A 115,343-nucleotide genomic window follows, 5' to 3' on the forward strand; every position below is an offset into this window, starting at 1 on the left:
CCCCACCTCGGCGGAGGATCGCGTGCACCGAGACGTAGTGGCGCGTGGCCTGCTTCCCCGAAGGCTCGGCGGTCAGCCGCGCGAGATCGGCGCGCCCCACCCGGACCGGATCGCCTTCCTTGGGGCGCCAGGTGATCGCGTCGGCGGTCAGGGCGAACTCACCCGAATCGCCGCGGTAGCGCGTCACGTAGAGCAGCGCCCAAATCGCCAACGCGACCGGCAGCGGGATGCCCGGCGGGATGTCGTAGAAGGCGGGCGCCACGAAGTCGGCGATGACGGCCAGCCAAGCCACCCACAGGACGAACAACCGGCCGGGGGAGGCCTGTTCGGCGCGGACGAGCGTGCGCGCCTGATCGGCGCTCCAGCGTTTGACCAGCCGCCGCACCGGATTCGGGACGCCGAAGCCGCCGCGGCGGACGTTCTTGGACGTCCACCGCCCGAGGCCGGGGCGGTACCGCTCGATCGCCGCCGATGCCTTCTCCGCCTCTTCCCTGGCCATCGCCGACGACAGGATGAAGCCGTCTTCGGACTTGTGCCGGAGGTCGCGGTTCAGGTACCGGATCGCGTCGTCGTCCACAAGGGAAACGGCGAGCGCGACACGGCCGCCCGGCTGCCCCTCGCGGAAGTCGAACCGGCGGACGGCGTCCCAGGGCAGGACGAGCGTCGTCTTGTCCTCGAGCGGCTGCCGGAAACCGTCGGGCCCGAATTCGACCTTCGCCGTCATCATCGCGCCGTGGCGGCGGATGTACCACCTCGCGAACGGCCGGTAGCCGAAACACAGCAAGGCCAGCAGGCCGAGGGCGGGCGCGACCACATGCACGACCCGATCCCCGCCGCGCGTCCACGCCAGCAAGCCGGCCACCACGGCGAACACGACGCCGAAGAACGTCAGGCACCCGAGGGTGGTCCTCAAGTCCGACGGTGAGTCGTGGATCGGCAGCCGGACCTGCACCGCGGCCGTTTCCGGCTCGCCGGGAGTCGTCGACACCACGGCGTCAGATCGACCCGGAGATGCGCTGTCCGCCCTGCTGCCGGAAGACGGGTTCGGCGGCATCGGGTTTCTTCTCGTTGTAGTGGTTTTCGCGGTAGTTCTTGTCGGCCTCGTCGTACGCTGCCGCGGTCTTCTTGCCTGCTTCCTTGCCCGCTTCTTCAGCGAAGGCTTTGGGCAGCTCCTTGACGCCGTCCTTGAAGATGCCCGGCGCCGCGTGCACCGCGTCCTTCAGGGCCGCGAGCAACTTCTGCCCGACTGTCCTGAAGAGGCCGCTGAGGTGGTTGAACTGGCTGATGCCCCGCTGGAAGGCGCGGACGAGTTTCCGCAGCCACTGCAACATCCGCTCGCCGCACTTGGCGATCTCCACGGTGCCTTCGCCCGCGACGCCCACGGGAGCCGCGGGACCGGGGTACCGCATGAGGATGCTGATCAGCTTGCCGATGCATTCGGTGAGCAGGTCGCGCAGCACGCTGCGCACGACGTTCAGGATGCTCTTGCAGACGTCGATCAGGACGGAGATGGCCTTCGCCCCGCCGGCGACACCGGAGTACATGTCGCCGAGTTCGGCGGTGAACGCGCGATAGGCGTCCGCGCCCTGCCCCTGCCACTCCGCGCTGTCGGCTTTCACCGTGTCCAGGAGGTCTTTGGCGACGGCGTCGATCTCGTCGCTGATGCCGCTCCAGGTCTCCTGCATGACGTCGAGCTGTTCCTGGTTCCCGGTCACCCAGTCGAGCGGGGCACGCAGGAATTCGACGTGCTCGATCAGCCAGCCGAGCCCCATGCCGGCCAGGCCCGCGATCGGGTCCTGCACGAACTCCGCGACCCCGGCCGCCCCGAAACCGAGGTTGAGCAGGCCTTCGGTCCAGTCGCCGTCGGCCGCCTTCGTCGCCGCGTCCCAGAAGTCCTGCGCCATCCCGGCGCCTTCGAGGGCGGACGATCCTTCTTCGACCTTCTTCTTGGCCTCGGTCACCAACGCGTTCTCAGTCAAGGTGGATGCCTTCCAAGCTCGCCTTGACGTCCTGCTCGCGCCAGTCGACGTGCTGGGACCAGGTGCGGACGCGGTCGATCTGCTCCTGGGCCACGTTCTTCGCGTGGCCGATGGAGTCGCTCCCCAGGGTCTGGGCGACGCCGCACAGCGCGCCGAGGCCACAGGCCTGGCCGATGAGGCCGAACGCCATCGGGTCGACGACCTGGGCCGCCGCGTCCAGCGTCTTCGCGAACCGGTCGACGAACGGTTCGAGCTTTTTCGCGTGGGACAGCAACTGCTCCGGCTTGATCCGGATGTCCGCCTGCGGGTTGTTCACGTGTTCCCCTCCCTCGTCGCCCTGGTCAGCGCAGGTAGTCGCCGTCGCTGAAGTAGTCGTCGTCGGTGCCGGCCTCGGGAGTGGGTCGCGGCGGCGCCGGTTTCGGCTTCGGCGGCGACGGCGGCTCTTCCTCGGCGATGAACCGCGCCCCGTCGTTCGCCGGCGTCGCGGGGCCGCCGTCCACGAAACCCTGCGGCTCCGGCTCCGGGAATTCCCGGTGGAGCTGGTCGACCAGCTCGTTCATCGTCTCGGTGCCCGCGATCGACGGCATCCCGGCCTGCACGGCGCCCGCCAGCTTGCTCTGCGCGCGCTGGACGGTTCGCAGGATCTCGTCGGCGAGGTTCGCCTTCTCCCGCACGGCGTGCCCGATCTCCAGCCCGACGAGGTTGCCGAGGTGGTTGACCTTGACCGCGATCTGGCCGTCCGGGCTGCGCTCGGCCACGGAAACCGCCGCCATCTCCGCCTGCATGCGGTGGCCCCGCTGCTTGGCCTCGGCGATCTTGGCGTCGAAGCTCGCCAGCAGTTGCTCAGGGTTCGACACGCGAACCTCCCCTGTTCACGTCAGTAGCCGTACGGGCACCGAGTGTGGCACACCGGTCCGACAGTTTCGAAGAGTTCCGGTTTTCCCACAGGGGCGAACGCCCGACCGGCCGATTCTTCACACAGCGGGTAACCGCTGCGGTATTGTGCGTGACGCAGAGGAGTCGAACGCGAGGGGAGCGCGGTTCGATGGGGTTGTTCGGCGACATGCTCGACGCTGCCAAGCACGTCGGGTCGGAAATCGCGCACGCCGTCCAGTCGGGTGGCGAGCGGCTCGACAACGTCCTGACCGGCGCCGGCATCGGCCTGGCCGCGGGCGGGATTCCCGGTGCGGTCGCGGGGGCGTACGTCGGCTCGCAGACCGGCACCGGGGCGGTGAACCCGCAGGCCGCCGGGCTGTCGCCCGGCCAGCTGGTCCAGGCCGTGCAGCACGGTCGCGGTACCGGTTCGCTGGAGGAGGTGCGCCGGGCGGGCGTCGACCAGTCGGATTACCAGCGCCGGCTCGAGCAGAGCACGCGCGAGCTGACGTCCGGTCTCGAATCCGCGTGGACGGGCGGCTCATCGGACGCGGCACGGGAGCGGCTCCAGCCGCTGACGGCGTCGGCGGCCTCGGCGTCGGTGTCGCTGGACCGCAACTCGACGCTGGCCCAGGCGCAGATCGACCAGTTCAACCAGCTGAAGCACTCGCTGCACCAGGACGTCACCGACCAGCCGCCGACGCGCAGCGCCTGGGACGTCGTGACGCCGTGGGACACCGACACCGAAGACAAGATCAACCAGTACAACCAGAAGGCCCAGGAGAACGTCGAGCGGTACAACGCGTATTCGCAGCAGTCCAGCTCCAACACCGCGGCCCGCACGATCGACTACGGCCAGCTCGGCGAGTACAACGGCGGCGACTTCACGGTGCAGAAACCGAAGAAGCCCGTCGAACCGCCGCCACGGAAGCGGACAACGACCGGGGGCGACGACGACCGGTCGATCGATGGCCAGGTGCAGCCGCCGCCGTCGGTCCACCCGCCGGTCGTGCCGCCGCCCGGGCATGTGACGCCTCCCGAGCAGGTCACGCCGCCCGGGCAGGTCACGCCGCCGGGGCAGGTCACGCCACCGGGATCGCACCCGTCCGGCGTCAACGACAGCGTTCGCGCGCAGAGTTACGTGCCACCGTCGACGCAGTACCCGCCGGGCTACCAGCCACCGGGGACGGGCCCGGGCGGGTTCGGCCCCGGCTCGGGTCCCGGCGGGGGGTTCGGCCCCGGCTCAGGAGGCGGGTTCGGGCCCGGCTTCGGCCCTGGTGGCGGCGGGTTCGGGCCGGGCTCGTCGTCCGGCGCGGGCGGCGGCACCGGCTCGGGATCGGGCGCGCGCGGTCCCGGCGCGGCGACCGGAGCCGGCGTCCCGGGCGAAGGACGTCCTGGTGCGGCCGGTGGCGTCCGCGGCGGCGCGGCGGGCAAGCCGGGTTCGCCGGGAATGGGCGGCATGGGCCCGGGCGCCAAGGGCGGTAAGGGTGAGGAGGACACGGAGCACCAGCGCGCGTCGTACCTGGTGGAGGCGGATCCGGAGAGCCTCTTCGGCGGCTCCGACGAGCGGACGGCGCCCCCGGTGATCGGGCTGTGATCTTCCTGCCCAAGGCGGCCTTGCTCACCGCGTGGGAGTGGGAACGCCACGGCCCGCCGCCGGCGGTCCTCGGCGCCGACAACCTCTGGCTCGGCGACGAGACCCGCAAACGGCTCGAGGAGCAGGTCCTCGCCGTCCTGACCTCGCTCCGGCTGGCGGCTGGCGGCACGCTCACGCGGGAGTTCCGCGACGTCCTGCGCGTCCTGGCGAGGGGCGCCCACCAGTTCACGGCGTGGCTGGGCGACATGGAAGCGGACGAGTCAGGCGCAGCGCTCGTGTCGGCCTCCGGCCCGGACGCACTCCGGCTGATCCGGAAGGACGACACGGTCCGGATCGACGTGGTGGAGCCGTCGCGGCTCGCGGAGTCCCTGGTGGACGTGCTGCCGCCGGTGCCGCCGGCGCGGATTGCGGCGGTGTCGATCCCGGAGGCGCGGTTCTCGGGCCGCGCGGTGGAGGAGTCGTACGACCTCGCCGACCCGACGCTCGATCGCGGTCCCGACCCGCTGCCGTGGGCACGCCGGCTGATGACGGCGCGGCGGACGGGGCTGCACCAGTGTTACGCCGTGAATCGGGGCTCTCGCAGCGCGCCGATCACCGCCGTGGACATCGCCGGGACCGGCCGGGTGCTGACGTACGTGTATCCGGGACGCGAGCGGATGGTCAGCTTCCAGCCGGGGACCCGGGCTGCGCTGACTGAGGTGCTGTACGCGACCCTGAACGGGTTAGGGGGAGGACGATGACGGACCCGATCTTCAGCGGCATCGGCTTCTGGGCGACGGACATGCCGAGCTCGGGGCCGCCGCCTGCCGGTGGGCAGGGGTTCGCGATGAGCGCGGACGAGATGCGGGCGATGCTCAAGAAGGCACAGACCCAACGCGACGAACTCTCCGAACAGTTGCGACTGGCGCGTTACTTGATGATGGCGACCCCACCGGCGGAAGAACCAGTCAGCCAAGCGGCGGTGAACGGGCCGAACGGTGTCAACGAAGCCGGCGCTTACTACGGGGGTCACCTGCAATACCAGTTCAACTACCTCACGGAGTTGATCGGGAGGATGCAGCAAGCTCTCGGCATCACCCAGGCCGCGGACCAGCAAGCGGCCGACTCGACCAAGACGATCAAGGGGTCGCTCGAATGAGCCGTCAAGTTGTCCTGGCCGCCACCGCAGTCGTTCTGGGTGCGGCTTTGCTGACGTCGTGCACGGGGAAGAACCCGACGAACGGCACGCCGAGCCCGGCGCCGGGCACCAGCGAATCGACCGGCGGGGCGGAACTGCCGAACAGCGGAGCGCCGAAGGTCGACAACCCGCTCCCGGCGGCCGCACTGGCCGGCAACCCCTGTGATTCGGCTCTGACGGCCGAACAAGTCACCGGCTACCTCGGGCAAACGAAAGCCCCGAAGGCGAGCGACACCGAACTGGGCCCTACCTGCGACTGGGCCAGCACGTCGGGATCGTCCGCCGGGATCCTGGTCGGTTACGACACCAAGTCCGGGCAAGGACTCAGCCTGCCCTACAAGAACGTGAAGCCGAAAGCGAAGCGCTGGGTGGACGACCTGCAGCCGATCCAGGGTTATCCGGCGGTCGGCTACGTGGACTCCGGAACGACGGACAACCGGGCCTGCGTGATCGTCGTCGGTATCGCCGACGACCTGACCTACTCCGTCTCGCTGAGCATCGGCGACTCGGCGGTCCAGGCCGGCAAGGACGCTTGCCAGCTCGGGCGCGGGGTGGCCGATACGGTGCTGACCAACCTCAAGGCGCGCGCCTGAGCTGCACCTTTTCGTTACGGCGGACATCGCGTAGATGCAAAATCTGTCGTACCAACCACCTAGACTGTTCGGATGAGCCACCCCACCCGCAGGGGTCGCGCGCGAGCGGCTACCGAACAGGACATCCGGCGGACCGCCCGGAAGCTGCTCGTCGAGCAGGGGCCGGAGGCGGTCACGCTGCGCGCCATCGCGCGGGAGCTGGGGATCACCGCGCCCGCGCTCTACCGGTACTACGAGTCGCGCGATGACCTCGTCGAGAACCTGCGGCTGGATGTCTGCGCCGACCTGGCCGACGATCTCGCCGAGGAGATCGCCGAGCTGCCGGACGACGGGGTGCTGCAGCTGTTCGCCATCTGCAAGGGTTTCCGGCGGTGGGCGCTCACCCACACGAAGGAATTCACGCTGGTTTTCGCGTCACCGACCGGCGGGATCGGGTCGACGTCGGGGAGTGCGCTGAGCCGGGTCGACGAGCCGTTCGGGCGGATCTTCCTCGCCGCCGCCGGGCGGGTGCTCGCGCGGCACGACATCGTGCTGCCGTCGGCCAGCGGGGTACCCGATGAGCTGCGGGACGACCTGAAGACCTTCCAGGAGTCGCTGGTCACCGTGCTCGTCGAGTCCGACCAGGGTGTGCCCGTCGAAAAGATCGACCTCGGCGTGACGTACCTGATGATCCAGTTCTGGGCCCGGCTCTACGGGCACGTCACGCTCGAGGTCTTCGGCAACTACCCGATCCCGATGTCCAAACCGGACGTCCTCTTCGAGGCCATGCTCATCGACCTGGCGCGGGAGATCGGGCTCGACCGCAGCTAGGCCGCGTGGCCGCCGTCCACCGACAGCACCGCCGCCGTCACGTAGGCACTGCCCGGCGCGGCCAGGTAGGACACCGCCGCGGCCACTTCGACGGGCTTTCCGTAGCGGTCGAACGCCGTCATCGCGGCCTGGTCCGCCGCGTACGGGCCGTCGGCCGGGTTCATGTCCGTGTCCGTCGGGCCCGGGTGGACCAGGTTGACCGTGATGCCGCGCGGGCCCAGTTCGCGCGCCAGTGCCTTGGTCAGGCCGACCATCGCCGCCTTGCTGGTCGCGTACAGCGCCATGCCCGGGCCGGGCACGCGGTCGGTGACGCAACTGCCGATCGTGATCACCCGGCCGCCGTCGGCCAGGACGCCGGCCGCCGCCTGGGTCGCGGCGAACACGCCGCGGACGTTCACCGCCAGCACGCGGTCGACGTCCTCGATCGCCGTCTCGGTGAAAGCGCCGACGAAGCCGACGCCCGCGTTGTTCACCAGCACGTCGAGCCGGCCGAACTCCGCCACCGCCGCGGAAACGGCGGCCGAAACCGCCGCGGCGTCCGCAGAGTCCGCCTGGATCGCCAGCGCGCGGCGGCCGAGCCCCTTGATCTGCTCGACCACCTCGGCCGCCCGCGCGGCGTTGTTCACGTACGTCAGCGCGACGTCCGCGCCGTCCTCGGCGAGCCGCAATGCCGTGGCCGCGCCGATGCCGCGGCTGCCGCCCGTCACCAGTGCCACCTTGCCGTCGAGGGTCATCCCCGGTTCTCCTTCGATCGAGCCGTTTTCGTTGACAGCTCAATCAAATCGAGAACCGGGGAAAAGCACCGGCAGCTTTCGGACGCCGCGTTACAGGACGATGTTGACCAGCCGCCCCGGCACCACGATCACCTTGCGCGGCGAGCCCTCGCCGACCATCGCGGCGACCTTCTCGTCCGCCAGCGCGGCCGCCTGGACCTCGTCGTTCGACGCCGACGCCGGCACCGTCACCCGGGAGCGGACCTTGCCGTTGACCTGGATCGGGTACTCGACCGAGTCCTCCACCAGGTACTTCTCGTCCACCACCGGGAACGGGCCCTGCACCAGCGAGTCCGCGTGGCCCAGCCGGTGCCACAGCTCCTCGGCCATGTGCGGGGCCAGCGGCGCCAGCATCAGCACCAGCGGCTCGGCCAGCTCACGCGGCGTCGACGCGGCGGCGCCGTACACCTTCGTGACGTGGTTGTTCAGCTCGATCAGCTTCGCGCCGGCCGTGTTGAACCGCATCTCCGCGTAGTCCTCGCGGACGCCGGCGATGGTCTTGTGCAGCACCTTGCGGTCTGCCTCGGAAGCGTCCTCAGTGGACACCCGCAGCTCGCCGGTCGTCTCGTCGACGACCAGGCGCCACAGCCGCTGCAGGAACCGGTGCGCACCCACGACGTCCTTGGTCGCCCAGGGACGCGACATGGCCAGCGGGCCCATCGCCATCTCGTAGAACCGGAACGTGTCGGCGCCGTAGTTCTCGGCCATCTCGTCCGGCGTGACGACGTTCTTCAGGCTCTTGCCCATCTTGCCGTACTCCTGGGTGACCTCTTCGCCGTTGAAGAAGTACTTCCCGTCGCGCTCCTCGACCTGCTCGGCCGGGACGTAGACGCCGCGCGCGTCCGTGTACGCGTACGCCTCGATGTAGCCCTGATTGAACAGCTTCCGGTACGGCTCCTTGGACGTCACGTGGCCCAGGTCGAACAGCACCTTGTGCCAGAACCGCGAGTACAGCAGGTGCAGCACCGCGTGCTCGACGCCGCCGACGTACAGGTCCAGGCCGCCGGTGTCGTCGGCGCCGTACTCGCCCGGGCGCGGGCCCATCCAGTACTGCTCGTTTTCCGGCGCGCAGAACGTCTCCGAGTTCGTCGGGTCCAGGTAGCGCAGCTGGTACCAGCAGGAGCCCGCCCAGTTCGGCATGGTGTTGATGTCGCGGCGGTACTTCTTGACGCCGTCGCCCAGGTCCAGCTCGACCTCGACCCAGTCGGTCGCGCGGGCCAGCGGCGACGACGGCGTCGAGTCGCGGTCCTCCGGGTCGAACGTCACCGGCGAGTAGTCGGCGACCTCGGGCAGCTCGATCGGCAGCATCGACTCGGGGACGGCGTGCACCTCGCCGTTCTCGTCGTAGACCACCGGGAACGGCTCGCCCCAGTAGCGCTGGCGGGAGAACAGCCAGTCGCGCAGCTTGTACTGCACGGTCCCGGTGCCGGCGCCCTTCTCCGACAGCCAGTCGATGATCGTCTTCTTGGCTTCGGCGACGTCCATGCCGTCCAGGAAGCCGGAGTTGATCGCCGGTCCGTCGCCGGTGAACGCCTTGCCGTCGAAGCCCTCGGACGGCTGCACGGTCCGGATGATGTCCAGGCCGAACTTCTCGGCGAATTCCCAGTCGCGGACGTCCTGGCCGGGGACGGCCATGATCGCGCCGGTGCCGTAGCCCATCAGCACGTAGTCGGCGACGAAGATCGGGATCTGCTTGTCGTTGACCGGGTTCGTCGCGTACGCGCCGGTGAAGACGCCGGTCTTCTCCTTGTTCTCCTGCCGGTCCAGCTCGGACTTCCGCGACGCGGCGACGCGGTACTCCTTGATGGCGTCGGCGGGCGTCTTTGCGCCGCCGGTCCAGCGCTCGTCGACGCCTTCCGGCCACGCTGCGGCCGTCAGCTTGTCGACCAGCGGGTGCTCGGGCGCCAGCACCATGTACGTGGCGCCAAACAGCGTGTCCGGGCGGGTCGTGAAGACCTCGATGCCCTCGTCGCCGGAGGAGAAGGTGACGCGAGCGCCGTGCGAGCGGCCGATCCAGTTCCGCTGCATGGACTTGACCTTCTCCGGCCAGTCCAGCAGGTCCAGGTCGTCGACCAGGCGATCGGCGTACGCGGTGATCCGCATCATCCACTGCCGCAGGTTGCGGCGGAAGACCGGGAAGTTGCCGCGCTCGCTGCGGCCGTCGGCGGTGACCTCTTCGTTCGACAGGACCGTGCCCAGGCCCGGGCACCAGTTGACCGGCGCTTCGGAGATGTACACCAGCCGGTGGTCGTCGATGATCTTCTTGCGCTCGGCCGCACTCAGCGACGCCCAGTCACGGCCGTCCGGCGTGGGCCGGGAGCCGTCCGCGAACGCGGCCTCCAGCTCGGCGATCGGCCGCGCCTTGCCCGCCTCGGTGTCGTACCAGGAGTTGAAGATCTGCAGGAAGATCCACTGGGTCCAGCGGTAGTACTCGGGGTCGATCGTGGAGATGCGACGGCGTTCGTCGTGGCCCAGGCCCAGGCGCCGGATCTGACGCAGGTAGGTCCGGATGTTCTCCTCGGTCGTCTTGCGCGGGTGCTGTCCGGTCTGGACCGCGTACTGCTCGGCCGGCAGGCCGAACGCGTCGAAGCCCATCGTGTGCAGCACGTTGCGCCCGATCATCCGGTGGTACCGGGCGAAGACGTCGGTGCTGATGAAGCCCAGCGGGTGCCCGACGTGCAGGCCGGAGCCCGACGGGTACGGGAACATGTCCTGGACGAACAGCTTGTCGCTGGGCACCGGCTGCCCCTCGACGGCGAGCGGCCCGACGGGGTTGGGTGCGTGGAAGGTCCCGTGGTCGGCCCAGTGGTCCTGCCAGCGCTGCTCGATCTGACCCGCCAGCGCGGCCGTGTAGCGGTGCGCCGGGACGTCGGTCCCTGTCGCCTCAGTCATGACGTCTTCCTTCTGTCGAGCCGCTCCAGAAACAACTCGACCCCTCAGCCACCAGGGCATGAGGGGTCGCCGCGCCGGCCGGGCCGGGCCCGGTCAGCGCGGCAGGCTAAGGAGCAGCCGAGCCGTGTTCATGTGCACATCGTAACTTGCTGGTCAAAGCCGTTCGGAGGGGACCGCCAGTGCGACGAACTGCGTGACCTGCGTCGGCGAGAAATTGTTGTCGCTGACCAAGATCAAGCTGCGCTCGCCGTTCGGCAGCTTCGGTCCCCAGGTCATGCCCTCCAGGTTGTCCACAGTGGAGAGCCCGAGGTCGGCCGCGTCGAAGAGGAACCGCTTCTTCACCGGCTTGACGTGCTTCGCGTCGGCCAGGGACTTCACGTTCAGGACGTTCGTCGCGCCCGTCGTGTCGATCTCGTAGACGCGCACCTTGTTGCCGACGCCGGTGCTGAACGAGCGCTCCATCATGAGGAACTTCGACGGGTCAGCCTGGTCGACGGCCAGCATCGAGGAGACGCCGGTGGTGGCGAACGCCGTCGACGGCACCGGCGCGGCGAACAGCGGCTCCTGCGGGTAGGCGTACTGGGCCAGGACCGGCCCGAACCGCGACTGCAGGGTGATCCGCGAGAGCGAGCCGGTGGTGGTCGTCGGCTCCGGGCCGTCCTGCAGGAGCGGGCCCTCGACCTCGCTGGCCAGCAGCGAACCGAAGCCGGCGAACGTGATGCCCTCGAGCACCAGGTTCTGCCGCGGGCCCGCCGTCGGCGTCATCTTCTCGTTCGCGGGGATCGGCAGGTCGCGGACGTATTTCCCGTCGCGGCGGGCTTCGCGGATCGACGGGTCGATCAACGTCGTCGCCGTCCGCTCGCCTTCCTGCGACCAGTAGTAGTCGCCGGTCCACGGGTCGACGCGCAGCTCTTCGGGGTCGATCGTCTGCTCGTTCTGGGGCTTCGCGGGGTCGTTCTGGCTGAGCGGCGGGTACGGCGTGCCGTCGGGGCGCAGGAGCGGCTTCGTGCCGGTGAAAGTGACGTCGCCGACGCCGGACGCCGACACCGGGAAGGTCGCCGTGTAGAAGCGGGCGGGGTTGATCGCCGACCGGTCGTCGCAGATCAGCGCGTAGCCGCCGGTCCGCGGGTCGTAGTCGATGCTGGACAGGCCGCCGACCGTGGTGCCCTGGAACTGCAGGGCGTTGGGGACGATCCGCTCGCCGAGCAGCCGGATGGGGCGCTGGTGACTCTCGGTGGCGCTCGCCGGGGTGGCGGCGAGGATTCCCCCGATCAGGGCAGCGGTCAGGACGGTGGGCAGTACACGCGGTGACATGGCCTGTAGCACAGTCGATCAGGGTATCCGGCAGGTTGCCGGGACGTCACGCTTATCCTTGACCTCGTGTTCGCTATCGCGCTGGTTCCGATCGTGCTGGGTCTGTTCGTCGGCTTTGGTGGGTTCCTCGGTTTCCGCGAGCGCTTGACGCGCGAAGGCGGCACCGGGGTGCGCACGCAGGCGTCGCTGCGCAGTGAAGAGGCGTTCAAGCTGGCCAACCGCGTCGCGGGCCTGCCGACCATGGCCGGGGGTGCGATCTCCGTGCTCACCGGGCTGGCCGGGCTGGCCATGCCGACGACCGGCGGTCTCGTCTCGGCCGCGGTTGCGGGCGTGCTCGCGATGCTGGTGCTGGTCATGGGTGGCGGGGTGCTCGGCAACCGGGCCGCGCTGACCGTGCCCGCCCCGGCTCCGGCGGCGCCGGCCGGCTGCAGCGGCTGCGCGTGCGGTGCCGGCGGCTGCGGTGTCTTCAAGAAGGACGACGCCTGATCCTTGAGTGGCTCAACCTCTTGAGTCGTTCAATGTCTTAAGCGACTCAAGTTTTTGCCTGCTTCACTTGTTGACCGACTCAGAACCTTGAGCGACTCAATCTTTAGGCCACGTCACCTATTGACCAAATCAGAATGCTGAGTGACTCAACCTTTTGCGCGGCTTCAGTTTCGCTGGAGGTCGCCCGGGTGGGTGGCCAGCAGCGCGAGCGGGATGCCCTGGCGGCGCAGGACCTGGCTCCACAGGTCGCCGTCCGGCGAGGCCAAGATGTCGCTCGGCAGGGCGGGCACGATGACCCAGTCTTCGCGTTCGATCTCGCCCGCCAGCTGCCCCGAGTCCCAGCCCGCGTACCCGGCGAACACGCGCACGCCGCGCACCTTCGGCACCAGCACTTCGGGATCGGTGTCCAGGTCGACCAGCGCGACCGGGCCTCGGACCGCGATCACCCCCGGCACACTCGCCGCCGTCTCGCCGGTGCGCAGCGCGGCCAGGCACAACGCCGTCTTCTTCTCGACCGGCCCGCCGACGAACACCGCCTGCGGCTCGGCGACGTGCCCGCCCCAGTTGGGCAGGACGTCGTGCACGGCGACGTCGCTCGGCCGGTTCAAGACCACGCCGAGCGTGCCCTCTTCGCGGTGATCGATGACGAACACCACGGTCCGGCGGAAGTTGGGGTCGACCATCGTGGGGGCGGCGACCAGGAGCGTTCCCGGTTCAACCTCGGCGTCCGCTGGCACGAGACCCATGATCCCACCCTTGGCCAGGCCCGGGAACAATCGCCCCACGAGCCTCGTTGGAAACACGTGGCCGGCGCACTCCGTGTCCCCCGGGCTCACTGAATAACCGCCTTTGTGGAATACCGTCCGGCTGGAGCCACACTGCGCATAGCCGCCGAGAGGCGACCTCAGTGCGCCGGCCACCCAGATCTCTTGACCGGTGTCCTACGAACGGGCCTTAACCTTGACTCCGTGACGATCAGCGCCCGGACGACGACAGCGCGAAGAGGGCCTCGGGAGCTGCTCAAGGACCCGGACTTCCGGCGTCTCCTCTTCACCCGCTTCGCCGCCAGCTGGGGTGATGGCGTCTTCCGCGCGGGCCTCGCCGGAGCCGTCCTCTTCAACCCCGAGCGCGCCGCCGATCCGCTGGCCATCGCGGGTGGGTTCGCCGCGCTGCTGCTGCCGTACTCCGTCGTCGGGCCGTTCGCCGGGGCGCTGCTGGACCGCTGGGACCGCCGGAAAGTCCTGATCTTCGCGAATCTCCTGCGAGGGCTGGCGATCGTCTGCGCGTCCGCCGCGGTCGGGCTCGGCTTCGGCGGGCTCGGCCTGTTTTCGCTGGCCCTGGCGGCGGAAGGCATCTCCCGCTTCATCGGCTCGGGGCTTTCGGCAGCCCTTCCGCACGTCGTGGAAGAGGAGAGCGTCGTGACGGCGAACGCCTTCGCCACGACGCTCGGCTCGGTGGTCGCCGTCATCGGCGGTGGCTGCGCGATCGGCTTGCGCGCGCTCTTCGGCAGCAACGACGTCGGATCGGCGGAAACCACGGCGTTCGCGGTGCTCGGCACGCTGGTCTCGGCGTTGATCGCCCGCGGCTTCGCGCGGGGCGTGCTCGGGCCGACGGTGGTGGACGAGCCGCCGAACCCGGTGCTGGCCGTCGCGCGCGGGCTGGCGGACGGCGCCCGGCACGCGTGGCGCGCCCCGAGCGTCACCGCGGGCTTCGTCGCGCTGTTCGCGCACCGGGCGTCGTTCGGGGTGTCGCTGCTGGTCACCGTGCTGCTGATGCGCAACTACTTCACCGACCACGGCCTCTTCCGCGCCGGCCTGCCCGGGCTCGGGCAGATCGCCGCGCTCGCCGGGGCCGGCCTGCTGCTCGCCGGGCTGCTGACCGCGCGGCTGATCCGCCGGTTCGGGCGGCTGCGCGCGGTCCTCGGTTCGCTGTTGATCGCCGCGATCGCGCAGTCCGCGCTGGGGCTGCCGATGCTGCTGCCGCTCGCGCTGCTCGCGTCGTTCCTCATCAGCGGCGCCGGGCAGGTGCTGAAGCTCTGCGTCGACTCGTCGATCCAGCTCGACGTCGCCGACGAAGCCCGCGGCCGAGTGTTCGCGCTGTACGACACACTGTTCAACATCACCCAGGTGGCAGCGGTCTCACTGGGCGCGCTGGTGGTGCCGGACGACGGCCGCTCGCCGGGTCTGCTCATCGCGGCGACGGTCTGCTACCTGGTCGGCGGAGCGGGCTACGTGCTGACTCGCCGACGCGCGATTCGCTGACGCAAACACTCGAACCGGTCACGGTGACTGCTCCATTGGCATTAGGGTGACGGGCAAGTCATTAGTAGGTTCGAGGGACACCGGGGGCACCTGTGACCACCGCGGGCGACGACCGTGCACGGCTCGAAGCACGCAATGCCGCGATGAAGGACCAGATGGACACCCTCCTGGAGAACTTCGAGCGGCAGACGGCACAGCTGCGTGACGCCCAGGCCGCGGCCGCCGAGACCACCGCCCAGGTGAGTTCACCCGACGGGCTGGTCCGCGCCACCATCGACGCCGGTGGCAGCCTCGCGAAACTCGAATTCGCCCCGAACACCTTCGAGCGCACGACGCCCGCCCAGCTCGCGAACACCGTCCAGTCGCTGGTGCGCCAGGGATCGTTGCAGCTCAAGCAGAAGATCGCGGATCTGATGGCGCCGATCACCGAGGGCCTGCCCGACCTCGCCGACCTGGTCGAGGGCGCGCCGTCGCTGGCCGGCCTGGTGCCGCCGATCCCGTCGTTCGACGAAGCCGAGGAACCCCCGGCGCCGCGCCCCGAGTCGTTCGAAGACGGCGGTTCGATCCTGCGCAACGAGCAGGCGCCGCTCCCCGCGCCCAAGCCTGCACCCAAGCGCGTCCGCCCGCCGCGTGACGAGGACGAAGAGCCACCGTCGTCCTGGATGACGAGGGGCGACTGATGCCGGACAGGGGTTCCGGGTTCACCGCGGAGCCGGACGCGGTCCTGCGCGCGTCGAACGGCTTGGTGACGGCGGCCGACGCGCTGGACAACGCGGCGAAGGCGCTTTCGGCCGCCCTCGCCGCGCAGGGTGAGTGCTGGGGCGGCGACGACTCCGGCAAGGAGTTCGCCAAGGACTACGTGCCAGGCGCGCAGGGCGCCGTCGAAGGGTTCACCAACCTCGTCGCGGGGTTGCGGGGGATGCAGCAGAACGTCGCCAAGTCGATGAAGGCCCTTTCGGGCGCCGACGAAGACGTGACGTCCCAGCTCGGCAAGGGGCATTAACGCGTGGGTATGGAGATGCCCGACGCGGTCAAGTGGCTGCTGCCGATCGTCGTCGGGGAGAGCTGGCCGGAGGGCGACGAGACCAAGCTGCGCGCGCTGCGGGACGCGTGGCACACGGCGTCGGCGGCGATCGGCCCGGTGTCGGAGACGGGCAACCAGGCGGCGTCCGGCATCCGCGACAACTGGACGGGTGACGGCGCCGACGCGTTCGCGGAGCAGTGGAAGAAGTTCGTCGAGGGCGACGAGGCCTACTTCAAGCAACTGGCCGACGCGGCTCAGGCCCTGGGCGACTCGTGTGATCAGACGGCGTTGGACGTCGAGTACACGAAGTACATGATCATCATCTCGCTGATCGTCCTGGCCGCCCAGATCGCGGCGATGATCGCGGCGGCGGCGGTGACGTTCGGCGGTTCGACGGCGGGGATCGCGCCGGCCCAGATCGCGACCCGGATGACCGTGCAGATGCTGTTCCGGCAGCTGCTCGAGAAGCTGGCGCAGCAGGGGTTCAAGCAGGTCGCGAAGGAGCTGCTGGAGAAGCTGCTCAAGCAGGGTCTCAAGAAGATCGGCATGGAGATCCTCAAGAACGAGGCGATCAACCTCGGCATGGACGCGGGCATCCAGGGCCTGCAGATGGCGAAGGGTGACCGCAAGGACTGGGACTGGTCGAAAACCTCGGACGCGGCCATCTCGGGCGCGGTCGGCGGCGTCGTGGGAGCGGCGTCGGGATCGATCGGACGCGGGGCGACGGAGGGGCTTTCACACAGCGCTGGCGGGCAGGTCGCGGACGCGGCCATGCGGGCCGGGGCGCGGGGTGCCGTCGAGGGGGTTGCGCAGACCGTCGGGCAAGCGGCGGTGACCGGGGATCTGGGGTCGTTGACGCCGGAGCAGCTGCTGATGGGTGCGTCCAGCGGGGCTGTCGGGGGTGCGGTCGGGGGCGCGAAGGAGCAGCTGCACTCGGTTCACGAGGCGAACATCCCGCGGGCCGACTCGGACGGGTCGGGAGATTCTGGTGAGTCGGGGGAGTCGCGGCGGGAAGAGCCGGGTTCGACTTCGGAGCCGGAGTCTCGAAGTGAGTCTTCTTCGGAGGCGGAATCTCGAGGTGAGTCGGAGTCTCGGGGTGAATCTTCGTCCGAGCCGGAGGCGCGGCGCGAGGCTTCTTCGGAGCCGGAAACGCGGAGCGAGCCCCCGTCTCGCGGGGAATCCTCGCCCGAGCCGGAGGCCCGCCGCGCGGCCTCCTCGGAGCCGGAAACGCGGAGCGAACCCGAGTCCCGCGGGGAATCCTCGCCCGAGCCGGAGGCCCGCCGCGAGGCCTCCTCGGAGCCGGAAACGCGAGGTGATCCCGAGTCTCGGCGTGAGTCCTCGCCGGAGCCTGAGGCCCGCCGCGTGTCCTCTGAGCCGGAAAACCGGAGCGAGCCCCAGCCTCGGAGTGAGTCCTCGTCCGAGCCCGAAGCCCGCCGCGAGTCTTCGGAGCCGCAGTCGCGGGGCGAAGAACCACGCCGTGAGACCGCGGCGGCGCCGGAGTCGCGAAGTGAGGGACCGCGGCGTGACTCGGCGTCCGCGCCGGAAGCGCGTCACGAGGCCTCCTCGGCCCCCGCCTCTTCCGGCCCCGAATCGCGGAGTGAGTCGGCCTCCGCACCTGAGTCACGCGGCGCGGACAACGGGCCGCAACCGGTCGCCGAACACCGCGCACCCGAGGTGTCACGGCCCGGTGCCGACCAGGTCCAGGGGCCAGTCACGGAGGCCCCAGCTTCGGCCGGTGGCGGCTCGTCGCAGGGCGGCTACGGCATGGCCCCACCGCCACCGGGATTCGGCCCCGAACCAGGACGCGGACGCCCGCAGGACAACGTCGGAGCGGCCGGATTCACGGGCGGCCAGAGCCAGCCGTTCGCGGCGGAGGCCGGACAAGCGCCGTTCCAGAACGGACCAGCACCACAGCAAACGCCACCCCCAGGCGGCTTCACACCCCCACCGCCGCCGGGCGGCCTGCCGAACGGCGGCGGTCCGGGACGTGCGGGTGGCCCGGGTCCCCGCCCGGGCAGCCCCCAGAGCGGCGGCGACCAGCCGCGACGGCTCCCCCCGCAGGACCCTCGCCGCCTGCTGCAGGGCGGCCAGCCGCCGATGCCGCCGGGCGGGTATCGACCGGGCGGCCAGCCTCCGCGGCTCTCACATGGACCTCAGCCAGGCCAGCCACTACACGGTGGCCAGCCACCGCACGGCACACAACCTGGTGGGCAGCCCCCACACGGCGGGCAACCAGGCCAGCCTCTGCACAACGGCCAAACGGTCCCAGGCGGCGGCCAACCACCGCACGGCGCCCAGTCGAGTCAGCCTCTCCACGGCGGCCAAGCGAGCCAGTCTGGTGGCCAATCCCCGCACGGCGGTCAACCTCTGCACGGTGGGCAGCCACCGAGGCCGCCGGGCGGTCCATCGCCGCGGCAGGGGAACGCGGCTCAACCCGGTGGGCAGCTTCCGCAAGGTGGGCAGCCGGGGCAGTTGGGCGGCCAGCCGCCGCTAGGTGGCCAGGCGCCGCGGGGGATTCAGCCTGGCGGGGTGCCGCCGCAGGGTGGGCAGCCTCCGGTGCCGCCGGGGGCGCGGCCGCCTCATGGTGTGGGGGCGAACGGGCAGCCACCGCAGGATCCGCGGCGGATGCCGCCTCACTCGGGGATGCCGCCGCAGGGTGGGCAGCGGCCGCCGATGTCCGGGGGGCAGCGTCCCGCCGGGTATCCGAACCAGCCTCGCGGGCCCCAGGGCCCCGGTGGACGGCCGCCGATGCCGCCTCCGCCGGGTGGGCGGCCGCCCATGCCGCCGCACGATCCTCGGCTGGGGCCGCCTCGGCCTGCCGGGCCGCCGCAGGTTCCGCCGCCGCGGTTCGGGCCGCCGCAGGAGCACCTGCCGCGGGGACCGTTCGAGCCGCCGCGGCCGGTGGACCGTGCGCCGGAACAGCCGCGGACGCAGCGGCCGGCCGAGCAGCCCGGACAGGACCGTCCCGCTCCGGCGACCGAGCCCGCGCACCAGCCGACCGCCGAGCAGCCGCCGACACACGAGCAGCCGGCCCAGGCCGCGCACGAGCCGACAGCCGCACAGCAGCCCACGCACGAGCAACCGGCCGACCAGCGCGCACACGACCGTCCCGCTCCGACGACCGAGCCCACGCACCAGCCGACCGCCGAACAGCCGACACACGAGCAACCTGCACCGGACCGTCCCGCTCCAGCGACCGAGCCCGCGCACCAGCCAACGGCCGGACAGCCGCCGACGCACGAGCAGCCGGCCGAGCCCGCGCGCGAGCCGGTGGCCGCACAGCAGCCCACGCACGAGCAACCCGCACCCGATCAACCGGCCCCAGCGGTCGAGGCCCCGCAACAGCCGAAGGCGCAAGAGCAGCCCGCACAGGACCGGCCTGCTCCCGGGGCCGAGCCCGCGCAAAAGCCGACGGCTGAACAGCCGCCGGCGCGACCGGCTGAGCAACCCGCACAGGGCGGGCCCGCTCCAGCGGCCGAACCCACACGCCCGCCGACGCACGAGCAGTCCGCACCGGACCGTCCGGCTCCGGCGGCCGAACCCAGGCACCAGCCGGCTGCCGAGCGTTCGTCCGACCAAAGCGGGCCTTCGCCCTCCGAGTCGGCTGTTGGGCAGGCGCACGCGACCGAGCCGCGGACATCCGCCGACGAAAATCCGGAGCTGCCGTTCGGGCAGGACCATGCCGGCGAAGCGCTCGCTGAGCAGGGCGAACCGTCGGCAGGGGACCACAGCACCGAGCAGCCGAGGCTCAGTGACGAACGTCCAGCCGGACACGGGCACGACGAGCCCTACCTCACCGATCCCGCTTTCCACACCGATGATCCCGCCGGGATGCGGCGGATCGAGGACACCTTTATGGACTCCGGGCGCGGCAGCCCGGTGGACGGCGAGTGGCGTCACGAACAGCTCCGGCGCGAAGCACTAGCCAAGCGCGACGAGGCGCACCCCGGCATGTCCGATGCCGGCGCCGTCGCCGTGCACGCTTACACCCGTTACGAAATGGTCGGGCCGCTCAACCACGCCCTTCGGATGGGCGGTCCCGAGCTGCCCCACCTCGCTCCGCAGGCCGCGGCGCTCGTCTCCGGGCTGAACGAGCTGCCGCCGCACGAAGGGGTTGTTTCGCGGCGGGTCGACTTCAAGGGGGATCTCGCGCGGCTGCAGGCCTTCCTCGCGCGGTTCCACGACGGTGCGCACATCACCGAACCGTCGTTCCTGAGCTCGTCGAAGGTCGACGCCCTGCACCCGCGGAGCAGGTTCCCCGGGGAAGTCGAGATGCGGATCCTGTCCAAGACCGGACGGGACGTCGAGGACCTGGCCAGCATCCCGGACGAGCGCGAAGTCCTCTTCAAGCCCGGGTCGCAGTTCAAGATCACCGGCATCGAAGAAGGTCCGGGGCACCCCAACGCCGACCCGCGCAAGCCCGGCGAGCCGCACTACATCGTGCACGCCGAAGAAATCGCTCCCGGGGAGCCGGGGCACCTCGGGGAGGCCGAGACCCGCGACGCCATCGAGCAACGCCGGGCCGAAGAACGCGCTGAGGAAGCGAGCCGTCAGCGTGAAGCCGATGCGGAGCTCGAGCAGTTCTACGCCGAGCACCCCGAATACAAACCGAGCGGTGATCTGGCCGGCAAGCTCAACGCCTTCGACCCGCCGGGCGCCGAACCGCTGCCGGAACGGCGGCCGCCGGCCACCGGGGAGCCGGACGGTGGCTGGTCGCGGCTTGCCGAGCCGCTCGTTCCCGGTGGGCAGCCCGTGCTGCACGCCGGGTCCGTCGAGACGCCGCAGCAGCACGCTCGCCTGGTGCGGGACGCCGTTCCGGAGCTCGCCGGGGTCAACACCCGCAACCACTACAGCCCGGAGGCCCTCGAGAACGGCTACCGGACCAACGCCGCCGAATCGATGGTCGCCTTCGATCGGCGGATGAACGGTGAGGACGTCGTGGCCGGGCCGGCCCGGCAGCAGAGCCTCGGTGGGCAGTGGGACAGCCGCGGGAGCTTCGACGACGTCGCCCGTGACCTCGGCGAACGTCCGGTCGGCGCGCGGACGGCCGTGGCCTTCGAGACGCCGGGCGGGGAGTCGCGGCTCATCGCCGCCGTGCACACCGAGCACGGGGTGCTGTTCGCCGATCCCGTCAGCGGGCGGCTCGCCGAGCTGCCGCACGACGCCACCGGCATCCACACCCAGCCGCTCGGCGGCGGCGAGGCACACCACGTCGCCGAAAGCGCGCCGATCAGCGATCGGCTCAACCCGCCGTCCGAGCGCATCCCGCACGACGAGGGCTACCTCTTCGACCGCGAGCACCGCGGCACCCCGGCCGACCACGAGAGCATCCGCCGGGCGGTCGGCGACGAGGACATCTACCAGCAGGTCCACGACCGCGCGCTGGCCCGCCGGGACGCCGCGGGGCTGCCGGTGACCGACGAGGGTGCCGTCGCGCTGCACGGCTACACCCGCGGCGAGTACGCCTACGACGTCAACGAGGCCCTGCGCCGCGGGCCCGGCCACCCCGGCTTCGACCTCGCGCAGCAGAACACCCGCGCGATCGTGGACGGCCTCAACCAGATCGTGCCGGAGTCCGGCGAGACCATCCGCGCCTACGACGTCGGCGGCGATCCGCACCTCGCCGACCTGGTCGCCAAGCCGTACGAGCCGGGCTCGGTGGTCGTCGAGCCCGCGTTCTCCAGCGCGTCGATCAAGACCGACGAGTTCTCGACGTCGAAGTTCGGCGACGACATCGAGCTGCACGTCCGGTCGGACAACCTGCGCGACATCTCGAAGCTCGCCGAGAACCCGGGCGAGCGCGAATCCCTGTCGCCGCCCGGGACCCAGCTGCTGATCCACGAAAAGCGGCTGGAGATGACGCCGGACGGCCGCCGCAAGTGGGTCATCGTGGCCGAAGAGATCGGGCCCGGCCACCCGCGCTACCTCGAGCCCGAGGCCGCGCGGGAGAAGATGGCCGAGCGGCGTGCCGAGAACGACCACAACGCGGCCGAGTTCGAACGCCGCAAGCAGGCCGCGATCATGGAACGGCTCGGCGGCCTCGGCGAACCGGAGCACGTCACCCCGCAGCAGCCGTCGGTCCAGGAAGTCCAGGAAGTCCACGCAGTCCACGACGCGCCCGCGGAACCGCCGCCGCCCCCGGTGTCGGTGCACGACTACTCGCGGCTGGCCCGGGCCACCCACCCGCCCGCCGAACCCGCCATCCACGCGGGCGGGACGACGCCGTCCGAGCGCGCGGCCTACGTGCACGACCGCCACCCGCACCTGCGTGACGTCAACCCGGGCTTCCACCAGCCGGGCGCGTTCGAGAACGGGTACCTGACGAACTGCACGCGCGGTCCCGAGGCCTACCTGGACCGGCTGCGCGGCGGCGACCTGACGGCCGAGCCGATCCTGCCGCACGAGATGGGCAGCCGCGGCACCCTCGAACACCTCGAGGGCCGGTTCGGCGAGACGTTCTCCGAGCGCGGCAGCTACGACGACGTCATCCGCGAGATGCGCGGCATGCCGGACGACCACCACGCCGTGGTCGCGGTGAAGTACCCGGGCCCGAACGGCGTCGAGTACGGCCACGTGGCGATGGTCGTGCACACCCGCGAGGGCGTCGCGTTCATCGACCCGCAGTCCGGCGACCTGATGCACCTGCCGCAGCCGGCCACCAGCGTCAAGCTGATGCACATCGGGACGCCGGACGAGGTGCACCTCCAGACCGAGCACGGCCCCCATGAGACGCACGGCGGCTACGGCGCCGCGCAGCCCGACCGCTTCCTCGCCCGCGACGACCTCCAGGCCGCGCTGGCGCACCCGGACCTGGCCAACGCGCACGTCGAAGCCAAGGACGAGCTCGGCCGCGCCCACGACCTGGGCCCGCTCAAGGACTACCTCGAAGCGCAGCTGCCGACCCGGCCCGAGCTGGTCCGGCTGCTGAGCGACGAGGCCAACGCCTACATCGCCGACTCGCTGGCCCGGCGCCCGCTCGCGCTGGGCAACCTGCTCGCGCACGACGAGGCCGTGCGGATCTTCGAGGACTCGCTGCGGGACGTGCACGAGCAGCGCGAGCACGGCACGCTCCCGGAGGAGATCCCGGCGGAACCCCAGCACATCGAGCTGGGCGAGACCGAACGACGGGTGTCCGAGGAAGCGACCGCGGACAACGCCCGGTACGAGGACGCCGACCGCCGCCAGCCGCCCTACCCGCGGGAACACCTCGGCAACGCGACGGAGTTCAAGAAGTACCTGGACGGCGTCTACGAACGCGCGGAGGTCGCGATGGCGAAGCTGCGCGAGGTCGTGCCGGACATCGCCGCCGAGACCGAAGGCGAGCCGGACCTGCGCAAGACGCTCAAGGGCCGGGGCCGCGCCGAGGACAAGATCGAGTCCAACTACGGCGGTGACCCGTCGCGGCTGACCGACATCGCGGGCGGCATCGTCCGCTTCGACAAGATCGAGATGCTCTACGCCGCCCTGGAAAAGATCCGGGCCCGCGACGACATCGAGATCGTCGAGTTCGAGGACCGGTTCGTGAAGCCGCAGCCCGCCGGGTACAGCGACCTGCAGATGAAGGTCCGCATCGACGGGCACGTCGCCGAGTTCCGGTTGCACCTCAAGGCGGTCGACGCGGTTTCCGCCTACGACCACGCGCTCTACGAGGTGCGCCGGGACATCAAGGCCCGGGCCGTCGACGAAGGACCCGGGCCCGATCCCGAGACCGGGAAGAAGCGGGCGCGGCCGTACACCGCGGAAGAGCAGGCCCTGATCAACGCCTTGCTCAAGCGGGAGCGGGAGAAGTTCTGGGAAGCGCTGAACAAGAGGCCGGAGCAATGACGATCGAGACGCCGGCGTACTTCCGGCACCACGACAGCCCGTACCGGCTCGACAAGACGGCCGACGGCGGGCTGGCCGGTTACATCCTGAGCTGGCGGACGGGCCGGTTCGTCGAGGACAACGACAAGATCGACGACGTCCTCTTCGCGCAGGCCGGGGACATCGGGGCGCTGACCGAGCAGCAGTTCGTCATCCGGACCGAGGACCTGCGGCGCGAGTACCTCCGTGGCGGGGGGCCGATCTTCGCCCTCTACGACACGATCAGCGCCATGCACTCGGTCGCCCGCGAGGAGGGGCGGCCACTCAGCCGCGAGGAGGCCGCACTCAAGGTTTCCCTGTACCGGCGCACGTTCCGGATGTGGGAGGACGAGTTCGCGCGTCTCGACGCCGGCGAGCCGCCGACCTTCAGCTACACCTCGACGTTGGCGCAATGATTCACGTGGAACATCGACTTTCGCCCGACGAGCAGCGCACCCTCCTGGTGCGGCTGGGAAAGCTCGTGCGCGAGCACCGGGCCGACGCCGCCGCCCCGGCCGTCGCCGACTTCCGGCAGCTCGGCCGGCACACCGAAACCGCGGGCCACAACACGGCGACGCCGGACGAGCTGACCGCCCTCTTCACCGAGCTGCGCGCCGGGATGTACGCCGAGGGCCGCGGCACCTGGCTGCAGGCGCGGTTCACCCTGAACCCCGACGGCAGCTTCGACTTCGACTTCGCGCTCGACGACGATCCGCTGTGGACTGCCCCGCCCGAGCCAGCCGCGTACCCGGAGGAGCTCGCCGCGTTCCCGCGGGCCGACGAGCACATCCCGGACTGGTGGCGGCTGCGCGCGCAGCTGCCGCTGGGTCTGGTGTTCCGGCACGCGGACGTCGGTGGCCCGGACGTCGAACGGCCGCCGCTGACCGACACCGAGGTGCCGCTCGTGCTGCAGTACCTCGAGCGCGAGGCCGTCGTGCACGAAACCGGCGACGAGCGCTTCCACACCGACGGCACGTGGATCTGGTCCGACGCCGTCCCGCTGCTGCTCGCGAAGCACGGCGTGCCGCCGGAGCCGGACCTGGTCGCGCACATCCGCCGCCACCACTTCCAGCCGCCGTACGTCGAGCCGCTGGTCCGGCGGACCGCCGAGGCGGACCTGCTGGGCAAGCCGCGGCCGAAGCCGGGCCGGGCCGACGTGAAGAAGACCGCCGGGGACGTCGCCGCCGAGCTGGAGACCACGCCGGATCCGCGGCTCGCGGACGAAGAGCTGCTGATCGTGCTGGTGCAGCGGCTCGGCGAGCACGGGGTGTGGCCGGAGGCCTACCGGGTCGGCGAGCGCGCGGACGGCGCCTGGTGCCTCAACTACACGCCCGACGGCTGGGAAGTCGCCGCCTACGCCGGCGGGAAGCCGCGCGAACCCCAGTACTTCGGCCGGCTCGAAGACGCCGCGCAGCAGCTGCTGGGCGCGTTGCTGCTGCACCCGGCCCGGATGACCGCCGGGCACGAAACCCCGCTGGAAACCGCCAAGGAGCTCGACGACTGGCCGGTGCACCCGGCGCCGGGTGAGCCTCCCCTCACCCTGCTCCGCAACAAGCGCATCACCAGGCTGGTGGCGGGTACGGTCGTTCTGCGCTTCGGCGAGGAACCCGGCAATCTCGTTCACCACGGCGAGGTACGGTTCGCCACGACGTCGCTGCCGCTCGAACGGGAGCGGGTGCGGCGGAGCTACCGGCTCAGACGCCCCCTGCACGTGATCACCGGCATCACGGTCCCGTGGGCGAACCTGCCGGGTGGCGCGGTGGCCTTCGTGCTGCCGAAGCCGATCGCCGAGCACGAGTCCGACGGAAGCCTGGAGAGGATCGAGTAGGTGGAAGCGGCGGAAGCGATTGCCAAGGTCGGCCAGTGGCTGCGCGCGGTGCACGGTCCGGACGTCTCCGGCCCCGCGGGCCTGCGGGTGGACACCGAGAAGGTGCTGCGCATCCCCGAGGGCTGGTCGGTGCCCTACAACACCATCGCGTTCCTCGACGAGGGCCGGCCGGAGAAGGAGATCTTCCCGCCGCCGTCGGTCGTCGTCCGCGAGCCGGACGGCGAGCTGCGGCAGGCGCACCCGCACCCCGGCGGGCTGTCGGTGCCGGTGGCGTTTCCCGGCCAGGAGAACTGGCGCGAGGTCGTCGACCCCGAGTACGTGAAGGCCGGGCTCGGCGAGCTGGGCGTGCCGCTGCAGGCCGTCGCGGGCTGGGTGAAGGTCGACGCCGAGGGCAACCAGACCGGCGAAGAGCGGGAAAACCCCGAGTACAAGGCCGGGCCGATCCGCCGCGGCTACCCGAAGCCGGAGAACACCCTGGAGACGCTGCTGTCGTTCGGCAGCGTCGGCTGGCTGACCCGGGAGCTGCTGCTCATCGGGCTGATCCGGTGCGAGGTGTACGTCCCGCTCGACCTGGAGACCGGCAAGACCGACCGGTTCTACTTCGCCGAAGAGCGCAACGAGCTCAAGGTGTTCAGCTCGACCCGGCACCTGCCCGCGCGCGAGCACGGCTGGTGGAAGGTCGACGTCGCCACGCTGGCCGAGTTCGAGCACCCGCCGAACCTGGTGATCAACGGCGGTCCGACGACCATCGAGGACGTCTCCAGCGGCGAGCTCGCGGAGATCGTCAAGCGGTTCCCCCGGCACGAGCCGCGCATCGACGTGCACGGCCGCTGCCCGGAGGCGGAGGAGGACCTGATCCGGGTCGCCACCGAAACCGCGTCCCGGATGGGCCTGCCGGACCCGGTGAAGCCGCCGCTCCTGGCGGCCGAGAAGGCACGGCGGCGCGGCTTCGAGCTGACGGCCGAGGAGTGCGCGAAGACGATCCTCGGCGAGTCCTGGCTGAAGCGGCTCAACATGCCGGAGCCGCCGCGCAGCAAGCCCAACGACCTGCGCGCGAACGGCCTGGCGCCGACGTACGACAACGCCGGCCGCACGGTGCCGCGGCTCGACACGTTCGGCAAGTACTTCGAGCGGGACCTCGACGGCTTCCGCTACGGCTGGCAGCGCGTCACGGGCGCGTACGTCGGCTTCGCGCTCGGCGAGGCGCTCGGCGCGGCCGTCGACCGGATGATGCTGCACGACATCCACGCGAAGTTCGGCATCGAAGGCGTCACCGACCTGATCCCGGCGTTCGACCAGCCGGGCCGGATCGGCTCGCTGACGCAGCGGCTGCTCTTCTACACCGAGGCCGTGATCCGCAGCCCGCACCGCGAGCAGCCCGAATCCCGCGAGGCCGAGCAGCTCTTTCCCGACGTCGTCCGCGGGGCGCTGCAGCGCTGGCTGCGGACGCAGGGCGCGCCGATGGACGCCCCGGACGGCTGGCTTGTGCAGGTCCCGGACCTGCACGCCCGGCGCGACATCGACGACGCCGAGCTCAACGCCTACCACCAGCTCGCGACCGGCGTGGCCGGCGCGCCGCCGATGAGCGGCCCGGCCGCGCTGATCCCCGCGTTGCCCGCCGCGCTGACCATGGCCGGTCCCGGCAGCGGGTTCAGCGGCGGGGCGCGGCAGGCGGTGCGCGAACTGGCCGGCGTCACCCACCCCGACGAGCAGGACCTGGCCGGTGCGACCTACCTGACCTGGCTGTTCGAGCACGCGCTGACCAAGGAGGCGTTCAGCTTCCCGATCTGGAACACCACCCGCGAGGTGCTCAACCCGGACAACCGGTTCCAGCAGGGCCCGGAGTGGACGGCGATCGCCGACACGGTCGCCGAGTCGGTGCCGTTCTTCGGCGAGCACGGGCTGCCCGACCTGCGGATGCCCGAGCTGATCGGCGACGGCAAGACGACGCTCTCGGTGCTCGGACGCGCCTTCGCCGCGTTGTCGGGCTTCGAAAACTACCCGGAGCAGGCGCTGCTTCGCGCCGTCAACCACTCCGGCCGCAGCGCGCTCACCGGGGCGATCGCCGGGGCCCTGCTCGGGGCGCGCACCGGGATCCCCGGGCTGCCGCAGAAGTGGGTCGACCAGCTGGAACTGCGGTACCTGGTCGAGAACGTCGCTTCGGACGCCTACTGGCACTTCGACCGGCACTCGGCGCTGAGCGCGCTCGGCGACGTCTGGATCGAGCGGTACCCGCGGCATTAGCGCGAGGATGGGGAGAATGGACGAAGAGGAAGCCGCCGCTCGCGCGCGGGAGTGGCTGCGCACGCGGCCCGGCGGCGACCGGCTGCGGATCCGGCCGGAGTTCACCGCGCGCCGCCCGGACGGCTGGCGCTTCACGGTCAACGCGGCCGCTTACCTGGACGGCACCGACATCGGCGCCGGGCTGTTCCCCGCCCCGGTGGTGTTCGTGCCGGACGACGGCGAGATCACCTTCGACCAGGCGGCGATGGCGAGCACGCCCGCCGAGGCCGAGTGGCGGCCGGACGTCGACCCCGAGTTCGACGAGAAGGCGTTCCCCGAGCTGGACCTCCCGGTCCGGGCCGTCCGCGGCTGGACCCGGGCGAACGGCGAGTACCGGGTCAACGAGCTGTACACCGCGGGCCCGCTTTGGCGCGGCTTCCCGTCGCCCACGACCGACGCCGAGAAGCTGCTGAACTACCTGGCCGCGAACTGGATCAGCCGCGCCGAGTTCGTCCGCGCCCTGCTGGACTGCGAAGTCCTCGTGCCGCTGCTCGACACCGGCGAGCCGCTGCTGCGGCCGGTCCCCGGCAAGAACGAGCGCGAAGTCATCGCTTACAGCTCGTCGGCGAAGGTCCCCGGGCGCTACCCCCGCCGGTGGCGCGTGCCGGTCCGGGATCTGCCGGCGTCGTCGGGACTGACGCTCGACCCCGGCACCGGCCTGGTCCGCAGCCTCAGCGCCGCCGAGCTGGGCACGACCGGCGAGCGCCGTCCCGTGGGGGAAGAGCCCGCGCCGGAAGCCGGGCCCGAGGTCGCCGAGGCGCTGCCCGCGCTGGTCGCGGAGTTCGGCGTCGAGCCGCCCGATCTGCCGGCCCGGCACCTGCGGTACGCCCTGGACCACGCGCGTGACCAGCACTTCGAGCTGACGCCGGAGGAGTGCGTCCGGTACCTGCGCGGGTTCGCCTGGCAGTACCGCAACGGCGTCCGGCGGCGGGCCGGCCAGGCCCCGGAATGGCCCGCCGACCTGGCCGCGAACGGCCTGATCGCGCACGTCGACGAAGACGCGCGGCCGCGGCCGGTGCCGTGGACGTACGGGAAGTTCTCCCGCTACGGGACACCGCCCGACCGCTTCGCGTGGCATCGGATCGTCGGCGCGTACGTCGGCTTCGCGATCGGTGACGCCCTGGGCGGCGGCGCCGACCCGGCCGGGCCGCTGCCGCTGGGCGGCCTGACGCGGCACCTGCTGTTCCACACCGGCATCGTGCTGCGCGGCCTGCCGCCGGTGCCCACCGGCGAGGTCCCGGCGACGCTGCCCGAACCGGACCCGGTCGGCTGGCTCGCCGTCGCGACCCGGCACGCCGGCCCCGCGCCCGCCGAGTTCTCCGCGCTGCTGGCCACCGCGCTGGCCGCGACCCCGGCGAGCGCCGTCGAAGTCGCGGATGTCGACGGCGAGCGGTACGCGAAGGACATCGCCCGCGAGCTGACCGGCAGCGCGGCCGGCGCCGAGGTCACCGAGGGCGTCGAGCTGCTGATCGGCCTGTTCCGGGCCCTGCTGACGCGGGACGCGTTCGCGCTGCCGGTGCACGTCCGCCTGCACGAGGTGGGCGGCGACCTGGCGGCGTCGACGCTGGCGTTGCGCGCGGACCGCGACGCCGACGACGTCACGCAGCTGGAGTCCATCGGCGACGGCCGCAGCGTCCGGTCGGTGCTCGGCCGTGCGCTGTTCGCCGCGGCCAAGCGCGGCCACGACCCGGAGGCGGCGATCCGGCTCGCCGCGCGGTCCGGCCCGGTGGCCGGCGCGATCGCGGGTGCGCTGGTCGGCGCCCGGGTCGGCGTGCCCGGCCTGCCGTGGGTGATCTCGCTGCCCGACCTCGGCCTGCTCGACGACGTCGCGAGCGACGTCTTCTGGTACTTCAACCGCAACGGCCTCCGGACGGAGACCGCGGAACACGCCCGCTGGGAGCGCCGGTACCCGAGCGGCCGCTTCACCCCGGAACCGAAGGGACCCAACTTGCGATCGCGACTGCGGGGCAGCCTGCTGGCCGGGGCGATCGGCGACGCGCTGGGCGCCAAGACGGAGTTCGACTCGATCGACCGGATCCGCGAGATCGCCGGGCCGGACGGCATCACCGACTTCATCCCCGCGTACGGCGGGGCCGGCCGGATCACCGACGACACGCAGATGACCCTCTTCACGCTCGAAGCGCTGATCAGGGCCCATGCCCAGCAGCGGAAGACCGGGTCCGCCGACGTCGTCCACTCGCTGCAGCTGGCCTACCAGCGCTGGCTGCACACCCAGGGCGTCCCGTGGGACCGGGCCCGCGGGCCGCAGTCGGACGTCGAGGAGCCGGACGGCTGGCTGATCACCCACCGGGAGCTGTTCAGCCGCCGCGCACCCGGGCTGACCTGCTTCGGCGAGCTGGAGGCGTACGGCCGCTCGGGCGTCCGGGGCACCATCGACCGGCCGGTGAACAACTCGAAGGGCTGCGGCGGCGTGATGCGCGCGGCACCGATCGCGCTGTGGTCGGACGACCTCGCCGAGGTGTTCCGGCTCGGCGCCGAAAGCGCGGCGCTGACCCACGGCCACCCGAGCGGGTACCTGTCGTCCGGCTGCTTCGCGGTGATCGTGCACGAGCTGCTGCACGGAAAGCCGCTGCTCGACGCGGTCGCGACCGCGCGGGCCGAGCTCGTGAAGCACCCGGCGCACGAAGAGCAGAGCGCGGCACTCGACGCGGCCTTGGCGATGGACGGGCCGCCGACGCCGGAGAAGCTGGAACGGCTCGGGCAGGGCAACGTCGGCGAGACGGCGTTGTCGATGTCGGTGTACGTCGCGCTGACCACCACCGACGCCGACTCGGCGTTGCTCGCGGCGGTCAACCACAGTGGCGACAGCGACTCGACCGGTTCGGTCTGCGGCAACCTCGTCGGCGCGATGTACGGCGAGGAAGCCCTGCGGGAAAGCTGGCTGGACCGGCTGGAACTCCGCGAAGTCATCGTCGGACTGGCGGACGACGCGCTCACCGAGTTCGGCCCGGATGCGCCGAGCGACGACCGGTGGTTCGCTCGGTACCCGGTCGACTAGGTTTCTGTGGTCACTGGGGACGGGGAGGACAAACGTGCGTTACCGGGTTGAGGTGGCCGAACGCCCGGACGGCCTGTATGCGACGTGGGGCGAGGGGACCTACCGCGCGCAGCGGTCGACCACGGACGGCACGGTGCTGCTGTCCGTGCTGCCGGAGGAAGAGGCGCCGGAGGGCTTCGACAAGGAATTCGAGGGACGGCCGGCGAAGGTGGTCCCGGCGAGCGAAGTGCCGTCGACGTTCACGCTGCGGACCTTCGCCGAGTACGACGGCGAGGTCTTCGAGGTCGCGCCGGGCGACCGGCCGGAGCTGACCCTGCGCTGGGTCCGCGACGACGCCGTCCGCGCGGCTCAGCTGGGCCTGACCGACTTCTCGGTCACCGTGCCGGCCAAGCAGGTCACCGCGCTGTGGCAGACGCGCCTGGACTTCACCGAGACGCCGGAAGCGCGGCCGCAGCCGGGCACCGGCGACCAGAACGCGCTGCTGCGCGCCATCGGCCGGACGCTGCTGCACACCGTGCCCGGCGGCTGGACGCGGGTCGGCGCGCAGTTCCGGCAGGTCGGCGACTACGCCGAGATCGAGGTTCGCGCGGTCGGTGACGAGGACGGCCCGGTGTCGGTGTCGCTGCCCGCGGTGCCCCGGCTCGGCGGGCTCTTCGCGCGGCTGCGGGCGGCGATGTTCGAGGCCGAGGCCGGCACCTGGTTCCAGGGCACGTTCACCCTGGACGCCCAGTCGCAGTTCGACTTCGACTTCGACGCCGACCGCGAGCCGGACTGGCGGGTGCCGCCCAACGACGGCGGCCGCCCGTCGACCGCCGCCTACGAGCTGGAGCTGGCGACCTTCCCCCGGACGCCGAAGCACCTGCCGGCGTGGTTGACGGCGAAGGCGGGACTGCCGCTGGACGTCGTCTTCCGGCACGCGCGGGTGGCCGATGCGCACGCCGAGGGCGAGCGCCCGGTGGTCAACCGGCCGCCGGTGCCGCCGGACCAGGTCCGTGGCCTGCTCGACTACCTGTTCCGGGCGCCGGTCGCGCTGCACCGGCCCGCGCCGCTGCCGGACATCTTCGGCGGCCCGGGCGCGAAGCCGGACGTGCCGAACGCCTTCCACACCGACGGCACCTGGATCTGGCCCGCCGCCGTGCCGCACTACCTGCGCAAGTACGGCGTGCCGCCGGAGCCGGAGCTGGTCGAGCACGCCCGCGCGGCCGGCTTCCGGCCGCCGTTCGTTCCCGAGCTCGTCCGCGCGACGGCCGAAGCGGAGGTCCTCGGCCAGCCGCGGCCACCGCAGACGACCGCCGACCTGCCGGACGAGCGCGCGCTCACCCGCGTCGCCCGCGGTGAGCCGGTGCGGACCCTGCGCGGCGCGGACACCCTGGAGCTGCTCCAGCAGCGGCTCGCCGAGCACGGCGTACCCGCGGCGGCCTACCGGATCGGCGCGAACGAGATCCCGGCCGAGGGTGTCTGGACGCTGCGCCGCGCCGAGAACGGCTGGGAGGTTTCGCGGCCGCCGTCCGACGAGCCGGTGGCGTTCGGCTCGCTCGGCGACGCGGCCCGGTTCCTCCTCGGCGTGCTGCTGATGCTGCCGCCGCGCCCGGCGGAGGAGTCCGACCTGCCCGCCGACTGGCCGATCCTGCCGATGCGCGGCGAACCGCCGTTGAACTTCTACCGCGGCAAGCGGCTGATCACCCTCGCTCCGGGCACCACGCTGGTCCGGTTCGGCAACGAGAGCGGCAACCTGGTGCACGCCGACGGCTCGCGGTTCGCCGAGACGGCGCTGGCCTTCGAACGCGCCCGCGAGAAGCGGCTCTACCGGGTGCAGCGCGCGATCCGCGTGCTGACCGGCGTGGCGGCGCCGTGGGGCGGGCTGCCCGGCGGCGCGGTCGCCTACCTGCTGCCCCGGCCGCTCGCCCAGCACCTGGAGACGGGCTCGCTCAGCAGGCAGTGATCAGGACGGCGGGCGACCACCAGTAGTCGGCGAGCGGGGTGACGTCGACCTCGGTGAAGCCCGCCGTCGTGAGCTGCTCCGCCCAGACCGCGGCCGGGTGCTCCCAGTTCGTCCGCTGCTGCCCGGAGACGATCCCGAGCAGCACCGGCAGCAGGAAGCCCTGGGCGACCAGCGTGGCGTCTTCGCCGTACTCGGCCACGCCCCGCTCGTAGCGCTCGACGAGCGAGCGCAGGTGCTCCGGTGAGCCTTCTTCAAACTCGGGGACGTCGAACTCGGCGAGCACCAGCGTCCCGGTGCGCGGCTGCAGCGTCCGCAGCACCTCCGCGCGCTGCTCCGGCTCGATGGACTGCAGGGCGAACGTCGACTGGACGAAGTCCCAGCCGAGGTCGTCGCGGGCCAGGAAGTCTTGCGCCGTCGACTGCCAGCACTGCGCCGACGGCACCCGCTCGTGGACGCCCTCGAGCAGCGCGGCCGACGGTTCGACCAGGTCGATCCGCGGCGGGAGGTGCGAGGCCTGGTCCAGCGCGGGCACCACGGCGAGGCCGTCACCGCAGCCCAGGTCGAGCAGTGACTCGGGCTTCGCGGCGTCGTACCGGGCGGCGAGCTCGGCGCTCAGGGCCCGGTACAGCTCGACGTTGCCGCCGCCGCGGATGAAGGCCGTGAACGCGCTCGGCTGGTCGTACACCGGCGCCGAGCCTTCTCCGGCGAGGTGGGCCCGCAGTTCGTCGGCCAGGGTGGAGCCGGCGCGCCCGGCCTGGGCGGCGAATTCGGCAGCCTGGTCGCGGTCGCCGGAGCGGTAGGCGGCGAGGGCGTCGGCGAGCAGCTCGATCGAGGTCATGGTCAGGAGATATCAGAACGGGACCCACAACGTCACTCGCGTGCCTCCCCCGGCGAGTCCCGACTCGACCAGCGAGGTCCCGCCGACCTCGGCCAGCCGGGCGGTGATCGACTCGCTGATGCCGAACCCGGCCGGGTGATCGGCGGCGCTGAACCCGCTGCCGTGGTCGCGGGTGATCACCGCGATGCCGCCGTCGCGCTCCTCGACGCGCACGACGACCCGGTCGGTGCCGGAGTGCTTCATCGTGTTCCGCATCGCCTCGCGCACGGCGTCGCGGATGGCGATCTGGCGGACCTCCGAGAGCGTGTCGTCGTCCAGCTCGGCCACCACGAGCTGGGCGCGCAGGCCGTCGCGGGCCATCTCGGCGGCCAGCGCGGCGAGCTTCTCGCCCAGCGGCCGCGCGCCGGCCTCGGCCCGCTCGGACGCGGCCGACTCGATCGTGTGCCGGATCTCCATCGCCTGCGCCCGCGCCAGCCGCTGGATCTCCACCAGCCGTTCCTCGGCGTTGCCGGGCGCGGACAGCGCCATGGCTTCCAGGGTCTGCAGCACGGTGTCGTGCAGCCTCCGGTGCTGCTGGGCGCGCTCGGCGAGCCGCCCGTTGCGGGTGCCGTAGGCCAGCGCCAGGCGCGTGCCGAGGCCGGTCAGCACCAGCGCGGCGGTGGCCAGGAACAGCTCCGCGAGCAGCACGGAGTACGTCGAGAAGGCTGCCCCGGCCAGGAACCGGCCGGTGTTGAGCCAGTTCGCCAGCATCCGGAGCGGGAAGCTCAGCAAGCCGAACACCACGCCGCTCGGCAGGCCCAGCGCCAGCGTCAGCAGCCCGATCTCGCCGTAGAGGTGGACGCTGGTGACCGCGAGCGCGTCGAAGTACACCGGCGACGGCACGGTCAGCGCGACGAGCAGCGGCGAAAGCACCGTGAAGGCCAGGTCGACGGCGAGGAGCTTGCCGGCGTCCCGGCCGCGGAAGGGCGCCGAGCGGAACATCCACCGGAGGCCGATGACGTTCAGGGCCACCGACAGCAGCGTGAACACCCCGACCGGCAGCAGCCCGGCCGTGCCGTGCTGGAGGACGTAGACGCCGAACTGGCCCGGCACCGCGAGCAGCCGGTACGCCAGCGGGATGAGCACGACGTACCGGGTCGCGCGCAGCAGCAGGCCGTCGCGCTCGGTCGGGTCGATCGGCCCCGACATCCGGGAGATGCGCCGCAGCGCGTGCATCGGCGCCGGGTCGGCGATCTCGTCGGGCAGCTCACTCGTGGCGGTGGCGATCGCGGGGGCGCCGCGCCGCAGCAGCGCCACCAGGAAGCTGCCCCCGCCCGCCACGGCTCACGCGTCCCCGACGCCGTTTTCCGCGGCCCACTTCTTCAGCTCGGCGACCGCTTCGTCGTGCTCCAAGGGGCCGCGGTCCAGGCGCAGCTCCTTGAGGAACTTCCACGCCTTGCCGACGTCCGGGCCCGGCTTGAGGCCCAGCAGTTCCATGATCTGCTCGCCGTTGAGGTCCGGCCGCACGCGGTCGAGGTCCTCCTTGGCCTTGAGCGCGGCGATCCGGGCTTCGAGGTCGTCGTAGGTCGCCTGCAGCGCGGCCGCCTTCCGGCGGTTGCGGGTGGTGCAGTCGGCGCGGACCAGCTTGTGCAGCCGGGTCAGCAGGTGGCCGGCGTCGGTGACGTACCGGCGCACCGCCGAGTCCGTCCACTCGCCCTTGCCGTAGCCGTGGAACCGCAGGTGGAGGAACACGAGCTGGGAGACGTCGTCGACGATCTCCTTCGAGAACTTCAGCGCCCGCAAACGTTTGCGGGCCATCCGCGCGCCGACCACCTCGTGGTGGTGGAAGCTGACGCCGCCGCCCGGCTGGAACTCCCGCGTCGCCGGCTTGCCGACGTCGTGCAGCAGCGCCGCCAGCCGCAGGACGAGATCCGGTTCCGACGTCGGCTCGTGCGTCTTCTCCAGCTCGATCGCCTGGGCGAGCACGGTCAGCGAGTGCTGGTAGACGTCCTTGTGCTGGTGGTGCTCGTCGATGGCCAGCCGCATCCCGGGCACCTCGGGCAGCACCCGGTCGGCCAGCCCGGTGCCGACCAGCAGCTCCAGGCCGGGCCGCGGGTCGGCCGCCAGCAGCAGCTTCGACAGCTCGGCCTGCACCCGCTCGGCGGTGATCCGGTCGATCTCCTCGGCCATCGACGTCATCGCGTCGACCACCCGCGGCGCGGCGGTGAAGTCCAGCTGGGCGGCGAACCGGGCGGCGCGCAGCATCCGCAGCGGGTCGTCGGCGAACGACTCCTGCGGGGTCGCCGGGGTGTCCAGGACCCGCTCCCGCAGGGCGCTCAACCCGTCGTGCGGGTCGATGAACGTCTTCGACGCCAGCTCGACGGCCATCGCGTTGACCGTGAAGTCGCGGCGCAGGAGGTCGCCCTCGATGCTGTCGCCGAAGGTGACCTCGGGGTTGCGGCCGACGCGGTCGTAGCTGTCCGCCCGGAAGGTCGTGATCTCAAGCTGCATGCCCTTCTTCGTCACGCCGACCGTGCCAAAGGCGATCCCGACGTCCCAGACCGCGTCACCCCAGCCGCTGACGATCTTCAGCACCCGGTCCGGCCGCGCGTCGGTGGTGAAGTCGAGGTCGCCGGAGTCCCGGCCGAGCAGCGCGTCGCGCACGCTGCCGCCCACGAGGTAGAGGCGGTGCCCCGCCCTGGCGAACCGTTCCGCCAGTTCCTCCGCCAGCGGGGAGACCTGCATCAGCTCCACCACCTGCTTGTCGACCACGTCGTTCACGAAAATCCCACTACGTTCCAGGTGCGATAGCTCCAGGCACCGCCGGACACGGACACGGAGAGCCAGCCTACCGGGGCAACCGTTTGCTCTAGCATCGCAGCATGTCTGGATCAGCCGGCCGTCCCGGCGCCTCGAAGCCGCGCAGGCGGCGCAGGCGCCAGCGCGGCAGGCGCCTGACCACGGTCGACGAGACGTCGGCCGGTGGCCTCGTGGTGGACGCGGAGCGCGAACAGGCGGTGCTGATCGGCCGGCTCGACCGGCACGGCAGACTGCTGTGGTCGCTGCCCAAGGGCCACATCGAGGACGGTGAGACGGTGGAACAGACGGCCGTGCGCGAGGTGAAGGAGGAAACCGGCATCTCCGCGCGCGTCATGCGGCCGCTGGGCACCATCGACTACTGGTTCGTGGCCGAGAAGCGGCGCATCCACAAGACCGTGCACCACTTCCTGCTCGAAGCGCTCGGCGGTGAGCTCTCCGACGAAGACGTCGAGGTCACCGAGGTGGCCTGGGTTCCGCTGGCCGAGCTGGAGACCAAACTCGCCTACTCCGACGAGCGCAAGCTCGTCCGGAAGGCCAGTCAGCTGTACAAGGAACTTTTCGCGCGCCCGGACGTCCACGGACGAGACGAGCACGCCCCTGAGGGAGCCCCCGAGTGAAGCGGTTCGCCGCAGCCTTCCTGTCCGTCCTCTTCCTGGCCGTCCCGGCCCTCGCCGGCGCCTCGGTGGCCCAGGCGCAGGAGGGCGCGCGCCTGCGCGTCGACCTGGCCGGGCTCGGCCCGCGGGTGATCACGAGCTCGACGACGGCGCTGACCGTCACCGGCACGGTGACCAACACCGGCGACCGCCGGATCACCAAGCCGCAGGTCCGGCTGCAGGTCGCGGACCGGGCGACCACCGATCGCGGGATCGGCGACGTGCTGGCCGGCGCGGTGGTCAAGGACACCCCGCTGACCGACTTCACCTCCGTCGCCGACGTGCTGGAGCCGGGCCAGAGCGCGCCGCTGACCATCACCGTGCCGCTGACCGGGGCACGGGCGGAGCGGTTCAGCCGCCCCGGCGTCTACCCGCTGCTGGTCAACGTCAACGGCACCCCCGAGTTCGGCGGGCCCGCACGGCTCGGCGCGGTCAGCATGCTGATGCCGGTGCTGTCCCCGCCGGGCAAGCAGGCGGGCAACCGGCCCGGATCGGCGCCCAGCATGACCCTGCTCTGGCCGCTGACCGGCAACGTCCCGCACGTCTACGCGGCGCCGTACGGGAACCCGATCGTGCTGGCCGACGACCGGCTGGCCGGCGAGATCAGCGGGGACGGCCGGCTGAACGCGCTGGTCACCTCGGCGGCGTCGGCCGTGCGGAACAACGCCAACCTCGCGAAGTCGATGTGCTTCGCCCTCGACCCGGACCTGCTCGCCACCGTCGACGCGATGACCCGCGGCTACCTGGTCCACACGGAGACGGGGAACATCGACGGCAAAGGCGCCGAGGCCGCGAAGACGTGGCTGACCGAGGTTCGCGCGCTGGTCGGCGGCCGCTGCGTGGTGGCGCTGCCGTTCGCCGACGCCGACCTGGACGCGCTCACCCGCATCCGGCCCGGCGACACCAGCCTGCTCACCCGGGCGGCCTCCGGCGCTGCGACCATCCAGGAGCTGACCGACGTCACCCCGCAGACCGGCGTGCTCTGGCCGGACGGCACGCCCAGCACGGCGGTGCTCACCGCGCTGGCCGACGCGGGCGTGCGGACCTTGCTCACCGACGCGGGCAAGCTCGCGCCCGCCGCGGCCGGCGGCGGCGTCACCGTGCAGGGCAGCGCGGTCCGCGTGCAGCCGACCGACTCGCTGATCTCCGCCGCGATGACCGGCGTCCCGTCCGTGCCCGGCTCGGTCACCGTGCCCGCGACGACCGAGCGGGCGGTCGCGAGCCAGAACGGTCTCGGGGCGCTCGCCTTCCGCGCCGGGCTGGGCCAGGCCGCCGGGCAGCAGCGGCCGGACCACATGCTGGTCGCACCGCCGCGGCGCTGGGATGCCTCGGCCGAGGAGTTCACGACGTACCTGCAGCAGGTCGGCGAGTTCCTGAGCGCCGGCGTGATCACCGCGACCGGGCTGCCCACGCTGCTCGCCGCCAGCCCCGAGGCGACCGGTTCGGTCGGCGACAGCGGGGCGAACCCGGCCGCGGGCGTCGACCCCGGCGTCGTCTCGACGCTGGCCGACCTCGACGTCAAGGCCACCGGGCTGGCGTCGGCGATGCAGCTCGACCCGACCAAACGGGTGAAGCCGGAGGACGTCGTCGAGCCGGTCCGGCTGGCGGAGCTGCGCGGATCCTCCACGGCGTGGCGGGGCCTCCCGGCGGACGCCGCGACCACGAACGCCCAGGCCGAGCTGACGGCGATCAGCGGGCGGGTGACCGTCTCGCAGCCGAAGCAGACCATCGCGCTGGCGTCCGGCAACTCGCCGCTGCCGGTGTACGTCAGCAACGACCTGCCGGTCGGGATCAACGCCCGGTTCGCACTGGACAACAACACCGGCCTGCGCCCGACGGACGCCCAGGACCGGTTCTTCCCGGCCAGCGGCGGCAAGAACTACTTCCTCCCGGTGGAGGCGCTGCGGGCCGGCCGGTTCAGCGTCGATGTGTCGTTGCGCACGCCCACCGGTACCCCGCTCGGGTCATCCGCGCGGTTCGAACTGACGTCGACGGAGTACGGCGCGATCACCATCATCGCGACCGTCGCCGCAGGTGTGGCCCTGCTTCTGCTCGCCTCCCGGCGCATCTACCGGCGGGTGAAGGACGCCCGCGCGGGCCGGGACGTGGTGGCCTGATCGCTCGGCCTTTGAGTGTTCCGGGCGGTTCGCGATTACTCTTGGTCCGCACGTGCGCGGCACCGGGCCGCGGCACCGGAGTCGAGCACCGAGGATTGGGCACGCGTTGGAGAGAGAGCCGGGCTTACCACCCGAGCGTGCGGGCCGTCCTCGGCGCGAAGGACCCCCGCCACCGCAACGGGGCGACGGGCCCCCGCGCGCGTCGCAGCCGGTCCGCCGCCAGCAGCCGCCTCCGCCTTCGGAGCGCGGCCGCCGCCAGCCGCCCCGCAACGGCCACACGCGCCAGATGCCGGCCCCGGACGACGCCACGGTCCGCGACCAGCGCCCCATCCGCGACGACGCGCCCGCCCGCCGCCCGGCCCGTGACAGCCAGCCACCCCGCGACGACCGCCGCGCCCGCACCCCGCGCGGCGACCGGCCCGGCCGGGACGACCTCCCGCCGCGCGACAAACGCGCGCCTCGCGACCGGCCCGCGCCGGACGAACTGCCACCCCGCAGCGACCGCCCGGGCCGCGACGACCGAGTCCCCCGCAGCGACCGACCCGCCCCGGACGAACTGCCGCCCCGGGGCGATCGCCAGCCCCACGACAACCGAGGCTCGCGTGGCGATCGGCCCGCCCCGGATGAACCGCCCGCCCGCGGCGACCGCGGTGACCGTCAGCCCCGCGGCCCCCGCGGCGACCGGTCGGCCCCTGATGATCTGCCACCTCGCGGGCCGCGCGGCGACCGGCCGATCCCGGAAGAGCGCCCGGGCCGCGAACCCCGTGGCGACCGGCCGCGCGAAGACTGGCCCCGCGACGAACGCCCCCCTCTCGACGAGCGCGCCCTCCGCGAGGACCGGCCGCAACGCCGCGTCCCGCCGCCGGGGTCGGCTCCGCAACAGGCCCCGGCGCGAGAGGGGCAGCCGCCGCGCAACGCCGGGCCGGCGCCGACCCGGGTGCAGCCCGTGCCGCCGGGCGTCCCTCAGCCGGGCCAGCCGCCGCAAGGCGGGGGACAGCCGGCCGTGCCGCCGCCAGGCCAGCCACTGAGCGGCGCCCAGCCAGTCGTATCGCCGGGCAGTCCGCCGCCGAACCTGCCGCCGCAGAGCGGTGCGCAACCGGTCAAGCACCAGCCGCCGCAGGGCGGGGGACAGCCGGCCGTGCCGCCCCCGGGCAGCCCGCTGAGCGGCGCTCAACCCGTCGTATCGACCGGCAATCCTCCGCCGGGCCCGCCGCCGCAGAGTGGCGCGCAGCCGGTCAAGCAGCAGCCGCCGCAAGGCGGGGGGCAGCCAGCTGTGCCGCCCCCGGGCCAGCCACTGAGCGGCGCCCAGCCGGTCATCTCGCCGCAGGGTGGGGGCCCGCAGTCCGGCCCGCCACCGAACGGCGCTCAGCCGGTCGGGTCGCCCGGCCATCCGCACAGCGCGCCGCCTCAGCAGGGGCGACTTCCGCAGCCCAACCCGCCGCTGACCCCGCCACCCGGCACTCCGGCGCTGGGCACCCCGCCGCCCGGCACGCCCGTGCCGCCCCGCGGCCGCGGCTCCCGGCGTCCGGCGCCGGTGCGGCCGTGGCATGAGGAGGCCACCCAGGTCCAGCGCCCGGCCGATCCGGAGGCGACGCGGTTCATCCCGCGCACCGCCGGCGTCCCGATGAACTCGCGCTGGCCGGTCGCCGACCCCGACGTCATGCGGCCGTACGACGCGCTGGCCACCCAGGTCATGCCGGCGTTCAAGGGGCCGCTGGTCAAGCCCCGGCCGGACGGGGAAGCGCCGGAGGCCCCGGCCAAGGCGCCGTCGCTGGCGAAGGCGTCCGGCCGGATGGCCATCGCGTCGCTGATCAGCCGGATCACCGGCTTCCTGTGGAAGCTGCTGCTGGTCGGCGCGATCGGCCAGGGCATCGCGAACGACTCGTTCAACGTCGCCAACACGATGCCGAACATCATCTTCGAGCTGCTGATGGGTGGCGTGCTCGCCAGCGTGGTGGTGCCCCTGCTGGTGCGTTCGCAGGACGACCCCGACGGCGGCACGGCCTACACCCAGCGCCTGATCACGGTGGCGTTCTCGCTGCTGCTGGTCGGCACGGTGGCCGCGGTGATCGCGGCGCCGGCGTTCACGAGTCTCTACGTCGACTCGTCCGGCAAGGCGAGCGCGGACCTCACCACGGCGTTCGCCTACCTGCTGCTGCCCGAGATCTTCTTCTACGGCGTGTTCGCGCTGCTCTCGGCCGTGCTCAACGCCAAGCAGATCTTCGGCCCGACGGCCTGGGCGCCGGTGATCAACAACCTGGTCGTCATCTTCACGATCCTGGTCGTCTGGATCATGCCGGGCGACATCGACACCGGGCACGTCTCGATCACCGACCCCAAGGTGCTGACGCTGGGCATCGGCGTCACCGGCGGCATCGTCGCCCAGGCGCTGCTGCTGGTCCCGCCGCTGCTGCGGTCCGGCTTCAGGTTCAAGTGGCGCTGGGGCATCGACAAGCAGATGAAGGAGTTCGGCGGCCTCGCGCTGTGGATCCTCGGCTACGTCGCGGTGTCCCAGATCGGCTACACGATCAACACGCGCGTGCTGACCAGCGGCTCGCCCGGCGGGGTCACCGCCTACAGCAACGCCTGGCTGCTCTTCCAGCTGCCGTACGGCGTCATCGGCGTCTCCCTGCTGACGGCGATCATGCCGCGGATGAGCCGCGCGGCCGCCGACGGCGACCACAAGAAGCTGATCGGCGACCTGTCGTACGCGTCCCGGATCTCCACGGTGATGCTCGTGCCGATCTCCGCGGTGATGACCGTGGTCGGCGGCTCGATCGGCATCGCGCTGTTCACCTTCGGCAAGGGCACGGTCGAGACGGCCGAGCGGCTCGGCGACGCGCTCGCCATCTCGGCGTTCGCGCTGCTGCCGTACGCGCTGGTCATGCTGCAGATGCGCGTGTTCTACGCGATGAAGGACGCCCGCACGCCGACGCTGATCATGATCGTGATGACGCTGGTCAAGGTGCCGCTGCTGTACCTGTGCCCGGTCCTGCTGTCGCCGGACAACGTCGTGCTCGGCGTGATGATGGTCAACGCGCTCACGTTCGTGGTCGGGGCGATCCTCGGCCAGGTTTGGCTGTGGGTGACGCTGGGCAACTTGCGCAGCAAGCGGGTGATCGGCGTGATTCTCTTCACGGTCGTCGCGAGTGTCCTGGGTGTCGCCGCCGCGTGGGTCGCGGGCAAGCTGGTGCCGGACTCGTTCGGGCCCACTTTCGGTGCGTGGGTGAAGCTTTTGTTGCAAAGCATCGTCGGCATCGTCGTCTCGTTCGGCGTGCTGATGGCGCTGAAGGTCGAAGAGCTGAAACCGGCCACTTCGAGGTTCACCCGGTTGATCAAGCGCGGGTAACGATTGCGGTACGGAAGGCGACGACTCCCGCGTCGTATTCTGGGTAACCTTGGTGCGGGGAGCTAGCGGGAGAGTGCGCGTGGACACGAGGCGGAGCGAACAGGCGGGGGGTGCGAACCACGTGGGCAAGGCCCAGGTCGGATCGCTGGCCCCCGGGCGTGTGGTCGGCGACGGCCGCTACCGCCTCCTCGCGCAGTTCGGCGTGGACGAGCGGGGCGACGCGCACCTCTGGCGCGCCCGGGACGGGCAGCTGAAGCGGGACGTCGCACTGACCCTGCTGGTCGGTGACCCGGCGGATCCCGAAGCCGCCCGGCTGGCCCGGCGCACCCTCGAGCGCGCGACGCACGCGTCGAAGTTCGGTCACGGCGGTGTCGCCCGCGTGCTCGACGTGCTCGCCCTCGGCAGCGGCATCACCTCGAGCGAAGGCCTGCTCGGTGTCGTCGTCGCGGAGTGGACCAAGGGCAGCGACCTGGTCGACCTCGTCGCCCAGCGGCCGGTGGCGCCGGCCGCGGCCGCGCGGATGGTGCAGGCGCTGGCCGAAGCCGTCGAGCAGGCGCACCAGAACGGGCTCGTCCTCGGGCTCGACCACCCCCAGCGCCTGCGGCTGACGCCGAACGGCGCGCTCAAGCTCGCGTTCCCCGGCCCGCTGCCGGAGGCGACGCTGCGCGACGACGTCAAGGCCCTCGGCGCGGTCCTGTACCTGCTGCTGACCGGCCGCTGGGCGCTGCCCGGCGGGCCGCCCGCGATCCCGGCGGCCCCGATGACCCCGCAGGGCCGGATCGTCCCGCCGCGCCAGCTGGTGCCGACGGTCCCGGCCGACCTGTCGTCGCTGGCCGTCCGCACGATCGAGGACGGCGGCAACGGCGGCATCCGCACCAGCGCGGCCATCCTCCGCGTCCTCGACCAGGTGGCCGAGGAAGAGGAGCGCACCCAGCTGATCAAGGCCGTCGGCGGCGACCCGGCCGAGGCCGAAGGCACCGTTTGGACCACGAAGAAGCCGGTCAAGGACGTCGCCCGGCGGCGCAAGCTCGCCCTCGGCGTCACCGTGCTGGTGGTCGCGACCGTCGTCATCCTCGCCTGGGGCGGGCTGATGCTGATCAACGTCTTCCAGGGTGACTCCAAGGCGAGCGGGCCGACGATCAACGTCGCCCAGCCGCCGGCGTCGAGCCAGCAGAACGGAACGCAGCCGCCGCAGTCGTCTTCGGCGCCGGCCCCGCCGCCTTCGCCGGCCGTTGGCGCCCCGGTGCCCCCGCAGTCGGTGGCCGTGTACAACCCCGAGGGCAAGGGCGACAACACCGGCCGGGCGAAGTACGCGATCGACGGCAAACCCGAGACCGAGTGGCGGACCGAGAAGTACAAGCAGCAGTTCCCGGCCATGAAGCCGGGCGTCGGGCTGCTCGTCACCTTCGACAACCCGATCAACCTCAGCCAGGTGAAGGTCGTCGGCGGCACCCCCGGCACCAAGGTCGAGATCCGCTCGGCGACCGGCAAGGATCCCGAGCTGGCCGACACGAAGGTGGTCGGCAACGGCGACCTGAAGGACGGCGAGACGACGATCCCGCTGGCCCAGCCGACGCAGGGCCAGAACTTCATCGTCTGGATCACCCAGCTGGGCGACGCGGACGGGCAGTTCCAGACCGAAATCGGCGACCTGTCCTTCCTGCCTGCGGGGTGACGCACCCGACAGGGTCAGTAGGCTCTGCCGGGTGACAGCTGCAGCTCCCACGGATGCGGATCTGATAGCGGCTCACGCCGCGGGGGACCCTCATGCGTTCAGCGAACTCGTCCAGCGACACCGCGACCGCATGTGGGCGGTGGCCCTGCGCACGGTCCGCGACCCCGAAGAGGCCGCCGACGCGCTGCAGGACGCGTTCATCTCGGCGTTCCGCGCGGCCGGGAACTTCCGGGCGGAGTCGCAGGTCACGACGTGGCTGCACCGGATCGTGGTGAACGCCTGCCTCGACCGGATCCGCCGCCGCCAGGCGCGGCCGACCGTGCCGCTGCCGGAGACCGGCTTCAACGAGCCCGCCACCCCGCGTGACTCGATGGCCGAGCGGGAAACCAGCCTGCTCGTGCGGGAAGCGCTCGACCAGCTGCCCGAAGAACAACGTGCCCCGATCGTGTTGGTCGACGTCGAGGGATACTCGGTCGCCGAGACGGCGAAGATGCTCGGGATCGCCGAAGGCACGGTGAAGAGCCGGTGCGCCCGGGGCCGCGGGAAACTCGCGAAGGTTCTCGGGCACCTGCGGAACCCCGATGCGATTGCGAACGTCCCAACTCACGAAAGCAAACGGGCCGGGCGTCAGCCGGGTAGCGGGGAGGGACGATGACGGACGAAAGCCGGGGGATCGGGGGGACCATCGGTCCGCCCTGGTCTGTCGACGTGCTCGCCGACCTCCACGCCGGTGTCCTGGACGACACGCGGGCGGCCGAGCTGTGGCCGCTGGTCAACGCCGACCCGGAAGCCCGGGCCATCCTGGACGCCCTCGACGCGACGCAGGCCGACCTCGCCTCGCTCGCGGACGCGCCGGCCCCGCGGATGCCCGCGGAGTTCGCCGCCCGGCTGGACGCGGCGCTGGCCGCCGAAGCAGCCGCCGCCTTTCCGCAGGCCCAGGGGGCCGCACAGGCAGCTGCGGCACCGCGGGACGCCCAGGTGGTGGACCTCGCCGCGGCGCGGCGGAAGCGGAATAAGCGGCTCGGCTGGGCCGCCGGCGTCCTGACCGCGGCCGCGGCGGCGGTCGTCGCCGTGACCGTCGCGATCCCGAACACTTCGCAGCAGACCGGCACCCCGAACGTCGCCGCCCCGACCGGCCCTTCGGTCGGCAGCGACGGCGCCGGCGCGCAGGCCCTGGTCGGCAAGGCGATCGGCGTCCGCGACTTCGGCCCGCTGCAGAACGAGGACCGCCTGGACGCCTGCATCGCGGCCGCCGGGCTCGACCCGAAGGTGCGTCCCGAGGGCATCCGGCCGGTGAACGTCGGCGGCAAGGCCGGGGTGATGATCATCCTGACCACCGGCAAGCTGGCCCAGTTCCGCCTGGTGGCCTTCGGCGCCGACTGCGGACCGCAAAATCCGGCCGTGCTCTTCGACAAGGTCGTCGGGGAGAAGTAGCGGCTGTGACATGCGGGGCTTCGCCCCGGCCGGGGGCTCCGCCACCCGGAGCCCCCATGAGCGGTGTCACGGCTGGGAACATGGGCACCTACGATCGTGTTGAGCCTGGTACAGGTCACTACGAGCGGAGGTCAACGGGTGGCTGCCGAGGAAATCAGGAACCTGATCATCGTCGGGTCGGGTCCTGCCGGATACACCGCTGCCGTCTACGCGGCGCGGGCCCAGCTTGAACCGCTGGTGTTCGAGGGCACGCAGTTCGGCGGCGCGCTGATGACGACGACCGAGGTCGAGAACTTCCCGGGGTTCCGCGACGGCATCATGGGTCCGGACCTGATGGAGGAGATGCGCAAGCAGGCCGAGCGCTTCGGCGCCGAGCTGCGCGCGGAGGACGTCGAGTCGCTGGAGCTGACCGGGGACGTCAAGTACGTCACCGCGAACGGCAAGCGCTACGCCGCCCGCGCGGTCATCCTCGCCATGGGTGCCGCGGCGCGGTACCTGAACGTGCCGGGCGAGCAGGAGCTGCTCGGCCGCGGTGTCTCGGCCTGTGCGACCTGTGACGGCTTCTTCTTCCGCGACCACGACATCGTGGTCGCCGGCGGTGGCGACTCGGCGATGGAGGAGGCGACCTTCCTGACGAAGTTCGCGAAGTCCGTCACCATCGTCCACCGGCGCGACGAGTTCCGCGCGTCCAAGATCATGCTCGAGCGCGCCCGCGCGAACGAGAAGATCAAGTGGCAGCTGAACTCGCAGATCACCGGGGTGCTGGGTGAAGGCAAGGTCGAGGGCCTGCGGCTCAAGGACACCAAGGACGGCACCGAGTCGACGCTCGACGTGTCGGGCTTCTTCGTCGCGATCGGCCACGACCCCCGCAGCCAGCTGGTGAAGGGGCAGGTCGACCTGGACGAGGACGGCTACGTCGTCACGAAGGGCAAGACGTCCTTCACCAACCTCGACGGCGTCTTCGCGGCCGGCGACCTGGTGGACCGCACCTACCGGCAGGCGATCACCGCCGCGGGCTCCGGGTGCAGCGCGGCGATCGACGCGGAACGATGGCTCGCGGAGCACGGCGAAGCCGACGCCCACGAGGCGGCCGAGCTGGTCGGCGGCGGCTACGGCGCGGGCACCAACTGACTTACCGACTTCCAACCACCGTGTGAGGAGAAACCATGGCCAACACCGTCAAGGTGACCGACGCGACGTTCGTCGACGAGGTCCTGACCAGCGAGAAGCCGGTCCTCGTGGACTTCTGGGCCACCTGGTGCGGACCGTGCAAGATGGTCGCCCCGGTGCTCGAGGAGATCGCGGCCGAGAACGGCGAGAAGCTGACCGTCGCCAAGATCGACATCGACGAGAACCCGAACACGCCGCGTGACTACCAGGTGATGTCCATCCCGACGCTGATCCTGTTCCAGGGCGGCAAGCCGGTGAAGCAGATCGTGGGCGCGAAGCCGAAGGCCGCGCTGCTGTCGGACCTCGCCGACGTCCTCTGAACCGAACAAGCCCGGCGAACCCGGGGCCTGCGGGAACCCTCCCGCGGCCCCGGGTTTGTCACATTCGGGGGAATCTGCGTCGGCTGAGTTGAATCGAGCGTGACAGCCAGGCGGCGCGGGTACTCCACCAACGGGTTCTTGACGTACCTACCGGGCCTGCGCTGTCACCCAGAGTTGGCAAGGCACAATAGAGCACCTGGGCTTGTCCCAGCGAAGGTTTTCCGAAAGTCCTGCCACGCACCGAGCCCCCGAGTCGGTGCCTTAGGAAGAGCGAGGAGTGCATGCGGGTACTCCGCCGCGGTGACGCCGGTCCGGACGTCGCCGAGATCAGGGCCATCCTGTCCGGGATGGACCTGCTCCCGCCGGTCACCGGTACCGACGGCTACGACACGTTCGACGTCGCCCTCGAGCACGCCGTCCGTGCCTTCCAGCAGCGCCGTGGGCTGATGACCGACGGCATCGTGGGTCCGGCGACGTTCCAGGCGCTCAAGGGCGCCAGCTACCACCTGGGCAGCCGCCCGCTGTCGTACATGATCGCCTCCCCGGTGCACGGCGACGACGTCTTCACGCTGCAGGAGCGGCTCACCGAGCTCGGCTTCGACGCCGGCCGCCCCGACGGCTACTTCGGCCCCCAGACCGAGCGCGCGCTCAAGACGTTCCAGCGCGACATGCGCCTGACGCCGGACGGCATGTGCGGCCCGGCGACCATCCGCGAACTGCACCGCCTGTCCTCGCCGCGGGCCCGGGGCGGGCGTCCGGTGTTCCTGCGCGAGCAGGAGCAGGTGCGCCAAGCCGGTCCGCGCCTGCGCGGCAAGCGCATCGTGATCGACCCCGGCCACGGCGGCGACGACCTCGGCGTGGTCGCCGGCGGCCTGCGCGAGGCCGACATCGCCTGGGACCTCGCCCGGCGGCTCGAAGGCCGGATGAAGGCCACGGGCATGGAGGCGCTGATCTCCCGCGGCCCGAACCACAGCCCCACCGAGCTGGAGCGCGCCAAGTTCGCCAACGACGCGGGCGCGGACCTGTTCCTCTCGCTGCACAGCGACAAGAACCCCTCGCCGCGTGCGCAGGGTGTCGCGAGCTTCCACTTCGGCAACGGCAACGGCACCACGTCCACGGTGGGCGAGCTGCTGGCCGGCTTCATCCAGCGCGAGGTCGCGGCCCGCACGGGCATGCTCGACTGCCGCACGCACTACAAGTCCTGGGACATCTTCACCCGCACCCGCTGCCCGGCGGTCCGGGTCGAGATCGGCTACCTGACCAACCCGGACGACGCCCGCAAGCTCGGCGACCCGGCGTTCCGCGACATCGTCGCGGAAGGCATCCTGATTGCCGTCAAGCGGCTGTACCTGCTCGGTGAGGGCGACCAGCCGACGGGCACGTTCACCTTCGCCGACGTCCTGGCGCACGAGCTCGCCAAGGCCGAATAGGGCCGACCACAACCCCTAGCGGCTCTCCGGCACCTGCCCCACCACCCCTGGGGACGCGAAGCGCGCGTCCCCAGGTTTCGGGGCAGTTCTCCACAGCTTGTCCACCGCTCCTATCAGCGCTCTGTGGATAACTCGGCACTTCTTCCACAGTTGTGCACACGCGTGTTCCAGCCGTGCCGAAGCACAGGCGCAAACGTTTGCGGGTGGGGAATCAGGCGCGGCCGAGGCTCGGCTCGGCGGTGGTGATCGTCACCTGGCCGAGCAGCCGCTCCAGGGCCGCCTCGACGTCTTCCTTCCAGGTGATCGCCGACCGCAGCTCGAGGCGCAGGCGGGGCCACTTCTGGTGTGGGCGGACCGTCTTGAAGCCGACGCTCTGCAGGAAGGCCGCCGGCAGCACGCAGCTGTGGCCGCCGTCGGGGTCCGGCTCGTCGGGCTTCGCGTCGCCGAACGCCTCGATGGCGCGGACCCCGCGCTTGGTGAGGTCCTTGGCGACCGCCTGGACGAGCATCCGGCCGAGACCACCGCCCCGGAACTCCGGCAGCACCTGGAACGAGGTCAGCAGGACGGCGTCGGCGCTCGGCGGCGACGTCGGGAAGGCCAGCGCACGCGGGACGGCATTCGGCGGGGCGTACAGCACGAACCCGACGGGCAGCGTGTCGCTGTAGACGATGCGGCCGCAGGACCCCCACTCGAGCAACACGCTCGAGACCCAGGCTTCCTTCTCGACCTCGGTCGCGCCGAACTCCTCGGCCTGGTGCTTGAGGTGCGGGGCGAGCTCCCAGTACACGCACCGGCGACAGCTCTTCGGCAGGTGCTCGAGGTTGTCCAGTGTGACGCCCACGACGCGACGCGACACCCGCGACCTCCCTGACCTGCGCTCCCGACGGGCTGCCCGGTCGTCAAGCCGCGCAAGAGCCACGGCACGACATGGGAGCCACGGTCGAGGATAGGCCGATGTGACGAGCACCGAAAGGTCAGGGGGTCCTGATGGGTGCCCGGTTACACTCGATGGGATCTACCAGCTCCCGCGGGAGTGACCGTGTCCACCGAGCCCCGGGTGAATCGTCGATGACCGAGAACCGCCCCAGCCAGCGCCCCAGCGGCCGTCAGAACCTCGATCCGCACCTCGAGCGGTACGCCGCGCGCACCGCGGGGATGACCGCCTCCGAGATCCGGGCCCTGTTCGCGGTGGCCAGCCGGCCCGAGGTGGTCTCCCTGGCCGGCGGCATGCCGAACCTGGCCGCGCTCCCGCTCGACACGCTGTCGGCGCAGGTGGCCGAGATCATCGCCGAAGACGGCCTGGTGGCGCTGCAGTACGGCTCGGCGCACGGCGTCCCGGTGCTGCGCGAGCAGATCTGCGAAATCATGGCCCTGGAGGGCATCAAGGCGCACCCGGACGACGTCGTGGTGACCGTCGGCTCCCAGATGGGCCTGGACATGGTCACGCGGCTGTTCTGCGACCCGGGTGACGTCGTCATCGCCGAAGGCCCGTCCTACGTCGGCGCGCTGGGGTCGTTCGCCGCGTACCAGGCGCAGGTCGTGCACGTGGCGATGGACGACCAGGGCCTGGTGCCTTCGTTGCTCCGCGAAGCACTCGACCAGGCGAAGAAGGCCGGCCGGCGGGTCAAGTTCCTGTACACGATCCCGAACTTCCACAACCCCGCCGGCGTCACGCTGGCCGTCGAGCGCCGCGCGGAGATCCTGGAGATTTGCCGCGAGCACAACGTCCTGGTCGTCGAAGACAACCCGTACGGGTTGCTCGGCTTCGACGGGCAGACGTACCCGGCGCTGCGGTCGACCGACCCCGACAACGTCGTGTACCTCGGCTCGTTCTCGAAGACGTTCGCGTCCGGCCTGCGCGTCGGCTGGGTGCTGGCGCCGCACGCGGTGCGCGAGAAGCTCGTGCTGGCCGCGGAGTCGGCGACCCTGTGCCCGCCGACGTTCAACCAGATGATCGTCTCGCGCTACCTGGCCACGCACGACTGGAAGGGCCAGATCAAGAAGTTCCGCGAGAACTACCGCGAGCGGCGTGACGCGATCTTGTCCGCGCTCGACCAGTACTTGCCCCCGGGCTGCTCGTGGACCAAGCCGGACGGCGGGTTCTACGTCTGGGTGACGGTGCCGGAAGGCGTCGACACGAAGGCGATGCTGCCGCGCGCGGTGACCGCCCGGGTGGCGTACGCGTCCGGAACCGGCTTCTACGCCGACGGGTTCGGCAGCCGCCAGATGCGGCTGTCCTACTGCTACCCGACCCCGGAGCGCATCCGTGAGGGCGTGCGGCGGCTGGCGGCGGTGCTGGAGTCCGAAATGGACCTCGCCCGCACCTTCGGTAACGTGAGCGCGCGCCAGATCCAGGGACCGCAGAACCCGTCTCCGGACACGGTCTAATCCTGTTACAGGCTAAGGAGTTTCCACGGTGGTCGACCGTACCGTTGCCGTGCTCGCCGGCGGGCTCTCGCACGAACGCGACGTTTCACTGAGGTCCGGGCGACGGCTCTCCGCGGCGTTGAAGTCCGAGGGCTTCGGCATCGAGGAGTGGGACACCGACGCGGGCCTCCTGGAGCGGCTGCGCACCCAGCGCCCGGACGCGGTGGTCGTCGCGCTGCACGGCGGCGAGGGCGAGAACGGCTCGGTGCAGACGGTGCTGGAGATGCTGGGCGTGCCCTTCGTCGGCACCGGCTCCCAGGGCTGCCGCCGCGCGTGGGACAAGCCGACCGCGAAGGCGCTGCTGCAGAACGCCGGGTTCGTGACGCCGGGCTGGGTGGTGCTGCCGCACAGCACGTTCCGCGAGCTCGGTGCCCAGGCGGTGCTCGACGCGATGGTGGAGCGGCTCGGGCTGCCGCTGATCCTCAAGCCGGACCAGGGCGGCTCCGCGCTCGGCACGCAGGTGGTGCGCGAAGCGGCGGAACTGCCGGCGGCGATGGTCGGCTGCTTCGCCTACGGCGACACCGTCCTCGCGGAACGGTTCGTGGACGGCGTCGAGGTGGCCGTGACGGTCATCGAAGGCGAGAACGGGCCCGAGGCCCTGCCCGCGGTCGAGATCGTCCCGGAGAGCGGCGTGTACGACTACACGGCCCGCTACACGGCCGGCCTGACCGACTTCTTCACCCCGGCCCGGCTCGACGACGCCGCGGCCAAGGCGGTGGCCGAGCTGGCGGTCGCCGTGCACCGCGTGCTCGGGCTGCGTGACATCTCCCGCACCGACGCGGTCGTGACGCCGGACGGCACGGTTCACTTCCTGGAAGTGAACCCATCGCCGGGCCTGACCGAGACGTCGACGGTGCCGATGGCGATCGAGGCGGCGGGCAAGTCGCTCGGCGCGGTGTTCGATGAACTCATCGGGCGCGCCATCACCCGCTGACCCTTAAGACGCGAAAGGCCACTGCGGAACCTCCGCGGTGGCCTTTTTCGTGTGATCACTTCCCGTGTCCGGTGCCACTGCGATCAGCAATCATCACCGTGACGAAACACCCCGGGGTGATCCCTAATCGGTTTTCGGTGTCTGATTCGTCCCGTTCGCGTCGATGATCGCGACGATCCGCTCGAGGTCGTCGACCGAGCCGAACTCGAGGGTGATCCGGCCCTTCCGGCGGCCGAGGTCGACCTTCACGCGCGTGTCGAAGCGGTCCGAGAGCCGGTTCGCGAGTTCCTGCAACCCCGGCGCCTGGATCGGCTTGCGCGGCGCGGGCTTCGGCTTGGCCGGCTTCTCGCTCTTCTTGAGCGTGACAGCTTCCTCGGTCGCCCGGACCGACATGCCCTCCGCGACGATCCGCGCGGCGAGCTCCTCCTGGCTTTCGGCGTCCTCCAGCGACAGCAACGCGCGCGCGTGCCCGGCGGACAGGACGCCCGCGGCCACCCGGCGCTGCACCGGCAGGGGGAGCTTGAGGAGCCGGATCGTGTTGGTGATGACCGGGCGGCTGCGGCCGATCCGGCTCGCCAGCTCCTCGTGGGTGACCGCGAATTCGTCGAGCAGCTGCTGGTACGCCGCCGCCTCTTCGAGCGGGTTCAGCTGGACGCGGTGGATGTTCTCCAGGAGCGCGTCCCGCAGCATCGACTCGTCGGCGGTCTGCCGGACGATGGCCGGGATCGCCTCGAGCTCCGCCTGCTGCGAAGCGCGCAGCCGCCGCTCGCCCATGACGAGCTCGTACTCGTCGTTCCCGAGCTCCCGGACGACGATGGGCTGCATGAGCCCGAACTCGCGGATCGAGTGCTCGAGTTCGGCGAGCGCGTCCTCGTCGAAGACCTGGCGTGGCTGCTTCGGGTTCGGCTTGATCGAGCCGACGGGGATCTCGCGGTAGACGGCGCCGGCGACCTCGCCGCCGTGCTGCTGCGTCGCCTGACCGTTCGCCGCGAACCAGCCCTTGTCCTCGGCCGCCTTCTTGTCCGCCGCCGTCCCGTCGACAGGCGCGGGCAGCGGACCCCCGCCGGTGGGTCCGGTCGGGATCAGGGCGGCGAGGCCGCGCCCCAGCCCTCCTCGACGTTCGGTCATGTCGAACTACCCTCCATCTGGGCGCCGCGCTCGGCGATCTCCTTCGCCGCGTCGACGTAGCTCATCGCCCCGCGCGAACCGGGGTCGTAGGCGAGCACGGTCTGGCCGTACCCGGGTGCCTCGGAGACCTTCACGCTGCGGGGGATGACGGTCTTCAGCACGGTGTCGCCGAAGTGGTTCCGCACCTCGTTCGTCACCTGGTCGGCCAGCTTGGTCCGGCCGTCGTACATGGTGAGCAGGATGGTCGAGACGCGGAGTTCGCGGTTGAGGTGCTGCTGCACGAGCTCGATGTTGCTCAGCAGCTGCCCGAGACCTTCGAGTGCGTAGTACTCGCACTGGATCGGGATGAGCACCTCCTGCGCGGCGACCATCGCGTTGACCGTCAGCAGGCCCAGCGACGGCGGGCAATCGATGAGGACGTAGTCGACGCCGATCTCGTCGAGGATCTCCGAGGAGATGGCCTCCTTGAGCCGGGACTCGCGGGACGCCATCGAGACGAGCTCGATCTCGGCACCGGCGAGGTCGATCGTCGCGGGGACGCAGAAGAGGTTGGGGGACTGCTCGGTCGGCTGGGCCGCCTCCGCGAGCGTCACCTCGCCGATGAGCACCTCGTAGATGGAGGGCGTCCCGGAGCGGTGGTCGACGTCGAGCGCGGTGCTCGCGTTGCCCTGCGGGTCGAGGTCGACGACGAGCGTCTTGAGCCCGTGGAGCGCGAGGGCGGCGGCGAGGTTGACCGTGCTGGTGGTCTTGCCGACCCCGCCCTTCTGGTTGGCGACGGTCAGCACGCGACGGCGACCGGGCCGGGGGAGCGACCCCTCCTTGGGGTGCAGCAGACGCGCGGCACGGGCGGCTTCTTCGGCGATCGGCGTCCAGCCCACGTCGTGGCTGGTCTCCGTGGAGTCGGACGGCGGGGGATTCACCGGTCTCGACACCTCCTCCATCTAGACGTCTGGTCGGTGGTCGAGTCGCTACGTTTCACGTGGAACATCGCGGCCCGTTAACGCTTCTTGCTCCGCGCCTTCGGCTTGCTCGCCGTCGGCAGGCGACGGATCTTCACGACCGTGCTGGGGACCTCGAGGACCGCGGCACCGCACTCGACGATGAGCGGATCGGCCCCGCCGGCCTTCCGGATGGCGGCGCCGTCCCGCTCGATCTCGTCCGCCGCGCTGGCGCCCTTGAGGGCGACCAGGAAGCCATCGGGACGGACCAGCGGCAGGCACCAGTCCGCGAGACGAGCGAGGGGGGCGACCGCGCGAGCGGTGACGATGTCGGCGCCACCGAGCTGCTCACGCACAGGTCGTTCCTCCGCGCGTCCACGGACGATGGTGATCGGGAGTTCCAGCTTCTCGGCCACCTCGGCCAGCCAGTCCACCCGGCGGGCCATCGGTTCGAGCAAGACGATATCGAGGTCCGGTCGCGCGATCGCCAGCGGTACACCCGGAAGGCCGGCTCCCGACCCGACGTCGACGACGCGAGCACCTTCGGGCATCTGCTCACCGATCACCGCCGAGTTGAGGATGTGCCGTTCCCACAGCCGCTCGACTTCCCGCGGACCGATCAGCCCCCGCTCGACCCCGTGCCGCTCCAGGAGTTCGACGTACCCGGCGGCTTGGTCGACGTGCTCTCCGAACACTCGCGCCGCCGCCTGCTCCCAGCTCACTCCGCCTACTCCTCGTCCGCCGGTTTCACGTGAAACCGCGCTCGTTCGATTGTCCCCGATGAACCGGAGAAGACGAGACGACAGTCCGAAGATGTGGACAACTCCACTCCGCCGGCGGCCGCTGTGGAGCGTTCCACGTGAAACATCACCCGTGTAATTCGCTCCGCCGAGCCTTCGCGTTGCCCAACCGGATGCCGCTGAAGCCAAGCGTGCTCGCCGACGCGAGGTCGACGAACGCCCACAAGTTCCGCATCACGCGCAACTCAATGCCCGCCTCCTCGTGAAGCGCAAAAAGGTCGTCGACCCGCTCCGCCGGACCGAGTGGCTCGACCGGCACGGTCGCCACGACCGCGTGGGCGTGCTCACCGAAGGCCCGGAACGACGCCGACGAGAAGCGGTAGGCGAACAGCGAGACCGTTCGCATCGCCTCGAGCCATCCGTACTCGATCGCGTGGACGCGATCGGCGCCGAGCCACGCGCGGTCCGCTTCCGTCGTCGATGGCTCCACCCACGCCATCGCGCGCGGGCACTGGCGGGGGAACCAGTAGTCCGGCGCACTGCTCGCCCCGACCGCCCAGACGTAGGCCTCCGGCTGTCGCGCCGTGGCCGCCACGTGCGGCTCGAAGCGGGTGATCGTCGGGTCTTCGGAGAAGTGGACGACCTCACCGGGTGCCGGGCGCATGCACACAAGAAAGCGGCCCCACCTGACCGAGTCAAGTGGGGCCGCTCGCCAAGCGAGCCGGGGCTCACGCCTCCGGAAAGATCACCACGCGCCGCTTCGGGTCTTCGCCTTCGCTCTCGCTCGTGACGCCCGACACCGTCGCCACCGCGTCGTGGACCACCTTGCGCTCGAACGGGCTCATCGGCTGCAACCGCACCCGCTCGCCGCTCTTGAGGACCGACTCCGCCGTCGAGCGGCCGAGCTCCTTCAGCTCCTCGCGGCGGTCCGCGCGCCAGCCCGCGATGTCCAGCATCAGGCGGCTGCGGGAGCCCGTCTCCTGCTGGACCGCCAGGCGGGTCAGCTCCTGCAGCGCCTCGAGCACCGTGCCGCGCGGACCGACGAGCTTCTCGAGGTCCTCACCGCCGTCGATGCTCACGATCGCGCGGCCGGCTTCCACGTCGAGGTCGATGTCGCCGTCGTAGTCGAGCAGGTCCAGCAGGCGCTCGAGGTAGTCACCGGCGATGTCGCCCTCCTGCACGAGGATGTCGTCACCGCCCGCCTTCGGCTCGCCTGCCGCCTCCGCGTCCGTCTCCGGGGTCACGTCGTCCTTATCGGCGTCGATCGTGTCGATCGTCTCCGACATCATTCGTCTCCTCTCCGAACCGGTCGCGCCTCAGCGGCGCTTCCGGCCCGACTTCCTGGTCGAGTCTTTGAGAAGGCCCGGCACGCCCGTGCCGGTGTCCTTCGAACCGTTCTGGCCGTTCGTGTCGGCCGGGGTCTGGTCGCCGTCCGTGGAGGCGGCGGTGGCGCCGGAGGCAGCCGGAGTCGTCTGCGCGAAGCCGTGGGCCGAGCCGGCCTTCGTGACCTTCTTCGCGGTGCCGGTCTGCGCGGGCTGGTTCTTCCTCTGCTGGACCGGCTTCTGACCGACCTTCGGCGCGGTCGGCTTCTGGCCCGGCTTCGGCCCGAGCGTCGCGCGCTTCTCGGCGGCCTCCGCCTTGCGGGCCGCCTCTTCCTTGTCGATCTTCGTGTAGACGAGGCGCTGCTGCATCAGGGTCCAGCCGTTGTTCGCCAGCCAGTAGAAGAGGAGGCCGAGCGGGAACAGGGCACCGAAGACGAGCACACCGAGCGGGAAGATGTACATCGTCAGCTTGTTCATGATCGCGGTCTGCGGGGTGGCCGACGCGGCGTTCTGCCGGGCCACCGAGTGGCGCGCGGTGAGGTGCGTGGCGATCGAGGCGACGATCATCAGGGGCAGCGCGACCGGGAGCACGCTCCAGTGGAAGCCGACGTTCGTGGCCCCGCCGCTGACGACCCCGACACCGTTGTAGACGGCCTCGCCGAGGTTGACGCCGAACAGCTTCGCGTTGACGTAGGACTCGACGTCGTGCTGGCTGAAGAAGTAGTTCTCGGTCTTCGGGCCGCCACCGGGCGGCGGCATGGTGAACGCGCGCAGGACGTGGTTCAGGCCGATGAAGACCGGGATCTGAAGCAGCATCGGCAGGCAGCTGCCCAGCGGGTTGACGCCGTGCTCGCGCTGGAGCTTCTGCATCTCCGCGGCCTGGCGCTGCCGGTCGTTCGCGTACTTCTTCTGGATCTTCTTCATCTCCGGCGCGAAGTCCTGCATCTTCTTCATCGACCGGACCTGGTTCACGAACGGCTTGAACATGATGCCGCGGACCGTGAACGTCAGGAAGATGATGCCGAGGATCCAGGCGACCGCGGTCGATTCCCCGAAGACGAACCCGAAGACCTTGTGCCAACACCAGAGGATGAAGGACACGGGGTAGTAGATGAAATCGAGCACTGCTGCTACTCCTCGATCGGTGTTTCAGGTCGTCGGTGGCGCCACGAGAACTCCTCGGGCACGGGATCGCGGCCAGGCGGTGTCCAGGGGCCGCAACGCAGCAGCCGGCGCAGCGCGAGGTAGGAGCCGCGGCCGGCACCGTGCCGGGTGAGGGCTTCGACTGCGTACGCGCTGCAGCTCGGGTAGAACCGGCAAGCCGGCGGGAGGAAAGGCGAGATCGCCTTGCGGTAGAGCTTGATGGGGAGCAGCAGGACCCAGGCGACCGGGCCGGGCCGCACGGGCTCGGGCTCCACGTCGTGGTCGTGCTCGGGGGTGGCTCGCATGCCGGTCACACCGCTGATCCGTGGTCGGGGGCCGCGTCCGCGGGACGCGTCGGGCTGGGGACATCCCCGGCCGGACGGCGCGACGACAGAAGCCCCAGCCGGCGCAACGCGGCGTCGAGATCGGACCCGAGCTCGGCGCTGGAAGCGGTCGACGACGGCGGCAATGCCCGTACGACCAACGCCGTACCGGCGGGCAGTGTTCCGAGCCTGGCCGAAACGAGATGACGCAACCGGCGGCTGACGCGGTGGCGGACCACCGAGTTGCCGACGGCCTTGCTCACCACAAAACCCGCCCTGGCCGCCGACAGCGTGTCGGCGGCCTCGGACGGGTCCGTGGTCAGCGCGTGGACGACGAGGCGGCGCCTGCCTGCCCGGGACCCGCGACGGAGAACCACGCGGAAATCCTCGCTCCGCCGCAGGCGTGCGGCAGCCGGCAGCACGGCGCGCCCCGATCGGGCGATCAGGCGGACAGCGCTTCGCGGCCCTTGCGACGGCGGGCCGCCAGGATGGCCCGGCCGGCGCGGGTCCGCATGCGCAGGCGGAACCCGTGGGTCTTCGCGCGGCGGCGGTTGTTCGGCTGGAAGGTGCGCTTACCCTTGCTCACTGCTTCTCCTGTGTGTCGCGTCGGACGCGGGGATTTCCTCCCCGTCGCCTGGCGTGTCGTGCGGGCGCACGGCAGTCTCTGGTGTCTCCTACCAACGTGTGGCCTCGTCACGACGAGCGACGACAACCTGGGCACGCGAAACGCACCCGTCGCATACGGGAGACCTTACGAGGGTACGCACCCCCGTCGGGCGGCCGGTAAGCACCCCCTCGGCCACGGTACGCGACCGGTGCGCGCGGCTGTGCCGGTCGACGCCGGGACACCGAATGGCCACGTCCTGTACACCGTGAAATGCTGGCCGCCGAGGATGCCTTGTGGCAGCGGACGGGGCTTGTTAGCGTGCCTCTTCCGGGTCACCGGTCGCGGTGCCCAGTCTCCGGGTGGTGGAGTGCCCACCGGCGTACGACGAGCCCGCAGGTGGCGGCGCCGCGGGTCGCCGTACATTAGTGCACAGCTGTGGACAACTATGTGGATATCCGCTGTGCCGACGCGCACGCAGGTCGCCGGGGTTCGGCCGTCCACGCCGACGAGGGGAGGGGAGCCAGACAGGTGTCGGATCACCAGCACAATCTGGGTGTCATCTGGGAACAGGTGGTACGCGAACTGTCCGACGGGACCCTGTCCCCCCAGCAGCGCGCCTGGATGCGCGTGACCCGGCCGATCGGCCTGCTCGACGGCACGGCGCTGCTGGCCGCGCCCAGCGACTTCGCGAAGGAAGCGATCGAACGCGGGCTGCGCGGCGCGATCACCGACGCGCTTTCCCGGCGGCTCGGCCGCGCCATCTCCCTCGCGGTGAAGGTGGACAGCGCCGAAGTCGTCCCGGCGCCCGCGCCCCGCTACGTGCCGTCACCCGGCCGAGTGGAAAACGGCGCGAGTCCCGAACCGGCCACGCCGATGCCGTCCCACGGCGCGCCGATGATGCCGCCGCCACGCCCCGCCGAACCGGCGCAGCCCATGCCGTCGATGCCGATGCCCGCGCACCAGGCCGTCGCGCCGAAGCCGGACGACGGCGACGACACCGACGAAGAAGTCGACGAAGAGGGCGAGGCGCTCGCCGCGGTCCACGAGATCTGGCCGACGTTCTCCGGCCAGCCGATCGCCGGCCAGCCGTACACCGCGCCCGCGCAGCCGCAGACGTCGAAGACGAAGCTGAACGAGAAGTACACCTTCGACACGTTCGTCATCGGTGCGTCCAACCGCTTCGCGCACGCGGCCGCGGTCGCCGTCGCCGAAGCGCCGGCCCGCGCGTACAACCCGCTCTTCATCTGGGGCGAGTCCGGGCTCGGCAAGACGCACCTGCTGCACGCGGTCGGCCACTACGCGCAACGGCTCTTCCCCGGCATGCGCGTCCGGTACGTCTCGACCGAAGAGTTCACGAACGACTTCATCAACTCGCTGCGCGACGACCGCAAGGTCGCCTTCCAGCGCCGCTACCGCGACATCGACATCCTGCTCGTCGACGACATCCAGTTCCTGGAGGGCAAGGAAGGGACGCAGGAAGAGTTCTTCCACACCTTCAACACCCTCCACAACGCGAACAAGCAGATCGTCGTCAGCTCGGACCGCCCGCCGAAGCGCCTCGAAACGCTGGAAGACCGGCTGCGGACGCGGTTCGAGTGGGGCCTGATCACCGACATCCAGCCGCCCGAGCTCGAGACGCGCATCGCGATCCTCCGCAAGAAGGCGGCGCAGGATCGGCTCGCGGTGCCGGGCGAGGTTCTCGAGTTCATCGCTTCGCGCGTCGAGGCGAACATCCGGGAGCTCGAAGGCGCGCTGATCCGCGTCACGGCCTTCGCGTCGCTGAACCAGCAGCCGGTCGACAGCGCGCTCGCCGAGATCGTGCTGCGCGACCTGATCCCCGACTCGCACGCGCCGGAGATCACCGCGCCGACCATCATGGGCGTCACGTCCGAGTTCTTCGACGTCACGCTCGACGACCTGTGCGGCCCCGGCAAGACGAAGGCACTTGCCACGGCCCGCCAGATCGCGATGTACCTCTGCCGCGAGCTGACCGACATGTCGCTGCCGAAGATCGGGCAGACGTTCGGCGGCCGCGACCACACGACCGTCATGCACGCGGACAAGAAGATCCGCAAGGAGATGGCCGAGCGCCGGCGCATCTACGACCAGGTGCAGGAGCTGACGTCGCGCATCAAGCAGCGCGCCCGCCAGTAGCACATCCCTTATCTCCCAACGACTTCGGGGCGTCCGCTCAATGTGGACGCCCCTTTCGTCGTCTTTGGACGCCTGAAGCACGCGTACGCGCGCGAAGCAGCGAAGGCGCCTACGCGCGCTTCGCCAAACTCGCGAAAATTGTTTGTACACAAGGGGTTTTCCCCACCGTGTGGGCGGATTGCCCACAGTGCCAACGGATCTCCCACCAGCGGAGACACGGATTCCCTCCACACCCCGCCCACAGCCGATCCACAGCGCATCCACACCCTTGTCCACGGTGATTCCACAGGTTGCCCACACGCTGTGCACAGGAGCCGCCGATCACTCGGAAGAGGGTTTCGGACCCGGTTCGGCACCCCCAGACCCTGGGTACAAATCGCCCCACACCTGGGGACAACCATGGGGACAACCGGGGCCATCTGTGGACGAATCCGGGGACGCCCGAAACCATCCACGGATCGCCCGAACTACCCACAGGTCCGCCACCACGGTTACCCACACGCCCGCGAGCCGCCCGACCTGCGCGAACGAGCTCGATCCACACAATCCACAACGCCTACTACTGCTACTGCCCTTAGATCTCTTCTAAGAGAGAAAAAGATAAAAACAGGCGGCGGACGAAGTTGGGGACAGTCGCGAGATCGAGTCGTCATGTCGACAAAGCGAAGGGGAGGCCGAGGTGACGGCGGCGCCCGCGACGGCCTAACGTGGACGCCTGCACCTGGTCCGCGCTCCGGCCGCTCACGCGGAGGGCGGGCCGGCCGGAGGGGGCAGCCGGTCTCTGCCCCGCGAGAACGAGGCCTGGCCCGAGCCCGCAGGGGGCTCGACCGTCGAAAGGATGCGCGCATGAAGATCCGCGTCGAGCGTGACGGGCTCGCCGACGCCGTCGCGTGGGTGGCCAGAAGCCTCCCCTCCCGGCCTCCGGTGCCGGTGCTGGGCGGTGTCCTGCTCGACGCCGGTTCGGGCGGCGAAACCGACGCGCTGACGGTCTCCGGCTTCGACTACGAGGTCTCCGCCACGGTCGGGGTCCCCGCGACGATCGCCGACGGCGGCCGCCTCCTCGTCTCCGGGCGCCTCCTCGCCGACATCACCAAGGCGCTGCCCGCGCAGCCGGTCGAGATCTCGGTCGACGGCGCCCGCGCCACCATCACGTGCGGCAGCGCGCGGTTCTCCCTGCCGACCATGCCGGTCGAGGACTACCCGCAGCTGCCGTCCCAGCCCGCCTTCGCGGGCGAGCTCGCCGGCGACGCGTTCGGCCAGGCCGTCACCCAGGTCGTCGTCGCCGCGGGCAAGGACGACACGCTCCCGATGCTCACCGGCATGCGGCTGGAGATCTCCGGCAGCTCGCTGACCCTGGTCGCGACCGACCGGTTCCGGCTCGCCATGCGCGAGTTCACCTGGCAGCCCGCCGAGGGCCTGGCCGACGCCGCGGTGCTCGTGCCGGCGCGCACGCTCGCCGAGGCCGCCAAGACGCTCGGCGCGTCCGGCGCCACGATCCGCCTCGCCCTCGCCAGCGGCGAAGGCCTGCTCGGCCTCTCCGGCTCCGGGCGCTACACGACGACCCGCCTGCTCGACGCGGAGTTCCCGCCGTACCGGCAGCTGCTGCCGGCGTCGCACACCTCGCGCGCGGTGATCGACGTCTCGGCGCTCACCGAGTCCATCAAGCGCGTTTCGCTGGTGGCCGAGCGGGGGACTCAGGTACGACTGGAATTCGGGGACAACACGCTGCGGTTGTCCGCGGGCGGTGACGACGAGGGCAGCGCCGAAGAGGAGCTGCAGGTCGAGTACGAAGGTGAGCCGGTGACGATCGCGTTCAACCCGGGTTACCTCGTGGACGGCTTGGGCGCGCTCCACAGCGACCGGGCCGAGCTGACCTTCACCACGCCGAACCGGCCCGCGCTCATCAAGCCCGCCGACGCCGAGGGCAACGTCGTCCCCGGCTACCTGTACCTCCTGATGCCGGTCCGCCTCCCGGGCTGACCCGCTTTCGCCAGTACGTAAGGGGATCTCGATGGTTCAGCTCGGTCTGATCGGCCTGGGCAAGATGGGCTTCAACATGCGTGAGCGGCTGCGTGCGGCCGGTCACGAGGTGGTCGGCTACGACCGCAACCCGGACGTCAGCGACACGACCTCGCTCGAGGACCTGGTGTCCAAACTGGACGCCCCGCGGATCGTGTGGATCATGGTGCCGGCCGGCGAGCCGACCCGGGCGACCGTCACCGAGCTGAGCAACCTGCTCGCCGCGGGTGACATGGTGATCGACGGCGGCAACTCCAAGTACACCGACGACAAGCTGAACGCCGATCTCCTCGCGGCGAAGAGCATCGGCTACCTCGACTGCGGGGTGTCCGGTGGCGTGTGGGGCAAGGACAACGGCTACGGCCTGATGGTCGGCGGCGCGGCCTCCGACGTCGAGAAGGCGATGCCGATCTTCGACGCGCTGCGTCCGGACGGCCCGCGCGAAGAGGGCTTCTCGCACGCGGGAGACGTCGGCGCGGGTCACTACGCGAAGATGATCCACAACGGCATCGAGTACGGCATGATGCAGGCCTTCGCCGAGGGCTTCGAGCTGCTCGAGGCCGCGAAGGTCGTCAAGGACGTCCCCGCGGTGATCAAGGGCTGGCAGCGCGGCACGGTCGTCCGGTCGTGGCTGCTCGACCTGCTCGTGCGCGCGCTCGACGAGGACCCGGAGCTGGACGACCTCGAGGGCTACGTCGAGGATTCGGGCGAGGGTCGCTGGACGCTGGAAGAGGCGATCAACAACGCGGTGCCGGCGCCGGTCATCTCGGCCGCGCTGTTCGCGCGGTTCGCTTCGCGGCAGGAGCACTCGGCCGCGATGCGCGCGGTCGCCGCGCTGCGCAACCAGTTCGGCGGGCACGCCGTGAAGAAGGTCGGCGGGTAAGGAGCCACTGGTGTATCTGCGACACCTGCAGGTCACCGACTTCCGCTCCTGGCCGCAGGCCGATCTCGCCCTCGAACCGGGGCCGACCGTGCTGGTCGGCCAGAACGGCCGCGGCAAGACCAACCTGCTGGAGGCGATCGGGTACGTCGCGACGCTGGGCTCGCACCGCGTCGCGACGGACGCGCCGCTCATCCGGCACGGCTGCGAGCGCGCGCTGGTGCGGGTCGCGGTGGTCAACGACGACCGCGAGCTGACCGTCGAGCTCGAGATCACCGCCGGCCGGGCGAACCGCGCCCGGGTCAACCGCGGTGCGGTCGGCCGCCCGCGTGACGTGCTCGGCATCCTGCGCACGGTGCTGTTCTCCCCGGAGGACCTGGCGCTCGTGCGGGGGGACCCGAGCGAGCGAAGACGGTTCCTCGACGAACTCCTGGTGCTGCGCGCGCCGCGGTACGCGGGGGTGCGGGCGGACTACGAGAAGGTGCTGAAGCAGCGGAACGCCCTGCTCAAGACGGCCGGGAAACGCCGTACGGGCCGCGAAGACCCGTACGCGTTGTCGACGCTGGAGGTCTGGGACGACCACTTGTCGGTGGCGGGCGCGGAGCTGCTGGCCGCGCGCCTGAACCTCGTCGCCGACCTCGCGCCGTACGCGGCTTCGGCGTACATGGGGGTCGCGCCCGACTCGCGGCCGGCGAAGATCGCCTACCGGTCGTCGCTGGGTGCGGCCCTGCCGGAGACGTACGGCGTACCGGATGGGGAACGGGCGCAACCCGCGGTCCTGAAGGACGTCTTACTCAAGGCGCTGGGTGAAGCCCGCAAGGCGGAGCTCGAGCGCGGCATCAGCCTGGTCGGCCCGCACCGGGACGAGCTGGAGCTGATCCTGGGCCAGGCGCCGGCCAAGGGGTACGCGAGCCACGGCGAGTCGTGGTCGTTCGCGCTGGCCCTGCGGCTCGGCAGTTACGAGCTGCTGCGCGGGGAGGCTGGCGAGCCGGTGCTGCTGCTCGACGACGTGTTCGCCGAGCTGGACCGCAAGCGCCGGGCCCGGCTGGCCGAGGTGGCCGCGAGCGCCGAACAGGTGCTGGTGACCGCCGCGGTCGACGAAGACGTGCCCGGCGAGCTCGCCGGGCACCGGTTCGTGGTGGCGGACGGTGAGATCACGCGTGGCTGAGCAAGGCGACCGGGTACCCCGTGTGACGGGAGACACAAACCGCACCCGATCTGGGGACAAACCTGTGGACAGTGTGGATAACACGGTGAATGAGTTATCGCTGCCCGTGACTCTGCGGCCGGATGGGTGGCAGAAATCGTCTCAAAACAGCTCCTCGTCACCTGCGGGTACCGAGCGTGATGGTGACGCTGGGCCGAACGAGGCTCCGCCGACCGGGCGCGACCTCGCCCACGCCGCGCTCGAGGCGGCCAAGGCGAAGGCCAAGGCGCGGGGCACGTCGCCCGGCCGGCGCCGTCCCGCGACCGGCGGCGGGCAGAACCCCCGGCGTCGCCGCTGGTCGGGCCCGGGCGCCGACCCGCGTGACCCGCAGCCGCTCGGCCGGCTCGTCTCCGGGCTGGTGCGGGACCGCGGCTGGAACGAGAGCGTCACGAGCGCCCGCGTTTTCGCGCAGTGGGCGCGGCTGGTCGGCGAAGACGTCGCCGAGCACGCGCAGCCGGTCACGCTGAAGGACGGCGAGCTCACCGTCCGCGCCAGTTCGACGGCGTGGGCCACCCAGCTCCGGTTGCTGCAGGGGAAACTGCTGGCCAAGATCGCGGCGGGCGTCGGCAACGGCGTCGTCAAGCGGATGCGGATTCAGGGGCCGACCGCCCCGAGCTGGCGGAAAGGGCCACGGCACGTGCCGGGCCGCGGCCCGCGTGACACGTACGGCTGACCCGGGTTGCGCGATGCTCGGTTGAGTGGGCCGAGAACGCATCCAGACCTCCCGAGATACGTCAAGACTCGGCTCGAACCGAGTTCGTTCGTCTGTGACGCATTCAGGGGTGTCCTTGCCGCATGTCAGCGGACGCGGCCAAGTACACTGGAGGAGAGCGAGCGTCCGCTCGGGCGAGACGAGGAGAAACAACGCCGGTGACCGAGAACAAGAGCGAGTACAACGCGTCGTCGATCACGGTGCTCGAAGGCCTCGAAGCGGTCCGCAAGCGCCCCGGCATGTACATCGGTTCCACCGGTGAACGCGGGCTGCACCACCTCGTCCAGGAGGTCGTCGACAACTCCGTCGACGAGGCGATGGCCGGGTACGCCACCAAGGTCGAGGTTACCCTGCTCGCCGACGGCGGCGTCCGCGTCGTCGACGACGGCCGCGGCATCCCGGTCGACATGCACCCCAAGGAGAACAAGCCGACCATCGAGGTCGTGCTCACCCAGCTGCACGCGGGCGGCAAGTTCGACAGCGACTCCTACGCGGTGTCCGGCGGCCTGCACGGCGTCGGCATCTCCGTGGTGAACGCGCTCTCGACCAAGCTGCTGGCCGAGGTCAAGTACGGCGGCCGCAGCTGGCGCCAGGAGTACACGAACCAGGTGCCCGGCCCGCTCGAGGACCTCGGCCCCGCGACCGAGACCGGCACGACGATGACGTTCTGGGCCGACGGCGACATCTTCGAGACCACGACGTACAACTTCGAGACCATCTCGCGCCGGCTCCAGGAGATGGCGTTCCTCAACAAGGGGCTGACGCTGTCCCTGCGCGACGAACGCGTCGCCGACGAGGAGACCGAAGAGGACGCGGAAGGCAAGGTCGCCCGCATCAAGGAGAAGGTCTACTGCTACCCGGGCGGGCTCGAGGACTTCGTCAAGCACATCAACGGCAGCAAGGACCCGATCCACCCCAGCGTGATCTCCTTCGACGCCAAGGGCACCGGCCTCGAGGTCGAGGTCGCGATGCAGTGGAACACCGGGTTCACGCCGTCGGTGTACACATTCGCCAACACGATCAACACCCACGAAGGCGGCACCCACGAAGAGGGCTTCCGCGCCGCGCTGACCCGCGTCGTCAACGCGTACGCGCGCGACAAGAAGCTGCTCAAGGAGAAGGACGCCAACCTGACCGGTGACGACGTGCGCGAGGGCCTCGCCGCGATCGTCTCGATCAAGCTGGGCGAGCCGCAGTTCGAGGGCCAGACGAAGACCAAGCTGGGCAACAGCGAGGCCAAGACGTTCGTGCAGCAGCAGTCGAACGAGTGGCTGGCCGACTGGTTCGAGCGCAACCCCACCGAGGCGAAGACGATCATCAACAAGTCGATCTCCTCGGCGCAGGCCCGGATGGCCGCCCGCAAGGCGCGTGACCTGGTCCGCCGCAAGGGCGCGCTCGACATCGGCGGCCTGCCCGGCAAGCTCAAGGACTGCCGCTCCACCAAGCCGGAGGAGTGCGAGCTCTACATCGTCGAGGGTGACTCGGCCGGCGGCTCGGCCAAGGAGGGCCGGGACTCGATGTACCAGGCGATCCTGCCGATCCGCGGCAAGATCATCAACGTCGAGAAGGCCCGCATCGATCGCGTCCTCAAGAACACCGAGGTCCAGTCGCTGATCACCGCGCTGGGCACCGGCATCCACGACGAGTTCGACCTCTCGAAGCTGCGCTACCACAAGATCGTGCTGATGGCCGACGCCGACGTCGACGGCCAGCACATCACCACGCTGCTGCTCACCCTGCTCTTCCGGTTCATGACGCCGCTGATCGAGCACGGCCACGTCTTCCTCTCGCGGCCGCCGCTGTACAAGATCAAGTGGCCGCGGTCCGAGCCGGAGTACGCCTACTCCGACCGCGAGCGCGACGCCGTCATCAAGGCGGGTGTCGAGGCCGGCAAGAAGCTGCCGAAGGACGACGCGATCCAGCGCTACAAGGGTCTCGGCGAGATGAACGCCGAAGAGCTGTGGGAGACCACCATGGACCCGGCGAACCGGCTGCTGGGCCGGGTGACCATGGACGACGCCGCGCAGGCGGACGACCTGTTCTCGGTCCTGATGGGCGAGGACGTCGAGGCCCGCCGCTCGTTCATCACGCGCAACGCGAAGGACGTGCGCTTCTTGGACGTGTAGGCGTCCCCCGCTCTTGTCCCGCCTGGACCACCCGCACCCGAGAAGGACCTCATGACGGAAACCCTGCCGCCGGCTCCGGAGAACGACCGGATCGAACCGGTCGACATCCAGCAGGAGATGCAGCGCTCCTACATCGACTACGCGATGAGCGTGATCGTGTCGCGGGCGCTGCCGGACGTGCGCGACGGCCTCAAGCCGGTCGCCCGCCGCATCCTGTACTCGATGTTCGACTCCGGCTTCCGGCCGGACCGCGGGTACAACAAGTGCTCCCGTGTCGTCGGCGACGTCATGGGCAACTACCACCCGCACGGCGACTCGGCGATCTACGACGCGCTGGTCCGGCTCGCCCAGCCGTGGTCGCTGCGCTACCCGCTGATCGACGGCCAGGGCAACTTCGGCTCGTCGGGCAACGACCCCGCGGCCGCCATGCGGTACACCGAGTCCCGGCTCGCGCCGCTGGCCATGCAGATGCTGGCCGACATCGAAGAAGACACCGTCGACTTCTCCGACAACTACGACGGCCGCACGCAGGAGCCCGACGTCCTGCCGGCGCGGTTCCCGAACCTGCTGGTCAACGGCGGTTCCGGGATCGCGGTCGGGATGGCGACCAACATCCCGCCGCACAACCTGCGCGAGGTCTCCGAGGGCGTCGTCTGGGCGCTGGAGAACCCGGACGCGACCGACGACGAGCTGCTGGCCGCGCTGCTGGTGCGGATCAAGGGCCCGGACTTCCCGACCAAGGCGATGATCCTCGGCACGTCCGGCATCGAGGACGCCTACCGCACCGGCCGCGGCTCGATCCGCATGCGCGCGGTCGTCGAGGTCGAGGAGGACGCGAAGGGCCGCACGATCCTGGTCGTGTCCGAGCTGCCCTACCAGGTCAACCCGGACAACCTGGTCGAGAACATCGCGAACCTGGTCCGCGACGGCAAGCTCACCGGCATCTCCGACATCGCCGACGAGTCCAACAGCCGCTCGGGCATGCGGATCGTCGTCACGATCAAGCGGGACGCGGTCGCGAAGGTCGTGCTGAACAACCTGTTCAAGCACACCCAGCTGCAGCAGAACTTCGGCGTCAACATGCTGGCGCTGGTCGACGGCGTGCCGCGCACGCTGCGGCTCGACCAGATCATCCGCCACTACGTGAAGCACCAGGTCGAGGTCATCGTCCGGCGGACCAGGTTCCGCCTGAAGAAGGCCGAAGAGCGGGCCCACATCCTGCGTGGGTACGTCAAGGCGCTCGACATGCTCGACGAGGTCATCGCCCTCATCCGGCGGTCGCCCTCGGCGGACGAAGCCCGGCCGGCCCTGATGGAGCTGCTGGACGTCGACGAGATCCAGGCCACCGCGATCCTCGACATGCAGCTGCGGCGCCTCGCCGCCCTGGAGCGCCAGCGGATCATCGACCAGCTGGCCGAGATCGAGCTCGAGATCGCCGACCTGAAGGACATCCTCGAGAAGCCGGAGCGGCAGCGCGCGCTGATCCGCGACGAGCTGATGGCGATCGTCGAGAAGTACGGCGACGACCGGCGCACCCAGATCGTCGGCTTCGGCGGCGACGTCACGGACGAAGAGCTCATCGCGGTCGAGGACGTCGTCGTCACCATCACCCGCACGGGGTACGCCAAGCGGACGAAAACGGATCTGTACCGGTCGCAGAAGCGCGGCGGCAAGGGCGTGCAGGGCGCGACGCTGAAGCAGGACGACATCGTCCAGCACTTCTTCGTCTGCTCGACCCACGACTGGATCCTGTTCTTCACGAACAAGGGCCGCGTCTACCGGACCAAGGCGTACGAGCTGCCCGAGGCCAACCGCAACGCGCGCGGCCAGCACGTGGCGAACCTGATGGCGTTCCAGCCGGACGAGCAGATCGCCCAGGTCATCGAGATCAAGAACTACGAGGTCGCGCCGTACTTGGTGCTCGCGACCAAGCGTGGCCTGGTGAAGAAGACCAAGCTCACCGACTTCGACTCCAACCGGTCCGGCGGCCTCATCGCGATCAACCTGCGCGAAGGCGACGAGCTGGTCGGCGCGGTGCTGGCGGCGGCCGAGGACGACCTGCTGCTGGTGTCGGCGGAAGGCCAGTCCATCCGCTTCCACGCGACGGACGAGGCGCTGCGGCCGATGGGCCGCCCGACGTCCGGCGTCATGGGCATGCGCTTCAACGACGGCGACGAGCTGCTCGGCATCAGCGTGGTCAAGGAGGGCAAGTTCCTCCTGGTGGCGACCGACGGCGGCTACGCCAAGCGCACGGCGATCGAGGACTACCCGGTCCAGGGCCGCGGCGGCAAGGGTGTGCTCACCATTCAGCACGACCGCAAACGTGGCAGGCTGGTGGGTGCGCTCATCGTCGACGCCGAGGACGAGCTGTACGCGATCACCTCGAGCGGCGGCGTGATCCGCACGCCGGCGGGCGACGTCCGCAAGGCAGGACGGCAGACGAAGGGGGTCCGGCTGATGAATCTCGGCGAAGGCACCACTCTTCTGGCCGTCGCACGCAACGCGGACGAGCCCTCGGACGTCGCCAATGGTGACGCTCCCGAAGCGCCGGAAGCAGCTGACGAGACGACGGCGCCGTCGGAGCAGTAAGTTCTCACAACTACGGACAGCGCCCCACGGCACGGGTAAGGACTGACTCTTCGTGACACCGACCGAGAATCCCGAGGCAGCGGGTTCGAACGGAACGCCGGCCAGCCCGCCCTGGCAGCGGGTCGACAAGGAAGGCGACGCCGAAGCGACGGTCAAGCTGGCCACGGACGAGTCCCCGGCCCCCGCCGAACCGTCGCAGCCCGCCACCCCCGAACGCCCGGTGGTGACGGGCAGCGCAGCCCCCCGCCTCTTCGGCGGCGGCGGGGACACGCCTCCCACGGGCGCCGAGGTCCCCCCGGCATCGGCGCAGCGAGCTCGCCCGAGCGCGCTGCGCCGCCCGGGCCGCGGCCCCCGTCGGGCGTCCCTGCAGGTCAAGCGCTTCGACCCGTGGTCGGTGCTCAAGCTGTCCCTGGTACTGGGCGTGGCGATGTTCTTCGTCTGGCTCGTGGCGGTCGGCGTCCTGTACACGGTCCTGGACGGAATGGGCGTCTGGGACAAGCTGAACGGAACGTATTCCTCCCTGGTCGGCGGCGAGGGAGCCAACGCCTCGGCCGAACCCCTGATCAGCGCGGGCCGCGTGTTCGGCATCGCGGCCATCCTGGGCGCGATCAACATCGTCCTGGTCTCGGCCCTGGCCACGGTGAGCGCGTTCATCTACAACGTCTCAGCCGACCTGGCCGGCGGCCTCGAGGTCACCTTGTCCGAACGCGAGTGACCCGGTTGCAGGGCCCCTTCGGGGGTCCTGTAAAGTTCTCCTCGTTCAAGGGCCTATAGCTCAGGCGGTTAGAGCGCTTCGCTGATAACGAAGAGGTCCCAGGTTCAAGTCCTGGTAGGCCCACGCAGCTCAAAGCCCGGTTCGCGTCTCGCGAGCCGGGCTTTTGCGTGACCCAAGTGGCCATCAGACGTCACCGCACCAGCTTCTCCTGGCTGGCGGCCCACGACGCCAGCAGCGCCAGGCCGTCCGCGGTCGCCGTGCCGGCTGGTGCCGTGTAGATGGTCAAGTGCATGCCCGGTTCGGACGGCAGCTCCAGTGACTCGACGTCCAGGTCGAGCCTGCCCACTACCGGGTGGTGCATGCGCTTACGGCCGGAGCGGTGGAGCCGGACGTCCCGGGACGCCCATCGCTGCCGGAACAGTTCGCTGCGGGTCGACAGCTCGCCGACCAGGGCGATCAGGTCCTCGTCGTACGGATTGCGGCCGGCTTCCATGCGGAGTTTCGCGGCCACATCGACGGCGATTCGGTCGTAATCGACGAAGAACGCTTCTGCCGCTTCGGAATCCAGGTACACGAACCGGGCGATGTTCGCCGGTCGGCGGGGGTCGGCCAGTACCGGGGAATACAGTGCTCGGGCCAGGTGATTCGTGGCCAGGACGTCGTAACGGCTGCTGCAAATCCACGCCGGCGCCTCGGTGATGGCGTCGAGCACCTGCTGGAGCGCCGGACGCACCGTCGCGGCGGGGCGCCGGCGGCGTGGACCGCCGCCGGGCGCCCTGGACTGCCGGGCCAGGTGGAAAAGGTGGTCGCGCTCGGCCTCGTCAAGTTGCAACGCCGCGGCCAACGCGTCGAGCACTCCGTCGGACGTGCCGGCGAGGCTGCCGCGCTCCATGCGTACGTAGTAATCGACCGAAACCCCTGCCAGCAGCGCTACTTCTTCGCGACGCAGGCCTTTGACCCGGCGGTTGCCGCCGTAGGCGGGGAGGCCGGCTCGCTCGGGGGTGATCCGCGCGCGGCGGGAGGTCAGGAATTCCTTGATCTCGGTGCGCAGATCGATCGTGGCCACCTCGTCACCGTAGTTCCCGTCCGCCGGCGAAGCGTCGCACCTACGTTCCTGACGCGGTCGTGGCGATGCCGCCGTCGACCGGGATGATCGTGCCCGTCAGGTAGGCCGCGGCCCGGCTGGCGAGGAACACGGCGACGCCGGCCATGTCGTCGTCGCGGCCGAGGCGGCGCAGCGGTGCCTTCGCCGCGATCTGGTCACCGACGGCGTCGAGCGTGGCCGCCATCATGTGCGACGGGAACGGTCCGGGCGCCACCGCGTTCACCGTCACGTGCTGCGGGCCCAGTTCCCTGGCCAGCACCCTGGTCAGCTGGTGGAGCGCGGCTTTGCTGCTGGCGTACGAATAGTTGGGCGACTCGGCGACGTGGATGGCGGCGATGCTGCCGATGTTGATGACCCGGGCGGGATCATCGGCGGTGCCCGCCCGGCGAAGGGCCGGGAGCAGCGCCTGCACCAGCCAGAACGGCGACTTGAGGTTGACGTCGAGCACGGTGTCCCAGGCCTCGTCCGGAAACGTCTCCAGCGGCTCGCGCCACATCGCTCCCGCGTTGTTGACGAGGATGTCCAGGCCTTCGCCCTCGACGAGATCGGCGAGGCGCCGGCACTCGTCGTGCCGGGACAGGTCGGCGGGGATTGCTTGCACGTCACCGAATTCGGAGAGCAGCTGCTGCGCCTCGGCGCGCACGTCCGCCTGGCGGGAGCTGATGACGACGCGGGCGCCCGCCTGCAGCAGGCCGCGCGCGATCATCATCCCGATGCCCCTGGTGCCGCCGGTGACGAGGGCGGACTTCCCCCTCAAATCGAACAGGTCCGCGTGCGTGGTGAACTGGTTTTCCGACATTCGAAGACCGTGACAGGGATCCCGGACGTCGGGGAGATCCTGGTGATCCAGGTACTGGGAGAGCCTCCCACGGCGTTCGCGCGAGCAAATACCTCGGTGTCGTTTCGGCAGGTTCGGGCTTAGCTTCGGGCCATGGCGAACGAACTGACCATTCCGCTCCTGCCTTGTCCTTCCATCGACGAAATCGCGTCGTTCTACGAGATGCTCGGCTTCGAGATCACCTACCGGCAGACGCGGCCGAACCCGCACGTCGCCCTGCGGCGGGAAGACATCAACCTGCACTTCTTCGGGATGGACGGCTACGACCCGGCGCAGTCGTACAGCACGTGCCTGGTCATCGTGGCGGACACCGGCGAGCTGTTCGAGGCCTTCGCGGCGGGAATGCGTTCTGTGCACGGAAAACTGCTCGTCTCCGGCATCCCGCGGATGACTCGGCCGCGGCTGCGCAACGACCGGTACACCGGGTTCACCGTCGTCGATCCGGGCGGCAACTGGATCCGGATCCACCAGGCCACCACGGCACCCGAGGCGCAGACCAAGCTCGCCAAAGCCCTGGAGAACGCCGCGAGGCAGGCGGACGCGCGCGGTGACGAACGCCAGGGGCTGAAGATCCTCGAAGGCGCGCTCAAGCGGGCGACCGGCGACGAACCGGAGTTCCAGGCGGCGCGGGAGTACCGCGACGAGCTCATCGAACGGATCAACGGTGCTGAGCAGTGAGCGTCCGGGGATCAGCCTCGAGCGGCTACCGGGCACACTCCGGCCGCGAGCCACTTTTCCCGCAGGTCCGACGGGATGGTCAGCGTCGTCGGCTGTCCGTTGGTCAGCGTCCGGACGCTTCCGCCCAGCAGGAGACTGCCTGCCTTGTCGAGCACGGCCGTCGCCACTCGGCTGCGGTCCTCCGAACGCTCGAGCAGGCGCATCACCCGCACGCCCGTGCCCACCGTGCGGGCCCAGGCGCGTGAGTGCGGTACCTCGAGCCAGTCCGCGACCTCCGGGGTGACCACCTGGCGGACCATGGCGGCGACCACGCCGTCGAACGCCTTGCCCGGCACCAGGTCCTTGTACAGGCTCAGCAGGTTGCGGGTGAGCTCGATCCCCTCGGCGGACGGGCCGTAACTCGCCTCGACGAGCCGGGCGTTGAGCGCCTGGGCCTCGGCGAGGGTCTCGGGCATGGCGTCGGCCGGGATGCCCAGCAGGGCGCCGGTCACCCGCCACACGTAGTAGTAGTCCTCGGCTTCGCGGTCGGTGACGGCGATGCCGATGCGGCGCATTCCGTCGATGACCTGGACCGAGAAGATGAGCAACGCACCGAGCATGTCCTGCTGGCACAACGGCACGCCGTCCGCCTCGACGTCCCACTCGCCGGATCGGGTGATGAAGTACCGCACGGCGGCGTGGATCAGCCGCGTTTTCTGGATCGTCGGGACGAAGTTGCCGCCGGAGCCGAACGGGTTGCGGCCCATCAGGTGCAGCACGAACTGCGCCGTTTCCGACAGCCGGCGGTGGGGCTGGTTGAGCCGGTGCGTCAGCGACAGCACGCGTGACGGCCTCGGCTGGGCGTAGCAGTTGACCATCGCGCCGAACGACAGCACCGAGGCGACGTGGACCCCGTCGTCGACGAAGAACTCGTACGCGCTCGCGACGCGGTCGAGGTCGGCCCAGTCCGGTGGGGCGTCCGTCGCCACGAGGTAACGGTGCACCGTTTCGGGCAGGTCTTCGGGGATCGGCTGGTCGTTGTCGCGGAAGTGGGCCAGCACCTCGTTGACCGCCTGGGTCGTTCCGCCGGATACCAGGTCGGCGATCACCGCGTCGGCGAGCGGATCACCTTGGTACTTCAGCGCTTCGACGGCGGACTGCATCTGCTCCTGTGGCACGCGTTCAGCCTCAGCCGGATCGCCGACCCGGCGCTAGCGCTGTTCGGGGAGGCGGGCTTCACGACGGACTGAATTCCTGGGTCACGCAGCGTGATACAGGTCAGCCCTGCCGGGAAGAGAAGTCCGGCAGGGCTGAGCGATCACGGTCGGCGCGCCGCACGGTCGCCTCTCGGCGAGTGGCGCAACGCGGCTCCAGCCGGACGGAACTCCGCGAAGGCGATGGGTGCGGCCCGGGGGACACGGTGGGCACACCGACCAGTCTGTACAACGGGACCGCCCGGTCCGATATTTCCCGGTGGATGTGACGTGCGTTACCAGTGGTTCCACGTGGAACCACGAGTGCCCGACACCGCCCCGGTCCCGTGCAGTAACATCGCCGGTAAGGGAAGCAAGCTGAGAAGGGGTCTTCGGTGAAGAAGCTGCTGGCACTCGCCGTCATCGCGGGCGGCGTCCTGTTCGTCGTCAAGCGCAACAAGGCGGCCAAGGCCGAAGCCGACCTCTGGCGCGAGGCGACCGCGCCGGTGCCCTCCACCAACAGCACCACCCCGGCCAAGCCGGCCGGCGCTTCCCACAACTGATCTTCACCGCGGGCCACGCCCGCGACCCGGGGCTGTAGCTCAATTGGTAGAGCACCGCCTTTGCAAGGCGGGGGTCAGGGGTTCGATTCCCCTCAGCTCCACAACCCGAGGAACGTGACCAAGGCCAGGCCGGCGGAAACACCGCTGACCTGGCCTTGGTCGTATCCGGCGGCCGCCGCGGTGGGCGGTGCTCGCCGCTCACGCCGTTCCGCTGGTCACGCTGCCGTCCGGGATCTGGCGGTTGTTCCTCGCCGCCGGGGCCGACCTCGGGCTCCTCTCGGGTTTGGCGAAATCGTCTACATCGTCAGCCTGAGCCTGGTCTCCGAAGGCCTCGCCCTGCTCACCTTGGGGCTGTCCGGCCGTGGGGCGGGCGGGTCGCCCGATGGGTGCCCTTGCTCGGTGGCCGTCGGGTCGCGCCGTACGCCGCGATAGTGCCCGCCGCGGCCGGGGCCCTGCTCGTCGCCTGCTACGTGCCGGTGCTGCTGTGGGCTCCGCTGCTGGGCGCCGTCACGTGGGCGTACTGGCGGCGGCGCTGTCGCGATTGAGGCGGACAACGGCCGGCTCGGGTCAGGTTCGTGTCAGGTCGGTGTCAGGCCGCTCTCCGACAGTGGTTCCCATGACCGACCTGGCGATCACGGCCTCCGGACTGCGGAAGGCCTACCAAGACAAAACCGTCCTCGACGGCGTCGACCTCGAAGTCGAAGCGGGCACCATCTTCGCTCTGCTCGGCCCGAACGGCGCCGGCAAGACCACCACCGTCAACGTCCTCACCACGCTGGTCAAGGCCGACGGCGGCAGTGTCCGCGTCGCCGGGCACGACGTGGCCACCGAGCCCAAGGCCGTGCGGGCCGCCATCGGCGTCACCGGGCAGTTCGCCGCCGTCGACGAGCTGCTCACCGGGCAGGAAAACCTGCAGCTGATGGTCGACCTCACGCGGGGCGCCACGAAACAGGCCGTTGCCGAACTCCTCGAGCGCTTCGATCTCACCGAGGCGGCGCACAAACCCGCGTCGACCTACTCCGGCGGGATGCGGCGGAAGCTCGACCTCGCCATGACGCTCGTCGGCCGCCCGCGGATCATCTTCCTCGACGAGCCGACGACCGGGCTCGACCCGCGCAGCCGGCGCACCATGTGGTCGATCATCCGCGACCTCGTCGCCGACGGCGTCACCATCTTCCTCACCACCCAGTACCTCGAAGAGGCCGATCAGCTCGCCGACCGGATCGCCGTGCTCGACCAGGGCCGGCTCGTCGCCCAGGGCACCGCCGGCGAACTGAAGCGCCGGATCCCCGGCACCCACGTCCGGCTCCGGTTCACCACCGCGGCCGAGCTCGACGCGGCCGCGCGGATCCTCACCGACGCTGCGCGGGACGACGAGGCCATGGCCCTGCGCATCCCCAGCGATGGCGGCACGAAGTCGCTTCGCTCCCTTTTGGACAGACTCGACGAATACGCGCTCAGCGCCGAAGAGCTCTCCGTCCACACGCCCGATCTCGACGACGTCTTCCTCGCCCTGACGGGCCCCGCCACGGAGGTTCCCGCGAAATGAAGTCCCACTCGATGGTGATGCTGCGCCGCAACTTCAAGCACATCGCCCGCAACCCGATGTCGGTGTTCAACGCGATCCTGATGCCGGTCGTGGTCATGCTGATGTTCGTCTACATGTTCGGAGACGCCTTCAGCGTCGGCGTGGATTACGTCGACTACGCGACGCCAGGGCTGATGCTGCTGGCCGTCTGCTACGGGCTGGGAGCCACCGCGACCGCGGTGAACTCCGACATGACCAAGGGCATCATCAACCGGTTCAAGGTCATGGACGTCTCCCGCGGCGCGGTGCTGACCGGGCACGTCGTCGCCAGCGTGCTGACCAACCTGGTCGCCATCGCGGCCCTCCTCGGCGTCGCCTTCCTGCTCGGCTTCAGTCCGGCGGCGGGGTTCCTCGACTGGCTCGGCGCGCTCGGCGTCGTCGTGCTGCTCGGGTTCGCGACCGGCTGGCTCACGATCGCGCTGGGCCTGGCGGCGAAAACCCCGGAAACGGCGGGCCTGGCCTCGGTGCCGCTGGTCATGCTGCCGTTCTTCAGCAGCGCGATCGTGCCGGCCGACAAGATGGGTCCGGGCCTCAAGCAGTTCGCGGAGTACCAGCCGTTCACGCCGATCATCGAAACCCTGCGTGGACTGCTCAACGGGACGCCGGCCACCGGCACCCTGCTCGCCGCGCTCGGCTGGTGCGCCGGGATCGCCGTCGTCGGCTACCTGTGGGCCTCGGCCACCTTCAAGAAGCGAGCGTGACCGCGGCCAGCTCCGGCCAGCTCGCCGCCGCCCCTTCCCGCGTCGCCTCGGTGAACCCCTCGTCACCGAGGCGACGTCGTGCGGTCTCCTCGATCCGCGCCGCGTCCGGGTGCGACCGGTCCGGCAGGCCGCGGACCCCCGCGCCCGCCCCCAGCAGCCGCGCGGCCTGCTCGTCCTGGCCGGTGCGCAGGGCCAGGTCCGCGAGGCCGACGAGGACTCGCGCGACCGTCAGCGGGTGTCCCGTCTCGGTCGCCGCTTCGAAGGCCGCCGCCCAGTGCACCCGGGATTCGCCGACGTCCTCGGCGAGGTAACCGAGCAGCTCCTGGGCCACCGCGCGGACGATGGCCCGCTCGGCGTCTTCGCCCAGCATCTTCGTCGCCACGTCGAGCTGGCGGCGCGCCTCGACGGTGTCGCCGCGCCAGCGCGCGAGTTCCGCCTTGGCCAGGGCGAGCTCGGCCTGCGCGTTCGGCCAGGCCACCCCCTCCGCGCACCGCTGGGCCTCGGCCAGCGCGGTGGCGCTCGCCTTTTCGTCGCCGAGCAGCCAGTACAGCTGCGCCTGCCGTGACCGCATCCGCACGACGTCCTCGATGGCGCCGACCTCGGTCACCACGTCGATGGCCTGCTCGTAGTACTCGCACGCTTGCGCGAACTCACCGCGGACGGTGATGCGGTCCGCCAGCTCGGTCAGGGCGAACGACGTGCCCCACCGCTCGCCGAGCGCGCGGAACTCGGCGACCGCCGTCTCGAGCAGCGCGTCCGTCTCCCGGTCACCGTGTCCGAACTGGACGCGCATCTTGCCCAGCTGCAGCCGGGCCACCGCGCGCACCCACGGGTCTTCGTCGGCGAGCAGCGGTTCGAACGCCGTCAGCGCCGCGTCCGGTCCGTGCAGCAGGCGCTCCAGCGCGGCGGCGAACCGCAACGTCACCGGTGGGTTCTCGACCTTCAGGCTGACGTCGTACGCCTTGCGGATCCACTCCTCCGCGCGGTACTCGTCGCTCTGCTGCCCGGACGTCACGAACTGGACGACGAACGTGTAGACCAGGCCGCGGATCTCGTCCGGCACCTCGCCGGGCACGGCCGTGGCCGCCATGACCAGCTCGTTGCCCTCCGTCCGGTGCCCCGCGAGCCACCAGTACCAGCCGGCGGTCGCCGCGAGCCGCATGGCTTCGGCTGCTTCGCCCGCCGCGAGAGCTCCGCGCATCGCCGCGGTGATGTTCTCGTGCTCGGCCTCGAGCGTGGCGAGCCATTCGAGCTGCTCGGCGCGGCGCAGGTGCGGCTCCGCCGTCTCGGCGAGTTCGGTGAAGTACGCGAGGTGGGCGCGCCGGGCGACGTCCGTCTCGCCCGCCTCCGCGAGCCGCTGTTCGGCGTACTCCTTGATCGTGCCGAGCATGCGATAGCGCTCGCCGACCACCACGACCAGCGACTTCTCGGTCAACGCGGTCAGCAGCTCCAGGACGTCGTGGTCCCCGCAGACCCGCTCGGCCGCTTCCAGGCTCGCCCCGCCGGAGAACACCGAAAGCCGGCGCAGCACGACGCGTTCGGCGTCGGAGAGCAGCTCCCAGCTCCAGTCGATCACCGCGCGCAGTGTCCGGTGCCGGGGGAGCGCGGTCCGGCTGCCGCCGGTCAGCAGGCGGAACCGGTCGTCGAGCCGGTGTGCGAGCTGGTCGAGCGACATCGTGCGCAGGCGGGCGGCGGCGAGCTCGATGGCCAGCGGCATCCCGTCCAGCGCCCGGCAGACGCGGGCCAGCGTGCGGACGTCCACCGTGAGGTCCTTGCGCACCGCGCCGGCCCGGTCCCGCAGCAGCCGGACGGCCGGGGCGGCCTCGATTTCGGCGGGATCGGCGTTTTCCGGCGGCAGGACCAGGGGCGCGACCTGCCACAGCGCCTCGCCGGTGATGCCGAGCGGTTCCCGGCTCGTCGCGAGGATCCGCAGCCGTCGGCACTCCCCGAGCACCCGGTGCGCGAAGGCCGCCGCGGCTTCGATGACGTGCTCGCAGTTGTCGAGGATGAGCAGCATCGAACGCTCGCGCAGGGCGGCGATGACCCGGTCGGTCGGCTCGGCGTCCGGTGCCTCGCCGACGAGCGAGTCCCGCAGCTTGAGCGCGCCGAGCGTCGCCTGGGCGACGTCGTCGCCCGGGCCGATCGCCGCCAGTTCGACCAGCCACGCGCCGTCCGGCAGGTCGCCGAGCAGCGTGCGCGCGGTTTCCGTGGCCTGCCGGGTCTTCCCCGAACCGCCCGGCCCGATCAGGGTGGTGAGCCGGTGTTCGGCGACGAGCTCGCGGACGGCGGTGATATCGGCGTCCTTGCCGACGTAGCTGGTCAGCTCGGCCCGCAGGTTCGTCTTCGGGCTCTCCTGCCGCCGTCCCAGCTCGCCACGCAGCAGCGCGACGTGCACTTCGGACAGTTCCGGCGACGGGTCGACGCCGAGGGAGTCAGCCAGGGTTTCCCGGGTGCGCTCGTAGGCCAGCAGCGCCTCGGTGTCGCGGCCGGTCGCGACGAGGGCACGCATCAACGCGGCGACGAGCCGTTCGCGCATCGGGTGCGCGGCGACCAGGTCGGTCAGCTCGGTGACCAGCTCCGCACCGCCGCCGAGCCGGACCTCCGCGTCGAACCGGTCCTCCAAGGCGGCCAGGCGCAGCCCTTCGAGCCGGGTGACCGCCGCCTCGAACGCCGCGCTCTCCGGCAGTTCGACGTCCTGCATGGCCGGACCGCGCCAGAGCGCGAGGGCCTCCCGCAGCCGGTGCGGGTCGGCTTCCTGACGGGCCCGGCCGACGAGGCGTTCGAACCGCACGGCGTCGACGTCGTCGGGCGCCACCACCAGCCGGTAGCCGGTCGGCCGTCCGTCGACCGAACCTTCGGGCAGCGCCTTGCGCAGCCGGGAAACCAGGCGCTGCAAGGCGTTCGGTGCCTCGGCGGGCGGCTGCTCACCCCAGATCCAGTCGACGAGCGTGGCTTTCGGGACGACCTGACCCGGTTCGAGCGCGAGGGCGACCAGCAGCCCGCGCAGGCGGGCGCCCGGCACCTCGGCGAGCGCGCCGTCGTCCGTGCGCACTTCGAAGGGCCCCAGGATCCCGATCTGCACCCGGCCGATCTTGCCACGGGCGATGGTGTCCGAGGCGTGTCAGGCCCGTGTCAGGCCACTCGGCGATCGTCGTCGGCACACCCACGAAAGGACAGCCGATGAGCCAGCACGGACTCCCCATGGACCGCGACGCGGGACCCTTCGACCCGCCGAGCGCGCTCACCCGGCTGCGCGACACTCGTCCGGTCAGCCCGCTGGTGTTCCCCGACGGGCACGAAGGCTGGCTCGTCACCGGCTACGAAGAGGTCCGGCAGATGATGGCCGACACGCGGTTCAGCTCCCGGCTGGACCTCGACGTCATCCACGTGCCGTACGAGACGGGCATGCCCGCCGCCACCGAGCCGTCGCCGCCGATGCCGGGCATGTTCATCGCGATGGACCCGCCGGAGCACAGCAGGCTGCGCCGCAAGCTCACCGGCGCCTTCACCGTCAAGCGGATGAAGCAGCTGGAGGAGCACATCGCCGACGTCGTCGAGCGGCAGCTCGACCACCTCGCACGGCTGGCCCCGCCGGTCGACCTGGTCAAGGAGTTCGCGCTCCCGGTGCCGTCGCTGGTCATCTGCGAGCTGCTCGGCGTGCCCTACGCGGACCGGGACACCTTCCAGGCGAACTCGGCCCAGTTCATGGTCCGGGAGCAGACCCTCGAGGAGAAGATGGGCGCGTACATCGCGCTGAACACCTACCTGTCCGAACTGGTCACGAGCAAGCGCGCCGAGCCCGGCGAGGACATCCTGTCCGACCTGGCCCGCCACGACGACCTGACCGTCGAGGAGCTGACCGGCGCGGCGTTCCTGCTGCTGCTCGCCGGCCACGAGACGACGGCCAACATGCTGTCGCTGGGCACGTTCGCGCTGCTGGAGCACCCCGGCCAGCGCGCCGAGCTGGCCGCCGACGCGGACCTGCTGCCCGGGGCCGTGGAGGAGATGCTGCGCTACCTGTCGGTGGCCGACATCTTCTTCCGCTACGCCACGGAGGACCTCGAGCTCGGCGGCGAGACGATCACGAAGGGCTCGACGGTCGTGGTCTCGCTGCTCGCCGCCAACCACGACCCCCGGCGCTTCGAAAACCCCGACACGCTGGACATCCGCCGCAACGCCCGCGGGCTCCTGTCCTTCGGCCACGGCGTCCACCAGTGCCTCGGCCAGCAGCTGGCCCGCATCGAGATGCGCGCCGGCTTCGGTGGGCTGCTGCGCCGGTTCCCGACACTGGCGCTCGCGGTGCCGGCCGAGGAGGTGAAGCTGCGCACGGACATGAACATCTACGGCGTTCACGAGCTGCCGGTCACGTGGACCGCAGGAAGCTGAGCACCGCGTCCCTCCCCGCGTGGCCGCGCTCGCGGTTCTGGATCGAGTGCGACTCGCCCGGCACGATCACCAGCTCGCCGCGCGGGGCCCGGGCCGCTTCCTCGCGCGCCCACTCCAGCGGCGTCGAGAGGTCGCGGTCGCCGTTGAGCAGCAGGACCGGGACGTCCGGCAACGGCCCGGCCGGATTGGCCGCCGGGTGTTCCGCCGGCCACGGCAGGCAGCTCTGGATGAAGCCCTGCTGCGTGGCCACGCCGGTCGTGTACGGCCAGGTCGCCGACTCCGGGAGCACGTGGGCGGCCAGCGACAGCAGCGGACGGCGGAGCGCGAGCGGGGTGGCCGCGGAGCCCCACGGGAACCGCCCGTCCGCGCACAGCGTGGCCGCGTGCAGGCCGGCGCTGAACGAGGCCGGGTCGTCGCCGCCGGACTGGTAGGCCTCCAGGAGGCCGTCCAAGCGCGCCGGGGCGCCGGTGCGGGCTTCGTGCAGGGCGCCGATGATGTCGCCCGCCGCCGGGCTCCGGTACGAGGGATCGGCGAATTCGTACGACACCACCGTGTCGAAGATCCGCACGCCGTCCGCGGTGCCGCGGTGGCGGACCACCCACGCCAGGTCCTCGGCCGGGTCGTAGCCGCAGGCCGGGGCCACCGCGCACGCCGCGCGCAGCACGCGTGCCTCGGCCGTCATGCCCGTCAGGTACAGCGACGCCGACGCGGAAGCGTGGTGCGGCAGCACCGAATCGAGGATCACCTTGCTGACGTGGTGCGGGTGGGCGATCGCGTACCGCGCCGCCGTGAACGAGCCGTACGAGACGCCGTCGACGACCAGCTTCGGCACGCCGAGGGCCTGCCGGAGCTGGTCGAAGTCCGCCACGCTCTGGTCGGTCGAGTACAGCGGGGCCGTGTCGCCGAGGATGCGCGCGCACTCCTGCACCGCGCCCGCCGACGGCGTCGCGATGTCCGAACTGCCCATCTCCGCCTGCAGACCGGGGCACCGCAGCGCGCCCGACGGCCCGGTGCCGCGCTGGTCGAGCATGACGATCCGGTAGTCCTGCGCGACTTCCGGCAGCCGCTGCCTGGCGATCCGCGTGATCGTCCCGACGCCGCCCTGGCCCGGGCCACCGGTGAGGAACAGCAGCACGCCCTTGGGCGCGTTGACGTTGTCGGCGGTCGCCACGGGAAGGTCGAGCGTGCCCGGCACGCGGCCGGTGTGGTCGAGCGGGACGGTCAGGGTCGAGCAAGTGAAGCCCGGCTGTCCCGGGCACGGGTGCGGATCCGCCAGCTCCGGTCGTCCCCCAGGACGCGCGTCGGCCGGGGCCGCACCCCCGAGTGCGGCGGTCAGCGCCAGGACCAGCCCGGCGGTCAGCATCTTCGAGCGCATGCCTGCATCATGCGCACACCGGCGCGGAAACCGCATACCTCCGAAAGGGCGGCCGTCAGGGCCAGAGGCGCTCGCGGACCCAGCCGCCGCCCGACTTCCGGTAGCGCAGCCGCACGTGCCGCCGGTCGTGGCTGGCCTGCCAGAACTCGACTTCGTCCGGGTCCACGAGGTACCGCGTCCAGGTTTCCGGGGCCACGTCCGGGTTCTCCTCGACCCAGCGCTGCGCTTCCGCGGCCGCCGCCTCGAGGTCCGCCGGATCGTGCAGCACCTGCGACTGGTGCCCGATGAACGCTTCGACGCGGGACGCCGGCGGCCGGGCGAGGAAGTCCGCCGCCGACACCTCGGGCGTGGCCGGGGAGACCGGGCCGCGCAGCCGGACCTGCCGGCCGCGGCCGGGCCAGAAGAACGTCAGCGCCGCGCGCGGGTCCTTGCGCAGCTGCAGGCCCTTCGGGCTTTCCGCGCTGGTCGCGACCGCCCAGCCATCGGGGCCGACGTCCTTGAGGATCACCACACGCGCGTCGGGCGCGCCATCGGCATCCACTGTGGACAGCGTGACGGCGTGCGGCGCCAGCACGTGCTCACCGGCTTCGGTCAGCCACTCGAGGAACAGCGCCTGCGGGTCCGGTGGCGCCGTTTCCGGCGTGAATCCGGGAAGCTCTTCGGGGAACGAGGGCCAGCCGCGCAATTGCACCATGTCAGTAACCGTACGGACCCTGGTGGGGTGCGTGCCCGGGCGGTGGGTAGACCGGCGGCTGCGGGCCGGCCGGGCCGGCGTACGGCGGGGGCGGGACCTGCGGCGCCGGCGCGGGCATCGGGTGCTGCGGTTGCTGTTGCGCCTGCTGCCACTGGACCTGCTGGTAGACCTCGGCGGGCTGCGGGAAGCAGTACGTCAGCTTGGCGTTGACCGAGCCCTGCATCGCCGCGCCCCAGAGCTTGCCGCCGACGAACGCGTACAGCTGCCCCGCCGAGAGGTCCACCGCGACCATCCGCGTCTCGCCGCCGAACTGGTTGCCCGACTTCGCCGACGCGGCCTGCGCGGCGTCGGGGTACACGCGGCTGCCGACGAGCCCGGCGATCACGACCGAGCCCGCCGTCCAGCCCATGGTGCCGGTCAGGTTCGCGCGGGCGTGCTGGGTGGCGCGGCCGGTGAAGTCGTACAGCGCCGCCGCGCTGACCTCCGGGACGGCGGCGGCGATCACGCAGTAGTTCATCGTCGTGAGCAGGACCTGCTCGGTGAACAGCCCGACGACGGCCGTGGCGGGGCCGATCTGCACGGTATGCAGCCGCCCGCCGGCCCGCTGGACGCGCTCGGCCATCGCGCCGAGGTACTGCTCCGGGGTGAGCACGTCGCCATCGTCGCACGCCCGGTGGTCACGCCGCCGTCAGCCAGCGGTTTTCACACATGCTTCGTGGTTGACTGTCCGCGCTATGCGACGACTCGTACTTCTCGCGCCCGCCGTGGTCCTGCTGGCCGGCTGCAGCGCCACCATCGTGACCGGCACCGCGGCGCCCAGCCCGCCGTCCGCGTCCACCGCAGCAGGCGCCGGCAGCCTGCCCCCGGACCCCCAGCCGGGCGCGACGGAGGACTGCCCGTACCTCGGCAGCGAGTTCGTGGCCGAGTCGAACGGCCAGCACGTGTCGAAGGTGCGCGTGTCCGCCGACCAGCCGCACCCGGCGTGCTTCTTCTATCGCCCGGACGGGAAGATCCAGCTCACCGTCCGTGTGTACGTAGGCGACGCGAAAACGGCGACGGCGCTGGTCAACAAGGCGGCGCCGCTCGACTCGTCCAATCCGGCGAGCGACCCTTCCGGCTGGAAGGGGGGCTATTTGTCGTCCGACGACGGGGCCGTCTACGCGGTCGCCAAGGGGTCCGTGGCGGTCATCGCGTCGACGAACCAGAAGCAGAGCGTCAAGGCACGCACAGTGGTCAAGAAGGCTATCGCTGCCCTGAAGCTCTAGGTAGCGACCTCCACACGGGTGAGTGATGTTGATCTTGTATTACCCTGTGCGTCACGCGCAGGCTTCGTGGACTCGCGCACCGCAGCCACCGGGGACCCCCACCCCGGGCGGGGCACCAACTCTGCAAGGACAAAGGACAAGATTCGTGGCTGACACCCTCAAGGAAATCCTGCTCGACTCCAGCCGTCGCCCGGCTGTCGTTTCCGACTTCGAGACCCTCGTGGACGCCGAGGTCTCGGACAAGGGCGGCGTTTCGGGTGCCGTCGTGAAGACCGGCTTCGCCGCGGTCAAGAAGATCAAGCCGGGCATCATCCCCTCGGCCGTCGACACGCTGCTGCCGGACTTCGCCTCCGCGCTCGAGCCGTTCTACGGCGACTACCGGGCCAAGGGCGGCAACGACTTCGGCGCCTACCTGTCCAGCCGCTCGGACGAGGCTTCCGACGCGCTGCTGAGCGTCACCGACTCGCGCGCGGAGAAGAGCAGCCGCGACAGCATCAAGAAGGTCTACTCGAAGCTGCGCCCGAACGGCAAGAAGAACGTCGAGGAGGCGCTGCCGCGTCTGGGCCAGCTGATCGACAAGCACGCCGCTGCCGTCTGATCGGTTTTTCAAGCACGACTGAAGAGGCCCCCGGCTGCACCCCCGGGGGCCTCTTCGCGTCTTGTTCAGTTCTTCTTCTCGGCGGGCGCCGCGGACGGTGCCTTGCCGTTCGCCTGCGCGCTCGGCTTCGCCGCTTCGGCGGGCTTCGGCGCGGGCGGGGTGGCCTTCGGCGGCGCGGGCGCGACCGGCGGCTCCTGCTTCGAGCGGAGGGCGTAGGCAGCACCGGCGCCGACCACGACCAGGCCCAGCAGCCACGGCCACTTGCGACGGCTGCGGGTGCCCTTGGCGGCCGACTTGGCCTCGGACAGAGCGGCGTAGAAGTCCTTCTTCGCCGCCTTGAAGTCCTTCTTGCCGCGGCGCTTCGACTCGCCGGCCGCCTTCGCGGCCTTGATGGCGGCCTTCTTCGCCTTGCGACCCGGCTTGCGCAGCTCGGACAGGCGCGCGAGCGCCTCCTGGCGAGCGGCCTTCGAGCTCTTCTTGAGCTCCTTGCGGGTCAGTTCCGTCTTCTTCGCGAGCTTCTTCTGCGCGCGCCGCCCCTGCTTGACACCCTCGGTGACGAGTTTGTCGGCGGTCTCGACGGCCTGGGCTGTCGCCCGGGACATGGGCTTCACCTCATCATTCGTTTTGACACTGCTCTGTTACCCGTAACCTATCGTGCCCCTTTTTCGCTCCGCCCGCCCGCAGATGGCACGATGGCTTGCGTGAAAGCTACGCTGCACACCAACCAGGGTGACATCCACCTGAACCTGTTCCCGGACCACGCGCCCAAGACCGTGGCGAACTTCGTGGGGCTCGCGGAGGGCACCAAGGAGTACACCCAGCCCAACGCGGCGGGGACGAACTCCGGGCCCTTCTACGACGGGTCGATCTTCCACCGGGTCATCGACGGCTTCATGCTGCAGGGCGGCGACCCGACCGGCACCGGTCGCGGCGGCCCCGGCTACAAGTTCGGCGACGAGTTCCACCCGGAGCTGCAGTTCAGCAAGCCGTACCTGCTGGCCATGGCCAACGCCGGGCCCGGCACGAACGGCTCGCAGTTCTTCATCACCGTGGCGCCGACCACCCACCTCAACTTCCGGCACACGATCTTCGGCGAGGTGGCCGACCAGGAGTCGCGCAACGTCGTCGACGCGATCGCCCGGACGTCGACCGGCCCGGCGGACCGCCCGCTGACCGACATCGTCATCGAGAAGGTCAGCGTCGAGCACTGACGGCTTCCTCGCGTGGGTTTCGGTAGGTTGGTCTCATCGTGAACCAACCGCCGAACCCCGCCGCCGAACAAGCCGCGCTGCCCGGGTGCTGGTGGCACCCGAACCGCCCGACCGGACTGAGCTGTTCCCGGTGCGGGCGTCCGGCGTGCCCGGATTGCCTCCGCGAAGCCCCGGTCGGCTTCCAGTGCACCGACTGCGTGCACACAGGCGGCCAGGAGCAGCGCCGTCAGCACCGCGGCTACCAGGACGCCGGGTTCGGCCAGCGCACCGTCTTCGGCGCGCGGCTCTCGCAGTCGGTGCTCGTGACCCAGGTCATCCTCGCGGTGAACGTCCTGGTCTTCGTGGCCACGGTGGTCCAGGCGAAGAGCCTCGACCGCAACGATCTGTCGTCGCTCCTCCAGTACGGCGCCCTCTACGGCAACGCGACCATGGGCCACGGCGAGTGGTGGCGCGTCCTGACCAACGGGTTCCTTCACTACGGGCCGATCCACCTCGCGGTCAACATGTTCTCGCTGTGGATGATGGGCCGGTCGCTGGAACAGGTCTGCGGGCGAGGCCGCTACCTCGCGCTCTACTTCGTCTCCATGCTCGGCGCGTCCACGGCGGTGCTGCTGTTCGACGACCCCACCGGCCTCCCGGGCACGGCAGGCGCGTCCGGGGCGCTGTTCGGCCTGATGGGCGCGTACGGGGTCACGGTGCTGAAGCTGCGCCTGAACCCCACCGGTCTGATCATCACGCTCGCGCTGAACGCGTTCATCACCTTCGGCATTGCGAACATCTCGATCTTCGGGCACGTCGGCGGGCTGGTGACCGGCGCGCTGGTCACCGTGGCGCTGCTCTACGCGCCGCAGGTCAAGCAGGCGCGGTGGCAGGCGATCGGCATCGGGATCATCGTCGTCGCACTGCTCGGCCTGCTGGCCTACCGCGGCGCGCAGGCCGTTCCCACGCCGAACTGCGATTTCCTCCAGTACCGGGAGGGGCTCTACTACACCTGCCGCTAACTGCGCAGCGTGCTGAGGACGTCCAGGACGTCCCGCGGGTCCTCGCCGAGATCGAGCCACCCGAAGACGTACAGCTGCTCGTCGTGCTCGATCTCCAGCGTGACGCCGTCGCGCCCCATCCGGCGGGTGGTGCGGAGCCGGGTGCGCGTCTGCGCCCACGGCAGCCGGTGCGTGCCGCCTAGCGTCCGGGCCACCAGGCCCTCGGCGTCGGCGGCGAGCCGCGGCCGGACGATCGTGGCGTGCGCGGCGAACGCGCCGACGGCGACGGCCGCCAGCGCGAACAGCACGAGGCCACCGCGGTCGCCGGTCAGCGCGTCGGTCACCACGCCGGCCAGCAGCAACGCGGTGACCGCCCAGGCCGATACCACAACGGCCTGACGAGGGGCCCAGGAGGTGGGGTAGTTATCCACAGGGGTTATCCACACTGGGGATGAGTCACACCGCTGTAATTCGACGTCAAGCCGCTGAACGGAGTAATAATCAGCGCCAGCGCATGGTCATGAGCAGACCCGCGATCATCAGCGCGAACCCACCGGCGAAGTTCCAGTTGCCCAGGTCGGCCATCCAGGAGATCTTGTCCCCGGCGATGTAGTTGACCAGCAGCCACACCAGGCCGAGCAGCATCAGCCCGAACATGGGGATCTTCCAGGCCAGACCGGTCGGGCCGGCGGCCCGCACCTTCACCGGCGTGCGCCGGTCGGCGGGCGGGGTGTACGCGGTCTTCTTGCGGACCTTGGACTTGGGCATCGTGTGTTCCTCGCGGTGCTCTTCGGGCTCGTCTGGTGGCGATGTCCCGCTGAGGGTGCGCAACCAGCGCCACGTGCACACGTTAACGTAAACGACCGCAGGAAAGCAGCGGCCAGGAGTGGTCGGATTTCCCGGACCGTGACAACGGGGTCACCCAGGGTTCGACGCGGCTTGAGAGGAGCTTGCGTGGCTACGCGCGAAGGACCGGACGACGACCGGCGCAGACACCCCGGACAGCCCATGCCCCAGCGCCGTCCCGCGACGCCCCCGCGCGGCCAGGTGCCGCCCCGCCCGCCCCAGCGCGGCCCCCAGGGGCAGCCACCCCGGCGTCCGCAGGGCCCGCCGCCCCGCCGCTACACCAGCCCGCCCCCGCCACCCGGCGCGAACGAGGAGACCGTCGTCTTCGCCCCGGTCGGCAAGGGCGGCACCGCGACCGAGGAGAAGCCCGCCCCGGTCCCGCTCGGCAAGGGCGGCGTCGCGATCCGGACGGTCGGCGAGGTCCTCATCACGCTGGGCCTGGTCGTGCTGCTGTTCATGGTCTACGAGCTGTACGTGACCGACCTGTTCTCGGCGGGCAAGCAGTCCGAGGCGAGCGACCAGCTCGACGGCGAGTGGGCGCACGACCGCACGCTGCACCCCGAGCTGGTCGACGGCAAGGCGTTCGCCCGCATCCACATCCCCAGCTTCGGTGTCGACTACAACTTCACCATCCAGGAAGGCACCGACGACGCCGCCCTCGAGGTCGGCCCCGGCCACTACAAGGGCACGTCGCTGCCCGGCGAGCCCGGCAACTTCGCCGTGGCCGGCCACCGCGTCGGCAAGGGTGCCCCGTTCAACGACCTGGACAACCTCTCCTCCTGTGACCAGATCGTGATCGAGACCTCCGCCGACTTCTACATCTACAAGGTCCTGCCCTACGACGACGAGGTGAAGGACTGGGCCGGCGGCAAGGGCGCGGACCCGAAGTGCAAGGGCGTCTCGACCCTGCGCGACCCGAACGCCGAGGACGGCGGCGCCTACAGCGAGACCTTCGGCCGCAAGGTCGTGCTGCCCAGCCAGGGCACCGCGGTGAACCCGGTCCCGTACAAGAGCGCCGACGTGCTGCCCAAGGCCCAGCAGGCCGCGCTGCTCACGCTGACCACCTGCCACCCGCAGTTCTCCGCCAAGGAGCGGCTCATCATCACGTCGGTGCTGACCCAGCAGGTGCCGAAGGACCAGGTCAAGGACTACGGCGACCTGCTCTCGAAGATCGGGGAGGCCTGATGTACGCGTGGATCTGGCGGAAGCTGCCGGGCCCGTTCGCGGCGAAGCTGACGATCGCGGTGGTGCTGGCGCTCGGCGTGATCGCGCTGCTGATGTTCGTGGTGTTCCCGTGGCTGGAGCCGCGGCTGTGGTTCAACGAGGTCGCGGTCAACTGAAGACACGGGGGAAGCACCGCCACAACCCACCGCCGGAAGACCCGTGGAACGAGATCGGGCCGCGGCTGTGGATGGGCGGGCACGTCCGGATGGGCGCCGCGGGCGAGCAGATCGCCGAGGCCGAGCGGTTCGCCGTGCTCGCGGCCGAGGCGGTCCGCGCCGGGCGGCTGACGCTCGTGCGCTGCCACACCGGGCTCAACCGGTCCGGCCTGGTCGGCGCGCAGGCGCTCGTCGAACTCGGGCTTGGCGTACCGGCGGCCATCGACCGCGTCCGGCAGCGGCGCTCGCCGCGGGCGCTGCACAACCGGCTCTTCGTGCAGTACCTTGAGAGCGGCCTGCCGACGGCCCGGCTGCTGGCGGAGCTCGATTCTTGAGGTTCGGCGTCTTCCTGGTCAGCGGCCGCTTCCCCGGCCAGGCGGACGGCGACGTCCTCCGCCGGTCGGTTCGCGCGGCCGAACTGGCCGAAGAAGCCGGCTTCGACGACGTCTGGTTCGCCGAGCACCACTTCATGCCCTACGGCGTCTGCCCGTCCGCGATCACCCTCGCCGCGCACGTGCTCGGGCGGACCTCGCGGATCGGGGTCGGGACCGCGGTCAGCGTCCTGTCGACCACGCACCCGGTCGCGCTGGCCGAGCAGTGGGCGATGCTCGACGCCGTTTCCGGCGGTCGGCTGCGGCTCGGCCTCGGCCGCGGGGGCCCGTGGCAGGACCTCGAGGTCTTCGGCACCGGGCTCGACCGGTACGAGACCGGCTTCGAAGAGGCCCTCGACGTCTTCCTGCGCGCCACCACCGGCCGCGTCGGCGCCCAAGGGCGGCACTTCGCCTTCCGGGAGGTGCCCGTGGTGCCGGCGCCGGAACGCCGGGCGGACGTCGTCGTCGCGTGCGGGGGACCGGCGTCGGCCGCGGTCCGGCAGGCCGCCGAACGGGACCTGCCGCTGCTGCTCGGCCTGCACGCCGATGACGAGGAAAAAGCCGGCACGGTCGCCGCCTACGGAAAGCCCGCGAACCACATCTCGACCGTGCTCTGCCAGGTGGGTGACGCCGAGGTGGTGCGGAACGCGCTGCCCGGCTGGCTCGCGGACGGCCTCGCCGCGCACGTCACCGTCGACGGGAGACCGGGGCCGTCCCGCGATCCGGGGGAGTACGCCGAACGGCTCTGCGCCATCCACCCGGTCGGCGACGCGGCGCACTGCGTCCGGACGCTGGAAACGAGCCTCCGGCGCACCGGCGTCTCCCACGTGCTGATGCTCGTGGAAGCGTCGGGTACGCCGGAGGGCACGTTCGCGAACATCACGCGGATCGGCACCGAGGTGCTGCCCGCGCTGCGGGCTAGCAGTCCCGCAGTTCCGGGCTCTGGTTGAGCAGCTGGCCGCGCGGCGAGACGAACGCGCGGTAGCGATCACCGTCCACTTCGGACTTCTTGAACACGGCGACCCGGTGGCAGTTCTGGAAGGCCAGCTTGACGCCGAAGTGGCGTTCGAGGCCGCCGCGGATCGCGTCCGAGGCCAGTGCCCGCAGCAGCTGCCCGCGGGCGGCCTCGCTCGGCGGCGGCGTCTCGTTGTCGGCGAAGCCGTCCGCCGCGCCCTCGGCGTCGGCGATGACGCCGGTGATGACCTCCCAGGCGTACGGCAGGGATTCCTTGACGCAGGTGACGAACTCGGCGTCGGTGACCTCCCCGCGCTCGGCCTTCTCCAGCAACGCGGGTGACACGTCCAGGGACATCGAACCTCCAGTTTGAGCAGGGCCACCTTCTTGGCTACCGGCCGGGTGGCCCCGCCACAAGAGAAAACGATGATCATCACCACTTTGGCGGAAGGCCCGGTCACTCCCACCGGAAGAGCTTCGCCGCCAGCGCCGTCCCGAGCACCGCGAAGGCGGCGAGCGCGGCGAGCTGCAGCGGCTGGACGCCGGCCCCGACCCAGGCGTCCTGCAGCGCCTGGGAGCCCGGCGGCAGGTAGTCGCCAATCCGGCGCAGGACCTCGGGCAGGAGCGGCCGCGGCAGGTAGACGCCGCCGAAGAACATGATCGGGAGGAAGGCGACCATCGCGACTCCGGTGGCGGCCTTCGACGTGCGGGCGACCGCGGCCGCGATCAGGCCCAGCGCGAACGTCGCGACCACCCCGAGCACCAGCGTCAGCGCGAACGACAGCGGGTGCTTCGGCAGCGGGACGTCGTAGACGGCGTTGCCCAGCCCCAGCACGAGCGCGATCCCCGCCAGCGAGACCGTGACGTGGATGAGCAGCTGCGCGCCCAGCAGGTTGGCCGGGTGCACCGGAGTGGTGGCCAGCCGGCGCAGCACGCCCTGTTCGCGGTAGGTGGCGACGGCGGCCGGGATCGACTGCAGCGCGAGCATCGCGAGGCTGATGACGATCAGCGACGGCACCCAGGCGTCGATGAACCGGTACCCGCCCGCCTTTTCGCTCGGCTCGGTCATGCCCGGGATCGCGCCGATCGCGAGCAGCAGGATCGACGGCAACAGGATGCCGGCGACCGCCATGAACGGCGACCGGAGGAAGAGCTTCGTTTCGGTGGCGGTGATCTTGGCGAAGGCGGTGGTCATCGGGCGCTCCTGGTCAGCGAGACGAACGCGTCGTCCAAAGTGGAGGCTCCGGCCGCGGCGCGGAGCTCGGTCGGGGTGCCGGTGGCGACCACGCGCCCGGCGTCGAAGATCGCGACGCGGTCGCAGAGCCGTTCGGCTTCGTCCATGAAGTGGGTGACGAGCAGGACCGTGACGCCGGTGGCGCGGACACCTTCGACGAGCCGCCAGGTCTCGCGGCGGGCGTGCGGGTCGAGCCCGGTGGTCAGCTCGTCCAGTATCGCCAGCTCCGGCTGCCCCACCAGGGCCAGTGCGATCGAGACGCGCTGTTTCTGGCCGCCGGACAGCTTCCCGAAGGAGCTGCGGGCGTGCTCGCTCAGGTCGAGCTGCTCCAGCAGGACGTCGATGTCGGCCGGCTCGGGGTAAAAGGACGCGAACAGCTCCAGCGCTTCGCGCACCCGCAGTTTCGCGGGGAGCTGGCTTTCCTGCAGCTGGACGCCGACGCGGCGGGTCAGCGCCGCATGGTCCGCCGCCGGGTCCAGGCCGAGGACGGAGATCGTGCCCCCGTCGGTCTGACGGAGGCCCTGGAGGCATTCGACGGTGGTGGTCTTCCCGGCGCCGTTCGTGCCGAGGATGCCGAAGATTTCGCCGCGCTCGACGGTGAACGAAACGCCGTCGACCGCGACCCGGGTGCCGTAGCGCTTGCGGAGGTCGGTGACTTCGATGAGTGGCATGGTTCGAAACTACGAACCGGCGGCCGCGGGGGTAATGACGTTGAATCCCCAGCTCAGGTAGCGTTTTGCTGAAGCGGGGGTGGGGCTGGGCCCACCCCGTTCGGGGGGCTTCGGGCAGTGCGCGGGCCGGTGCCGATCGGCCAGGATGCCGGGGGAAGGAGGTGCCGGATGACGTACCTGCGTGCGCTCGGCCGGGCGCTGGCCCTGGCGGCGTTTTCGTTGCTCAGCTGGGTGGACGTGCTGATCCAGCTGATCGCGTTCGCGCTGCTCTGCGTCGGGCTGGTCTTCTTCCTCGGCCCCACGGTCGAATGGGCCCGCGGCCGGTCGGCGACCATGCGGACGCTGGCCGCGCGGTGGTGCGGGGTCGAGGTCGCCACGCCGTACCGGCCGCCGCCGCCGGAACCGGTGCGCGAGCGCGACGGCTGGTACCGCGACGGCAACCAGCTCTACAAGCGGGCGTTCTGGATCCGCTGGCAGCACCGCCTCACCTGGGCGCTGGAGGACCCGGCGGCGAACCGCGAATTCAGCTGGCAGTTGGTCAACCCGCTGGTGACGCTGCTGCTGCCGGTGGCCGTCCTGCTCGGCGGGTCGCGGGTGCTGCGCGGCTACGGCCGGTGGACGCGCTGGTGGATCGGACCGCACCCACCCTCCGAGCGGCGTCGGAACTGGCTGCACCGGCACCTCGAAGCGCTGGGCCACCAGTTCGGCATCCTCGCGCTCTCGGTGGTGCAGCTGGCCTTTTCGGTGGTCCAGCTGGTGGTCGTGGCCGGCGCCACGCCGCTGGCACCCCCGGTCGTGCTGTGGAGCCGCTCGATCACCGACACCCTGCGCCGCGAAACCGAAAACTGGACCGGGGTGCGGATCCCGCGGCCGTACCAGCCACCGCCCGGGGTGCCGCTGCCCCGCGCCGACGGGCTCTACCAGGTCGGCAGGCAGCTGTACGAAGAAATGTTCTGGCCGCTCCAGAACGCCCGCACGCGGTGGATCCTCGGTGACCGGGCCACCTGGCGTGACATGGCGGGCGGCGCACTGAGCTCCCTGGTGTCGCTCGCTTGCTCGTTGCCGGCACTCGTGTTGTTCGGCTGGGGCATGACCGGCCTCTGGCTGCTGTGGGTGTGGCGGCCGTTCGTGTCGGCCCGTGTCCAGTGGTCCCCGCTGCCCGAGGTGTCGACGCACCTCGGTGCGCTCACGCAGACGCCGTTGATCCTGCTGGCGCTGGTTATCGCCGTGGCGCCGGCGCCGTGGCTCGCCCGTCAGCAGGCCCGCTTCGCGCGGGTGTGGTTCGGACCGACCGAATCCGCCCGGCTGGCCCAGCGCGTCGAACGGCTCAAGCAGACGCGTGCCGACGTCACGGTCACGCAGGCGGCGGAACTGCGCCGGATCGAGCGTGACCTGCACGACGGCATCCAGTCGCGGCTGGTCGCCATGGGCATGAAGCTGGGCGCGGTCGAGGCGTTGGTGGACACCGATCCGGAGGCGGCGAAACGGCTCACGGCCGAGCTGCGCGCGGCGTCGTCGGAGGCGCTCACCGAGTTGCGGGCGCTGATCCACGGCATCCACCCGCCGGTGCTGTCCGAACGTGGGCTGCTGGACGCCGTCCGCGCGCTGGCGCTGGACAGTCCGCTGAAGGCGCAGGTCACCGGTTCGCTGCCGGGACGCGTCGAGGAACCGGTGGAGTCGTGCGTGTACTTCGCGGTGGCCGAGCTGCTCGGCAACGCGGCGAAGCACGACGCCAAGCGGGTGTCGATCGACGTGGGCTTCGCCGACGACCTCCTGACGGTCGTGGTGACCGATGACGGCCCGGGTGGTGCGAACCCGGCCCGCGGCTCGGGACTGCGGGGAATCGAGCGCCGGCTGGGAGGCTTCGACGGTAGGTTGACGCTGACCAGCCCGATCGGCGGCCCGACGAAGGCGACCCTGGAGATCCCGTGTCAGATCGACCAAGAACCCTCGTCGCCGAGGACCAATACCTCCTCCGAGACGGCCTGACGCACCTCCTGACCGCGCACGGTTTCGACGTCGTCGCGGCGGTCGCCACCGGTCCGGAACTCGTAGCCGCCCTGCGCGAACACCGTCCCGAGGTGTCCATTGTGGACGTCAGAATGCCGCCGACGAACACCGACGAGGGCCTGCAGGCCGCACTGGCCGCCCGCCGGGAAGTGCCCGGGCTGCCGATCCTCGTGCTGTCGCAGCACGTCGAGCAGCTGTACGCGCGGGAACTGCTGGCCGACGGCACGGGCGCGATCGGCTACCTGCTGAAGGACCGCGTCTTCAACGCGGAGCAGTTCATCGACGCCGTCCGCCGGGTCGCGGCGGGCGGCACCGTGATGGATCCCGAGGTGATCGCGAAACTGGTGGCGGGCAACGCTTCCGACCCACTGGCGGCGCTGACCCCGCGCGAGCGGGAGGTCCTCTCGCTAATGGCGGAAGGCTGTTCCAACGCGGCGATCGCGGCCCGGCTGCACTTCAGCGAAGGAGCGGTCGGCAAGCACACGGCGAACATCTTCGCGAAGCTGGGCATTTCCGCTTCGGACGACACGAACCGCCGCGTGCTGGCCGTCCTCACCTACCTCGGCCGGTCGTGAGTGGTAAGGAGGGTTCTAACCCAATGCCACTTAGCTTGTGTTGATCATGCGGCGGTGGTGAGGGTGATGGTGGCGGGTCCGTTGTGGTGGGTGCCGGTGTCGGTGGGTTTCTTAATCCGGTATGCGGTGTGGCGGGCTCGTTTGACCACGCGTGGGTAGGTTCTGTGCCGGCGTTGCGGGTTGAGGTGACGGCGGGTGGTGATGGCGGTGGTGAGTGTTCTGGTCTGCTGGTTAGGGGGAAAAGGCCGCCGGGCCGGAGGTGGTCTGGCGGCGAACGAGGCGGACGGTGCGCAGGAATTTGACCCGGTCGGGGTCGATGTCGGCTTCGGTGGCGGCTCGGCAGATCAGTGTGCTGATGGCGTAGTGGGTGAGCAGGTAGCCGTAGATTTCCTGGCGGATCATGTCCGGGCTTTTCGATCGCAGGACCCGGCCGGGGCCGCGGAGGTGGGTTTTGAGCTGGTCGTTGCCGGTCTCGTGCTCCCAGCGCTGGTGGTAGGCCTGGGCGAGTATCTCGGCCGGGGCGTCGGCGGGATCGCCGATGGTGGTGATCACGCGGATCACCTCGTCCGGGTCGGGTCCGCGGTCGGGCACGGTGTACTCGATCACGCGCACCACGGTCGCCTCGGCGGGGTCGAGGTCACCGCCGTCGCGGGCGGTCTGCAGGATCTCGGCGCGGCGGGTGGTGCTGCGCACGGTCTTGTTGATCAGTACCGACAGGTAGGATCCGTCGTCCAGATCCATCAGCTTCGGGGTCTTCACCGTGGCGGGCAGCCGCCAGAGCAGGGCCGCGCCGGTGGCGGCCGCCTTGCTCCAGTCCTGGTAGCTGTAGAAACCGGAATCGGCGATCAGCAGCCAGTCCTCGGCCAGTGCGGGCCAGAGCCGGCGGGCCAGGGTCTGTTCGCCCTGGCGCTTCCCGCCGGTCCCGCGCCCGCCGATCCGGGTGGCCACGACTGCGTGGGAGGCGCACTCGGCGATGGTCAGTACCCGAACCTTTGCAAACGCGGATGCTTTCTCGCCGGTGCCGCCGGAATACCCGAACTCGGCGACGTTGGCGTCGGTGTCGGGGGCGTCCCACTCGAATCCGTCGATGCTCATCAGCCGCCATGGCCCCAGAAACGCGCCCTGGGTCAGCTCATCGGCTACCGGGACCGCGACCGTGTCGAACACCTCCGCCAGCGGCTCGGCGCCCAGCCGCTGGCGGGCCTGGGTGATCCCGCCTGTGGTGGGAATGTCCCAGCCCGGATCCCAGCATCCCCACGAGGCCAGCGTGCCGGCGAGGCGGGTCATGACCTCTTCGTAATCGTCGTCGGCGAACAACGACAGCGCCATCGCGTAGTACACCATCACGTGCGGGGGCAGTTTCCCGCCGGAGCGCTTCGCGCCCCGGCGGGTCACCGCGATCGCAGTGTCCACCGCGTCCCGTGGCACCGCCGTGGCCAGCACCCCCACCGACATCGAGTCCGCCCACCCGCCACCAATCCCGCTCACGGCAGCGACACTAACCAGCCAACCGACACCGCCAGAAGCACCACACCGACCAGCACAACATCAACTTAAGCTAAGCGGCATTGGGTTCTAACCCGCCTTACCACTCACGACCGCCGCGGCAGACTGCTCAGCCGCGGGAGATCCGGGTCATCTCCTCGCGCTCGACCACCTTGACCCGCTCGCGGCCCGCCGCCGAGCCCAGCGCCTTCTCGTGCGCGTCGAGCCGGCCCCAGCCGTCCCAGTTGGTGAACGGGATGCCGCGCGCCTTGAGGAAATCGAGAATCGCGTCCGGGGACGCGAACTTCGGGGCGGCCAACGTCGGAGCGTCCGCCAGCAGGCTTGCGATCGTCTCCGCCGCGTCCCCCTTGGTGTGGCCGATCAGGCCCACCGGGCCGCGCTTGATCCAGCCCGTCACGTACACGCCCGGCAGCTGGTTCTCGTCCAGGTCCAGCACGCGCCCGGCCTGGTTGGGCACCACGCCCGCCACGTGGTCGAACGGCAGCTCCGGCAGGTGCGACGACAGGTAGCCGACCGCGCGGTACACCGCCTGGACGTCCCAGTCGTGGAACTCGCCGGTGCCGCGGACGTTCCCGTCGCCGGTCAGCTCGGTCCGCTCGGTGCGCAGGCCGGTCACCTTGCCGTCCTCGCCGAGGACTTCGGCCGGCGAGTGGAAGAAGTGCAGGTGCAGCCGGCGCGGGCGGGAACCCGGCTCGCGGATGGCCCACTCCTGCAGCGTCTTCACCACCATGTCGATCTGCTTCGAGGCGCGCAGGGCCGCGATGCTGCCGTCGTCGAACTCGATGTCCTCCGGGTACACGATGACCTCGACGTTCGGCGAGTGGTCCAGCTCGCGCAGCTCCAGCGGCGTGAACTTCGCCTGCGCCGGGCCGCGGCGGCCGAACACGTGCACGTCCGTCACCGGGCTCGCCTTGAGCCCCTGGTAGACGTTGTCCGGGATGTCGGTGGCCAGCAGCTCGTCGGCCGTCTTCGCCAGGACCCGCGCCACGTCCAGCGCGACGTTCCCGACCCCGAGGACCGCGACCGAAGACGCGGTCAGCGGCCAGGTGCGGGGCACGTCGGGGTGACCGTCGTACCAGGACACGAAGTCGGCGGCGCCGTAGCTGCCGTCCAGGTCGATGCCCGGGATGTCGAGCGCGCGGTCGGCGGACGCGCCGGTGGAGAAGATCACCGCGTCGTAGAACTCGCGCAGCTCGTCGAGCTTGATGTCGGTGCCGTAGTCGATGTTGCCCAGCAGCCGGATGTTCGGCTTCGACAGCACCTTCTCCAGCGCCGTCACGATGCCCTTGATGCGCGGGTGGTCGGGCGCGACGCCGTACCGGATCAGCCCGAACGGCGCGGGCATGCGCTCGAACAGGTCGATCTGCACGTCAGCGTCGGACTTGTCCAGGATGTCGGCGGCGTAGATCCCGGCGGGACCGGCACCCACCACGGCTACACGAAGAGATCGGCTCACTCGCTCCACGGTAAGTTAGGGTCTCCTAACTCGAAATGTGATTTGGCGTACGGTCCACGGACTGAGAGCCGGTAAGCTCGGCGACATGCGCGTTCTCGTCGTCGACAACTACGACAGCTTCGTCTACAACCTGGTCCAGTACCTGGCCCAGCTCGGCGCCGACTGCACGGTCTGGCGCAACGACGTCGTGGACCTCGACCGCGTGCCCGAGTTCGACGCCGTGCTCGTCTCGCCGGGCCCGGGCACCCCCGAACGCGCCGGCCAGAGCATGGACGTCATCCGCAAGTGCGCCGAGACGCGCACGCCGATGCTCGGCGTCTGCCTCGGCCACCAGGCGCTCGGCGTCGTCTACGGCGCCACCGTCGACCGCGCGCCGGAGCTGCTCCACGGCAAGACGAGCCAGGTCCGGCACACCGGCGTTGGCATCCTCAAGGACCTGCCGGAGGAGTTCACGGCCACCCGATACCACTCCCTGACCGTGCTGCCCGACACGATCTCCGACACCGTGTTCGAGATCACCGGCCGCACCGAGTCCGGCATCGTGATGGGCATGCGCCACCGCGAGCTGCCCCTGGAAGGCGTCCAGTTCCACCCGGAGTCCGTGCTCACCGAGGGCGGCCACCGGATGCTCGCGAACTGGCTGGCCGCGGCGGGGCACCCCGTCGATCCGGTGCGGGTGAACGAGCTCGAGCGGGCGACCAAGGCGCTCCAGAAGGCCGCTGTTGCGTGATCCGGCTCGAGGGGGTCGGCAAGCGGTACGGGCGCGGTGACTTCGTCCTGCGCGACGTCGACCTGACCGTCGAGCCCGGGCACGTCGTCGGCGTCCTCGGCAGCAACGGCTCCGGGAAGTCGACGCTGCTGCGGATCATGGCCGGCGTCTCGCACGCCACCACCGGGTCGCTCACCGGCACCCCGCGGATCGGCTACCTGCCCGACCGTTTCCCGGCCGGCCAGCGCATGGGCGCCCGCGCCTACCTGCGGCACATGGCGCGCATCCGGGGCCTCACCGACCTCTCGGTGATCGACCCGCTGCTCGAACGGCTCGCCCTCGTCGGCGGCCCGGCGGCCCCGCTGCGCACGCTGTCCAAGGGCAACGCCCAGAAGGTCGGGCTCGCGCAGGCCGTGATGGTCCGGCCCGACCTGCTGATCCTCGACGAGCCGTGGTCCGGCCTCGACGTCGGCACGCACACCATCCTCGGCGAGCTCGTGGCCGAGACGCGGGCGCGCGGGGCGAGCGTCGTGTTCACCGACCACCGGCCGCAGGTGGTGCACGACCACGCCGACGTCGTGCACCTGATGAACGACGGCAGGCTGACCGCCGAGAGCGCGGAGCCGACCACCCGGATCGTCCTGCGCGGCGGCGGCACCGGCTGGGCGGACGAGCCCGGGGTGCGGCACGCCGTCGCCGAAGGACCCCACGTGGTGCTGACGGTCGAGGTCGCCCGCGTCGACGCGGTCCTGCGGCGGGCGCTCGAAGACGGCTGGTCGGTGCGGGAGGTGGCGCCGTGCTCGCCCTGACGCGCTACTACCTGGCGCTGCTCGGCCATTCGCAGCGGTACCTGCCGGCGTTGCTGGCCTACCTCGCCCTGTGCGTGATCCTCTACGCCGACCCGCATTCGCCGCCGCTGCCGCTGTTCGGCGTCAGCGCCGGCGGGCTGCTCGTCGTCTCGTGCTGGCTGACGATCGCGCTGCTCGACATCGAAGACCCGGTGCAGCGCCTGGTGACCTTGAGCCACGCGCGCCAGTGGCGGCGGATGATCATTGGCGCGATCCTCACCGTGCTGGCTTGTTCCCTGGTCCTCACCGCGATCACCGAGGTGTGGTCGGCGATCAAGTCGCTGAAGGTCCAGCCGTCCGCGCTCGGCATCGGGTTGCTCGCCCACCTCGCCTGCGCGCTGCTCGGGATCGCCATCGCGCTCCCGTGCTCGCGGCTGCTGGTCCACCGCATCGGCTGGACGGTGCTCGCCGCGGTGATCACCCTCGTCGTCGTCCTGCTGGCGAAGATCCCGCTGGTCCACCCGCTGCTGCACGCCCTGACCGACGACGAGCCGGTCGGGGGCCCGCTGGTGCTCGCGCTGGTGACGGCGGTGGCGATGCTGGCGGTCAGCTACTTCGCGGTTTCGGAGCTCGTGCGCCGCCGCTCCTGACGGCAAATTGCAGAATTCAATTCACGCACCGCTCTTCCAGCAGGACCACGCGGACGGCTAAGGTTCGGGGCCTCTCCGGTTCTGGGTGAAGGGAGATCGGGTGACGGCTGGGATCGTCGCGATCACCGTGCCGAACTCCGGCGGCGAGCTTCCGGAACTCGCCGCGTGGCTGCGCGGCGAAGACGAACTCCGCGGCCGCGTCCAGGTCTTCGACGCCGTCGTCGTCGGCGTTTCGAGCACCTCCGCCGACGTCTTCTGCCGCTCGCTCTTCGCGTGGCTGACGCGGGAGCGGAAAACCCGCGTCTCGCTTAAGGTAAAACGCTCGGGCGCGGCCGAGGAACTCGAGCTCGATTTCGGGGCCGCGAGCGACGCCGATCAGGTTCTCGGTGCCGTACAAGGATTTCTCGACCAGTCCTGACCGACGAAGAAGGCCCGCACGGTTCAGCCGTGCGGGCCTTCTTTCGCGTCGCTTGCTAGTTGGAGGTTCTCGTCGGTGGCGTGAGGGTGAAGGACGGGAAGCCGTTGCCCTCCGACACGTTGATCGTGACGTTCTGATCCTTGTTGATCTGCGTGCCCGGCTGCGGGTTCTGACCCGTGATCGTGCCCTCGGGCGCGTTGCTGTTCTTGTCGGACTTCTGGTTGAACTTGCCGGTCCAGCCCATGCTCGCCAGCTTGTCCCCCGCCTGCTCGACGGTCATCCCGGCCAGCTGCGGCATCTGAATCTGGCTCGAGCTGTCCGGCCCGGTCGACACGGTCAGCACGATCTGGCTGCCCACCGTCAGCTGCCCGCCGTTCGGGTTCTGGGTGATGACCGTGTCCTTCGGCACCGTGTCCGAAGCCTGGTCGACCCGCCTCGTCGTGAAGCCCTGGCTCTCCAGCGACGACTTGGCCTTCGAGTAAGGCTGGCCGGTGAAGTCGGTGACCGCCTTGAGCTGCTTCGACTTGCCGACCGTGATCCGCACGGTCGCGCCCTGGTCGACCTGGGAGTTGGCGGGCGGGGTCTGCGTCTGCACCAGGCCGGCCTGGTTGGGGTCGGAGACCTCCGTCTCCTGGACGTTCGAGTCGAGGGTCAGCTTCGCGTCGCTGATCAGCTGCTCGGCCTCGGCGCGCGTCTTGCCCTTGAGGTCCGGCACGCTGGCCTTGCCCGGCGCGACCCCGTACCACAGCGTGATCGTCGTGTTGGGCGCGACCGAAACGCCGACCGTCGGATCGACCTTGACGACCCGGTTGATGTCGTCCTGGGTGCACGACGGGCTGCCGTCGGTCGGCTGCACCCCGCAGGTCACCGGCTTCTGGTCGACCTTGCCGTTGAACCCGCTGCTGCTCAGCATCTCCCGCGCCTGCGGGACCGTCTGGTGCACCACGTTGGGGATGGCCACGGTGCTCGGGTCGCCGCTCTTGAACGCGTTCGACAGCCACATGATCAGCAGCACCGAGCCCAGCACGAAAACCGCCGCCAGGACCGCGAAGATCGTGCGGCGACGGCGCTTGGCCTTCGGGTCTTCGTCGTCCGGCTCGCTGTACTCGTCGTAGCGGGCCGCCTGCCGCCGGTCGGCGTTCATCACCTGCGTGCGCTCGTCTTCGGACATCACCATCGGCGCCACCGGGCGCTGGCCCGAGAGGGTGCGCACCAGGTCCGAGCGCATCTCCGCCGCCGACTGGTAGCGGTTCGCCGGGCCCTTGGCCAGCGCCTTCAGCACGACCGCGTCCAGCTCCGGCGCCACCGCCGGGTTCACCGACGACGGCGGGTTCGGGTCCTCGCGGACGTGCTGGTAGGCCACCGCGACCGGGGAGTCCCCGGTGAACGGCGGTTCGCCGGTGATCAGCTCGTACAGCACGCACCCGGCGGCGTAGACGTCGGAGCGCGCGTCGACGGACTCACCGCGGGCCTGCTCCGGCGAGAGGTACTGCGCCGTGCCGATCACCGCGGCCGTCTGGGTCATGGCGGACTGGCCGTCGTGCATCGCCCGCGCGATGCCGAAGTCCATCACCTTGACCGCGCCGTTCTTCGTGATCATCACGTTGGCCGGCTTGACGTCGCGGTGGACGATGCCGTGGCGGTGCGAGAAGTCCAGCGCCGCGCAGACGTCGGCCATGACCTCCATCGCCCGCTTCTGCGACATCGGGCCCTCGGTCTTGACGATGTCGCGCAGCGTCCGGCCCTCGACGTACTCCATGACGATGTACGGCAGCGGGCCGAACTCGGTGTTCGCCTCGCCGGTGTCGTAGACCGCGACGATCGCCGGGTGGTTCAGCGCGGCGGCGTTCTGCGCCTCCCGGCGGAAGCGCTCCTGGAACTGCGGGTCCCTGGCGAGGTCGGCACGGAGGATCTTGATCGCGACTTCCCGGCCGAGACGCACGTCGTGGCCGTGATGGACCTCGGACATGCCTCCGTAGCCGAGCGTTTCGCCCAGCTCGTACCGGTTGGAGAGCAGTCTGGGTGTGCTCATCTCTGGGTGCCGTTCCATTCCGTCCAAGGTGTGGTCATGATGCCTTGCCGGCCATCGTCGGTCGTGCCGGGAGTGCCTGCCGGGTAGACGCTCGAAGACTGCTCCGCGGGCGCCTGTCTGCCCGGGAGCACCTGGCTCTGCGTCTGGCCGGTGTGCGGCGGCGAGCCGCTGCCGCCGCCGCCCAGCATCTTCGCCACCAGCACGATGCCCGCCACCAGGACAACGAGCAGGATCGCCGCGAGAAGTGCCCACCAGCCCCACTGCGTCTTCTTCCGGGCGGCCGGCAGCATCACCTGCCGCGGGGCGGGACGCGACGGCGGGCCGATGGCGATCATCGGGTTCATCGCGGGGGACGGCGGACCGCCCGGCATCGGCTGTTGCTGCGGGGGAAGCTGCTGCGGCGGGATCGGCACCGGCATCGACGGCGGTGGCTGCTGCTGCACCTGCGGCGGCACCACCGGCTGCTGGCCGGTCGTGTAGGTGGCGTTCACCAGCCCGGACGGCGTGGGCAGCGGCAGCCCGGCGCGGACCGCGGCCACGGCGGACGCGAACTCGCCGCCGTTGTTGTAACGCTGCCGCGGATCCTTGACCAGCGTCGCTTCGATCACCGCGCGGGCCGCGGGCGGCACGTCCGGCGGCAGCGGCGGCGGGAGGTCGCGGATGTGCATCATCGCGACCGTCACGGCGTTCTCGGACAGGAAGGGCCGGTGCCCGGCGAGGCATTCGTAGCCGCACACCGCCAGCGAATAGACGTCGGACGCCGGCTCGGCCGGTTGCCCGAGCGCCTGCTCCGGGGCGATGTAGTGCGCGGTGCCCATGACCATGCCGGACCGGGTGACCGGCGCGGCGTCGGCCGCCTTCGCCACGCCGAAGTCGGTGATCTTCACCTGCCCGGCCGACGTCACCAGGATGTTGCCCGGCTTGACGTCGCGGTGGACCAGGCCGTGGGAGTGCGCGGCCTGCAGTGCGTTGCCCGCCTGCTCGAGCATGTCGAGGGTGAACTCCGCCGACAGCCGCCCGTGCTTGGCCAGCAACCCGGCCAGGGGGTCGCCGTCGACGAGCTCCATCACCAGGTACGCGATGGACAGGTCGCCGTCGAGGATGGTTTCGCCGTAGTCGTGCACCGCGGCGATGCCGGGGTGGTTGAGGGACGCCGTCATCCGCGCTTCGGTGCGGAAGCGGTGGAGGAACTCGGCGTCGCCGGAGAGTTCGGTCTTGAGGATCTTGACGGCCACCGTCCGGTCGAGCCGGGTGTCGCTGGCCTGCCAGACCTCACCCATCCCGCCGACGGCGATCCGGCTCGTCAGCTTGTAGCGGTCGGCCAGCAGCTGACCGGAGGACAGCATGCGCTATCCACCCCCGAGCTTCGCGTTGATGGCCGCACGGCCGATTTCCGCCGCGACCGTGCCGCCGGTGGCCGCGAGGCCGCGGTTCCCGCCGTCCTCGACGATCACGGCGACCGCGATCTGCGGGTTGTCGACCGGGGCGAAGGCGGTGTACCAGGCGTGCGGTGCGGTGTTCTTGGAGTCCGTGCCGTGTTCGGCGGTGCCGGTCTTCGACGCGATCTGGACGTCCGCGCGCTTGCCACCGCCCTTGGTGAAGCCTTCGGAAGCGACCATCATGTCCTTGAGGATGGCGGCGTTCGCCGACGACAGCGCCGGGGTGCCGGTGAGTTCGGTGGGGCTGTAGTCCTCGATCGTCGACAGGTCCGGTGCCAGCACCGACTGCACCAGCTGCGGTTTCATCGCCATTCCGCCGTTGGCCACGGTGGCCGCGAGCAGGCAGTCCTGCAGCGGCGTGAGCCGGACGTCGCGCTGGCCGATGCCGCTCTGGAACAGCGCGCCCTGCGAGTCGAGCGGGCCGACGGTCGACGGGGCGACCTTCATCGGCACGGTCAGGTCGGTCTGCCCGATGCCGAAGTTCGCCGCCGTCTTCTTCATCTTGTCCGGGCCGAGCTTGCCGGCGAACTCCGCGAACGGCACGTTGCAGGAGTGCGCGAGCGCGTCCTTGAACGTGTCGCCGGGGCAGCCCTGGCCCGCGTAGTTCTCCAGCGTGACGTTCGTGCCGGGGAGCTTGGTGTTCGGCGCGGTGTTGACCTTCGTGTCCGGGCCGTTGCCGTCTTCGAGCGCGGCCGCCGCGGTGACCAGCTTGAACGTCGACCCCGGCGGGTAGGTCTCCGAGATCGCCCGGTTCAGCATGGGCTTCTTCGGGTCCTTGTTGTTCGCGTTCCAGGCGTCGGTCTGCGCCTTCGACGTGTGCTGGGCGAGCGCGTTCGGGTCGTACGACGGCGTCGAGACCATGGCCAGGATCCGGCCGGTGCTCGGCTCCATCGCGACGACGGCGCCGGTGTAGCCCTTCTGCGTCATCAGGTCGTACGCGGCCTTCTGCACGGCCGGGTCGATGGTCAGCCGGACGTTGCCGCCGCTGGGGTCCCGGCCGGTGACCATGTCCGACAGCCGCCGCACGAACAGCCGCGGGTCGGAGCCGTTGAGGACGTCGTCCTCGGCGCGCTCCAGGCCGCCGGCCCCGTAGTTGATCGAGTAGTAGCCGGTGACCGGCGCGTACATCGGGCCGTCGGCGTAGGTCCGGATGTACTTGTATTTGTCGTTCGACGGGTTGACGCTGGCCAGCACCTCGCCGTTGGCCTGTGACACGATCTTGCCGCGCTGGCGGGCGAACTCGTCGTAGAGCACGCGGGCGTTGCGCGAGTCGGTGCGGTAGTCGTCGGCCTTCACCACCTGGATGTAGGTGGCGTTGGCCAGCAGCAGGACGACCATCACGAGCATCGCCATGCCGACCTTGCGGAGCGGGGTGTTCATGCCTGCGCGCCCCCCTCGGCCGGCGGGCGCTGCACGAGCACGGTGTGCGCTTCCGCGATCGGGGCCTGCGGCTGCTGCTGCGGCTTCGGGCGCGAGGCGGGCTTGCGGGCCGCGTCGGAGATGCGGAGCAGCAGCGCGACGAGGATGTAGTTCGCGAGCAGCGACGAACCACCCTTGGACAGGAACGGGGCGGTGATACCGGTCTCCGGGATGAGTTTCGTGACCCCGCCGACGACGACGAAGATCTGCATGACCATGGTGAACGCGAGCCCGCCGCCCAGCAGCTTGCCGAACGTGTCGCGCACGGCCAGCGCGCTGCGCATGCCGCGCATCGCGACCAGCAAGTACAGCATCAGCACCGCGGCCAGCCCGATGAAGCCGAGCTCTTCGCCGATCGACGCCGTGATGAAGTCGGTGTTGGCCTCGGGCACCATGTCCGGCCGTCCGGCGCCGAGCCCGGTGCCGCCGACCCCGCCGGTGCCGAGGCCGAACAGGCCCTGCGCCAGCTGGTAGCCGCCGCCGGCCTGGTCGTAGGTGGCCAGCGGGTCCAGCCAGTTCGCCACGCGCTGCTGGACGTGCGAGAAGAGGTTGTAGGCGATGACGCAGCCGACGGCGAAGAAGCTGAGGCCCAGCACGACCCAGATGACCCGCTCGGTCGCGACGTACAGCATCACCAGGATGACGCTGAAGAACAGCAGCGACGTGCCGAGGTCCTTCTCGAACACCAGGATGCCGATGCAGGCGAACGCGGCGATCAGGATCGGGCCGAGGTCGCGGGCGCGGGGGAGCTCGACGCCGACGAGCTTCTTGCCCGCCACCATGAACAGGTCCCGCTTCGACACCAGGAACGACGCGAAGAAGACCATCAGCAGGATCTTCGCGAACTCGCCGGGCTGGATCGAGAAGAACGGCAGCTTCAGCCACACCTTGGCGCCGTTGACCTCGGACAGGCTCGACGGCAGCAGCGCGGGCAGCGCCAGCGCGACGATCCCGATCAGGCCCGCGGTGTAGCCGTAGCGGGTCAGCGTGCGGTGGTCGTTGACCACGATCAGCACCACGACGAAGAACACGAGCGAGATGACCGTGAACAGCACCTGCGCGGTGACCGCGGGCGTGTAGTCCCTGCCCTGCTGCGTGGCGCGCTCGGCCAGGGCCAGGTCGATCCGGTGGATCATCACCAGCCCGATGCCGTTGAGCAGCGCGACGCAGGGGAGCAGCACGGGGTCGGCGTACGGCGCCCACTTGCGGACGGCCAGGTGCGCGCCGGTCAGCACGCCGAGGTAGGCCAGGCCGAGCCAGATGATCGACGCGGTGAGCTCCTGCTCCTGGTTCGCTTCCACCAGGACCAGCGCGATGGTGACGATGAACGTCGCGAACCCCAGCAGCACCAGCTCGGTGTTGCGGCGGGTCGGGACCTCGCGCGGCGGGTTCGTCTGGAACTGCGCGGCGAGCGGTTCGGCGGCGCGCGCGGCGGGCTGGCTCATCAGTTACCGCCTCCCGTCGTCGGTGCCGTCGAACTCGGCGTCGAGCAGTCCCTCCCCGCTGGCTGGTTCGCCGACGACGGAGCAGTGGAGCCGGCCGGAGCCGACGGAGTCGTCGGCGTGGCCGTAGGGGTCGGCGTCGAGGACGGCTGACCGCCCGCCGGCGCGCAGTTGTTCAGGCGCTTACGCAGCTGCAGGAAGTCGTCGATGTACTTCCGCGCCTCGTCGAGGCTGTCCTTCTTGACGCCGTTCTGCACCGCCAGCCGCGCGTCCTCCTGGAGCTGGGAGACGCGCAGCTTGTCCGTGCACACCTGGCTCGGCGGGCAGGACCCCTGCTCGTACGCGTGCAGGTCGATGCCGAGAATGCTGCCGGGGACGCCGCGGTAGATCACGACCTCCCCGTCTGATCCCTCGCCGACATAGTACTGACTCAGCACGAAGTAGCGGGTCGCGATGGCGGCCGCGGCGAGCACCACGAGGACGACGAGCGCGCCGGCCAGCCAGCGGAACCGCTTCCGGCGCCGGGCCTTCGGGTCTTCCTGGGGCTGCGGCAGTTCCTGGCGCGGCGGCGGGGGCGGCTGGGTCAGCGCCCTGGCCCGCGCGGCGGGCGAGTCGCCCTGGTGCCGTTCGTCGCTGCCGTCCCCGGCGGCGCCGCCCACGATGGGCGCGTCCTCACCGAAGTCGACGTCGACCACGTCGGCGATGATCACCGTGACGTTGTCGGTGCCGCCACCCTTGAGCGCCAGCTCGATCATCCGGTCCGCGCACTGCTGCGGGTCCGCGATCTGCACGGCCTCGGCCAGCGTCTCGTCGCTGACCATGCCGGACAGGCCGTCGGAGCAGATCAGGTACCGGTCGCCGGCGCGGGCCTCGCGCACGGTCAGGCTCGGCTCGACCTCGTGGCCGGTGAGCGCCTTCAGCAGCAGCGACCGCTGCGGGTGCACCGCCGCCTCTTCGGGCGTGATCCGGCCCTGCTCCAGGAGTTCGTTGACGAAGCTGTCGTCGCGGGTGATCTGCGCGAACTGACCGCCGCGCAGCAGGTAGGCCCGCGAGTCGCCGACGTGCACCAGCCCCAGCCGGGTGCCGGCGAACAGGACGGCGGTCAGCGTGGTGCCCATGCCGTCGAGGTCCGGGTCCTGCGAGACGAGTTCGGCGATCGCGGCGTTGCCGTTCGCCACCGCCTCGCGCAGCTGGGCGAGGAGGTCGTCGCCCGGCTCGTCGTCGTCGAGCGGGGCGAGGGAGGCGATGACGACCTTGCTGGCGACTTCGCCCGCCGCGTGCCCACCCATGCCGTCGGCGAGCGCGAGCAGGCGAGGGCCGGCGTACACGGAGTCCTGGTTGCTCGAACGCACCAGGCCCCGGTCGCTGCGGGCTGCGTAGCGGAGGACGAGAGTCATGGGCGAAGCTCGATCACCGTCTTGCCGATCCGGATGGGGACTCCGAGCGGGACCCGGAGGGGTGCAGTGACCTTAGCCCGGTCGAGGTAGGTCCCGTTCGTCGAGCCCAGATCTTCCACGTACCAGTCCTCACCGCGCTGCGCGATCCGCGCGTGGCGGGTGGACGCGTAGTCGTCGTCGAGGACCAGCGTCGAGTCGTCGGCCCGGCCGATCAGGATCGGCCTGCCGTCCAGCGCGATGCGGGTCCCGGCGAGCGCGCCGTGCGTCACCAGCAGCTGCTGCGGCGACTTGCTGTTGCGCGGCTTCTTCTCCTTCTTGCGCCCGAAAGACGGCACCTGGACGCGCATGCCCGATGCCGCGTAGAGGTCCGAACGGACGACTCTGAGCGCGGCGAACACGAAGAGCCAGAGCAGCACGAGGAAGCCCACCCTGGTGAGTTGTACGACCAGCTCTGGCACTTGGTGTGTCCGCTCCCGACTCTTCCGCGCAGCCGCGACGCGGGTACGCCGCGGTCCCCCCGCACGTCAATTCTGCGGGAACAGTATTCCGGGTCCCCAGTCAGCCCTGTGTACGGAACACCAGGGACGAATGACCCACCCGGATGACGTCGCCGTCGGCGAGCTGCCAGGTCTGGACCGGGGTGCCGTTCACGGTGGTGCCGTTCGTCGAACCGATGTCGGCGAGCGTCGCGCTCTGGCCGTCCCAGGTGATCTCCAGGTGGCGGCGCGAGACACCGGTGTCCGGGAGGCGGAAGTCGGCGTCCTGGCCGCGGCCCACGACGTTCCCGCCCTGCTTCAGCGAGTACGTGCGGTTCGAGCCGTCGTCCAGCTGCAGGCTCGCCGCGAGCTGACGGCCCGGCGCCGGCGGGGCGTAGCCGCCCTGCTGGCCGTACGGGTCACCGGCCGGCTGGCCGTACGCCTGCTGCTGGCCGTACTGGTCGTACCCGCCCGCCTGCTGGCCGCCGTACTGGTCGTAGCCACCCTGCTGGTAGCCGCCCTGGTCGTACCCGCCGCCCTGCGGCTGGCCGTAACCCTGGTCGTAGCCGCCACCCTGCGGCTGCGCGTAGCCGCCCTGGTCGTAGCCACCGCCCTGGGGCTGGCCGTAACCCTGGTCGTAGCCGCCCTGGTGCTGCTGGCCGTACTGGTCGTAGCCGCCACCCTGCTGCGGCTGGCCGTACTGGTCGTAGCCACCGCCCTGGGGCTGCTGGCCGCCGTACTGGTCGTATCCACCCTGCTGGCCGTAACCCTGGTCGTACCCGGGCTGCTGGCCACCCTGCTGTCCGTAGCCGTACTGGCCCTGCTGGCCGTACGGGTCACCCTGGTCGTATTGGCCGTAGCCGGGGGGCTGGCTCATTGCTGGGTCTCCTGCGTTGCTGGGTCGTGCCGACCGCGGTGAACCGGCGCCTGAGGGGCGGGCGTCGGGATCGACGGACGAACGGGTCTTGAACTGTCCAGTATGCAGCGCCTCGTTGCGCTCGAGTGATACGACGACGTCACCATAGGTGTCCAGGCCTTCGGCGGCGAGGTGTTCCGCCACCGCCTTGGCCAGCACCTGCGTGACGCGCTGCTCGTCGCCGGCCATGCGTTCGTGGTCAGCCGCCCCCAGGGACACGATGTAGTGATTCGGGGCGAGCTGCCGACCGCCTGCCAGCTCACGAACGTTTTCCTCACTCTCCCGCTCCAGGGCGATCGCCACTTCCTGCGTGACGACGTTGCCACCGAACATGCGCGCGAAAGTGTTCCCCACCAGGTTCTCGAGTCGCCTGTCGAATCTTTCGGCGCGGCCCACCGGGGAAAACCTCCTCACGCTCGTGCTTCCGCATCGATCCTATCCGGGTGAGCCAGCCTCTACACGGCCCCCGGTGAAAGCCGTTGAAACGACCTGCTAGTCTTCTCCTCGCTGCCGCAAGGAAGCACTCGGGCGAGTGGCGGAATGGCAGACGCGCACGGTTCAGGTCCGTGTGTCCGAAAGGACGTGAGGGTTCAACTCCCTCCTCGCCCACGCTGTTCAGGGGCCCGATCGCTAGCGCGATCGGGCCCCTTCCCATTTGCCTTATGTCTCCCGGGGGGCCGAGCCCCCCGGACCCCCACGGTGCCTTTCGTCACCTTCCAGCGTGGTCCGGTGGATGTTCGCCCTGGGCGAAGTTAGGCCGTGTGGGTGGTGATCCAGTCCGCGATCACGTCCGTGCGGCTCGTGGTTTCGACGCCCGCGTGGGGGCAGTCCGGTCCCGTCGCCTCCAGCGAAACGAGCTCGTCGCCCGAGAAGTACGGGGCTCCCGAGTCGTAGGTGCACGCGCTCGTCGTGATCTCCGGGGCCGCGCCGCGGACCCCCAGCGTGGTCGGATCGACCTTCGCGATCGCCACCGTTCCCTGCTGGAGGCGGGTGGCCGGCTTGGGGTTCGCGCTCGTCAGGCTGCCCCAGCCCGCCAGAGTCAGCTGCTGGCCGACCTTAGGGACCGCGCGGCTCACCGCCAGTGGCGTCACCGCGGTCACCGGGGAGTCGAGGCGGATCAGGGCGACGTCGTTCTCCTTCGCCTGGAGGACCTCGGTCGCCTTGCGGGCGATGCCCGACTCCGTCTCCTCGTCGGTCATGCCCAGGGTCACCGTCGTCGGGTACGGGACCTTGCCCGAGACCCGGTCGCGGTGGGCGTCGTGGAAGCAGTGGCCGGTGGTCAGGACCCAGGCGGGCGCGACGAGCGCGCCCGTGCAGTAGCTGCTGTACGTCGAGCCGTCCGGGCGCGGGATCTTCGTCATCGCGAGCTTCGCGACGAACCCGTACTGGCCCGGCGGGACGTCGGAGCCGTGGGCGACGGCCCAGGCGGCGGGAGCGGTGGAGACGGTCAAGACGGCAGCGGCGAGCAGGGCGCGCAGGCGCATTCTTCCCCTTCGTCGAGTCGGTGGTCGACGTTCGACGTTAGGGCCGCCGCCGCGGGCGGGGAATTCCCTGGCCGGGCGTCACCCGGTGGACCATCGGGTGACGCCCGGCCGCGACCGGGAGTGTGTCAGTTCACGCCGACCAGGTCGACGACGAAGATGAGCGTCTCGCCCGGCTTGATCACGCCGCCCGCGCCGCGGTCGCCGTAGGCCAGGTGCGGCGGGATCACCAGCTTGCGGCGGCCGCCGATCTTCATCCCCGCGACACCCTGGTCCCAGCCGGAGATGACCTGGCCGGCGCCGAGGCCGAAGCGCAGCGGCTCGCCGCGGTTCCAGGACGCGTCGAACTCTTCGCCGGTCGAGTGGGCGACACCGACGTAGTGCACGGTGACGGTCTTGCCCGCCGTGGCCTCCGCGCCGTCACCGACAGTGAGGTCGGTGATCTCGAGTTCGGCCGGAGCGGGTCCGTCCGGGCGGTCGATGAGGGGCTTTTCCAAGGTCATGGGCCTCACCGTACCCATCCGTGGCAGGCTGCGCCGATCGGACTACGCCCAAAGAGGGGAGAAACGCGAAAAGTCTTCACACTTCTGCTACTGCTGGGTAGCGTGCGCTACGTCACTTTTCTGGACTGAGGGGAGCCCGGCATGCGACGCCGCATCCGCGCCCTGACCGTTACGGCACTGGGGGCCCTCGTGGCCGGGCTGACCCAGGTCGCCGTCACCGCGCCGGCCGCCCAGGCGGCCGTGTCGCCCGACGACTACTGCGGGGGGCAGTGCAGCGACATCCTCCCGCCCGGTGAACAGGGCAGCGCCACCCTCGCCGAGATCCTGGCGCACAAGCTGCTCGGCACCCGCCCGGCGCACTCGGCCGACCAGCTCGGGAAGTACTCCTCGCTGGCCAACGGGTACAAGACGCTGACCACGAGCGCGATCAACCAGTACTTCAACGACTCCTCGTTCGGCGTCCCGGCCGACCAGGTGGCGAGCACGACGAAGCCGCGGGCCGACGTCACCATCGTGCGGGACAAGGCCCTCGGCGTCCCGCACATCACCGGGACCACCCGCGCCGGCACCGAGTTCGGCGCCGGGTACGCGGCCGCGCAGGACCGGCTGTGGCTGATGGACGTGCTGCGGCACGCCGCCCGCGGCCAGGTCACCTCGTTCGCCGGTGGCGCCCAGGCCAACCGCGAACTCGAGCAGCAGTTCTTCGCGATCGCGCCGTACACCGAAGCCGAGCTGCAGCAGCAGATCGACCGGACGGCGGCCAGCGGACCGCGCGGCGCGCAGGGGCTCGCCGACGCGCAGGCCTACGTCGACGGCATCAACAAGTACATCTCCGACTCCTACAACGGCCGGTACTTCCCGGGCGAGTACGTGCTGACCGGGCACGTCGACTCGATCACCAACGCCGGGTCGATCGACCCGTTCAAGCTGACCGACCTGGTCGCGCTGGCCTCGCTGATCGGCGCCGAGTTCGGCGCGGGCGGCGGCGGCGAGGTCCAGAACGCCATCGCGAAGCTCGCGCTGCAGGAGAAGTACGGCGTCGTGCAGGGCGAGAAGGTGTGGCAGAGCCTGCGCTCGGAGGACGACCCGGAAGCGGTCAAGACGCTGCACGACGGCCAGACCTTCCCGTACGGCAAGACGCCGGCCAACGCCACCGGCCGGGCCATGCCGGACAAGAACTCGGTGACGCAGCAGCCGCTGGTGTTCGACCAGACCGGCTCGGCCGCCACCGCGACGCCGTCCACTGTGGACGTCGCCGCGCCCGCCGAGCAGGAGCCCGCCCGCGGGATGTTCGAGAACGGCGTGCTGCCGGCGAACATGCTGAGCGAGAAGCACGGCATGTCCAACGCGCTGCTCGTCTCCGGCGCGAAGACCGCCAGCGGCCACCCGGTCGCCGTGTTCGGCCCGCAGACCGGCTACTTCGCCCCGCAGCTGCTGCTGTTGCAGGAACTGCAGGGCCCGGGCATCAGCTCGCGCGGCGCGGCCTTCGCCGGGCTGAGCATGTACACGCTGCTCGGCCGCGGCCAGGACTACTCGTGGAGCGCGACGACGTCGGCGCAGGACATCATCGACACCTACGCGCTGCAGCTGTGCGACCCGAACGGCGGCACGCCGACGAAGGACTCGAACTACTACACCTACCAGGGCAAGTGCGTCCCGATGGAGACCGTGGAGGTCAAGAACGCCTGGAAGCCGACGGTGGCCGACGGGACCGCGGCCGGTTCGTACACCCTGCGCAGCTACCGGACCAAGTACGGGCCGGTGCAGAGCCGGGCGACCGTCGGCGGCAAGCCGGTGGCGTACGCGGCGCTGCGCTCGTCCTACTTCCACGAGGTCGACTCGCTCATCGGCTTCCAGGAGCTGAACGACCCGACCTTCATCAAGTCCGCGGCCGACTTCCAGAAGGCCGCGTCCGACATCAACTTCACGTTCAACTGGTTCTACGCCGACTCGAAGGACATCGCGTACTTCAACTCCGGCGCCAACCCGGCCCGGCAGTCCGATGTGGACCCGAACATGCCGGTGTGGGGCGACCAGGGCCACGACTGGCAGGGCTGGAACCCGGCGGGCAACCTCGCGACCTACACGCCGGCGTCGCAGCACCCGCAGTCGATCAACCAGGACTACTACGTCAGCTGGAACAACGCCCAGGCCAACGGCTACGCCGCGGCGGGTGCGGACAAGTCCGCCGTGCACCGCGTCGACCTGCTCGACTCCCGGGTCAAGCAGCTGATCTCCAGCGGCACCAAGGTCACCCGGGTCAACCTGACCCAGGCGATGGCGGACGCCGCGCTGGCCGACCTGCGGGCCGAGCGCGTCCTGCCGCTGCTGCTGCAGGTGCTCGACAAGACGCCGACCACCGGCGCGGCGGCGGACGCCGAGGCGAAGCTCAAGACGTGGCTCGCGAACGGCCACCTGCGCAAGGAGACGTCGGCAGGCAGCAAGACCTACGCCGACGCCGACGCGATCCGCATCTTCGACGCCTGGTGGCCGCTGCTGGTCCAGGCCGAGTTCAAGCCGGGCATGGGTGACGCCGCCTACAACGCCATGACGAGCGTGCTCGGCATCAACGAAAGCCCGTCCGGCTGGCAGAACGGCAACGGCCGGCACACCGGCCAGCCCCACAAGGGCTCCTCGTTCCAGTACGGCTGGTGGGGTTACGTCAGCAAGGACATCCGGCAGGTGCTCGGCCAGCCGGTGGCGGGCCCGCTCGCGCAGACGTTCTGCGGCGGCGGCGACGTCACGGCCTGCCGTCAGGCGCTCGTCGACTCGCTGACCACGGCCGCCGGCCAGTCCGCGAACACCGTCTACCCCGGTGACGCGAACTGCTCGGCCGGCGACCAGTGGTGCGCCGACTCGATCATCCACAACCCGCTCGGCGGCATCACGCAGGACAAGATCAGCTGGCAGAACCGGCCGACGTTCCAGCAGGTCGTCGAGTACGCGGCGCACCGCGGCGACAACATCGCCAACCTGGCGGCGACGAAGACGGTCAGCGCCACGAGCGCCGAGACCGGCTTCTACAACTCGCCGGCGTCGAACGCGATCGACGGGAACGCCTCGACCCGCTGGGCC

Annotated in this window: 102 protein-coding genes and 3 tRNA genes (2 of these 105 only partly in view); 59 read left to right on the forward strand and 46 right to left on the reverse strand. The window is 70.8% G+C overall.

What is annotated here, in order from left to right; translation table 11 throughout:
* The 4 genes in view from ACFPLC_RS14070 to ACFPLC_RS14085 are tightly spaced (at most 25 nt apart) and all read right to left on the reverse strand, a layout consistent with a single transcriptional unit that may run on beyond the window.
* Positions 1-991, reverse strand: partial view of a hypothetical protein gene (locus tag ACFPLC_RS14070; protein ID WP_378235824.1) — the 5' portion only. Its footprint begins 68 nt before the window's first position; 991 of the gene's 1,059 nt are visible here — the first part of the coding sequence; its start codon is at positions 989-991; its stop codon lies beyond the left edge, outside the window.
* Positions 992-995: 4 nt separating this feature from the next.
* Positions 996-1,979, reverse strand: a complete 984-nt coding sequence (locus ACFPLC_RS14075) for a hypothetical protein (RefSeq protein WP_378191800.1) — start codon at positions 1,977-1,979, stop codon at positions 996-998.
* Positions 1,972-2,295 (reverse strand): hypothetical protein, encoded by a 324-nt coding sequence (locus ACFPLC_RS14080; RefSeq protein WP_091389312.1) that lies wholly within the window; start codon positions 2,293-2,295, stop codon positions 1,972-1,974. The genes ACFPLC_RS14075 and ACFPLC_RS14080 overlap by 8 nt, the downstream gene beginning before the upstream one ends.
* 25 nt (positions 2,296-2,320) lie before the next feature.
* Positions 2,321-2,836 carry a YbaB/EbfC family nucleoid-associated protein gene (locus ACFPLC_RS14085; RefSeq protein ID WP_378191802.1) on the reverse strand — a complete coding sequence of 172 codons (516 nt, stop codon included), beginning with the start codon at positions 2,834-2,836 and terminating at the stop codon, positions 2,321-2,323.
* Positions 2,837-3,024: 188 nt separating this feature from the next.
* Between ACFPLC_RS14085 and ACFPLC_RS14090 the strand changes: the two genes are divergently transcribed.
* From ACFPLC_RS14090 to ACFPLC_RS14110, 5 genes are all read left to right on the forward strand, one after another.
* Complete coding sequence (locus ACFPLC_RS14090; RefSeq protein ID WP_378191804.1) at positions 3,025-4,449, forward strand: hypothetical protein; 1,425 nt, start codon at positions 3,025-3,027, stop codon at positions 4,447-4,449.
* The gene (locus ACFPLC_RS14095) at positions 4,446-5,189 is read left to right on the forward strand and encodes an ESX secretion-associated protein EspG (protein ID WP_378191806.1); all 744 of its coding nucleotides are present in this window, start codon (positions 4,446-4,448) and stop codon (positions 5,187-5,189) included. Before ACFPLC_RS14090 ends, ACFPLC_RS14095 begins: the two co-directional genes overlap by 4 nt.
* On the forward strand, positions 5,186-5,587 hold the full coding sequence (locus ACFPLC_RS14100) for a hypothetical protein (protein WP_378191808.1): 402 nt from the start codon (positions 5,186-5,188) through the stop codon (positions 5,585-5,587). The genes ACFPLC_RS14095 and ACFPLC_RS14100 overlap by 4 nt, the downstream gene beginning before the upstream one ends.
* Positions 5,584-6,219 (forward strand): DUF3558 domain-containing protein, encoded by a 636-nt coding sequence (locus tag ACFPLC_RS14105; RefSeq protein WP_378191810.1) that lies wholly within the window; start codon positions 5,584-5,586, stop codon positions 6,217-6,219. The genes ACFPLC_RS14100 and ACFPLC_RS14105 overlap by 4 nt, the downstream gene beginning before the upstream one ends.
* Positions 6,220-6,291: 72 nt before the next feature.
* Positions 6,292-7,029 carry a TetR/AcrR family transcriptional regulator gene (locus ACFPLC_RS14110; RefSeq protein ID WP_191316234.1) on the forward strand — a complete coding sequence of 246 codons (738 nt, stop codon included), beginning with the start codon at positions 6,292-6,294 and terminating at the stop codon, positions 7,027-7,029.
* Here the strand turns inward: ACFPLC_RS14110 and ACFPLC_RS14115 are convergent.
* The 3 genes from ACFPLC_RS14115 to ACFPLC_RS14125 form a co-directional block, all read right to left on the reverse strand.
* On the reverse strand, positions 7,026-7,763 hold the full coding sequence (locus ACFPLC_RS14115; protein WP_378191812.1) for an SDR family oxidoreductase: 738 nt from the start codon (positions 7,761-7,763) through the stop codon (positions 7,026-7,028). The genes ACFPLC_RS14110 and ACFPLC_RS14115 overlap by 4 nt on opposite strands.
* Positions 7,764-7,853: 90 nt before the next feature.
* On the reverse strand, positions 7,854-10,694 hold the full coding sequence (leuS, locus tag ACFPLC_RS14120; RefSeq protein ID WP_378191814.1) for a leucine--tRNA ligase: 2,841 nt from the start codon (positions 10,692-10,694) through the stop codon (positions 7,854-7,856).
* 153 nt (positions 10,695-10,847) lie between these two features.
* A complete protein-coding gene (locus tag ACFPLC_RS14125; protein ID WP_378191816.1) occupies positions 10,848-12,008 on the reverse strand; it encodes an esterase-like activity of phytase family protein in 1,161 nt (386 codons plus the stop codon).
* Between the two features lie 66 nt (positions 12,009-12,074).
* On the opposite strand from ACFPLC_RS14125, the gene ACFPLC_RS14130 reads away from it, so the two are divergent.
* Positions 12,075-12,494: an SdpI family protein gene (locus tag ACFPLC_RS14130; protein ID WP_378191818.1), complete on the forward strand. Its 420-nt coding sequence runs from the start codon at positions 12,075-12,077 to the stop codon at positions 12,492-12,494.
* 164 nt (positions 12,495-12,658) lie between these two features.
* On the opposite strand, the gene ACFPLC_RS14135 is transcribed toward ACFPLC_RS14130, so the two are convergent.
* Positions 12,659-13,240 carry a YqgE/AlgH family protein gene (locus tag ACFPLC_RS14135; RefSeq protein WP_378191820.1) on the reverse strand — a complete coding sequence of 194 codons (582 nt, stop codon included), beginning with the start codon at positions 13,238-13,240 and terminating at the stop codon, positions 12,659-12,661.
* Positions 13,241-13,462: 222 nt separating this feature from the next.
* Here ACFPLC_RS14135 and ACFPLC_RS14140 point away from each other — a divergent pair, with 222 nt between their 5' ends.
* The 9 genes from ACFPLC_RS14140 (at position 13,463) to ACFPLC_RS14180 (ending at position 32,693) form a co-directional block, all read left to right on the forward strand.
* Complete coding sequence (locus ACFPLC_RS14140; protein WP_378191822.1) at positions 13,463-14,755, forward strand: MFS transporter; 1,293 nt, start codon at positions 13,463-13,465, stop codon at positions 14,753-14,755.
* 92 nt (positions 14,756-14,847) lie between these two features.
* Positions 14,848-15,435 carry a YbaB/EbfC family nucleoid-associated protein gene (locus ACFPLC_RS14145; protein ID WP_378235825.1) on the forward strand — a complete coding sequence of 196 codons (588 nt, stop codon included), beginning with the start codon at positions 14,848-14,850 and terminating at the stop codon, positions 15,433-15,435.
* Positions 15,435-15,758 (forward strand): WXG100 family type VII secretion target, encoded by a 324-nt coding sequence (locus ACFPLC_RS14150; RefSeq protein WP_378191826.1) that lies wholly within the window; start codon positions 15,435-15,437, stop codon positions 15,756-15,758. Before ACFPLC_RS14145 ends, ACFPLC_RS14150 begins: the two co-directional genes overlap by 1 nt.
* 9 nt (positions 15,759-15,767) lie before the next feature.
* Positions 15,768-23,603 carry a WXG100-like domain-containing protein gene (locus ACFPLC_RS14155; RefSeq protein ID WP_378235826.1) on the forward strand — a complete coding sequence of 2,612 codons (7,836 nt, stop codon included), beginning with the start codon at positions 15,768-15,770 and terminating at the stop codon, positions 23,601-23,603.
* A complete protein-coding gene (locus ACFPLC_RS14160) occupies positions 23,600-24,037 on the forward strand; it encodes a hypothetical protein (protein WP_378191832.1) in 438 nt (145 codons plus the stop codon). Before ACFPLC_RS14155 ends, ACFPLC_RS14160 begins: the two co-directional genes overlap by 4 nt.
* Positions 24,034-25,449: a TNT domain-containing protein gene (locus tag ACFPLC_RS14165; RefSeq protein WP_378191834.1), complete on the forward strand. Its 1,416-nt coding sequence runs from the start codon at positions 24,034-24,036 to the stop codon at positions 25,447-25,449. Before ACFPLC_RS14160 ends, ACFPLC_RS14165 begins: the two co-directional genes overlap by 4 nt.
* Positions 25,450-27,693 (forward strand): ADP-ribosylglycohydrolase family protein, encoded by a 2,244-nt coding sequence (locus ACFPLC_RS14170; RefSeq protein ID WP_378191836.1) that lies wholly within the window; start codon positions 25,450-25,452, stop codon positions 27,691-27,693. It begins immediately after the preceding gene.
* Positions 27,694-27,709: 16 nt separating this feature from the next.
* Positions 27,710-30,751, forward strand: a complete 3,042-nt coding sequence (locus ACFPLC_RS14175; protein ID WP_378191838.1) for an ADP-ribosylglycohydrolase family protein — start codon at positions 27,710-27,712, stop codon at positions 30,749-30,751.
* Between the two features lie 34 nt (positions 30,752-30,785).
* Positions 30,786-32,693 carry a glycohydrolase toxin TNT-related protein gene (locus tag ACFPLC_RS14180; protein ID WP_378191840.1) on the forward strand — a complete coding sequence of 636 codons (1,908 nt, stop codon included), beginning with the start codon at positions 30,786-30,788 and terminating at the stop codon, positions 32,691-32,693.
* Here ACFPLC_RS14180 and ACFPLC_RS14185 read toward each other — a convergent pair.
* The 3 genes from ACFPLC_RS14185 to ACFPLC_RS14195 are packed head-to-tail and all read right to left on the reverse strand — an operon-like array spanning position 32,680 to position 36,291.
* Positions 32,680-33,531 carry a class I SAM-dependent methyltransferase gene (locus ACFPLC_RS14185; protein WP_191316220.1) on the reverse strand — a complete coding sequence of 284 codons (852 nt, stop codon included), beginning with the start codon at positions 33,529-33,531 and terminating at the stop codon, positions 32,680-32,682. The two genes, ACFPLC_RS14180 and ACFPLC_RS14185, sit on opposite strands and share 14 nt — an antisense overlap.
* Positions 33,532-33,543: 12 nt before the next feature.
* Complete coding sequence (locus ACFPLC_RS14190; protein ID WP_378191842.1) at positions 33,544-34,851, reverse strand: sensor histidine kinase; 1,308 nt, start codon at positions 34,849-34,851, stop codon at positions 33,544-33,546.
* Between the two features lie 3 nt (positions 34,852-34,854).
* Entirely contained in the window at positions 34,855-36,291 is a 1,437-nt protein-coding gene (locus tag ACFPLC_RS14195) for a CCA tRNA nucleotidyltransferase (RefSeq protein WP_378191844.1), read from the reverse strand.
* A gap of 101 nt (positions 36,292-36,392) precedes the next feature.
* On the opposite strand from ACFPLC_RS14195, the gene ACFPLC_RS14200 reads away from it, so the two are divergent.
* Both ACFPLC_RS14200 and ACFPLC_RS14205 read left to right on the forward strand, forming a co-directional pair.
* Entirely contained in the window at positions 36,393-36,947 is a 555-nt protein-coding gene (locus tag ACFPLC_RS14200) for an NUDIX hydrolase (protein WP_191316217.1), read from the forward strand.
* On the forward strand, positions 36,944-39,100 hold the full coding sequence (locus ACFPLC_RS14205; RefSeq protein WP_378191846.1) for a DUF6049 family protein: 2,157 nt from the start codon (positions 36,944-36,946) through the stop codon (positions 39,098-39,100). The genes ACFPLC_RS14200 and ACFPLC_RS14205 overlap by 4 nt, the downstream gene beginning before the upstream one ends.
* A 124-nt stretch (positions 39,101-39,224) precedes the next feature.
* Here the strand turns inward: ACFPLC_RS14205 and ACFPLC_RS14210 are convergent, their stop codons facing one another.
* Positions 39,225-40,355, reverse strand: coding sequence for a hypothetical protein (locus ACFPLC_RS14210; RefSeq protein ID WP_378235827.1), 1,131 nt, complete (start codon positions 40,353-40,355; stop codon positions 39,225-39,227).
* 279 nt (positions 40,356-40,634) lie between these two features.
* Here ACFPLC_RS14210 and murJ point away from each other — a divergent pair, with 279 nt between their 5' ends.
* The 7 genes from murJ (at position 40,635) to ACFPLC_RS14245 (ending at position 48,478) form a co-directional block, all read left to right on the forward strand.
* On the forward strand, positions 40,635-42,449 hold the full coding sequence (gene murJ / locus ACFPLC_RS14215; RefSeq protein WP_378191952.1) for a murein biosynthesis integral membrane protein MurJ: 1,815 nt from the start codon (positions 40,635-40,637) through the stop codon (positions 42,447-42,449).
* A 79-nt stretch (positions 42,450-42,528) separates the two neighbouring features.
* Positions 42,529-44,124 (forward strand): protein kinase family protein, encoded by a 1,596-nt coding sequence (locus tag ACFPLC_RS14220; protein WP_191308517.1) that lies wholly within the window; start codon positions 42,529-42,531, stop codon positions 44,122-44,124.
* Positions 44,125-44,155: 31 nt separating this feature from the next.
* The gene (gene sigM, locus ACFPLC_RS14225; RefSeq protein WP_086841008.1) at positions 44,156-44,779 is read left to right on the forward strand and encodes an RNA polymerase sigma factor SigM; all 624 of its coding nucleotides are present in this window, start codon (positions 44,156-44,158) and stop codon (positions 44,777-44,779) included.
* Positions 44,776-45,558 carry a hypothetical protein gene (locus ACFPLC_RS14230; RefSeq protein ID WP_378191851.1) on the forward strand — a complete coding sequence of 261 codons (783 nt, stop codon included), beginning with the start codon at positions 44,776-44,778 and terminating at the stop codon, positions 45,556-45,558. Before sigM ends, ACFPLC_RS14230 begins: the two co-directional genes overlap by 4 nt.
* A gap of 138 nt (positions 45,559-45,696) precedes the next feature.
* Entirely contained in the window at positions 45,697-46,689 is a 993-nt protein-coding gene (trxB, locus tag ACFPLC_RS14235) for a thioredoxin-disulfide reductase (RefSeq protein ID WP_378191853.1), read from the forward strand.
* Between the two features lie 35 nt (positions 46,690-46,724).
* Entirely contained in the window at positions 46,725-47,048 is a 324-nt protein-coding gene (gene trxA, locus ACFPLC_RS14240; RefSeq protein ID WP_378191855.1) for a thioredoxin, read from the forward strand.
* Positions 47,049-47,329: 281 nt separating this feature from the next.
* Positions 47,330-48,478 (forward strand): N-acetylmuramoyl-L-alanine amidase, encoded by a 1,149-nt coding sequence (locus ACFPLC_RS14245; RefSeq protein ID WP_191308524.1) that lies wholly within the window; start codon positions 47,330-47,332, stop codon positions 48,476-48,478.
* Between the two features lie 211 nt (positions 48,479-48,689).
* Here the strand turns inward: ACFPLC_RS14245 and ACFPLC_RS14250 are convergent, their stop codons facing one another.
* The gene (locus ACFPLC_RS14250) at positions 48,690-49,334 is read right to left on the reverse strand and encodes a GNAT family N-acetyltransferase (protein ID WP_191308527.1); all 645 of its coding nucleotides are present in this window, start codon (positions 49,332-49,334) and stop codon (positions 48,690-48,692) included.
* A 212-nt stretch (positions 49,335-49,546) separates the two neighbouring features.
* Here ACFPLC_RS14250 and ACFPLC_RS14255 point away from each other — a divergent pair, with 212 nt between their 5' ends.
* Both ACFPLC_RS14255 and ACFPLC_RS14260 read left to right on the forward strand, forming a co-directional pair.
* Positions 49,547-50,866, forward strand: coding sequence for an aminotransferase-like domain-containing protein (locus ACFPLC_RS14255; RefSeq protein WP_378191857.1), 1,320 nt, complete (start codon positions 49,547-49,549; stop codon positions 50,864-50,866).
* Between the two features lie 28 nt (positions 50,867-50,894).
* Complete coding sequence (locus ACFPLC_RS14260; RefSeq protein WP_378191859.1) at positions 50,895-51,839, forward strand: D-alanine--D-alanine ligase family protein; 945 nt, start codon at positions 50,895-50,897, stop codon at positions 51,837-51,839.
* A 123-nt stretch (positions 51,840-51,962) separates the two neighbouring features.
* On the opposite strand, the gene ACFPLC_RS14265 is transcribed toward ACFPLC_RS14260, so the two are convergent.
* The 9 genes from ACFPLC_RS14265 to rpmH all read right to left on the reverse strand — a co-directional run bounded on the left by ACFPLC_RS14265 (position 51,963) and on the right by rpmH (position 58,019).
* Positions 51,963-52,967, reverse strand: coding sequence for a ParB/RepB/Spo0J family partition protein (locus ACFPLC_RS14265; RefSeq protein WP_378191861.1), 1,005 nt, complete (start codon positions 52,965-52,967; stop codon positions 51,963-51,965).
* Complete coding sequence (locus tag ACFPLC_RS14270) at positions 52,964-53,887, reverse strand: ParA family protein (RefSeq protein WP_378191954.1); 924 nt, start codon at positions 53,885-53,887, stop codon at positions 52,964-52,966. The genes ACFPLC_RS14265 and ACFPLC_RS14270 overlap by 4 nt, the downstream gene beginning before the upstream one ends.
* A 77-nt stretch (positions 53,888-53,964) precedes the next feature.
* The gene (gene rsmG / locus ACFPLC_RS14275) at positions 53,965-54,627 is read right to left on the reverse strand and encodes a 16S rRNA (guanine(527)-N(7))-methyltransferase RsmG (RefSeq protein ID WP_378191863.1); all 663 of its coding nucleotides are present in this window, start codon (positions 54,625-54,627) and stop codon (positions 53,965-53,967) included.
* 145 nt (positions 54,628-54,772) lie between these two features.
* Positions 54,773-55,309, reverse strand: coding sequence for a DUF6886 family protein (locus ACFPLC_RS14280; RefSeq protein WP_378191865.1), 537 nt, complete (start codon positions 55,307-55,309; stop codon positions 54,773-54,775).
* A gap of 64 nt (positions 55,310-55,373) precedes the next feature.
* Positions 55,374-55,931 (reverse strand): Jag family protein, encoded by a 558-nt coding sequence (locus ACFPLC_RS14285; RefSeq protein WP_378191867.1) that lies wholly within the window; start codon positions 55,929-55,931, stop codon positions 55,374-55,376.
* A 30-nt stretch (positions 55,932-55,961) separates the two neighbouring features.
* The gene (gene yidC / locus ACFPLC_RS14290; RefSeq protein ID WP_378191869.1) at positions 55,962-57,092 is read right to left on the reverse strand and encodes a membrane protein insertase YidC; all 1,131 of its coding nucleotides are present in this window, start codon (positions 57,090-57,092) and stop codon (positions 55,962-55,964) included.
* Between the two features lie 5 nt (positions 57,093-57,097).
* The gene (yidD, locus tag ACFPLC_RS14295) at positions 57,098-57,415 is read right to left on the reverse strand and encodes a membrane protein insertion efficiency factor YidD (RefSeq protein ID WP_378191871.1); all 318 of its coding nucleotides are present in this window, start codon (positions 57,413-57,415) and stop codon (positions 57,098-57,100) included.
* A 5-nt stretch (positions 57,416-57,420) separates the two neighbouring features.
* The gene (gene rnpA / locus ACFPLC_RS14300; protein WP_378191872.1) at positions 57,421-57,855 is read right to left on the reverse strand and encodes a ribonuclease P protein component; all 435 of its coding nucleotides are present in this window, start codon (positions 57,853-57,855) and stop codon (positions 57,421-57,423) included.
* 20 nt (positions 57,856-57,875) lie between these two features.
* Positions 57,876-58,019, reverse strand: coding sequence for a 50S ribosomal protein L34 (gene rpmH / locus ACFPLC_RS14305; protein ID WP_091288857.1), 144 nt, complete (start codon positions 58,017-58,019; stop codon positions 57,876-57,878).
* Positions 58,020-58,568: 549 nt separating this feature from the next.
* Between rpmH and dnaA the strand changes: the two genes are divergently transcribed.
* The 9 genes from dnaA to ACFPLC_RS14350 all read left to right on the forward strand — a co-directional run bounded on the left by dnaA (position 58,569) and on the right by ACFPLC_RS14350 (position 70,565).
* A complete protein-coding gene (dnaA, locus tag ACFPLC_RS14310) occupies positions 58,569-60,194 on the forward strand; it encodes a chromosomal replication initiator protein DnaA (RefSeq protein ID WP_378191874.1) in 1,626 nt (541 codons plus the stop codon).
* Positions 60,195-61,040: 846 nt separating this feature from the next.
* Positions 61,041-62,174 (forward strand): DNA polymerase III subunit beta, encoded by a 1,134-nt coding sequence (dnaN, locus tag ACFPLC_RS14315; protein WP_378191876.1) that lies wholly within the window; start codon positions 61,041-61,043, stop codon positions 62,172-62,174.
* A gap of 31 nt (positions 62,175-62,205) precedes the next feature.
* Positions 62,206-63,096, forward strand: coding sequence for a phosphogluconate dehydrogenase (NAD(+)-dependent, decarboxylating) (gene gnd / locus ACFPLC_RS14320; RefSeq protein WP_378191878.1), 891 nt, complete (start codon positions 62,206-62,208; stop codon positions 63,094-63,096).
* Between the two features lie 10 nt (positions 63,097-63,106).
* The gene (gene recF / locus ACFPLC_RS14325) at positions 63,107-64,261 is read left to right on the forward strand and encodes a DNA replication/repair protein RecF (protein WP_191308560.1); all 1,155 of its coding nucleotides are present in this window, start codon (positions 63,107-63,109) and stop codon (positions 64,259-64,261) included.
* Between the two features lie 112 nt (positions 64,262-64,373).
* Entirely contained in the window at positions 64,374-64,973 is a 600-nt protein-coding gene (locus ACFPLC_RS14330; RefSeq protein ID WP_378191956.1) for a DciA family protein, read from the forward strand.
* 197 nt (positions 64,974-65,170) lie between these two features.
* Complete coding sequence (gene gyrB / locus ACFPLC_RS14335) at positions 65,171-67,138, forward strand: DNA topoisomerase (ATP-hydrolyzing) subunit B (RefSeq protein WP_191308563.1); 1,968 nt, start codon at positions 65,171-65,173, stop codon at positions 67,136-67,138.
* Positions 67,139-67,189: 51 nt separating this feature from the next.
* On the forward strand, positions 67,190-69,727 hold the full coding sequence (gene gyrA, locus ACFPLC_RS14340) for a DNA gyrase subunit A (protein WP_378191881.1): 2,538 nt from the start codon (positions 67,190-67,192) through the stop codon (positions 69,725-69,727).
* A 52-nt stretch (positions 69,728-69,779) separates the two neighbouring features.
* A complete protein-coding gene (locus ACFPLC_RS14345) occupies positions 69,780-70,442 on the forward strand; it encodes a DUF3566 domain-containing protein (protein WP_191308568.1) in 663 nt (220 codons plus the stop codon).
* A gap of 49 nt (positions 70,443-70,491) precedes the next feature.
* Positions 70,492-70,565, forward strand: a tRNA-Ile gene (locus ACFPLC_RS14350).
* Between the two features lie 67 nt (positions 70,566-70,632).
* Here ACFPLC_RS14350 and ACFPLC_RS14355 read toward each other — a convergent pair.
* Positions 70,633-71,508 carry an MmyB family transcriptional regulator gene (locus ACFPLC_RS14355; protein WP_378191883.1) on the reverse strand — a complete coding sequence of 292 codons (876 nt, stop codon included), beginning with the start codon at positions 71,506-71,508 and terminating at the stop codon, positions 70,633-70,635.
* A gap of 40 nt (positions 71,509-71,548) precedes the next feature.
* Positions 71,549-72,346 (reverse strand): SDR family oxidoreductase, encoded by a 798-nt coding sequence (locus tag ACFPLC_RS14360; RefSeq protein WP_378191885.1) that lies wholly within the window; start codon positions 72,344-72,346, stop codon positions 71,549-71,551.
* 132 nt (positions 72,347-72,478) lie between these two features.
* Here ACFPLC_RS14360 and ACFPLC_RS14365 point away from each other — a divergent pair, with 132 nt between their 5' ends.
* On the forward strand, positions 72,479-73,063 hold the full coding sequence (locus ACFPLC_RS14365) for a VOC family protein (protein WP_378191887.1): 585 nt from the start codon (positions 72,479-72,481) through the stop codon (positions 73,061-73,063).
* 11 nt (positions 73,064-73,074) lie between these two features.
* On the opposite strand, the gene ACFPLC_RS14370 is transcribed toward ACFPLC_RS14365, so the two are convergent.
* Complete coding sequence (locus ACFPLC_RS14370; RefSeq protein ID WP_378191889.1) at positions 73,075-74,220, reverse strand: oxygenase MpaB family protein; 1,146 nt, start codon at positions 74,218-74,220, stop codon at positions 73,075-73,077.
* A 410-nt stretch (positions 74,221-74,630) separates the two neighbouring features.
* On the opposite strand from ACFPLC_RS14370, the gene ACFPLC_RS14375 reads away from it, so the two are divergent.
* The 6 genes from ACFPLC_RS14375 (at position 74,631) to ACFPLC_RS14400 (ending at position 77,087) form a co-directional block, all read left to right on the forward strand.
* The gene (locus tag ACFPLC_RS14375) at positions 74,631-74,798 is read left to right on the forward strand and encodes a DLW-39 family protein (RefSeq protein WP_378191891.1); all 168 of its coding nucleotides are present in this window, start codon (positions 74,631-74,633) and stop codon (positions 74,796-74,798) included.
* Between the two features lie 28 nt (positions 74,799-74,826).
* Positions 74,827-74,899: transfer RNA gene (locus ACFPLC_RS14380), tRNA-Ala, on the forward strand.
* Positions 74,900-74,985: 86 nt separating this feature from the next.
* Positions 74,986-75,111 carry a hypothetical protein gene (locus ACFPLC_RS14385; RefSeq protein ID WP_378235828.1) on the forward strand — a complete coding sequence of 42 codons (126 nt, stop codon included), beginning with the start codon at positions 74,986-74,988 and terminating at the stop codon, positions 75,109-75,111.
* A 73-nt stretch (positions 75,112-75,184) separates the two neighbouring features.
* Entirely contained in the window at positions 75,185-75,343 is a 159-nt protein-coding gene (locus ACFPLC_RS14390; RefSeq protein ID WP_378191893.1) for a hypothetical protein, read from the forward strand.
* Between the two features lie 71 nt (positions 75,344-75,414).
* Complete coding sequence (locus tag ACFPLC_RS14395) at positions 75,415-76,347, forward strand: ATP-binding cassette domain-containing protein (RefSeq protein WP_378191895.1); 933 nt, start codon at positions 75,415-75,417, stop codon at positions 76,345-76,347.
* Positions 76,344-77,087, forward strand: coding sequence for an ABC transporter permease (locus ACFPLC_RS14400; RefSeq protein WP_378191897.1), 744 nt, complete (start codon positions 76,344-76,346; stop codon positions 77,085-77,087). Before ACFPLC_RS14395 ends, ACFPLC_RS14400 begins: the two co-directional genes overlap by 4 nt.
* On the opposite strand, the gene ACFPLC_RS14405 is transcribed toward ACFPLC_RS14400, so the two are convergent.
* Positions 77,071-80,169: a BTAD domain-containing putative transcriptional regulator gene (locus ACFPLC_RS14405; RefSeq protein ID WP_378191899.1), complete on the reverse strand. Its 3,099-nt coding sequence runs from the start codon at positions 80,167-80,169 to the stop codon at positions 77,071-77,073. The genes ACFPLC_RS14400 and ACFPLC_RS14405 overlap by 17 nt on opposite strands.
* A gap of 98 nt (positions 80,170-80,267) precedes the next feature.
* On the opposite strand from ACFPLC_RS14405, the gene ACFPLC_RS14410 reads away from it, so the two are divergent.
* Positions 80,268-81,473, forward strand: a complete 1,206-nt coding sequence (locus ACFPLC_RS14410; RefSeq protein WP_378191901.1) for a cytochrome P450 — start codon at positions 80,268-80,270, stop codon at positions 81,471-81,473.
* Here the strand turns inward: ACFPLC_RS14410 and ACFPLC_RS14415 are convergent.
* From ACFPLC_RS14415 to ACFPLC_RS14425, 3 genes are read right to left on the reverse strand one after another with little or no spacing between them, the layout of a single operon-like run.
* Positions 81,451-82,848: an alpha/beta fold hydrolase gene (locus tag ACFPLC_RS14415; protein ID WP_378191903.1), complete on the reverse strand. Its 1,398-nt coding sequence runs from the start codon at positions 82,846-82,848 to the stop codon at positions 81,451-81,453. The two genes, ACFPLC_RS14410 and ACFPLC_RS14415, sit on opposite strands and share 23 nt — an antisense overlap.
* A 55-nt stretch (positions 82,849-82,903) precedes the next feature.
* On the reverse strand, positions 82,904-83,542 hold the full coding sequence (locus tag ACFPLC_RS14420; RefSeq protein ID WP_378191905.1) for a pyridoxine/pyridoxamine 5'-phosphate oxidase: 639 nt from the start codon (positions 83,540-83,542) through the stop codon (positions 82,904-82,906).
* Between the two features lies 1 nt (position 83,543).
* Positions 83,544-84,194 carry a hypothetical protein gene (locus ACFPLC_RS14425; RefSeq protein ID WP_378191907.1) on the reverse strand — a complete coding sequence of 217 codons (651 nt, stop codon included), beginning with the start codon at positions 84,192-84,194 and terminating at the stop codon, positions 83,544-83,546.
* A gap of 82 nt (positions 84,195-84,276) precedes the next feature.
* On the opposite strand from ACFPLC_RS14425, the gene ACFPLC_RS14430 reads away from it, so the two are divergent.
* Together ACFPLC_RS14430 and ACFPLC_RS14435 are read left to right on the forward strand one after the other, a co-directional pair.
* A complete protein-coding gene (locus tag ACFPLC_RS14430) occupies positions 84,277-84,807 on the forward strand; it encodes a DUF2020 domain-containing protein (protein WP_191308607.1) in 531 nt (176 codons plus the stop codon).
* Positions 84,808-84,952: 145 nt separating this feature from the next.
* Positions 84,953-85,405 carry a DUF6918 family protein gene (locus ACFPLC_RS14435; protein WP_176173818.1) on the forward strand — a complete coding sequence of 151 codons (453 nt, stop codon included), beginning with the start codon at positions 84,953-84,955 and terminating at the stop codon, positions 85,403-85,405.
* 65 nt (positions 85,406-85,470) lie between these two features.
* Here the strand turns inward: ACFPLC_RS14435 and ACFPLC_RS14440 are convergent, their stop codons facing one another.
* Positions 85,471-86,007, reverse strand: coding sequence for a hypothetical protein (locus ACFPLC_RS14440; RefSeq protein ID WP_191308609.1), 537 nt, complete (start codon positions 86,005-86,007; stop codon positions 85,471-85,473).
* 90 nt (positions 86,008-86,097) lie between these two features.
* Here ACFPLC_RS14440 and ACFPLC_RS14445 point away from each other — a divergent pair, with 90 nt between their 5' ends.
* Together ACFPLC_RS14445 and ACFPLC_RS14450 are read left to right on the forward strand one after the other, a co-directional pair.
* Positions 86,098-86,616, forward strand: a complete 519-nt coding sequence (locus ACFPLC_RS14445) for a peptidylprolyl isomerase (RefSeq protein WP_378191910.1) — start codon at positions 86,098-86,100, stop codon at positions 86,614-86,616.
* A gap of 38 nt (positions 86,617-86,654) precedes the next feature.
* Positions 86,655-87,617 (forward strand): rhomboid family intramembrane serine protease, encoded by a 963-nt coding sequence (locus tag ACFPLC_RS14450; protein ID WP_378191912.1) that lies wholly within the window; start codon positions 86,655-86,657, stop codon positions 87,615-87,617.
* On the opposite strand, the gene ACFPLC_RS14455 is transcribed toward ACFPLC_RS14450, so the two are convergent.
* Positions 87,614-87,985, reverse strand: coding sequence for a PH domain-containing protein (locus ACFPLC_RS14455; protein ID WP_378191914.1), 372 nt, complete (start codon positions 87,983-87,985; stop codon positions 87,614-87,616). The genes ACFPLC_RS14450 and ACFPLC_RS14455 overlap by 4 nt on opposite strands.
* A gap of 112 nt (positions 87,986-88,097) precedes the next feature.
* Positions 88,098-88,364 carry a cell division protein CrgA gene (crgA, locus tag ACFPLC_RS14460; protein ID WP_043787021.1) on the reverse strand — a complete coding sequence of 89 codons (267 nt, stop codon included), beginning with the start codon at positions 88,362-88,364 and terminating at the stop codon, positions 88,098-88,100.
* Between the two features lie 240 nt (positions 88,365-88,604).
* Here crgA and ACFPLC_RS14465 point away from each other — a divergent pair, with 240 nt between their 5' ends.
* Genes ACFPLC_RS14465 through ACFPLC_RS14480 form a run of 4 tightly spaced genes read left to right on the forward strand, consistent with a single transcriptional unit; the run spans position 88,605 to position 91,142 of the window.
* Positions 88,605-89,627, forward strand: coding sequence for a class E sortase (locus ACFPLC_RS14465; RefSeq protein WP_378191958.1), 1,023 nt, complete (start codon positions 88,605-88,607; stop codon positions 89,625-89,627).
* The gene (locus ACFPLC_RS14470; protein WP_103338171.1) at positions 89,627-89,782 is read left to right on the forward strand and encodes a hypothetical protein; all 156 of its coding nucleotides are present in this window, start codon (positions 89,627-89,629) and stop codon (positions 89,780-89,782) included. The genes ACFPLC_RS14465 and ACFPLC_RS14470 overlap by 1 nt, the downstream gene beginning before the upstream one ends.
* Positions 89,755-90,156 carry a protein-tyrosine phosphatase family protein gene (locus ACFPLC_RS14475; protein ID WP_378235829.1) on the forward strand — a complete coding sequence of 134 codons (402 nt, stop codon included), beginning with the start codon at positions 89,755-89,757 and terminating at the stop codon, positions 90,154-90,156. Before ACFPLC_RS14470 ends, ACFPLC_RS14475 begins: the two co-directional genes overlap by 28 nt.
* Positions 90,153-91,142: an LLM class flavin-dependent oxidoreductase gene (locus ACFPLC_RS14480; RefSeq protein WP_378191919.1), complete on the forward strand. Its 990-nt coding sequence runs from the start codon at positions 90,153-90,155 to the stop codon at positions 91,140-91,142. The genes ACFPLC_RS14475 and ACFPLC_RS14480 overlap by 4 nt, the downstream gene beginning before the upstream one ends.
* On the opposite strand, the gene ACFPLC_RS14485 is transcribed toward ACFPLC_RS14480, so the two are convergent.
* The 3 genes from ACFPLC_RS14485 to ACFPLC_RS14495 form a co-directional block, all read right to left on the reverse strand.
* Positions 91,111-91,503 carry an SCO5389 family protein gene (locus ACFPLC_RS14485; protein ID WP_370969812.1) on the reverse strand — a complete coding sequence of 131 codons (393 nt, stop codon included), beginning with the start codon at positions 91,501-91,503 and terminating at the stop codon, positions 91,111-91,113. The two genes, ACFPLC_RS14480 and ACFPLC_RS14485, sit on opposite strands and share 32 nt — an antisense overlap.
* A gap of 100 nt (positions 91,504-91,603) precedes the next feature.
* The gene (locus ACFPLC_RS14490) at positions 91,604-92,341 is read right to left on the reverse strand and encodes an ABC transporter permease (RefSeq protein ID WP_378191921.1); all 738 of its coding nucleotides are present in this window, start codon (positions 92,339-92,341) and stop codon (positions 91,604-91,606) included.
* Positions 92,338-93,051 (reverse strand): ABC transporter ATP-binding protein, encoded by a 714-nt coding sequence (locus ACFPLC_RS14495; protein ID WP_378191923.1) that lies wholly within the window; start codon positions 93,049-93,051, stop codon positions 92,338-92,340. The genes ACFPLC_RS14490 and ACFPLC_RS14495 overlap by 4 nt, the downstream gene beginning before the upstream one ends.
* Positions 93,052-93,219: 168 nt before the next feature.
* On the opposite strand from ACFPLC_RS14495, the gene ACFPLC_RS14500 reads away from it, so the two are divergent.
* Positions 93,220-95,040: a sensor histidine kinase gene (locus ACFPLC_RS14500; protein WP_378191924.1), complete on the forward strand. Its 1,821-nt coding sequence runs from the start codon at positions 93,220-93,222 to the stop codon at positions 95,038-95,040.
* Positions 94,980-95,636, forward strand: a complete 657-nt coding sequence (locus ACFPLC_RS14505; RefSeq protein ID WP_378191925.1) for a response regulator transcription factor — start codon at positions 94,980-94,982, stop codon at positions 95,634-95,636. The genes ACFPLC_RS14500 and ACFPLC_RS14505 overlap by 61 nt, the downstream gene beginning before the upstream one ends.
* Before the next feature lie 231 nt (positions 95,637-95,867).
* Here the strand turns inward: ACFPLC_RS14505 and ACFPLC_RS14510 are convergent, their stop codons facing one another.
* Together ACFPLC_RS14510 and ACFPLC_RS14515 are read right to left on the reverse strand one after the other, a co-directional pair.
* Entirely contained in the window at positions 95,868-97,124 is a 1,257-nt protein-coding gene (locus tag ACFPLC_RS14510; protein WP_378235794.1) for an IS4 family transposase, read from the reverse strand.
* A 127-nt stretch (positions 97,125-97,251) separates the two neighbouring features.
* Positions 97,252-98,571 carry an FAD-dependent oxidoreductase gene (locus ACFPLC_RS14515; RefSeq protein ID WP_378205133.1) on the reverse strand — a complete coding sequence of 440 codons (1,320 nt, stop codon included), beginning with the start codon at positions 98,569-98,571 and terminating at the stop codon, positions 97,252-97,254.
* A 112-nt stretch (positions 98,572-98,683) separates the two neighbouring features.
* On the opposite strand from ACFPLC_RS14515, the gene ACFPLC_RS14520 reads away from it, so the two are divergent.
* The 4 genes from ACFPLC_RS14520 (at position 98,684) to ACFPLC_RS14535 (ending at position 101,163) form a co-directional block, all read left to right on the forward strand.
* Complete coding sequence (locus ACFPLC_RS14520; RefSeq protein ID WP_191308636.1) at positions 98,684-99,328, forward strand: aminodeoxychorismate/anthranilate synthase component II; 645 nt, start codon at positions 98,684-98,686, stop codon at positions 99,326-99,328.
* Positions 99,325-100,116 carry an ABC transporter ATP-binding protein gene (locus tag ACFPLC_RS14525; RefSeq protein WP_378204987.1) on the forward strand — a complete coding sequence of 264 codons (792 nt, stop codon included), beginning with the start codon at positions 99,325-99,327 and terminating at the stop codon, positions 100,114-100,116. Before ACFPLC_RS14520 ends, ACFPLC_RS14525 begins: the two co-directional genes overlap by 4 nt.
* A complete protein-coding gene (locus tag ACFPLC_RS14530; protein WP_378204990.1) occupies positions 100,104-100,745 on the forward strand; it encodes a hypothetical protein in 642 nt (213 codons plus the stop codon). The genes ACFPLC_RS14525 and ACFPLC_RS14530 overlap by 13 nt, the downstream gene beginning before the upstream one ends.
* Positions 100,746-100,845: 100 nt before the next feature.
* Complete coding sequence (locus ACFPLC_RS14535) at positions 100,846-101,163, forward strand: effector-associated constant component EACC1 (protein ID WP_378204992.1); 318 nt, start codon at positions 100,846-100,848, stop codon at positions 101,161-101,163.
* Positions 101,164-101,218: 55 nt separating this feature from the next.
* On the opposite strand, the gene pknB is transcribed toward ACFPLC_RS14535, so the two are convergent.
* The 7 genes from pknB to ACFPLC_RS14570 form a co-directional block, all read right to left on the reverse strand.
* Positions 101,219-103,195 carry a Stk1 family PASTA domain-containing Ser/Thr kinase gene (gene pknB, locus ACFPLC_RS14540; RefSeq protein ID WP_378204995.1) on the reverse strand — a complete coding sequence of 659 codons (1,977 nt, stop codon included), beginning with the start codon at positions 103,193-103,195 and terminating at the stop codon, positions 101,219-101,221.
* Entirely contained in the window at positions 103,192-104,541 is a 1,350-nt protein-coding gene (locus ACFPLC_RS14545; RefSeq protein WP_378204998.1) for a serine/threonine-protein kinase, read from the reverse strand. Before ACFPLC_RS14545 ends, pknB begins: the two co-directional genes overlap by 4 nt.
* A gap of 3 nt (positions 104,542-104,544) precedes the next feature.
* Positions 104,545-106,014 carry a peptidoglycan D,D-transpeptidase FtsI family protein gene (locus ACFPLC_RS14550; RefSeq protein WP_378205001.1) on the reverse strand — a complete coding sequence of 490 codons (1,470 nt, stop codon included), beginning with the start codon at positions 106,012-106,014 and terminating at the stop codon, positions 104,545-104,547.
* Positions 106,011-107,498, reverse strand: a complete 1,488-nt coding sequence (locus ACFPLC_RS14555; RefSeq protein ID WP_378205004.1) for an FtsW/RodA/SpoVE family cell cycle protein — start codon at positions 107,496-107,498, stop codon at positions 106,011-106,013. Before ACFPLC_RS14555 ends, ACFPLC_RS14550 begins: the two co-directional genes overlap by 4 nt.
* Positions 107,498-108,892: a PP2C family protein-serine/threonine phosphatase gene (locus ACFPLC_RS14560; RefSeq protein ID WP_378205007.1), complete on the reverse strand. Its 1,395-nt coding sequence runs from the start codon at positions 108,890-108,892 to the stop codon at positions 107,498-107,500. The genes ACFPLC_RS14555 and ACFPLC_RS14560 overlap by 1 nt, the downstream gene beginning before the upstream one ends.
* The gene (locus ACFPLC_RS14565; protein ID WP_091305105.1) at positions 108,889-109,350 is read right to left on the reverse strand and encodes an FHA domain-containing protein FhaB/FipA; all 462 of its coding nucleotides are present in this window, start codon (positions 109,348-109,350) and stop codon (positions 108,889-108,891) included. Before ACFPLC_RS14565 ends, ACFPLC_RS14560 begins: the two co-directional genes overlap by 4 nt.
* Positions 109,351-109,450: 100 nt before the next feature.
* Complete coding sequence (locus ACFPLC_RS14570) at positions 109,451-110,680, reverse strand: DUF3662 and FHA domain-containing protein (RefSeq protein ID WP_378205136.1); 1,230 nt, start codon at positions 110,678-110,680, stop codon at positions 109,451-109,453.
* A gap of 130 nt (positions 110,681-110,810) precedes the next feature.
* Between ACFPLC_RS14570 and ACFPLC_RS14575 the strand changes: the two genes are divergently transcribed.
* Positions 110,811-110,893: transfer RNA gene (locus ACFPLC_RS14575), tRNA-Leu, on the forward strand.
* Positions 110,894-111,036: 143 nt separating this feature from the next.
* On the opposite strand, the gene ACFPLC_RS14580 is transcribed toward ACFPLC_RS14575, so the two are convergent.
* Both ACFPLC_RS14580 and ACFPLC_RS14585 read right to left on the reverse strand, forming a co-directional pair.
* On the reverse strand, positions 111,037-111,768 hold the full coding sequence (locus tag ACFPLC_RS14580; protein ID WP_378205010.1) for a S1 family peptidase: 732 nt from the start codon (positions 111,766-111,768) through the stop codon (positions 111,037-111,039).
* A gap of 125 nt (positions 111,769-111,893) precedes the next feature.
* On the reverse strand, positions 111,894-112,268 hold the full coding sequence (locus ACFPLC_RS14585; RefSeq protein ID WP_191308661.1) for an FKBP-type peptidyl-prolyl cis-trans isomerase: 375 nt from the start codon (positions 112,266-112,268) through the stop codon (positions 111,894-111,896).
* 141 nt (positions 112,269-112,409) lie between these two features.
* Here ACFPLC_RS14585 and ACFPLC_RS14590 point away from each other — a divergent pair, with 141 nt between their 5' ends.
* On the forward strand, positions 112,410-115,343 hold the 5' portion of the coding sequence (locus ACFPLC_RS14590) for a penicillin acylase family protein (protein ID WP_378205013.1). Its footprint extends 285 nt past the window's final position; 2,934 of the gene's 3,219 nt are visible here — the first part of the coding sequence; it begins with the start codon at positions 112,410-112,412; its stop codon lies off the right edge, out of view.

Source organism: Amycolatopsis plumensis, assembly GCF_042652605.1.
In the GTDB taxonomy this organism is placed as follows: domain Bacteria; phylum Actinomycetota; class Actinomycetes; order Mycobacteriales; family Pseudonocardiaceae; genus Amycolatopsis; species Amycolatopsis plumensis.

Coding starts and splice junctions, on each gene's coding strand:
- ACFPLC_RS14090 (WP_378191804.1), top strand. CDS start 3,025: ATGGGGTTGTTCGGCGACATGCTCGACGCTGCCAAGCACGTCGGGTCG.
- ACFPLC_RS14100 (WP_378191808.1), top strand. CDS start 5,186: ATGACGGACCCGATCTTCAGCGGCATCGGCTTCTGGGCGACGGACATG.
- ACFPLC_RS14105 (WP_378191810.1), top strand. CDS start 5,584: ATGAGCCGTCAAGTTGTCCTGGCCGCCACCGCAGTCGTTCTGGGTGCG.
- ACFPLC_RS14110 (WP_191316234.1), top strand. CDS start 6,292: ATGAGCCACCCCACCCGCAGGGGTCGCGCGCGAGCGGCTACCGAACAG.
- ACFPLC_RS14115 (WP_378191812.1), bottom strand. CDS start 7,763: ATGACCCTCGACGGCAAGGTGGCACTGGTGACGGGCGGCAGCCGCGGC.
- leuS (WP_378191814.1), bottom strand. CDS start 10,694: ATGACTGAGGCGACAGGGACCGACGTCCCGGCGCACCGCTACACGGCC.
- ACFPLC_RS14125 (WP_378191816.1), bottom strand. CDS start 12,008: ATGTCACCGCGTGTACTGCCCACCGTCCTGACCGCTGCCCTGATCGGG.
- ACFPLC_RS14135 (WP_378191820.1), bottom strand. CDS start 13,240: ATGGGTCTCGTGCCAGCGGACGCCGAGGTTGAACCGGGAACGCTCCTG.
- ACFPLC_RS14150 (WP_378191826.1), top strand. CDS start 15,435: ATGCCGGACAGGGGTTCCGGGTTCACCGCGGAGCCGGACGCGGTCCTG.
- ACFPLC_RS14155 (WP_378235826.1), top strand. CDS start 15,768: ATGGAGATGCCCGACGCGGTCAAGTGGCTGCTGCCGATCGTCGTCGGG.
- ACFPLC_RS14160 (WP_378191832.1), top strand. CDS start 23,600: ATGACGATCGAGACGCCGGCGTACTTCCGGCACCACGACAGCCCGTAC.
- ACFPLC_RS14165 (WP_378191834.1), top strand. CDS start 24,034: ATGATTCACGTGGAACATCGACTTTCGCCCGACGAGCAGCGCACCCTC.
- ACFPLC_RS14175 (WP_378191838.1), top strand. CDS start 27,710: ATGGACGAAGAGGAAGCCGCCGCTCGCGCGCGGGAGTGGCTGCGCACG.
- ACFPLC_RS14185 (WP_191316220.1), bottom strand. CDS start 33,531: ATGACCTCGATCGAGCTGCTCGCCGACGCCCTCGCCGCCTACCGCTCC.
- ACFPLC_RS14200 (WP_191316217.1), top strand. CDS start 36,393: ATGTCTGGATCAGCCGGCCGTCCCGGCGCCTCGAAGCCGCGCAGGCGG.
- ACFPLC_RS14230 (WP_378191851.1), top strand. CDS start 44,776: ATGACGGACGAAAGCCGGGGGATCGGGGGGACCATCGGTCCGCCCTGG.
- trxA (WP_378191855.1), top strand. CDS start 46,725: ATGGCCAACACCGTCAAGGTGACCGACGCGACGTTCGTCGACGAGGTC.
- ACFPLC_RS14245 (WP_191308524.1), top strand. CDS start 47,330: ATGCGGGTACTCCGCCGCGGTGACGCCGGTCCGGACGTCGCCGAGATC.
- ACFPLC_RS14255 (WP_378191857.1), top strand. CDS start 49,547: ATGACCGAGAACCGCCCCAGCCAGCGCCCCAGCGGCCGTCAGAACCTC.
- ACFPLC_RS14265 (WP_378191861.1), bottom strand. CDS start 52,967: ATGACCGAACGTCGAGGAGGGCTGGGGCGCGGCCTCGCCGCCCTGATC.
- ACFPLC_RS14280 (WP_378191865.1), bottom strand. CDS start 55,309: ATGCGCCCGGCACCCGGTGAGGTCGTCCACTTCTCCGAAGACCCGACG.
- ACFPLC_RS14285 (WP_378191867.1), bottom strand. CDS start 55,931: ATGTCGGAGACGATCGACACGATCGACGCCGATAAGGACGACGTGACC.
- yidD (WP_378191871.1), bottom strand. CDS start 57,415: ATGCGAGCCACCCCCGAGCACGACCACGACGTGGAGCCCGAGCCCGTG.
- dnaN (WP_378191876.1), top strand. CDS start 61,041: ATGAAGATCCGCGTCGAGCGTGACGGGCTCGCCGACGCCGTCGCGTGG.
- gnd (WP_378191878.1), top strand. CDS start 62,206: ATGGTTCAGCTCGGTCTGATCGGCCTGGGCAAGATGGGCTTCAACATG.
- gyrA (WP_378191881.1), top strand. CDS start 67,190: ATGACGGAAACCCTGCCGCCGGCTCCGGAGAACGACCGGATCGAACCG.
- ACFPLC_RS14360 (WP_378191885.1), bottom strand. CDS start 72,346: ATGTCGGAAAACCAGTTCACCACGCACGCGGACCTGTTCGATTTGAGG.
- ACFPLC_RS14365 (WP_378191887.1), top strand. CDS start 72,479: ATGGCGAACGAACTGACCATTCCGCTCCTGCCTTGTCCTTCCATCGAC.
- ACFPLC_RS14395 (WP_378191895.1), top strand. CDS start 75,415: ATGACCGACCTGGCGATCACGGCCTCCGGACTGCGGAAGGCCTACCAA.
- ACFPLC_RS14400 (WP_378191897.1), top strand. CDS start 76,344: ATGAAGTCCCACTCGATGGTGATGCTGCGCCGCAACTTCAAGCACATC.
- ACFPLC_RS14410 (WP_378191901.1), top strand. CDS start 80,268: ATGAGCCAGCACGGACTCCCCATGGACCGCGACGCGGGACCCTTCGAC.
- ACFPLC_RS14415 (WP_378191903.1), bottom strand. CDS start 82,848: ATGCGCTCGAAGATGCTGACCGCCGGGCTGGTCCTGGCGCTGACCGCC.
- ACFPLC_RS14420 (WP_378191905.1), bottom strand. CDS start 83,542: ATGGTGCAATTGCGCGGCTGGCCCTCGTTCCCCGAAGAGCTTCCCGGA.
- ACFPLC_RS14430 (WP_191308607.1), top strand. CDS start 84,277: ATGCGACGACTCGTACTTCTCGCGCCCGCCGTGGTCCTGCTGGCCGGC.
- ACFPLC_RS14440 (WP_191308609.1), bottom strand. CDS start 86,007: ATGTCCCGGGCGACAGCCCAGGCCGTCGAGACCGCCGACAAACTCGTC.
- ACFPLC_RS14445 (WP_378191910.1), top strand. CDS start 86,098: ATGGCTTGCGTGAAAGCTACGCTGCACACCAACCAGGGTGACATCCAC.
- crgA (WP_043787021.1), bottom strand. CDS start 88,364: ATGCCCAAGTCCAAGGTCCGCAAGAAGACCGCGTACACCCCGCCCGCC.
- ACFPLC_RS14465 (WP_378191958.1), top strand. CDS start 88,605: ATGCCCCAGCGCCGTCCCGCGACGCCCCCGCGCGGCCAGGTGCCGCCC.
- ACFPLC_RS14470 (WP_103338171.1), top strand. CDS start 89,627: ATGTACGCGTGGATCTGGCGGAAGCTGCCGGGCCCGTTCGCGGCGAAG.
- ACFPLC_RS14485 (WP_370969812.1), bottom strand. CDS start 91,503: ATGTCCCTGGACGTGTCACCCGCGTTGCTGGAGAAGGCCGAGCGCGGG.
- ACFPLC_RS14490 (WP_378191921.1), bottom strand. CDS start 92,341: ATGACCACCGCCTTCGCCAAGATCACCGCCACCGAAACGAAGCTCTTC.
- ACFPLC_RS14495 (WP_378191923.1), bottom strand. CDS start 93,051: ATGCCACTCATCGAAGTCACCGACCTCCGCAAGCGCTACGGCACCCGG.
- ACFPLC_RS14500 (WP_378191924.1), top strand. CDS start 93,220: ATGACGTACCTGCGTGCGCTCGGCCGGGCGCTGGCCCTGGCGGCGTTT.
- ACFPLC_RS14520 (WP_191308636.1), top strand. CDS start 98,684: ATGCGCGTTCTCGTCGTCGACAACTACGACAGCTTCGTCTACAACCTG.
- pknB (WP_378204995.1), bottom strand. CDS start 103,195: ATGAGCACACCCAGACTGCTCTCCAACCGGTACGAGCTGGGCGAAACG.
- ACFPLC_RS14545 (WP_378204998.1), bottom strand. CDS start 104,541: ATGCTGTCCTCCGGTCAGCTGCTGGCCGACCGCTACAAGCTGACGAGC.
- ACFPLC_RS14550 (WP_378205001.1), bottom strand. CDS start 106,014: ATGAACACCCCGCTCCGCAAGGTCGGCATGGCGATGCTCGTGATGGTC.
- ACFPLC_RS14555 (WP_378205004.1), bottom strand. CDS start 107,498: ATGAGCCAGCCCGCCGCGCGCGCCGCCGAACCGCTCGCCGCGCAGTTC.
- ACFPLC_RS14560 (WP_378205007.1), bottom strand. CDS start 108,892: ATGACTCTCGTCCTCCGCTACGCAGCCCGCAGCGACCGGGGCCTGGTG.
- ACFPLC_RS14580 (WP_378205010.1), bottom strand. CDS start 111,768: ATGCGCCTGCGCGCCCTGCTCGCCGCTGCCGTCTTGACCGTCTCCACC.
- ACFPLC_RS14585 (WP_191308661.1), bottom strand. CDS start 112,268: ATGACCTTGGAAAAGCCCCTCATCGACCGCCCGGACGGACCCGCTCCG.